The sequence below is a fragment of the Curtobacterium sp. S6 genome, from assembly GCF_000710345.2.
GTDB lineage: Bacteria > Actinomycetota > Actinomycetes > Actinomycetales > Micrococcaceae > Rothia.
Genome location: NZ_JHEL01000015.1, coordinates 57,672 through 173,014, shown reverse-complemented (window position 1 = coordinate 173,014; position 115,343 = coordinate 57,672). Strand labels below are relative to the sequence as shown.

General features: G+C 65.0%; 89 protein-coding genes and 1 pseudogene (1 of these 90 only partly in view). 27 read left to right on the top strand and 63 right to left on the bottom strand.

The window, feature by feature from the left end:
- Positions 1 to 60 precede the first annotated feature (60 nt).
- Both CURSPS6_RS03000 and CURSPS6_RS02995 read left to right on the top strand, forming a co-directional pair.
- Positions 61 to 2,199 carry a 3-hydroxyacyl-CoA dehydrogenase NAD-binding domain-containing protein gene (locus CURSPS6_RS03000; protein WP_030014038.1) on the top strand — a complete coding sequence of 713 codons (2,139 nt, stop codon included), beginning with the start codon at positions 61 to 63 and terminating at the stop codon, positions 2,197 to 2,199.
- A 144-nt stretch (positions 2,200 to 2,343) separates the two neighbouring features.
- Entirely contained in the window at positions 2,344 to 2,847 is a 504-nt protein-coding gene (locus CURSPS6_RS02995; protein WP_051687574.1) for a Rieske (2Fe-2S) protein, read from the top strand.
- 144 nt (positions 2,848 to 2,991) lie between these two features.
- Here the strand turns inward: CURSPS6_RS02995 and acnA are convergent, their stop codons facing one another.
- The 3 genes from acnA to CURSPS6_RS02980 form a co-directional block, all read right to left on the bottom strand.
- Positions 2,992 to 5,799 carry an aconitate hydratase AcnA gene (acnA, locus tag CURSPS6_RS02990; protein ID WP_030014036.1) on the bottom strand — a complete coding sequence of 936 codons (2,808 nt, stop codon included), beginning with the start codon at positions 5,797 to 5,799 and terminating at the stop codon, positions 2,992 to 2,994.
- A 226-nt stretch (positions 5,800 to 6,025) separates the two neighbouring features.
- The gene (locus CURSPS6_RS02985) at positions 6,026 to 7,477 is read right to left on the bottom strand and encodes a class I SAM-dependent RNA methyltransferase (protein WP_030014034.1); all 1,452 of its coding nucleotides are present in this window, start codon (positions 7,475 to 7,477) and stop codon (positions 6,026 to 6,028) included.
- Complete coding sequence (locus tag CURSPS6_RS02980; RefSeq protein ID WP_160319769.1) at positions 7,474 to 9,432, bottom strand: APC family permease; 1,959 nt, start codon at positions 9,430 to 9,432, stop codon at positions 7,474 to 7,476. The genes CURSPS6_RS02985 and CURSPS6_RS02980 overlap by 4 nt, the downstream gene beginning before the upstream one ends.
- 125 nt (positions 9,433 to 9,557) lie before the next feature.
- On the opposite strand from CURSPS6_RS02980, the gene CURSPS6_RS02975 reads away from it, so the two are divergent.
- Positions 9,558 to 10,358, top strand: coding sequence for a potassium channel family protein (locus tag CURSPS6_RS02975; RefSeq protein WP_082470002.1), 801 nt, complete (start codon positions 9,558 to 9,560; stop codon positions 10,356 to 10,358).
- A 1-nt stretch (position 10,359) separates the two neighbouring features.
- Positions 10,360 to 11,094 (top strand): potassium channel family protein, encoded by a 735-nt coding sequence (locus tag CURSPS6_RS02970; RefSeq protein ID WP_035810142.1) that lies wholly within the window; start codon positions 10,360 to 10,362, stop codon positions 11,092 to 11,094.
- Between the two features lie 22 nt (positions 11,095 to 11,116).
- Here CURSPS6_RS02970 and CURSPS6_RS02965 read toward each other — a convergent pair whose 3' ends face one another.
- Genes CURSPS6_RS02965 through dut form a run of 4 tightly spaced genes read right to left on the bottom strand, consistent with a single transcriptional unit; the run spans position 11,117 to position 13,595 of the window.
- Positions 11,117 to 11,848 carry a DUF3159 domain-containing protein gene (locus CURSPS6_RS02965; protein WP_030014029.1) on the bottom strand — a complete coding sequence of 244 codons (732 nt, stop codon included), beginning with the start codon at positions 11,846 to 11,848 and terminating at the stop codon, positions 11,117 to 11,119.
- Positions 11,849 to 11,869: 21 nt separating this feature from the next.
- A complete protein-coding gene (locus tag CURSPS6_RS02960; RefSeq protein WP_152978042.1) occupies positions 11,870 to 12,307 on the bottom strand; it encodes a hypothetical protein in 438 nt (145 codons plus the stop codon).
- Complete coding sequence (locus CURSPS6_RS02955) at positions 12,300 to 13,136, bottom strand: DUF3710 domain-containing protein (protein ID WP_152978041.1); 837 nt, start codon at positions 13,134 to 13,136, stop codon at positions 12,300 to 12,302. The genes CURSPS6_RS02960 and CURSPS6_RS02955 overlap by 8 nt, the downstream gene beginning before the upstream one ends.
- A gap of 12 nt (positions 13,137 to 13,148) precedes the next feature.
- The gene (gene dut, locus CURSPS6_RS02950; RefSeq protein WP_030014024.1) at positions 13,149 to 13,595 is read right to left on the bottom strand and encodes a dUTP diphosphatase; all 447 of its coding nucleotides are present in this window, start codon (positions 13,593 to 13,595) and stop codon (positions 13,149 to 13,151) included.
- 167 nt (positions 13,596 to 13,762) lie between these two features.
- On the opposite strand from dut, the gene CURSPS6_RS02945 reads away from it, so the two are divergent.
- On the top strand, positions 13,763 to 14,317 hold the full coding sequence (locus CURSPS6_RS02945) for a DUF3093 domain-containing protein (protein ID WP_082470000.1): 555 nt from the start codon (positions 13,763 to 13,765) through the stop codon (positions 14,315 to 14,317).
- Positions 14,318 to 14,434: 117 nt separating this feature from the next.
- Here the strand turns inward: CURSPS6_RS02945 and CURSPS6_RS02940 are convergent, their stop codons facing one another.
- Positions 14,435 to 14,734, bottom strand: coding sequence for a DUF4193 domain-containing protein (locus tag CURSPS6_RS02940; protein ID WP_030014022.1), 300 nt, complete (start codon positions 14,732 to 14,734; stop codon positions 14,435 to 14,437).
- Positions 14,735 to 15,044: 310 nt separating this feature from the next.
- Between CURSPS6_RS02940 and sepH the strand changes: the two genes are divergently transcribed.
- Complete coding sequence (gene sepH / locus CURSPS6_RS02935) at positions 15,045 to 16,193, top strand: septation protein SepH (protein WP_030014020.1); 1,149 nt, start codon at positions 15,045 to 15,047, stop codon at positions 16,191 to 16,193.
- A 228-nt stretch (positions 16,194 to 16,421) separates the two neighbouring features.
- Complete coding sequence (locus CURSPS6_RS12270) at positions 16,422 to 17,579, top strand: hypothetical protein (protein ID WP_152978040.1); 1,158 nt, start codon at positions 16,422 to 16,424, stop codon at positions 17,577 to 17,579.
- A gap of 94 nt (positions 17,580 to 17,673) precedes the next feature.
- Here the strand turns inward: CURSPS6_RS12270 and CURSPS6_RS02920 are convergent, their stop codons facing one another.
- From CURSPS6_RS02920 to CURSPS6_RS02910, 3 genes are all read right to left on the bottom strand, one after another.
- Positions 17,674 to 18,930: an alkaline phosphatase family protein gene (locus CURSPS6_RS02920; RefSeq protein ID WP_051687571.1), complete on the bottom strand. Its 1,257-nt coding sequence runs from the start codon at positions 18,928 to 18,930 to the stop codon at positions 17,674 to 17,676.
- On the bottom strand, positions 18,930 to 19,529 hold the full coding sequence (locus CURSPS6_RS02915) for a DUF5998 family protein (protein WP_035810447.1): 600 nt from the start codon (positions 19,527 to 19,529) through the stop codon (positions 18,930 to 18,932). The genes CURSPS6_RS02920 and CURSPS6_RS02915 overlap by 1 nt, the downstream gene beginning before the upstream one ends.
- Before the next feature lie 120 nt (positions 19,530 to 19,649).
- Complete coding sequence (locus tag CURSPS6_RS02910) at positions 19,650 to 22,367, bottom strand: bifunctional GNAT family N-acetyltransferase/acetate--CoA ligase family protein (RefSeq protein ID WP_030014013.1); 2,718 nt, start codon at positions 22,365 to 22,367, stop codon at positions 19,650 to 19,652.
- Between the two features lie 85 nt (positions 22,368 to 22,452).
- Here CURSPS6_RS02910 and CURSPS6_RS02905 point away from each other — a divergent pair, with 85 nt between their 5' ends.
- Positions 22,453 to 25,020 carry a DNA gyrase/topoisomerase IV subunit A gene (locus CURSPS6_RS02905; RefSeq protein ID WP_051687570.1) on the top strand — a complete coding sequence of 856 codons (2,568 nt, stop codon included), beginning with the start codon at positions 22,453 to 22,455 and terminating at the stop codon, positions 25,018 to 25,020.
- Between the two features lie 20 nt (positions 25,021 to 25,040).
- Here CURSPS6_RS02905 and CURSPS6_RS02900 read toward each other — a convergent pair whose 3' ends face one another.
- The 5 genes from CURSPS6_RS02900 to CURSPS6_RS02880 form a co-directional block, all read right to left on the bottom strand.
- Positions 25,041 to 26,099 carry an endonuclease/exonuclease/phosphatase family protein gene (locus tag CURSPS6_RS02900; RefSeq protein ID WP_030014011.1) on the bottom strand — a complete coding sequence of 353 codons (1,059 nt, stop codon included), beginning with the start codon at positions 26,097 to 26,099 and terminating at the stop codon, positions 25,041 to 25,043.
- Positions 26,100 to 26,132: 33 nt separating this feature from the next.
- A complete protein-coding gene (cydC, locus tag CURSPS6_RS02895; protein ID WP_035810141.1) occupies positions 26,133 to 29,864 on the bottom strand; it encodes a thiol reductant ABC exporter subunit CydC in 3,732 nt (1,243 codons plus the stop codon).
- 9 nt (positions 29,865 to 29,873) lie between these two features.
- Positions 29,874 to 30,938: a cytochrome d ubiquinol oxidase subunit II gene (gene cydB / locus CURSPS6_RS02890; RefSeq protein ID WP_030014008.1), complete on the bottom strand. Its 1,065-nt coding sequence runs from the start codon at positions 30,936 to 30,938 to the stop codon at positions 29,874 to 29,876.
- 12 nt (positions 30,939 to 30,950) lie between these two features.
- Positions 30,951 to 32,522: a cytochrome ubiquinol oxidase subunit I gene (locus CURSPS6_RS02885; RefSeq protein WP_030014007.1), complete on the bottom strand. Its 1,572-nt coding sequence runs from the start codon at positions 32,520 to 32,522 to the stop codon at positions 30,951 to 30,953.
- A gap of 360 nt (positions 32,523 to 32,882) precedes the next feature.
- The gene (locus CURSPS6_RS02880; RefSeq protein ID WP_030014006.1) at positions 32,883 to 34,991 is read right to left on the bottom strand and encodes a DNA gyrase/topoisomerase IV subunit B; all 2,109 of its coding nucleotides are present in this window, start codon (positions 34,989 to 34,991) and stop codon (positions 32,883 to 32,885) included.
- Between the two features lie 256 nt (positions 34,992 to 35,247).
- Here CURSPS6_RS02880 and CURSPS6_RS02875 point away from each other — a divergent pair, with 256 nt between their 5' ends.
- Positions 35,248 to 35,463, top strand: coding sequence for a hypothetical protein (locus CURSPS6_RS02875; protein ID WP_030014004.1), 216 nt, complete (start codon positions 35,248 to 35,250; stop codon positions 35,461 to 35,463).
- A gap of 82 nt (positions 35,464 to 35,545) precedes the next feature.
- Here CURSPS6_RS02875 and CURSPS6_RS02870 read toward each other — a convergent pair whose 3' ends face one another.
- From CURSPS6_RS02870 to CURSPS6_RS02855, 4 genes are all read right to left on the bottom strand, one after another.
- Positions 35,546 to 36,943 carry an RNA polymerase sigma factor gene (locus CURSPS6_RS02870; RefSeq protein ID WP_051687568.1) on the bottom strand — a complete coding sequence of 466 codons (1,398 nt, stop codon included), beginning with the start codon at positions 36,941 to 36,943 and terminating at the stop codon, positions 35,546 to 35,548.
- A gap of 246 nt (positions 36,944 to 37,189) precedes the next feature.
- Entirely contained in the window at positions 37,190 to 37,657 is a 468-nt protein-coding gene (locus tag CURSPS6_RS02865) for a hypothetical protein (RefSeq protein ID WP_152978039.1), read from the bottom strand.
- 372 nt (positions 37,658 to 38,029) lie between these two features.
- Positions 38,030 to 38,554: a DUF4192 family protein gene (locus CURSPS6_RS02860; protein ID WP_082469996.1), complete on the bottom strand. Its 525-nt coding sequence runs from the start codon at positions 38,552 to 38,554 to the stop codon at positions 38,030 to 38,032.
- A gap of 143 nt (positions 38,555 to 38,697) precedes the next feature.
- Positions 38,698 to 39,624: a proteasome assembly chaperone family protein gene (locus CURSPS6_RS02855; protein WP_030013996.1), complete on the bottom strand. Its 927-nt coding sequence runs from the start codon at positions 39,622 to 39,624 to the stop codon at positions 38,698 to 38,700.
- A 254-nt stretch (positions 39,625 to 39,878) separates the two neighbouring features.
- Here CURSPS6_RS02855 and CURSPS6_RS02850 point away from each other — a divergent pair, with 254 nt between their 5' ends.
- The 4 genes from CURSPS6_RS02850 (at position 39,879) to CURSPS6_RS02835 (ending at position 45,241) form a co-directional block, all read left to right on the top strand.
- Entirely contained in the window at positions 39,879 to 41,402 is a 1,524-nt protein-coding gene (locus CURSPS6_RS02850; protein WP_030013995.1) for a leucyl aminopeptidase, read from the top strand.
- Between the two features lie 177 nt (positions 41,403 to 41,579).
- On the top strand, positions 41,580 to 42,953 hold the full coding sequence (lpdA, locus tag CURSPS6_RS02845; RefSeq protein ID WP_030013992.1) for a dihydrolipoyl dehydrogenase: 1,374 nt from the start codon (positions 41,580 to 41,582) through the stop codon (positions 42,951 to 42,953).
- Between the two features lie 68 nt (positions 42,954 to 43,021).
- Complete coding sequence (gene sucB / locus CURSPS6_RS02840) at positions 43,022 to 44,758, top strand: 2-oxoglutarate dehydrogenase, E2 component, dihydrolipoamide succinyltransferase (RefSeq protein ID WP_030013991.1); 1,737 nt, start codon at positions 43,022 to 43,024, stop codon at positions 44,756 to 44,758.
- A gap of 132 nt (positions 44,759 to 44,890) precedes the next feature.
- Positions 44,891 to 45,241, top strand: coding sequence for a hypothetical protein (locus CURSPS6_RS02835; protein ID WP_030013989.1), 351 nt, complete (start codon positions 44,891 to 44,893; stop codon positions 45,239 to 45,241).
- Between the two features lie 3 nt (positions 45,242 to 45,244).
- On the opposite strand, the gene CURSPS6_RS02830 is transcribed toward CURSPS6_RS02835, so the two are convergent.
- Positions 45,245 to 46,891, bottom strand: a complete 1,647-nt coding sequence (locus tag CURSPS6_RS02830) for a hypothetical protein (RefSeq protein WP_152978038.1) — start codon at positions 46,889 to 46,891, stop codon at positions 45,245 to 45,247.
- 120 nt (positions 46,892 to 47,011) lie between these two features.
- On the opposite strand from CURSPS6_RS02830, the gene lipB reads away from it, so the two are divergent.
- The 3 genes from lipB (at position 47,012) to CURSPS6_RS02815 (ending at position 49,645) form a co-directional block, all read left to right on the top strand.
- Positions 47,012 to 47,692, top strand: a complete 681-nt coding sequence (gene lipB, locus CURSPS6_RS02825; protein WP_030013986.1) for a lipoyl(octanoyl) transferase LipB — start codon at positions 47,012 to 47,014, stop codon at positions 47,690 to 47,692.
- A 48-nt stretch (positions 47,693 to 47,740) separates the two neighbouring features.
- The gene (lipA, locus tag CURSPS6_RS02820; protein WP_030013985.1) at positions 47,741 to 48,748 is read left to right on the top strand and encodes a lipoyl synthase; all 1,008 of its coding nucleotides are present in this window, start codon (positions 47,741 to 47,743) and stop codon (positions 48,746 to 48,748) included.
- Between the two features lie 153 nt (positions 48,749 to 48,901).
- Positions 48,902 to 49,645 (top strand): DUF4191 domain-containing protein, encoded by a 744-nt coding sequence (locus tag CURSPS6_RS02815; RefSeq protein ID WP_030013983.1) that lies wholly within the window; start codon positions 48,902 to 48,904, stop codon positions 49,643 to 49,645.
- Between the two features lie 92 nt (positions 49,646 to 49,737).
- Here CURSPS6_RS02815 and CURSPS6_RS02810 read toward each other — a convergent pair whose 3' ends face one another.
- Complete coding sequence (locus CURSPS6_RS02810) at positions 49,738 to 50,205, bottom strand: RDD family protein (RefSeq protein ID WP_082469994.1); 468 nt, start codon at positions 50,203 to 50,205, stop codon at positions 49,738 to 49,740.
- Positions 50,206 to 50,434: 229 nt separating this feature from the next.
- On the opposite strand from CURSPS6_RS02810, the gene glnA (CURSPS6_RS02805) reads away from it, so the two are divergent.
- The gene (gene glnA, locus CURSPS6_RS02805; protein WP_030013980.1) at positions 50,435 to 51,859 is read left to right on the top strand and encodes a type I glutamate--ammonia ligase; all 1,425 of its coding nucleotides are present in this window, start codon (positions 50,435 to 50,437) and stop codon (positions 51,857 to 51,859) included.
- Between the two features lie 123 nt (positions 51,860 to 51,982).
- On the opposite strand, the gene CURSPS6_RS02800 is transcribed toward glnA (CURSPS6_RS02805), so the two are convergent.
- Genes CURSPS6_RS02800 through glnA (CURSPS6_RS02785) form a run of 4 tightly spaced genes read right to left on the bottom strand, consistent with a single transcriptional unit; the run spans position 51,983 to position 57,794 of the window.
- Entirely contained in the window at positions 51,983 to 52,267 is a 285-nt protein-coding gene (locus CURSPS6_RS02800) for a hypothetical protein (protein ID WP_030013978.1), read from the bottom strand.
- A gap of 47 nt (positions 52,268 to 52,314) precedes the next feature.
- Positions 52,315 to 53,310 (bottom strand): pyridoxal-phosphate dependent enzyme, encoded by a 996-nt coding sequence (locus CURSPS6_RS02795; protein ID WP_030013977.1) that lies wholly within the window; start codon positions 53,308 to 53,310, stop codon positions 52,315 to 52,317.
- 52 nt (positions 53,311 to 53,362) lie between these two features.
- Entirely contained in the window at positions 53,363 to 56,449 is a 3,087-nt protein-coding gene (locus CURSPS6_RS02790) for a bifunctional [glutamine synthetase] adenylyltransferase/[glutamine synthetase]-adenylyl-L-tyrosine phosphorylase (protein ID WP_051687567.1), read from the bottom strand.
- Positions 56,450 to 56,453: 4 nt separating this feature from the next.
- Positions 56,454 to 57,794 carry a type I glutamate--ammonia ligase gene (gene glnA, locus CURSPS6_RS02785; protein ID WP_030013974.1) on the bottom strand — a complete coding sequence of 447 codons (1,341 nt, stop codon included), beginning with the start codon at positions 57,792 to 57,794 and terminating at the stop codon, positions 56,454 to 56,456.
- Between the two features lie 135 nt (positions 57,795 to 57,929).
- On the opposite strand from glnA (CURSPS6_RS02785), the gene panB reads away from it, so the two are divergent.
- Positions 57,930 to 58,793 carry a 3-methyl-2-oxobutanoate hydroxymethyltransferase gene (panB, locus tag CURSPS6_RS02780; RefSeq protein ID WP_030013973.1) on the top strand — a complete coding sequence of 288 codons (864 nt, stop codon included), beginning with the start codon at positions 57,930 to 57,932 and terminating at the stop codon, positions 58,791 to 58,793.
- Between the two features lie 18 nt (positions 58,794 to 58,811).
- Here the strand turns inward: panB and CURSPS6_RS02775 are convergent, their stop codons facing one another.
- Positions 58,812 to 59,021, bottom strand: coding sequence for an SPOR domain-containing protein (locus CURSPS6_RS02775; RefSeq protein ID WP_030013971.1), 210 nt, complete (start codon positions 59,019 to 59,021; stop codon positions 58,812 to 58,814).
- A gap of 42 nt (positions 59,022 to 59,063) precedes the next feature.
- Here CURSPS6_RS02775 and map point away from each other — a divergent pair, with 42 nt between their 5' ends.
- Both map and ppgK read left to right on the top strand, forming a co-directional pair.
- Entirely contained in the window at positions 59,064 to 59,978 is a 915-nt protein-coding gene (map, locus tag CURSPS6_RS02770; protein WP_051687565.1) for a type I methionyl aminopeptidase, read from the top strand.
- 45 nt (positions 59,979 to 60,023) lie between these two features.
- Entirely contained in the window at positions 60,024 to 60,908 is an 885-nt protein-coding gene (ppgK, locus tag CURSPS6_RS02765; RefSeq protein WP_082469992.1) for a polyphosphate--glucose phosphotransferase, read from the top strand.
- Between the two features lie 321 nt (positions 60,909 to 61,229).
- Here ppgK and nrdR read toward each other — a convergent pair.
- From nrdR to dinB, 25 genes and pseudogenes are all read right to left on the bottom strand, one after another.
- A pseudogene (gene nrdR, locus CURSPS6_RS02760) lies at positions 61,230 to 61,715 on the bottom strand (transcriptional regulator NrdR); the annotation flags it as partial.
- Positions 61,716 to 63,047, bottom strand: a complete 1,332-nt coding sequence (gene hisD, locus CURSPS6_RS02755) for a histidinol dehydrogenase (RefSeq protein WP_051687805.1) — start codon at positions 63,045 to 63,047, stop codon at positions 61,716 to 61,718.
- Between the two features lie 84 nt (positions 63,048 to 63,131).
- A complete protein-coding gene (gene dnaE / locus CURSPS6_RS02750; RefSeq protein ID WP_416371668.1) occupies positions 63,132 to 66,647 on the bottom strand; it encodes a DNA polymerase III subunit alpha in 3,516 nt (1,171 codons plus the stop codon).
- A 75-nt stretch (positions 66,648 to 66,722) separates the two neighbouring features.
- Positions 66,723 to 67,697, bottom strand: coding sequence for an RluA family pseudouridine synthase (locus tag CURSPS6_RS02745; RefSeq protein ID WP_030013964.1), 975 nt, complete (start codon positions 67,695 to 67,697; stop codon positions 66,723 to 66,725).
- Complete coding sequence (lspA, locus tag CURSPS6_RS02740) at positions 67,694 to 68,248, bottom strand: signal peptidase II (protein ID WP_030013962.1); 555 nt, start codon at positions 68,246 to 68,248, stop codon at positions 67,694 to 67,696. Before lspA ends, CURSPS6_RS02745 begins: the two co-directional genes overlap by 4 nt.
- Positions 68,249 to 68,399: 151 nt before the next feature.
- On the bottom strand, positions 68,400 to 69,188 hold the full coding sequence (locus tag CURSPS6_RS12905) for a DivIVA domain-containing protein (RefSeq protein ID WP_030013960.1): 789 nt from the start codon (positions 69,186 to 69,188) through the stop codon (positions 68,400 to 68,402).
- 292 nt (positions 69,189 to 69,480) lie between these two features.
- Entirely contained in the window at positions 69,481 to 69,783 is a 303-nt protein-coding gene (locus CURSPS6_RS02730; protein ID WP_030013959.1) for a YggT family protein, read from the bottom strand.
- A 42-nt stretch (positions 69,784 to 69,825) separates the two neighbouring features.
- Positions 69,826 to 70,539: a cell division protein SepF gene (gene sepF, locus CURSPS6_RS02725; protein WP_030013957.1), complete on the bottom strand. Its 714-nt coding sequence runs from the start codon at positions 70,537 to 70,539 to the stop codon at positions 69,826 to 69,828.
- A 109-nt stretch (positions 70,540 to 70,648) separates the two neighbouring features.
- Positions 70,649 to 71,461 carry a YggS family pyridoxal phosphate-dependent enzyme gene (locus CURSPS6_RS02720; protein ID WP_030013956.1) on the bottom strand — a complete coding sequence of 271 codons (813 nt, stop codon included), beginning with the start codon at positions 71,459 to 71,461 and terminating at the stop codon, positions 70,649 to 70,651.
- 11 nt (positions 71,462 to 71,472) lie between these two features.
- Positions 71,473 to 72,306, bottom strand: coding sequence for a polyphenol oxidase family protein (locus tag CURSPS6_RS02715; RefSeq protein ID WP_235503663.1), 834 nt, complete (start codon positions 72,304 to 72,306; stop codon positions 71,473 to 71,475).
- Between the two features lie 151 nt (positions 72,307 to 72,457).
- A complete protein-coding gene (ftsZ, locus tag CURSPS6_RS02710; protein ID WP_030013953.1) occupies positions 72,458 to 73,714 on the bottom strand; it encodes a cell division protein FtsZ in 1,257 nt (418 codons plus the stop codon).
- 247 nt (positions 73,715 to 73,961) lie between these two features.
- Positions 73,962 to 75,179 (bottom strand): cell division protein FtsQ/DivIB, encoded by a 1,218-nt coding sequence (locus tag CURSPS6_RS02705; RefSeq protein WP_051687563.1) that lies wholly within the window; start codon positions 75,177 to 75,179, stop codon positions 73,962 to 73,964.
- Entirely contained in the window at positions 75,176 to 76,675 is a 1,500-nt protein-coding gene (gene murC, locus CURSPS6_RS02700) for a UDP-N-acetylmuramate--L-alanine ligase (RefSeq protein WP_030013951.1), read from the bottom strand. Before murC ends, CURSPS6_RS02705 begins: the two co-directional genes overlap by 4 nt.
- Before the next feature lie 4 nt (positions 76,676 to 76,679).
- Positions 76,680 to 77,795, bottom strand: a complete 1,116-nt coding sequence (murG, locus tag CURSPS6_RS02695; RefSeq protein ID WP_030013949.1) for an undecaprenyldiphospho-muramoylpentapeptide beta-N-acetylglucosaminyltransferase — start codon at positions 77,793 to 77,795, stop codon at positions 76,680 to 76,682.
- A gap of 54 nt (positions 77,796 to 77,849) precedes the next feature.
- Entirely contained in the window at positions 77,850 to 79,112 is a 1,263-nt protein-coding gene (ftsW, locus tag CURSPS6_RS02690) for a putative lipid II flippase FtsW (RefSeq protein ID WP_051687562.1), read from the bottom strand.
- The gene (murD, locus tag CURSPS6_RS02685; RefSeq protein WP_030013944.1) at positions 79,109 to 80,668 is read right to left on the bottom strand and encodes a UDP-N-acetylmuramoyl-L-alanine--D-glutamate ligase; all 1,560 of its coding nucleotides are present in this window, start codon (positions 80,666 to 80,668) and stop codon (positions 79,109 to 79,111) included. Before murD ends, ftsW begins: the two co-directional genes overlap by 4 nt.
- A complete protein-coding gene (mraY, locus tag CURSPS6_RS02680; RefSeq protein ID WP_030013943.1) occupies positions 80,668 to 81,789 on the bottom strand; it encodes a phospho-N-acetylmuramoyl-pentapeptide-transferase in 1,122 nt (373 codons plus the stop codon). The genes murD and mraY overlap by 1 nt, the downstream gene beginning before the upstream one ends.
- Positions 81,786 to 83,291, bottom strand: coding sequence for a UDP-N-acetylmuramoyl-tripeptide--D-alanyl-D-alanine ligase (locus tag CURSPS6_RS02675; protein ID WP_051687561.1), 1,506 nt, complete (start codon positions 83,289 to 83,291; stop codon positions 81,786 to 81,788). Before CURSPS6_RS02675 ends, mraY begins: the two co-directional genes overlap by 4 nt.
- Positions 83,288 to 84,988 carry a UDP-N-acetylmuramoyl-L-alanyl-D-glutamate--2,6-diaminopimelate ligase gene (locus tag CURSPS6_RS02670; protein WP_051687560.1) on the bottom strand — a complete coding sequence of 567 codons (1,701 nt, stop codon included), beginning with the start codon at positions 84,986 to 84,988 and terminating at the stop codon, positions 83,288 to 83,290. The genes CURSPS6_RS02675 and CURSPS6_RS02670 overlap by 4 nt, the downstream gene beginning before the upstream one ends.
- Before the next feature lie 108 nt (positions 84,989 to 85,096).
- Positions 85,097 to 86,956 carry a peptidoglycan D,D-transpeptidase FtsI family protein gene (locus CURSPS6_RS02665; RefSeq protein ID WP_235503662.1) on the bottom strand — a complete coding sequence of 620 codons (1,860 nt, stop codon included), beginning with the start codon at positions 86,954 to 86,956 and terminating at the stop codon, positions 85,097 to 85,099.
- A gap of 228 nt (positions 86,957 to 87,184) precedes the next feature.
- Complete coding sequence (locus tag CURSPS6_RS02660) at positions 87,185 to 87,871, bottom strand: hypothetical protein (protein ID WP_051687559.1); 687 nt, start codon at positions 87,869 to 87,871, stop codon at positions 87,185 to 87,187.
- A complete protein-coding gene (rsmH, locus tag CURSPS6_RS02655; protein ID WP_030013936.1) occupies positions 87,868 to 88,860 on the bottom strand; it encodes a 16S rRNA (cytosine(1402)-N(4))-methyltransferase RsmH in 993 nt (330 codons plus the stop codon). Before rsmH ends, CURSPS6_RS02660 begins: the two co-directional genes overlap by 4 nt.
- A gap of 185 nt (positions 88,861 to 89,045) precedes the next feature.
- A complete protein-coding gene (gene mraZ / locus CURSPS6_RS02650; protein WP_030013935.1) occupies positions 89,046 to 89,477 on the bottom strand; it encodes a division/cell wall cluster transcriptional repressor MraZ in 432 nt (143 codons plus the stop codon).
- A 329-nt stretch (positions 89,478 to 89,806) separates the two neighbouring features.
- The gene (locus tag CURSPS6_RS02645; protein ID WP_030013934.1) at positions 89,807 to 90,205 is read right to left on the bottom strand and encodes a DUF3040 domain-containing protein; all 399 of its coding nucleotides are present in this window, start codon (positions 90,203 to 90,205) and stop codon (positions 89,807 to 89,809) included.
- A gap of 94 nt (positions 90,206 to 90,299) precedes the next feature.
- Complete coding sequence (dinB, locus tag CURSPS6_RS02640) at positions 90,300 to 91,601, bottom strand: DNA polymerase IV (protein WP_082469990.1); 1,302 nt, start codon at positions 91,599 to 91,601, stop codon at positions 90,300 to 90,302.
- Between the two features lie 101 nt (positions 91,602 to 91,702).
- On the opposite strand from dinB, the gene CURSPS6_RS02635 reads away from it, so the two are divergent.
- Positions 91,703 to 92,812, top strand: coding sequence for a polyprenyl synthetase family protein (locus CURSPS6_RS02635; protein ID WP_235503661.1), 1,110 nt, complete (start codon positions 91,703 to 91,705; stop codon positions 92,810 to 92,812).
- 44 nt (positions 92,813 to 92,856) lie between these two features.
- On the opposite strand, the gene CURSPS6_RS02630 is transcribed toward CURSPS6_RS02635, so the two are convergent.
- The gene (locus CURSPS6_RS02630) at positions 92,857 to 93,225 is read right to left on the bottom strand and encodes an Rv2175c family DNA-binding protein (protein WP_030013930.1); all 369 of its coding nucleotides are present in this window, start codon (positions 93,223 to 93,225) and stop codon (positions 92,857 to 92,859) included.
- A gap of 66 nt (positions 93,226 to 93,291) precedes the next feature.
- Between CURSPS6_RS02630 and CURSPS6_RS02625 the strand changes: the two genes are divergently transcribed.
- Positions 93,292 to 94,683, top strand: a complete 1,392-nt coding sequence (locus CURSPS6_RS02625) for a protein kinase domain-containing protein (protein ID WP_082469988.1) — start codon at positions 93,292 to 93,294, stop codon at positions 94,681 to 94,683.
- A gap of 102 nt (positions 94,684 to 94,785) precedes the next feature.
- On the opposite strand, the gene CURSPS6_RS02620 is transcribed toward CURSPS6_RS02625, so the two are convergent.
- Positions 94,786 to 96,177, bottom strand: a complete 1,392-nt coding sequence (locus CURSPS6_RS02620) for a class II 3-deoxy-7-phosphoheptulonate synthase (RefSeq protein WP_030013928.1) — start codon at positions 96,175 to 96,177, stop codon at positions 94,786 to 94,788.
- A 92-nt stretch (positions 96,178 to 96,269) separates the two neighbouring features.
- Positions 96,270 to 97,283, bottom strand: coding sequence for a lysophospholipid acyltransferase family protein (locus CURSPS6_RS02615; RefSeq protein WP_321164015.1), 1,014 nt, complete (start codon positions 97,281 to 97,283; stop codon positions 96,270 to 96,272).
- A gap of 107 nt (positions 97,284 to 97,390) precedes the next feature.
- Here CURSPS6_RS02615 and CURSPS6_RS02610 point away from each other — a divergent pair, with 107 nt between their 5' ends.
- Both CURSPS6_RS02610 and CURSPS6_RS02605 read left to right on the top strand, forming a co-directional pair.
- Positions 97,391 to 98,239, top strand: a complete 849-nt coding sequence (locus CURSPS6_RS02610) for an alpha/beta hydrolase (protein ID WP_051687557.1) — start codon at positions 97,391 to 97,393, stop codon at positions 98,237 to 98,239.
- Positions 98,236 to 100,074 (top strand): AMP-dependent synthetase/ligase, encoded by a 1,839-nt coding sequence (locus CURSPS6_RS02605; protein WP_030013923.1) that lies wholly within the window; start codon positions 98,236 to 98,238, stop codon positions 100,072 to 100,074. The genes CURSPS6_RS02610 and CURSPS6_RS02605 overlap by 4 nt, the downstream gene beginning before the upstream one ends.
- Before the next feature lie 75 nt (positions 100,075 to 100,149).
- Here the strand turns inward: CURSPS6_RS02605 and CURSPS6_RS02600 are convergent, their stop codons facing one another.
- Together CURSPS6_RS02600 and CURSPS6_RS02595 are read right to left on the bottom strand one after the other, a co-directional pair.
- Positions 100,150 to 101,580, bottom strand: a complete 1,431-nt coding sequence (locus tag CURSPS6_RS02600; RefSeq protein ID WP_030013922.1) for a mycothione reductase — start codon at positions 101,578 to 101,580, stop codon at positions 100,150 to 100,152.
- A gap of 150 nt (positions 101,581 to 101,730) precedes the next feature.
- Entirely contained in the window at positions 101,731 to 105,177 is a 3,447-nt protein-coding gene (locus CURSPS6_RS02595; protein ID WP_030013920.1) for a pyruvate carboxylase, read from the bottom strand.
- Between the two features lie 256 nt (positions 105,178 to 105,433).
- Between CURSPS6_RS02595 and CURSPS6_RS02590 the strand changes: the two genes are divergently transcribed.
- Positions 105,434 to 106,231, top strand: a complete 798-nt coding sequence (locus CURSPS6_RS02590; RefSeq protein WP_030013918.1) for a ParA family protein — start codon at positions 105,434 to 105,436, stop codon at positions 106,229 to 106,231.
- Between the two features lie 121 nt (positions 106,232 to 106,352).
- On the opposite strand, the gene CURSPS6_RS02585 is transcribed toward CURSPS6_RS02590, so the two are convergent.
- From CURSPS6_RS02585 to CURSPS6_RS02565, 5 genes are all read right to left on the bottom strand, one after another.
- Positions 106,353 to 106,937, bottom strand: a complete 585-nt coding sequence (locus tag CURSPS6_RS02585) for a MerR family transcriptional regulator (RefSeq protein ID WP_035810415.1) — start codon at positions 106,935 to 106,937, stop codon at positions 106,353 to 106,355.
- A 262-nt stretch (positions 106,938 to 107,199) separates the two neighbouring features.
- A complete protein-coding gene (locus CURSPS6_RS02580) occupies positions 107,200 to 107,931 on the bottom strand; it encodes a MerR family transcriptional regulator (protein WP_030013916.1) in 732 nt (243 codons plus the stop codon).
- 11 nt (positions 107,932 to 107,942) lie between these two features.
- On the bottom strand, positions 107,943 to 108,395 hold the full coding sequence (locus CURSPS6_RS02575; protein ID WP_030013914.1) for an FHA domain-containing protein: 453 nt from the start codon (positions 108,393 to 108,395) through the stop codon (positions 107,943 to 107,945).
- A gap of 241 nt (positions 108,396 to 108,636) precedes the next feature.
- A complete protein-coding gene (gene gcvH, locus CURSPS6_RS02570) occupies positions 108,637 to 109,023 on the bottom strand; it encodes a glycine cleavage system protein GcvH (protein WP_030013913.1) in 387 nt (128 codons plus the stop codon).
- A 106-nt stretch (positions 109,024 to 109,129) separates the two neighbouring features.
- A complete protein-coding gene (locus tag CURSPS6_RS02565; RefSeq protein WP_030013912.1) occupies positions 109,130 to 112,636 on the bottom strand; it encodes a bifunctional proline dehydrogenase/L-glutamate gamma-semialdehyde dehydrogenase in 3,507 nt (1,168 codons plus the stop codon).
- A 150-nt stretch (positions 112,637 to 112,786) separates the two neighbouring features.
- Between CURSPS6_RS02565 and CURSPS6_RS02560 the strand changes: the two genes are divergently transcribed.
- On the top strand, positions 112,787 to 113,680 hold the full coding sequence (locus CURSPS6_RS02560; protein ID WP_030013911.1) for a LysR substrate-binding domain-containing protein: 894 nt from the start codon (positions 112,787 to 112,789) through the stop codon (positions 113,678 to 113,680).
- 3 nt (positions 113,681 to 113,683) lie between these two features.
- Here CURSPS6_RS02560 and CURSPS6_RS02555 read toward each other — a convergent pair whose 3' ends face one another.
- On the bottom strand, positions 113,684 to 114,649 hold the full coding sequence (locus CURSPS6_RS02555) for a sugar-binding transcriptional regulator (RefSeq protein WP_030013907.1): 966 nt from the start codon (positions 114,647 to 114,649) through the stop codon (positions 113,684 to 113,686).
- A 139-nt stretch (positions 114,650 to 114,788) separates the two neighbouring features.
- Here CURSPS6_RS02555 and CURSPS6_RS02550 point away from each other — a divergent pair, with 139 nt between their 5' ends.
- A protein-coding gene (locus CURSPS6_RS02550) for a glycerol-3-phosphate dehydrogenase/oxidase (protein ID WP_030013906.1) crosses the window boundary here: on the top strand, positions 114,789 to 115,343 show its 5' portion. 1,197 nt of this gene lie beyond the right edge of the window; only the first 555 of its 1,752 coding nucleotides appear in the window; its start codon is at positions 114,789 to 114,791; the stop codon falls past the right edge of the window.

The following is a 115,343-nucleotide window of genomic DNA, read 5'->3' as shown; positions in this document are numbered from 1 at the left end:
GATTCGTGATGGACGTTACAGGTAGCGTGTACCTGAAACACTCCGTCGAGAGGAATCACCATGACCGTTTCACACCCCGACTACTCCCCCCTCACCGACCGTTGCGACGATGAAGTCGTCACCCGCGTCTCCCGCGAGGTGGTGCCCGGGCCGCAGGGAAGCCGGATCGCCGTGCTGACGCTGCACAACGACTCGGCCAAGCGCCCGGAAACGCTGGGCCCGCGATCGATGCAGGAACTCCTCAACGCCGTCGACGACGTGCGGAAACTCGCCGAGGACGGCTCCGTGGACGGCATCATGATCGAGGGAACCGCGCCGACCTTTGCCGCCGGCGTCGACCTGACCCTGGTGAGCACGCTGGCCGCCGACCCCGAAACACCGATCACCGCGGTCGGTGCTATGGGCCACGACTTCGTGGAGTCCATCCGGTCGTTGCCGGTGCCCACGTGTGCCCGCGTGAACGGCACCGCTCTCGGCGGAGGGCTTGAGCTCGCCCTCGCCACCGACTACCGCATCGGACATCCCGGCACCAAGAACATCGGCCTCCCCGAGATCCGTCTCGGCCTGATCCCCGGCTGGACCGGCGTCTTCGCGCTGCCCCGCCTGATCGGACCGGAAAATGCGGTGCAGGTGATCTTCCAGAACCCGCTGAATAATGGCAAGTCCCTCACCTCGCGCCAGGCCCGCGAGATCGGAATCCTCGACGAGCTCACCGACTCGGAGGCCAAGGCCCCGGAGGCCAAGCAGGAAGCCGTCGAGTGGTTCGAGAAGGTCCTCCGCTCGCAGACCCGCGTCGAGCGGCCAAACGAAACCGATCAGGAAGAGCCCCTCTGGGCCTCGGAGGGCACGGACGGCGGAGAACTGCGCCGGCGTTTCGAGGAGGCGGCCCGCGCGGCGGAGGAGATCGTCCAGCGAAAGACCTCCGGTGCGAGCGAGGCCTGCAAGGTCGCCCTCGAGGTCTTCGCCCACGGACCCCTCGAATCGCGCACGCAGTCGCGGGAACGGCAGATCTCGGTCTTGGACGCCCTGGCACGGGGAGATCAGTTCGCCGCGTGCGTCTACTCGATGCTCGAGCTCGTCCAGCACCGGGCCAAGCACCCCTCCATGGTGCCGCCGGAGGCCGAACCCGCCCGCATCGACAAGGTCGGCGTCGTCGGCGCGGGGCTCATGGCCTCCCAGCTGGCCTTGCTCTTCCTGACCCGTCTCCAGGTCCCCGTGACGATCAGCGACGTCGATCAGTCACGCGTGGACAAAGGCCTGGAGACGATCTCGGGGGAACTGTCGAAGAATGTCTCCAAGGGCCGCCTGAGCGAGGAACAGGCCCAGCACCTGCGCGGGCTCGTGTCCGGAACCACCGATACCGCGGACTTCGCCGACTGCGACTTCGTGATCGAGGCTGTCTTCGAGGAAACCTCGGTCAAGCAAGAGGTGTTCGCCAACCTCGAGAAGTCGGTTCGCCCCGACTGCATCCTCGCGACCAACACGTCCTCGTTGCTGGTCAGCGAGATGATCGAGCACCTCGACCACCCCGAACGGGTGATCGGCTTCCACTTCTTCAATCCCGTGGCCGTTCTGCCGCTCGTGGAGATCGTCCGCACGGCCTCGACCACCGACGCCGCCATCGCGACCGCGTTTTCGCTGGCCAAAAACCTCGGAAAGATCGCCGTCGGCGCCCGCGACTCGTCGGGCTTCATCGTCAACCGCGTTCTCGGCGTTGTCTTGTCCGAGGCCGGAAAGGCCTTCGACCAGGGGGCGTCGGCGGAGACCATCACCGAAGCCTATCGGCCCCTGGGCTTGCCCATGGACACCTTCACCCTGATCGACCTCGTCGGGCTGCCCATCGCGGTGCACCTGCTCGAGTCCCTCCACACGAATCACGGCGACCGTTTCCACGTGTCCGAGAATTTCCGGCGTCTCAACGAGGCAAAGATCTCTCCCCTTTCGAATCATCAGGGCGGCCTCAGCCCGGAGGCGAGCGAGGTCGTGTCCGGCGGGGGCGAGTCCGCGGCGCCGGAGGTCCTGCGCGCCTCGGTCGAGGACGCCCTGGCCGCGGAAATCTCTCGTATGCTGGACGAAGGCGTGGTCCCGGACCGCCAGGACATCGACTTGGCGATGATCCTGGGCACCGGGTGGCCGTTCTTCAACGGGGGCATCACCCGTTACCTCGACCGCGTCGGCGCCTTCGAACGCATCGGCTGACGTCCTCGACGACTCGGCCCACCGGCCGCGCCCGCCTCGGGCGCCCGGTGGGCCGAGCCCGTTAACGGCCGCCTCGCTTCGTCTCGTCGGCGCGATCACAGGCCCAGCCCGCCACCACCGCAACGCACACCCACGGAGGCCATCATGACCGATCACTTCCCCACGACTGCCCGAGGCGTCACCGGCACGAGCCCGCACGACGCGGCCGCCACCCCGGAAACCGCCGCGCCGGAAACTCCCCGCCGCACGGCCCTGGCCGGCGCCGGTATCATCGCGGGCTCCGCGGTCGTCCTGACTGCCTGCGGTTCGGACTCGGGCGGAGAATCCGACGGAAAGGCAAGCATCGACCCGAGTCACCCCGTGGACCTCACCTCGGCCTCCGAGGTTCCGGTCGGCGGAGGCGTCAAGGCCTCGGCCGACGGGGTGACCGCGATCGTCTCCCAGCCGAAAGAAGGAGAGTTCAAGGCGTTCAGCTCGTCGTGCACGCACCAGGGCTGCTCGGTGGATGTGAAGAAGGACGTCATCATGTGCCCCTGTCACAGCTCGCAGTTCTCCCTGACGGATGGGTCGGTGCAGGGCGGCCCCGCGCCCAAGCCGCTGCCCGAATACACCGTGTCCGTCACCGGTGGTCGCGTCACGATTCGTTAGCCGCGGCTCGAGCGGCCGGTTCGGGAAGCCCGTCCCGCCGGCCGCCTTCGGCATCCGCGCCGGACCGCGAGGCAGAGGATACGACAAAGCGCCGGGCGCGGGAGTCGGTGACTCCCACGCCCGGCGCTGAGAAGGGCGGTGCCCCTAGTTGGCCGCGCGGACCAGGTTCCTCAGGACGTACTGCAAGATGCCTCCGTTACGGAAGTACTCGCGCTCGCCTGGGGTATCGATGCGCACGTCGGCGTCGAACTCGGTGGTCTTGCCATCTTCCGAGGTCGCCGTCACGTGGACCGTCTTGGGGGTCGTGCCCTCGTTGATCTCGGTGACACCCGTGATCGAGAACGTTTCGGTTCCATCCAGACCGAGGGACGAGTGCGACTCGCCCTGCGGGAACTGGAGCGGAAGCACGCCCATACCGATCAGGTTGGAGCGGTGAATACGCTCGAAGGACTCCGCGATGACGGCCTTGACGCCCAGCAGGCGCGTGCCCTTTGCGGCCCAGTCACGGGACGAACCCGTGCCGTATTCCTTACCGCCCAAGACGACCAGCGGGGTACCCTGCGCAGCGTAGTTCTGCGCGGCATCGTACACCGAGGACTGCTCTCCACCCTGAGTGAAGTCTCGGGTGAAGCCACCCTCGACGCCGTCCAGCAGTTCGTTCTTGATGCGGATGTTCGCGAACGTGCCGCGAATCATGACCTCGTGGTTACCACGACGCGACCCGTAGGAGTTGAAGTCCTTGCGCTCCACGCCGTTCTCCATGAGGTAGCGCCCCGCCGGAGTATCCGACTTGAACGAACCGGCCGGAGAGATGTGGTCGGTGGTCACCGAATCGCCGAGCTTAAGAAGCACGCGCGCGTCCTTCACGTCTTCGACGGGATCCGGGTCCATCGTCATGCCCTCGAAGTACGGTGGCTTGCGGACGTAGGTGGACTTCTCGTCCCACTCGAAGGTGTTACCGGTCGGCGTGTTCAGGTTCTGCCAGCGCTCGTCGCCATCGAAGATCGTGCCGTACTCGGAGCTGTACTGATCCGTGGACACGGAATCGTCGATGATGCTCTGGACCTCGGCCGGGTCCGGCCAGATGTCCTTGAGGTAGACGTCGTTGCCGTCCGCATCCTGCCCCAGGGCGTCGTTCTCGAAGTCGAAGTCCATGGACCCGGCCAGCGAGTAGGCGATGACCAATGGCGGCGAGGCCAGGTAGTTCATCTTGACGTCGGGGTTGATGCGTCCCTCGAAGTTACGGTTACCCGAGAGGACCGAGGTGACCGACAGGTCGTTGTCGCTGACGGCCTTGGAGATCTCGTCCTCGAGCGGACCGGAGTTGCCGATGCAGGTCGTGCAGCCGTAGCCGACGACGTAGAATCCGACCTTCTCCAGCTCCGGCAGGAGCCCGGACTTCTCGTAGTAGTCCGTGACGACCTTGGAGCCCGGGGCGATCGAGGTCTTGACCCACGGCTTGGCGGTGAGGCCCTTGGCCGCGGCGTTACGTGCCAGCACACCGGCCGCCATCATGACGGACGGGTTGGAGGTGTTGGTGCACGAGGTGATCGATGCGATCGCGACGGCGCCGTGATCCAGCTCGAATTCGCGCCCGTCGGGCATATCGACCTCGACCGGCGTGGACTGACGTCCCTGGGCCGAAGCCGCCGCGGAGGCACGGCGCGGACGCTGCTCTTCCCGGTCCTCGCGCGAGGTCGTGGCGGCAGGGGCGTCAGAGGCCGGGAACGATTCGTCGCCCGCCTCGGACTGCTTGCCGTCCACGTAGTTGTCCAGATCCGCACGGAACTGGTTCTTGGCGTTGGTCAGCTCGATGCGGTCCTGCGGACGCTTCGGGCCGGCGATCGAGGGAACCACCGTGGACAGGTCGAGCTCGAGGTACTCGGAGTACTCGACCTCGTTGCTCGGGTCGTGCCAGAGGCCCTGTTCCTTGGTGTACTTCTCGACCAAGGCGACCTGGTCCTCGCTGCGGCCGGTCAGGCGCAGGTAGTCCAGGGTCACGTCGTCGATCGGGAAGATCGCGGCGGTCGAGCCGAACTCGGGGCTCATGTTACCGATGGTCGCGCGGTTTGCCAGGGGCACCTCGCCGACGCCTTCGCCGTAGAACTCGACGAACTTGCCGACCACGCCCTGCTCGCGGAGCATCTGGGTGATGGTCAGCACGACGTCGGTCGCGGTCGCGCCCGCGGGGATCTTGCCCTTGAGCTTGAAGCCCACGACCTTGGGGATCAACATCGACACGGGCTGACCCAGCATCGCGGCTTCCGCCTCGATGCCGCCGACGCCCCAGCCCAACACGCCCAGGCCGTTGACCATGGTCGTGTGGGAGTCGGTGCCGACCAGGGTGTCCGGGTACGCACGGAGCACGCCGTCGACCTCGCGGGACATGACGGTGCGGGCCAGGTACTCGATGTTGACCTGGTGCACGATGCCCATTCCCGGGGGGACCACCTTGAAGTCCTCGAATGCGGACTGGCCCCACCGGAGGAACTGGTACCGCTCACCGTTGCGCTGGTACTCGATGTCCATGTTGCGCTCGATCGCGTCCTTGTTGCCGAAGGAGTCGATCTGCACCGAGTGGTCGATCACCAGCTCGGCCGGGGCCAGCGGATTGATCTTGGTGGGATCGCCACCGAGGTCCTTCACGGCCTCGCGCATGGTGGCCAAATCCACCACGCAGGGAACGCCGGTGAAGTCCTGCATGATCACGCGGGCCGGGGTGAACTGAATTTCGGTGTCCGGTTCGGACGTCGGGTTCCAGTTGGCCAGGGCCTTGATGTGCTCATCGGTGATGTTCGCGCCATCTTCGGTGCGAAGCAGGTTTTCGAGCAAAACCTTGAGGCTGAACGGCAGCTTTTCCGCGCCGTCGACCTTGCTCAATCGGAAAATTTCGTAGTCGGTTCCATTGACGCTCAGCGCGCCCTTGGCCCCGAAGCTGTCCACAGTGCTCATTGCTTGGGACTCCTCTCGCCACTGTCATTACCAGGCGTAGTTCCGTGTCCCCAGGTGAGTCCTAGCGTTATTACGCTCTCGCCGAGCGTCGGTGTTAGGTGTGATGCAAACCTTTAGAGACACAGTGACACTAAGCCTTCGTCAGGAAGTCTACCCGTTGTTCGGGGCGGCAACCTCATGTGACGCCACTTTGTGCCGAGGACGAACCACCTCGCGACGAGGCATTTCACGCACGGTCAAAGACCGCGATCGTCTCCACGTGATGCGTGTCCGGGTACATGTCGAGCCCCACGACGCGGGAGAGTTTCCAGCCGTCGGCTAGCAGGTACCCGGTGTCCCGCCCGAGGGCGGCCGGATCGCACGCAACGTAGACGATCCGCCTTGGGCCGATCTCGGATAGCCGGTCCACGACCTTGCGGCCGGCGCCTTGCCGCGGCGGGTCGAGCACCACGACGTCGGGGGTCCCGGTGCTCTCGTGACGAACCGCACGGACGGGTGCCTTTTTTCTCGGGTCGGGCCTCCCCCAGCGGGCCAGGGCCTGTTCGACCCCGGAACGCGTCACGAGAATCCGCGTCTTCGCGGCGCGTGGGGTCCGGGCCTGACCGTCCGGACCAAAGTTGTGCTCGGCATCGGCGGCGGTCACGGGCGACCCCTCCACGCTCCAGACCGTGCCGTTGGGCCCCACGGCGTCCGCGAGCGCGGAGGTCAGGAGCCCGGCCCCGGCGTAGAGATCCCAGGCGGTCTCCGCTTCCGCCAGGTCGGCCGCCTCGGAGACGATCTCGACCAGGCGCTCGGGCGCGGCCCGATGGTTTTGCCAGAATCCCCCGGCGCTGATGCGGAAGCTTACCTGCGACCCTCCGGGAAGGGTCAGGGATTCCAGCACCTGTCCGGTTCCGCGAACCACCTCGGGTGACGGCTTTTCCCCGCGCCGGCGGCCCGATCGCGGGGCAGGCAGAATCACCGCGCCGACCGGAACATCGGTCGGCAGGCACATGCCGAGTTCGACGTCGATGTCGTCGGCGATTTCCTCGGGAACCACGCCGTCGGCGGCCGTGAAGACGATCAGCGGCGAGGAGCCGCACGATGGCGCCGCGACATCCACCCGATCAATATTGCGCCATTCGCCCTCGTGCAGGCGGAGTTCGTTGATCGCGGGGACGGCGAACGGTAGTTCGCGCACCGGGATGATCTCGGAGCCGTGGAACGGGTGCATGCCGAGCCGGCCCGCGTCGTCGACGGCCCAATGAACACGGGTGCGCCAGCCTTCGTCATGCCCGCGGTCCAGCGGTTCGACCGCCAGGCGGCTCAGGACCTCCGAGGCGGCGTCGATGCCCCCGAGACGCACCAGCTGTTCCCGGACGATCTCGGTCTTGAGGCGGCGTTGCGCCGCGGGAAGAATGTGACCGTAGTCGGCGCCGCCCACCGGAAGATCGGTCGATTCGGGATCCGCCGGGGCCCACGGGTGAGCTCGGCGATCTTCCGATCGCCGCAAGACCTCGACGACTTCCGCGTTCGCGAAGCGTCCGCCTTTCCCGAGGGACTCCACCCGGGCCCGAACGCGTTCTGTCGGCAACCCGTTGCGGACGAAGTACACCAGCCCGTCGTGCCGGCCGACCGCCGCGCCGCCGTGTGCCATTCGTTCGAGGTCGAGCTCGACCACGCTGCCTTCTTCGATCACGCCAGGTTCTCCTCGTCTTCGTGTCCCAGTCGCCAGGGCACCATGGCCGTGACGACTCCGGGTTCGCGGCGTAGCGCCGCGGCAATTTTTTGGCCCGAACGGTGGTGGAGGAATTTATCCCACCAGTGTTCCAGGACGTATTCCGGAACGTACACGATCACCACGTCCCGGGGCGAAGCCTGCCGCACGCCCCTCACGTGCTCGATGACCGGTGTGACCGGGTCTCGATAGGGCGAGGCGAGGATCGTCAGCGGAACCGGAACCTCGTATTTATCCCACAGCTTTCGCGTGGTGCGGGTTCCGGCCTCGTCCACGTTCATCACCACGGCCTCGATGGTCGAGGGCCGGGTGGCTCGGGCGTAGGCGATCGCCCGCAACGCCGGCTTCCTCAACCGGGGCACCACGACGATCGCGTGGACCCGGGAGGGAAGCGCCTTGAGGGGATTCTTCTGGGTCACGGCTAGCTCCCGTTCGATCGCGGAATAGTGCTTCTTGATGGCCCAGGCGGCCAAGGTCACGAGGCCGACGACCAACACGGTGACCCAGGCTCCTTGGGCGAGTTTGGTCAACAGCACCACGAGGGTCGCCGAGACGGTCGCGACCAGCCCAACCATGGTGATGATCTGGTCCCGCAGGAGCAATCGTCTCGGTTGGGAATCCAGAACAACCCGGATCTCGCGACGGCGTCGGATGAAGACGGCCGTCTGCGTCAGGGACATCGAGAACAGCACCCCGACCACGTACAACTGGATCAGCGCGTTGACATCGGCCCCGAAGGCCAGGGTCACCACCGCGGCCGACGCGCCGAGGACCAAGACCCCGTTCGCGTACAGGGACCTATTGCTGCGGGCCCGAAAATGGACCGGCAGATAGCCCTTCTCCGCCATGGTCGAGGCGAGGATCGGAAAACCCGCGTAGGCCGCGGCGGGCGCCAAGAGGAGAAACAGCACGATGCTGACGAGGAGCACGTGGAATAGCGCTCCGTGCCCGCTCACGGCATCGGCCACCTGCGCGAGGATCGGCATCTGTTGGAAGTCCGGGGACTGCGCCCTGCCCCCGAGGACCAGCTGAGTGGAATCGATCGTCACGACGGCCCCGCTGGACCGGGCCAGGTAGAGGACGGCGACCAGCGCCACGGCGGTGGCGATACCGGTGATCGTCAGGCTCCGGGCGGCGTTCTTGGCCTTGGGCGGGGCGAAGAACCGCACCGAGTTGCTGACCGACTCGACGCCGGTCAGCGTGACGGCCCCGGAGGAGAAAGACCGAGCGATCAGCAGGACCAGGCCAAATCCGGTCAGGGCGTTGGACTCGGCCGTCTCCGGGCGGACATAGAACTCGTGGCTCGGAGCCCGGCCCAGGTTGCCGGTCCACGCCTCGACGAGGCCCACGGCCAGGGTCGCGGTCAAACAGATCACGAAGAGGGCCGCGGGGATCGCGGCGACCCGACCCATGAATCGCAGGCCCCGGATGAACAGCAGGGTCAGGAGGACCACCAGGAACACCGCGACCGGGAGCCGGTGACCGGCCAGGGCGGGGATCAAGCTGATGAGGTAGGTCGCTGCGGAGGACACCGAGACCGAGACGGTCAGGACGAAGTCGAAGAGCAGGCTCACGCCCGCCGCGGCGCCGGTCTTGGGACCGAGCAGTTCGGTCACCACGTGGTAGTCGCCCCCGGAGACCGCAACGTCGCGGATGTTGTACCGGTACGTTCCGATCACGAGGAGCAGAACGATCGCCACGCCGAGACCGACCCACGGCGACATGGCCAGGCCGGCGGTGCCGGCCAGCGCCAGCACCATGATGATTTCGTCCGGGGCGTACGCTATCGCCGAGAACCCGTCCGCGCCGAAGACGGCCAGAGCCGAGCGCTTGGACAGCGCCAAGCTCCGAATCTGTTCGGTCTCCTTCGGGGCGCCGAAGAGGGCGCGCCGAGCGCGAGTGGGTAGTGAATGCACAATGCCATACGCTACCGCAGGAGAGTCACGGATTCTTGGCCGTGCATTACCCTGGTGATGAGTCCCATCGGAGCTGAAACCACCCCGGGGGTCCATAGTCGATCACTATCAGGAGTCATTGCACCGTGCCCCACTTCGTCATCATGGGAGCCGGCCGCGTCGGCGTGATGCTCGCGCATTCGCTGGAATCGGCCGGACACACCGTGGCGATCATCGATCAGGATGAGCGCGCCTTCCGACGCCTGCGCAAAGATTTTGACGGCAAGAAGGTCAAGGGCGTCGGTTTTGACCGCGAGACCCTCAAGCGTGCCGATATCGAGCACGCCTATGCGTTCGCCGCCGTATCGAGCGGTGACAACTCCAATATCCTCGCCTCCCGCGTGGCACGCGAAACATTCAAGGTCGCTCACGTGGTCGCGCGCATCAACGACCCGAACCGGGCCGAATTCTTCCAGCGACTCGGCGTTCCCACGGTCGCGGCCGTCCGCTGGAGCACGGACCAGGTGCTCCGGCGCATCCTGCCCGAGCAGTCCATGACCGGCGACTATCGGGAGGCCTCCGGGCGCCTGGTCCTGGCCGAATTGCAGCTCCACGACGAGTGGACGGGACACCCGCTGAGCGACATCGAGGACGCCGCGGAATTGCGGATCGCCTTCATCACCCGCTTTGGTGAGGGGATGTTGCCGACCCCCGACACGAGCTATCAGCAGGGCGACGTCGTGCACGCCATGATGCGCACGCAAGAGATGAACACCGTGGCCAGGATTCTGTCGGCTCCCCCGGCGGATGTGGACGCCGAGCCCCTCGAACCGAAGCTCGAGCAAAGGTCGTGGGGCCGCCCGGCCTCGACGGTCGAACGTCTCAACGAGACGGACGAGGACGATGCCGGCGAATCTGGCCTCGAGCGCGGCGTGGGAAAGGAATAACGTGCAGGTACTGATTGTCGGCGCGGGGTCTGTGGGCTCATCGATCGCGCACGAGCTGCTGGGACACGGCCACCGGGTCACGATCCTCGACGAGAAGCCGGAGTCGATCGGCCGGTCGGACCTCCGGGGTGCGCACTGGCTGATCGGAGACGCCTGTGAGCTGTCGGTCCTCCGACAGGCCGAACCGCAGAACGCCGACGTGATCGTGGCCGCGACCGGCGACGACAAGTCCAACCTGGTCGTCTCGTTGCTCGCGCGCTCCGAATTCGGTGTACCCCGGACCGTGGGACGGGTCAATAACCCCAAGAACGAATGGCTCTTCGACGAGTCCTGGGGCGTCGACGTCGCGGTGTCCACGCCTCGGCTCATGACAGCCCTCGTCGAGGAGGCCGTGGAAGTCGGCGACGTCGTCCGATTGCTCGACCTGCAGACCGGCGGGGCGACCCTCATCGAGTACACGGTCCCGACCGATCACCCTTACGTCGGCTGGACCGTCGAAACCATCGATTGGCCGGCCGAAACCACCCTGGTCGCTATCCTCCGCGACGCCGTGCCGATCACCCCGAGCGACGACGACGTCATCGAAGGCGACGACGAACTCTTCCTCATCACCACGCCCGCCGGTGAACGGGAGTTGCGGGCCCTCTTCAACGTCGAGGTCGAGACCGCGGAGTCCGACCTCGGGCGGTTGGACGAGCCCGGCACCGACGAAACCGCTCAGGGCCAGGAGATGTAGCCACGGCCCCGGCGCGCCGGGATCAGGCTTCCTCGGCTGCCTCGACCACGGCCGCGGGGCGCGTCATCATCCACGTGATCCAGAGGCAGAAAGCATACAGCGGGATGCCCATCAGGAGGCGACTGATCCCCAACGCCGGGAGATTCTCCGCGAAGAACAACGGAAGTTGCACAGCGAGCCGGATCAGGAACATGGCCGCGAGCAGGCCCGTGGCCAGCTGATATCGCCGACGCCGCGCGGGAACCTTGCGCCACCCGGTGTCCTCGCCCCGGAGCATCCCGTAGATCAACCCGAGCAACGGCCACCGAACGATCATGGACACCAAGAGGCCCGCCGCGTAGGCCGCGTTGGTCCAGAATCCCACCACGTAGTAGTCGATCGGCTTGCCCCCGGTGTGCGCGAAGAATGCGCAGATCACGACGCCCACGGCCCCGGAGAACGCCTGGATTTTCTGACCGCCGGTGATGAACCGAATGATCGAGGCGACCACGGCCAGACCGATCGCGATGATCAGCGAGAGGGAAAGCGATGAGGTGATGAGAAAGGCCGTCAGGTACGCGACCGACGGCAGGACCGCCTCGAGAAGGCCCCTGACGCCACCGATCGCGTGCATCACGTCGATCTGCCCCTGCTCGTCACGCCGGAACGCTCCCGAGTTGCCGTAGGCCTGCGCCATTTGTTCGCCGAAGGACAGCCGTCGATCCCCGGGCTCGCGGCCCACGGGATCCTGGTGCGGCTCGTCGCGGTCAGTCATGCGGTCGTGTCCTTTGCTCGATCAAATTTCCTGGTGGCGGGAGACAATCTCGTATCTCGGGTTGTAGATCACCGGGGCGCCACCGAGGTCGGCGAGCATTCCGGAGCAGCGCAATCGCGTCCCCGCCCCGATCCCCGGGACCGTTCTCTGACCGTGCCAGACAAGCCGGACGTGGGTTCCGGGGCCGAGCGGGGCGTCGTCGTCGGTGTCGAAGTGCGGCATGTCCATCGCGATGGCCGAGGTCGGCGCCACGAAGGAGCCTTTGGCCACCTTCTTGCGGGTCTCCGTGGAGACCGTGCGATAGCTCGCCGTGATGTCGACTTCGGCCTCGTAGCGGGGCAACGAGTTGACCGGCTGAATGTGCACCTCGGTCACCCTCCCCTCGACGAGGACGCGGATGCGCTGTTGCCCCGCCGAGGCGCCCGGCACCGAGCCGGTCACCGACGTCGATTTAGCCAATCTTGGTGATCTCCGGTCCGCGCTCGGGGACCTGGTACCCCTGCGATTCCTCTTCCGTGGGGTCCCGGCGCACCGCGTTGTCGGGGATGTTCAGGGGCAGCAGGTCCCGCGGGGCCATCGGCTCACGGCCCCGGACCACCACGAGATTGCGGAAGATCCGCTCCATCTCGCGCGCGGAGCTACGCTTGACCGCCGCGTCCCCGGAAAACACACCGCGCAGGAACCAGCGCGGCCCGTCGATCCCGACGAACCGGGCGACGCGGTATCCGCGGTCGCCGTTGGGCAGGGAGGCGGGCAGCTTGGCGATGACCTGGCGGCCCAGCGTGCCCTCCAGGATGTCGACGACGCCGTTTTGCTCGCGCACCGACGCGGCGAGCTCGGCACGGATCTCCGCCCACAGCCCGCGGCTCTTCGGCGCGGCGAAAGGCTGCACCTGCAACACGGCCCCGTCCTTCTGGAAGGTCACCGACACCACGGACTGGCTCCGCTGGTCCACGTCGATGCGCATGTTGACGTTCTCGTCGGGCTTGATGCGCAATCCGCCCAGATCGATATACGAATCGTCGGTCTCGATCTCCGAGACGTCGAAGGGGCCGGTGACCGACCGGTCCGGCTCTTCCGGCAGGTCTTCCTGCGCGGCCGTGGCGGCCTGCTCGGCCTCGTCGATCTCTTCATCGTCATCCGCGTTGACGAGTTCACGGTCCGAGGCGGTCTCCTCGGTGATCTTCGACTCCGCGGCGTCCTGGGAGGTGGGCTCCTTGGGCTCCGCCTCGCGAGCGGTCTCGTCGGTTGCGTCGTCGGTCTGCTTCTTCTTGCCGAATCCCAGCACGGTCGGTCCTTCCTACAGGGTTCCCGTCGAGCCGAATCCTGCCGCACCGCGATCGGATGCGGGGAGTTCGTCGACGATGCCAAATGTGGCGTGCTCGTATTTCTGGATCACGAGTTGAGCGATGCGCTCACCACGCTGAATCTCATATGTCTCATTCTGGTCCGTATTGAGCAATGTGACCATCAATTCGCCACGATAGCCGGAGTCGACCGTCCCCGGGGCATTGACGATCGTGATCCCGTGCTTGGCCGCGAGCCCGGAACGAGGGTGAACCAGACCGACGTAGCCCTCCGGCAGCGCGATGGCCACGCCGGTAGGGATCAGGGCACGCTGCCCCGGCGCGAGGACCGTATCTTCGCGCGCCCGCAGGTCGGCGCCCGCGTCCCCATCCTTCGAATACCTCGGCGCCTCGATGCCCGGGTCCAGGATCTGAACGGGCACGTCTACGGTCGGGCGCATGGATACTCCTGAGTGGTCAATGGTGGTGCCCGCGTTTCGCGGGCCTCGTCTCGTCCGGACGCTCGGGCGGCAACGCCCAACGTCGTTAGACACTGTAGCGGTTTTACCGGAGTGGCCGGGCTCACCGGGTTACCCCCTCGGTACGAGCGGCGCGTATTCTGGGGAGCATGTCTGACCCCGTCTCCTCGTCCCGCGACGACGCCGACTTCGGCGAACCCGCCACCGTCCTGTTCCACGAAAAGCTCGTCCCCGGCGCGGGCATGTGGATCTTCGTCGCCGTCACCGGCCTCGCAAGCTTTGCGGTGGTCGCTCCCATCAATATTCCGGTCGCCATCGTGGTCGGGGTCATCGTGGCCATCACGGTGGGGCTGATTCTGTATTCTTCCTCCCCCGTGCTGGAAGTCACGGAGGACTCCCTGCAGGTCGGGCGCGCTCACATCGAGCGTGAATTTGTGGGCGACGTCGAGGTCTTCCGCGGTGAGAACGCCCGCATCGCGTGCGGTCCCGCCGCCGACGGCCGTGCGTACATGAACTTCCGACCCTGGGTCGCGCCGGTCGCGCGTATCCACATCACCGACCCCGCGGACCCCACCCCCTATTGGCTCACGAACTCGCGCCGCCCCGAGGAATTCGCCTTGGCCTTGGGCTCGGATCCGGAAGAGCAGGCCCTCCGGACGCCCACGATCGAGCAGCCGGCGGCCGAAGATCAAGAGGAGGCCTGAGGCCCCGGTGATCCGGCGCGCTGGCGCGCGGGCATGAGAAAAAGGGGAGGAACCTGAGGTTCCTCCCCTTGGTGCAGTTCGGCGTTTTGCGCCGCTCGGCGGCCGCCGTCCCTGTGCTTAAGCCTCGCACTCCAGGCAGTAGTACAGTCCGTCCTCTTCCCGGGCGATCTGCGAACGGTGCCGCACCAGGAAGCAAGAGGCACACGTAAATTCGTCCTGCTGAGCGGGCAGGACCACAACGGACAGCTCCTCGTGCGACAGATCTGCGCCCGGCAACTCGAAGCTTTCGGCAGCGGCGTTCTCGTCCTCGTCGACGACGTTGGACTGCTGATCGCTACGGTGGGACTTCAGCTCCTCGATGGAGTCGGAGTTGCTCTCCTCGTCTTGCTTGCGCGGGGCGTCGTAATCGGTAGCCATGTGTTTGTCACGCTTTCGTTGGTATGTCTCAATCGGCCCCACAGAGCCATATCGGTCGTGGTGTGGTTCTCCCAACCGGCCTTTACACGTGCCGACCTCGTCGAAGGAAGTGCGTCGGGCTCTTGTGCGCCGGTATCGCGATGATTGTTCACTATGACCCCCGTGCGTGTCCAGCCGATTTTACTGTCAGCAGATTCACTCCAGGTCGAGGAATCCCGTGATCGAGAGCTCAGGCGGTATTCTGTGTGAGGAAACGGGTGCGAACGTCCAGGTCACGTACGCGCCGTAACGGATTTTCTAAGGAGAACTGATGGATCGGCTGACATTCGTGGGGGTCCAGGACGACGGCGAACACCTCGTCCTCGAGTCCGCGGACGACGGACACCGGTATCACGTTCGCATCGACAACGCCCTGCGCAATGCCGTGGTCAAGGCTCGTCGCGCCCAAACCCCCCGCGGGCTCAGCGGACGCGGCGAATACGGGCCCCGAGATATCCAAACCCGTTTCCGTCAGGGCGCGAGCGTGGACGAGATCGTCGCCGAGTCCGGCTGGAAGCCCGAGCGGGTGCGGCGCTACGAATGGCCGATCCTCGCCGAACGCGCCCACATCGTCACCGCCGCCCAGAGCGTGACGGTTCGTCAGCTCGGTCACCGCTCCCCCGGCAGGCGAAGCCTTCACGACCAGGTCGTCGCGGTCCGCGAGGACTGGAATTTCGCGGAGGGCGATGCCCAGTGGAACTCCTGGCAGAGGGAAGACGGGCAGTGGAACGTGACCGTGTCGGTCGACTATTCACAGTCCGCCCTCGCGCAGATCCCCTCGGGCGCGGATTTTCCCGCCCGCTTTGTCTACAACCCGGCCAATCAGACGGTCACCGCCGGAAACGCCGTCGCGGAGTTCCTTTTCGGCAAGAACGTCGCCGACCCCGTATCCGATCCCTGGGACGCCGGCGGTGAACCCGACGAGGACCCGGTCGAGGGCTTGACCGAGGAGACCGAGCCCCTCGAGGCCTCCGGTGAGGAGACGATCCAGGCCCTTGACGAGCCGGGGGACGAATCGAGCCTCGAGACCAACACCGCGGCGGACGCCGCTGAAGCCGCCGACTCTGAGGCCGCCACGACGCGTCGCCGGGACCACCTTCGCGCCGTCTCCGACGAGTCCACCTCGACCGAGGCCCTGCTCGACGAGCTCGAGGCCAGGCGCGGCACGCGTGCCGGAAGCGATCCGGAAAGCGACCGCCGCGTCGCCGACCTGGCCGAGGAGCTTCCCCAAGCCGAGCCTTCCGCCGAAACATCCCAGGAGGACACGGACGAGCCGACGCTGGATATCGAGGGCGTGGAAGAAAACCCCGCGGAGAAATCCGATTCCTCGAAGGCGAACACCTCACGCTCGCGGGGAAGCCGCCCGTCCATCCCCAGCTGGGATGACATCGTCTTCGGTCAGCAACGCCCCAAGAACTAATCGGCTCGACACGTTTGAACTCGCCAGGCGCCACCAACTAGCTGTACTTTTAGGTTAGAGGTAGTCAACTGCCTTTTTCGCACTCAACGCGCAAAGGTCTACATGGGGAAGAAGCGCCGTCAGAAGCGTCCTGGGAGCGGCACACCATCCGCCGAACCACATCAAAATTCACCGGTACCGCCGGAATCCGACTCTGCTACGAATCCTGATTCGCCGCAGGGCTCGGCCGTGCCCGGAGACTCTGAGCCGCGGGCGGAAGACCCGGTGGTGAACAACGGGCCCGGCCCCGACGAGGCCTCGGACGGCCGCTCTGGTCAGGGGCCCGATTCTTACGGAGAGCCTCTCGCGCCCGGGTATGAGTATGTCGGACAACCAGAGGTTCAGGCCGACGGCTCCCCCGCGACCGAGCCCATGATGAGCCTCAACGATGAGCTCTTCGCAGAATCCGAACGCGAAGCTTCCCGTCGCGAGAGGCGCGAGGAGCAACGCCGCCGCGACGCCGAGGCGCGCCGACGCCGGCAACAACAGTCCCGCCGCACGGGATCCACGGCATCTCGATCGGCCGGGGCGGTAGCCGCGGGAGCTGCCGGAGCCGGTGCTGCGGCGGCCGCCGCGAGGGACGATTCCACGCCCGAGAGCATCAGCGCGACCTCCGCGTCCGATTCGTCCGGACAACCGGTCGAACATTCTCCCGCGGCGGCCGGGCCCGCCGCCACCGGAGCCCCCGCCGGCTCCTCGGCACGGGCGGACGGGGCGAACGGCTCCGGCCCGCGGGGAGGCCCCGTGCCTTCGGAGGGTGAGCCCTCGCGGGGCTCTTCCGCCAAGACCTGGATCTGGACCGGGGCGGGCGTGGTGGCCGTCCTCGCGATCAGCGGCGGCACCGCAGCTTTGATCTCGATGAACCACGACGACGCCCCGGCGCCGGCCAGCTCGTCGACGTCGTCGGCCTCGAGCTCTCCCAGCAGCACGCCCCCGAAGCCCACCTGGGAATCGCCGGCACCCGCGCCCACGCCGAGCGTCATCGAGCAACAACCGGTACCGACGGCTCCGGAGGGGACGATCTCTCAGGCCCCCACCGTCGCTCCGACGCAGCCGCCGGCACCCGAGCCCACGCCGGAACCGACGACGCCCGAGCCGACCACGCCCGAGCCCACGACACCGGAACCGACCACTCCGGAACCGACGCAGGAGCCGACCAAGGAACCCACCCAGGAACCCACGCCGGAGCCGACCAAGGCGCCGGAACCCGCGCCGACGCAGGCGCCTACTTCGGCTCCGCCCGCGCCGACCACGGGCAAGGCCGCGGCCACGGAGGCTCCCGCCCCCAGCGCAGGTCAAGGTGGCGGAGCCTCCGCCGGTCAATCGTCCTCCGGCGGAAGCAACTGACGGCCGGCCTCCTTCGCGGGGTCGTCCGGGATAGCCAGGGCGGTCGGTGCCTGGCCCGAGGGCCGGGGAGCCTTTGGGCCTTACGGCGAGGAACTTACCGGCCCGCTCCGGTCGCCGGAATGACCCGCAGGGGGACCAAACGTTCCTCATCCGTCCACGAACCGTGCTGCCCCACCATGGACAGCGCGCTCGGCCGGGTGCGCCGCAGGTCGTAGAGGGCCAGGGACCCCCGCGCGGCGATGATGAGGTCTCCGATGCGCCGCCTGACGCCCTGGCGGAGATCGGGGCCAAAGTATCCCGCGTCGATGAGCTCGTCCCGGTCAAGGATCCACGCTCGGTCGCCGAAGCGATGGGACCAGGCCGCCACCAATCTGGCCTTGGCGGACTCGTCCTCAGGCTCCTCCAGGTGGAGCTGCACCATGCGGGGCTCCCCCGCGGTGTGTCGCACGCCGTCGATGAGTTCGGGGAATTGCGAATAGTCATGGCGGTCCGATTCCGGGATGTCGACCATGCCGTGGTCGGCCGTCAGCAGGATCAGCGTTTCGGGCCCGACGCGTGCGGCGAGCCTCTTCAGGCCCAGGTCCAGCTCCTCGAGGGCCTCGGTCCATCGCCCCGACGTGCAACCGTGCTGGTGCCCGGTCTGGTCCAATTCGCCCCAGTAGAGGTACATGAAGGTCGGGGTTCGCGTCGAAAGGACCTCCGCGGCCTGACTAATTCTGGCCGTCGTGGACCCCGCGCCGACGAATTCGGTGCCGCGCAACGCGGCCTCGGTCAGGGCTGAGGTCTCGTACGCGGGCATCGACACCGTGACGGGGCGGCACACCTGACCGAGGCGTTCGAAAACGGTCGAGATGGGTTGCCACGCGGCCGGATCGACCGCCGGGTCCCACCCGGAGAGTTGGTTCACGACGACGTCGCGCTCGGGATCGAGCACGTCGTACCCGGCCATTCCCGTCTGGCCGACGGGCGCTCCCGTGCCCAGCACGGCCAGCGAGGCGGCCGTGGTGGACGGAAGTGCCGCGTCCAGCGGACCGAGACTGATCGAACGACGCAGGGCTGCCGCGTGCCCGAGGTTGCGGTTCACGAGGCCTTCCCCCAGCCCGTCGACCAGCACGACGCACACGTTGCGGTACGGACCCCCGGACAGCCCGCGATCGGCGAGGGCGGACGCCAGGGCGAGCCGGTCCGGAAACCGGTCAGAGTGGTCCGACTCCGCGACCGGCCGAAAAACGGAGGCGGCCGAGCTGAGGACATTCGCGATCGAGGCTCCGCGGTAACGCGGCGGGGAGGGAAACGGGGCTCCCGTGAGGTCCTCGAGGCCCAAGTCGTCGTGAGGCGTCTGCTCGGGCATCAGGAGTGCGACGTTCCGGACAACTCGGTATTCGCGCGGCGGAGGGAACGAGCGAATTCCTTCGCGTCCTGGACGGCCTGCTGGCCGTCGGCCTCCGCGGAAATGCGCAACACGACGTCTTCCCGGGCGGCCACGCCGGTGTATCCGTGGTCGGCCTCGCACTGCGGGTCGGCGCACCCCGCCGGCTGGAGATCGAGCCGATGGCTGCCCGTCCAGGACATCATGAGGGTCACCTCGGCGGCGGGCGTTTCGGAGGTATAGTTCTGCGGCTGGCGGTAAGCGTACGAGAGCGTGACCGATGTCAGGTTCCGGATCGGCACGGTTTCCGTGGACACGTGAGCGACGATCTGCTGGCCGTCTTCGTCCAGCGTTTGGTCGTCGACGTGCGTGATCTGCACGATCTCCCCCGCGAGGGCGACGACCGTGATGTGCCGGTGAACCTCGGTCTGATCGAAGTGCGTCTCGAGATGGACCAAATGGGAGGACGGGATCTGTTCGTCCAGGGCATCCCAGACCACGTCGTTGACCAACTGCGGATAAAAACCGGCGTTGACGATGTCGCGGTCCAGATTTTGCCCTTGATGTCCTGACTCAGCCATGCACTCGCTTCCGACGATTTGCCGACGACGGGACGCCGGCCTCGAACGATGTTTGCGCGCCGATGCCCGGCCCGCTGTCGCCATTCTACGTTCCCGCGGCCCCATCCGCGGCGGCCCATGTCACGAGCGAGACATCGTTCGTCGTGCGCTGTCCGTCCGCTGACGCGGATTGCCGAGTTTGACCGATGCCCCGAGGACCGTCAGGGTGTCGGCCGAGATCATGACGGGATTGAGCTCCAACAGGGCGACTTCGGGGAACCGGTCCTTGAGTTGCGCGACGCGCCGCAGCAAATCCTCCAGGAGCTCCACGCGCACGGGCGGCAGCCCGGCGTAGCCGAATAGTTTCCGGGAGGCCTTCGGCGCACGCACCATCTTGGCGACGTCGCCCTGGGTCAACGGCGGGACACGATGTGCCCAGTCGTCCAGGAGATTCACCGAATCCCCCGCCATGCCGAAGGAAAGCACCGGGCCCAACAGGGGGTCTTCCATCGCCCTGATCACGCAATTCTGGCCCGTCGGGGCCATCGACTGGACCTCGAGATCGAAATTCCCGTACGGCTCCAGCGTTCGATGCATCAGGTCGATGTCGCGCACGAGGGTCTCTTCGTCCTCGATGCCCAGACGGACGCCGCCGAGGTCGAGCCGGTGACGCATCGTGGGGTCGATCGCCTTGAGGACCACGGGATAGCCGAGTCGTCCGGCCGCCTCGACGGCCTGTTGCGGGGTGTCAAAGGGCACGGATTCCAGGACCTCGATGCCGTAACTGCCCAGAAGCTCACGGGTGTCGCCCTGGTCCAACTCCAGCAGACCGTCTCCGGGCACCCCCGTCATGAGCCCCTGGATGGTCTGTTTGGCCGCGGCGGTGTCCGCGTCCTCGACCTCGGGCACGAACGCGTCTTCCTGCTCTCGCCAGGCCACGTAGTCCATGGCCGCCGCGAGCGCACCGATCGCCGCGCCGGGGCTTTCGTAGCACGGCAAACCGGGATACGTTCGCGTCTCTTCGGTCCCGGCCTCGCTGATCTCCCGGGGCGCGGGGTAGATGCCGCGCCGATACGCCGCCTGCGTCATGACCCCGGCGAAGGACGCAAGGACGGGCTTACCGGTCTTCGCGCCGCAGTCGGCGAGCACCTCGGCGATCTCCTCCGGGGTGACCAGCGGCGAGGGCAGGAAGGACGCCACGACCGCATCGATCGAGGCGGAGTTCAAGGCCGCGAGCACGGCGTCGCGGATCATCTCCAGGGAATCGAGGTCGTCGCTGGAGGTGTCCAGCACGTGGTCCGAGTGATGGCCCTCGACGTCGTGGCTCGCGCACGCGTCCGCGAGCACCTGGCCCAGCGCGAAGGCGTTCGAGAAAATGGCGACCCGTCTACCCCGGGGCAGCGGCTGAGAGACCAGCAACTGGGCGATGTCCATGAGGTGCTCTGATGTCTGGGCACGGATCACCCCGGCCTGGCGGAACATCTCGTCCAATGCTTCGACCGGTGCCGAGCTGGTGCGGCCCGAGTGCCCCGGCGGCAATTGCACGCCCGTGACATCCGATTTGGCCACGACCACCGGCTTGGAACGGGCCAGGCGACGGGCGATGCGCGAAAACTTCCTCGGGTTGCCGATGGATTCCAGGTACATGCAACACGTCGAGGTCGCGGGATCGTCCTCCCAGTACTGCATCAGATCGTTGCCGGACACGTCGGTCTTGTTGCCCGCCGAGAAGACCGTGGACACCCCCAGGTCTCGCCGGTGGGCGGAGGTCGCGAGCAGCACACCGATCGCGGCCGACTGGCTGAACAGGCCCAGGCTCCCCCGCGTGGGCTTGACCTCCCCCAGGGTGGCGTTGAGGCTGACGGCCGGGTCGGTGTTGATCAGACCGAGCGATGCCGGCCCGATGACCCGCATTCCGTAGCTTCGCGCCTTCCGGACAAGGGCCCGTTGCCTCGCGCGCCCCCGAGCGCCGTCGTCGGCGTATCCCCCGGTCACGATGCAGACGCCGCGCACGCCGAGGCGACCGCACCGATCGACGACGTCGGCCACGGCGGGAATCGGCACCGAGACGATCGCCAGGTCGACGACTTCGGGGATGTCTTCGATGGTCGGATAAGCCTTCATCCCGGCGAGCTCGAAGGCCTCGGGGTTGACCCCGTAGACGGGGCCGGCAAAGCCTCCCTCGATGATGTTCACGAGAATCTCGTGCCCGACCTGCGTCCAGTCCCGCGACGCCCCCACCACGGCGATCGAACGCGGTGCGACCAGCGAGGATACCGATTTGGCCTCGGCACGGTGCTCACGGGCCGCCATGACCTCGCGGGATTTCTCGGTCGGGTCGATGTCGAAGTTCACCATCACGACGCCGTCGTCGAAGACCCGGGCGACCTCGAAGCCGGCCTCCGAAAACACGTTGAGCATCTTGCGGTTCTCGGGCAACACCTCGGCCGAGAATTTCGTGATGCCCCGCTCCAGGCCGGCCGCGGCCAGGTGTTCCAGCAGGATCGAACCGATGCCGCGTCCGTGGTGAAGGTCCGAAATGAAGAAGGCGACTTCGGCCTCGTGCGGCTCGTTCGTGCGATCGTAGCGGCCAATACCGATCATCTCGTCGCCGAGCATGATCACGAAGGCGACCCGATCGTTGTGATCCACGGTCGTGAACCGCGTCAGCTCCTTGGCGCTCAGCGTGGATTTGAACGTGAAGAATCGCAGATAGATCGTGCGTTCCGACTGTCGCGCATACATCGCGGCGAGCGCGTCCTTGTCGGTGGGCTGGACCGGACGCAGGTGCGCCGTGGCACCGTCGCGGAGTACCACGTCCGCTTCCCAGTGGGACGGGTAGGAGTTTTCATCGACCATACGAACAGTCTAGTAGCGCAAGTCACAGGGGCCTATTGCTCTAGACTGGGGTCGCCCGAATTCGATTAACCGTGAGGATCCGTAGATGGCACCCCGCCGCAAGTCGTCGCACACCCCCGAGGACTTCCCGCTCGACGTCGTCGAGAACATCGTGGACATCGATGTCTCCTCGGAGATGGAAACGAGCTTTCTCGAGTACTCGTACTCGGTCATCTACTCCCGGGCCCTGCCGGACGCCCGTGACGGCCTCAAGCCCGTGCAACGGCGCATCCTGTACATGATGACGCAGATGGGGTTGCGCCCGGATCGAGGCCACGTGAAGTCGGCCCGAGTGGTCGGCGAGGTCATGGGCAAGCTCCACCCCCACGGGGACAGCGCGATCTACGACGCCATGGTGCGTCTCGCCCAGTCCTTTGCGATGCGCATGCCCCTCGTGGACGGTCACGGCAACTTCGGCTCGGTCGACGACGGTCCGGCGGCGGCCCGTTACACCGAGGCTCGCATGGCGCCGGCGGCCCTGGCCCTGACCGGCGATCTGGATGAAGACGTCGTCGACTTTGTGCCGAACTATGACAACCAGTTCACCCAGCCGGGGGTTCTGCCGGCCGCTTTCCCGAATCTCCTCGTCAACGGCTCCTCCGGGATCGCGGTGGGCATGGCGACGAATATGGCCCCGCACAACCTCGGCGAGGTCATCGCCGGTGCCCGTCATCTCATCGACCACCCCGACGCCACCCTCGACGAGATCATGGCCTTCATCCCGGGCCCGGATCTGCCCACGGGCGGCAGGATCGTCGGGCTGAACGGCATCCGGGACGCCTACGCGACCGGCCGTGGTTCCTTCAAGACCCGCGCCAAGGTCTCCGTGGAGCAGGTCACCGCTCGCAAGCAAGGCCTGGTCATCACCGAGTTGCCCTACCTCGTGGGCGCGGAGAAGGTCATCGATAAGATCAAGGACGGCGTCCAGTCCAAGAAACTCTCCGGGATCTCGGACGTCGTCGACCTGACGGATCGCAAGAACGGCACCCGGCTGGTCGTCGAGCTCAAGAACGGGTTCAATCCCCACGCGGTGTTGCAGTCGCTGTTCAAGCACACCCCGCTGGAAGATTCCTTCGGAATCAACAACGTGGCCCTGGTGGACGGCCAACCGCAGACCCTGGGGCTGCTGGACCTGCTCAAGGTATACGTCGCGCACCGCATCGACGTCGTGCGCCGGCGCACGGCGTTCCGCCTGAAAAAGTCGCAGGACCGGCTGCACCTGGTCGAGGGCTTGCTCATCGCGATGATCGATATCGACGAGGTCATCGAGATCATTCGATCCTCCGAGCAGACGGCCCAGGCCCGGGAACGCCTCATGGTCGTCTTCGATCTCAGCGAGGCCCAGGCCAGCTACATTCTCGAGCTGCGTTTGCGTCAGCTGACCAAGTTTTCTCGCATCGAGCTCGAAACCGAGCGGGACGAGCTGAATGCCACGATCGCCGAGCTCCAATCGATTCTGGCCTCTGACACGAAGCTGCGGGGCGTCGTCTCGGACGAGTTGCAGGAGGTCGCCGAACGGTACGGAACCGAGCGGCGCACCGAGCTCGCGGAGTCCGACGATCTCGCGAAGCTCGCCTCGGCCGTGACCGACTCCGGCGCCGCCTCGAAGAAGGGTCTCGGCCTCGCGCTGGAGATCGCGGACGATCCCTGCTGGGTGGCCCTGTCGACCTCGGGGATGCTGGGGCGCACCCCTGGCGGCCCCGGCGGTCGCGAGTCCTTCGAGGACCCCGGGAAACGGATCAAGCACGACGCCCTGCGCTCGCTGGTCCCCGCGACCGCGCGCGGTGAGATCGGGGCGGTGACATCGGCCGGCAGGATGGTGCGGGTCAACGTGATGGACGTGCCTCAGCTCGAGATCACGGGGACCGCCCCGAACCTCGGAAGCGGGGTCACGGTCAAGGATTTCCTCACCTTGGAGCGCGGTGAGTCGCTCGTCGCCCTCGCGCCCCTCAACCAGGTGCTGGCCCTGGGAACCGCCCAGGGGGTCGTCAAGCGGGTCAATCCCGACTATCCCCTGAACCGCGACGACTGGCCGGTCATCAATCTCAAGGATGGCGATGCCGTGATCGGCGTGGTTCACGCGTCCAATGACGATCACCTGGTCTTCATCACCCGCGAGGCCAAATTGCTGACCTTCGACGCGGCCAAGGTCCGCCCCCAGGGGCGCACGGGCGGCGGCGTCGCCGGTATCAAGCTCTCGGACGAGGATCGCGCCATTTTCTTCGGTGCCGTCTCTCCGACCGATTCGGCGGTGGTCGTGACGGTCGCCGAGCCGGGTGACGGGCTGCCGGGAACCTCGGCCGGATCCGTGAAGATCACCGAGTTCTCCGAATACCCGGCCAAGGGGCGGGCCACCGGCGGGGTGCGGGCCCACCGATTCCTCAAGGGAGAGTCGGTTCTTCAGCTCGCGTGGGCCGGTCACGGCCCGGCCAAGGCGGTTTCGGCCAACGGCGTGTCGCGCTCCCTCCCCACCGAGTACGGAACGCGCGATGGGTCCGGCGTCCAACTTCAGCAGGCGATCGATGCCGTCGGCCCCGCGTTGGGTAGCGGCGCGGAGGACGGTTCCATCCGGGAGGACGCCGCGGATTCCGTGGACCTGCCGACCGACGGCTGAGACCACCGGCAGGTCAGCCCTCAGTACCGAATCGTCGCGCCGACCGGGAGATGGTCCGAGCCTCCGCGCAGCGGAAGGACCCGGCCGTCGTCGACGGTGACCGAGCCGTTGCCGATCACGTGGTCGATCTGAGTCCTGGCCCAGGCCGGCGAACGGCTCGGCCAGGTTCCGCTCGATACGCCGGAATTCGGCAATCCGTCCTGGCACCCGGCCCGGCCGGGGAGCCCGGCCATCTCCGCGTGCCACGGGTTCGCGTTGAAGTCGCCCGCGGCGACCATCGGCCGGGATCGCGGGGCGGCGCCTGCCCGCGGACACACCTCGTCCAGAACAGAGCGGACGTCACCCGCCCAGAGGTTCATCCGCCGCGGCATCGGACTGGCCGTGTGGACGGCGAGGATCGTGGGGTTCCTCGAGCCGGGATCCACGGGTTCGACCGTGAGCGTTCCCAGGGTAGTGGTGGCGGCGTCGGCCGTCCGGTACTCGCCGAGTTTCCTGGACACCAGGACGGTGGTCGGAGTGAATCCGGGTTCCGTCGAGGTCGCGAAGACCTGGTATTGGTCGTCTCGCCCCATGTCACGAAGGTGGTCGCGCAGTGGGCCGGTGCTCGCTTCGGGGAGCACCACCACATCGGGACGGCCGTCGGTGAGCTCCTTCAGATTGTCCTCGCTGAGCTCGTCGTGGACGTTCCAGCTCACGATGCTCATCGTGTGCTCGCGTTCCTGATCCGGCCGGTTCGACGGTGCCGGCACCGTGGCCAAGATCAGACAGGCCACCGAAGCCATCGCCCCCACGAGGCAGACGAGAGCCCCGAGCCCCGGCCTGCCCGCACGGGGCTCCCCCGCGCGGCTCAGGGCCCGGCCCCGCACCCGCAACGCGATCGCGGCAAGGAAACCCACCAGGAAAACCAGGGCCACGATGCGGGGGAACGCCACGATCTGAGCGATGGGCAGGACGTCGGTCCACGGCGCCGCGACCGCCCCCAGGCCCAGGCCGGCCCACCAGGGCGCCGAGAGCACCCAGAGTCCGTACAGGACCGCGAGCAGGCACACGACGGCGAGGATCCTCTGGAGAGTGCGCACGAGTGTCCCCTTCCGTCGACGCGACGCCGGTGTTCAGTGCAAGGAAATCACATCTGCGCAGTGGACGAGGTCTTCGGGCCGATGCGAGATGATGATCGTCCCGGGGCCGAGGCCACCGTCGGCATCCCGCCGCGTGGCCCTGTTGATCTCTTCCATCACCTCGGTCGCGGCTTCCTGATCCAGGTGGGCCGTGGGCTCGTCCAGGAGGAAGAATGGGGCTTGGGTCAGGAGGGCACGCGCGACCGCCAGCCGCTGACGCTGCCCTCCCGAGAGCCGGTGACCGCCGGCCCCTACCCGGGTGTCCAGGCCGTGCCTCTGGCCACGGAGGTAATCGCCGAGGCCCACCCGGTCCAGGACCGCGGTGAGTTCCTCGTCCGTGGGCACGTTGTCCTTGGGCCGGGCGAGGGCCAGGTTTCCCTTGAGGGTCGAGTCGAAGATGTAGGCGTCCTGCGGGCACCAGGCCGAGGCACCCCGCAGCCGCGTCGGCTCGACCGCTCGACCGTCGAGAAGGATCTTCCCCGACTCCGGCGGGAGGAAGCCCAGGAGGACAGCGAGGGACGTGGACTTTCCGGATCCCGACGGGCCCGTCACCCCGAGGGCCGTCCCCCGCTCGACGCCGCCGCTCACCCCTCGGACCGCCGGAACGCTCATCCCCGGCCAGCGGGCCGACATCTCGACGAGGCGAAGGGTCCGGGCCTCCCGGAGGGCGGCATCGGTCGAGTCACCATCAGGCTCGGGGGCCGGCGCCTCGGGCATACCGCCGTGAATCTTGGCGATCAGGCGCGCGAACGCCGGCCAGGCCCGCACGGCCTCGGTCGCCTGCGCCGCAGGTTCCACGAGCGCGGTGCACAGCAGGACCGGAATCGCCGCTATCGGCGCGGGGATCCTTCCCGAGGTCACCGGTTCCCACGCGAGGACCGCGACCATGAGCGCCGTGAACCACCAGAGGGCAACCGTCGCTCCGTTGCCCAAGCCCGCCGCGAAGGCGGTTCTCCGTGCGGCGCGCAACGCGGCCTCATCCCATGCCCGGAATACCGACAGAACCTGGGCACCGAGGCGATTTCCCCGCACGTCCTCGGCGGATTCCATCATCCCGACGACGCCTCGCAGCGTCCGCGAGGTGCTCCACCGCCGCACCGACTCGGCGCGCCGATCGGCCACGATCACGATCCAGGGGATCACGACCGTGCTGGCCAACGCCGCGCCCGCGACCAACCAGACCGCCGACGGAACCGTCAGCCAGGTCGCGATGACGGCACCGAGCATCACGGGAATATTCGTGGCGATCGGGAGCAGGACCCGAGGCGTCTCGTCGCGGAGCTCGTCCACGTCCCCAACCAACCGGTCCAGGAACACCCCGCCGTGGAGCAGGGAGCGAAGCCCTAGGGCCGTTTCGCCGACGGAACGCCAGGTGCGGATGCGCAGCCGATTCGCGGCTCGAAGCACGACGTCGTGAGTCGCCAGACGCTCGACATAGCGGAAGACCGCCCTGCCCAACCCGAAGAAGCGCACCCCGACAATGGCGACCATCAGGTACATCATCCCGGGTTGTTCGGAGGCCCGAACGATCAGCCACCCGGACAGGGCCGTCAGGGACGCGCCGAAGGAAATCGTCAGGAAATTCAGCAGGATGGGCCCGACCGCGGCCTTCCACCCCATTCCGGTGAGCGTTCGCAGCAGATCGAGTGTCCTCCGGATCCCCGGCGACGCCGGCGCGTCGGCATCGGCCCCGGGTCGTCGCGTCCGTGCGGGTTGGTCGTCGCCGTTGGTTTCCGGCGCGTCGACAGCGCCCCGCGCGGCGTTCTTCCCCGCCGGGGCCTCGGGTGTGCAGCGGCGCATCACGACGCGGCCGTCTCCGGGGACCTCCACGTGCAGATCCGCGTGCGCGACGGTGCCCGGATCGTGGGTCACCCACACCACGGTCGCCCCGGAATCAGACAGCTCGGTGAGGGCCCTGACCACGGCGTTCGCGGATATCTCGTCCAGGTGGGCCGTCGGCTCGTCCACCAAGACCAGCAGGTCAAGTCCCCAGGAGTCCTCGCCACGTCGACGGCGCGCCGCCGCCAGGACACGTGCCACGGCCAACCGCCTGGCTTGGCCGGCCGAGAGGGACGTCGGGGCGACCTTGCCCAGTTCGGCGAGGCCCAGGGCCACCAGGACGCCTCGGATCAGTTCCTGCCCCTCGTTCCGGACGCTCGCGTCGTGGGACTCGGCGTCGGTGGACTCGTTCCGGCCCTCGGCGCCCGGTTCCGCTTCGCGCAACCACGCCGCGGCGTGTTCCGGCATGGCATAGAGGGCGATCTCGTCGACGACCGTGGCCGCGAGGAATGCGGGAGACTGGCCGATCCAGGCCGTGTTCGCGGGTCCGCTGACCGTGGGGCCATGGCCGCCCGGACCCCCGGCCGCCCCACTAGCGGGCCCTGAGGCGTCGGGCGAGGGAGCTTCCGGTCCCGGAAGCATGCCGCCCATCGCCTTGAGGAGCGTCGATTTTCCGCCCCCGGACGGTCCCGTGACCACCGTCGTGGTGGCCTTCGGCAGGTGCAGGTTCACGTCGACCAGGACCGGTTCCCGGCCGGGATACCCCACGGTTGGCTGTTCGACGTGGACGCCGCCGTCCGAACTGATGCTCCGCGTCACGGGGCGGCTCGCTCCCTCGATGACCCTTTGGGCGCGACGCAGGGCATCGACGCCATCCTGCGACTGGTGGAAGGCCGAGCCCAGGTCTCGAAGCGGCTGGAAACACTCGGGGGCCACCAGCAGAACCACCAGGGCGGTATCCAGCCCGATCGAGCCCGTGACCAGCCAGAGACCGATGAACACCGCGACGATCGCGACCGATATCGTGGTGATGAGTTCGAGGGCCAACGACGACTGAAAGGCCGAGCGGAGGGTCGTCATGGTTCGTTTCCGGTACGACTCCCCCATGTCGGATAAGGCCCGCGCCTGGGCCCGGTCCCGACGTAGGCCGACGAGGACCGGCAGACCCCGTGAGAGCTCCACGATGTGCTGGGAGAGCCTCAGCAACTGGGATTGGGCTCGTTCGGTGTCTTGTTGCGTCGTCTTGCCGATCAGGATCATGAACAACGGCACCAGGGGCAGCGTCAGCACCAGGATGAGGGCGCTCACCGGGTCCAGCCACAGGACCACGAGAACCAGGATCACCGGGATGACGCTCGAGGAACACATCGCCGTCAGTGACTTGACGTAGTAATCGTCCAACGCGTCCAGCCCGCGGGATGCCAGAACGGCCAGCCCGCCGTCGGATGCGGCGTGGTCGTCGTGCGTGTCGCCGGTTGCGTTCGTGGAAGATCCCGAGAGGACCCGCTCGAGCAGGCCCCGCCTTAATTCAGACTTCGCCCCGGACGCGGCCCGTTGGGAGGCCACCGAGAGCATCCAGTCCGCCGCCCCGCGCACCAGCAACCCGCCGATGCCCCAGAACGCGATCTGCCAGGCCCATTGGCCGGACGCAACGCCGGTCATCCAGGAGGGAAAAATCCCGTCGGCACCGGCCGAATGCGCGCCGACGAAATTCGCCCAGTCGCTCGCGGCCTCCACGCCCCTGCCGGACTGAATCGCGCGGAACGCCTCGCGGGCGAGGGCCGTCAGCACGGTGGCGACCGAGGCGGCAAAGCCCACCAGGCCGATGGCCCTCAGGACGCTCAGCGCCATCAAGGTGGCCATGGTTCGGCGCGCCCGCGGACCCAGCGGCGGCCGGCTGGCGGTCCGCCGCTGGGTCCGTGGGCTGGTGGGGACCTGCTGATTCACGGTCGATGCTTACCGGGCGTTGGGCTGGCTCGACAGGCTCGTGACGTCGTGAGCCTCGGGAATATGTTCGGCCATCAACCGCTTGCGGAAGACCCAGTAGGTCCATCCTTGGTACAGGAAGAGGACCGGCAGCCCAATGCACGCGACGATCGTCATGATCTTCAGCGTGTACGGCGAGGACGAGGCATTCTGAATGGTCAACGTCGTGCCGTCCGTTAGCGTCGTGGGCAGCACGTTGGGATATGCGGCCATGAAGATCGACAACGCACCCAAGACCGCGAAGCCGGCGAGCCCGGCAAAGGACCAGCCTTCGCGCCCGACCTTGGCCATCGTCCAGGCAAGACCGGCGCTCACGGCCGCCAGGACCAGGAGCGTCACGGACAGCGGCGTCGCCCCGAGGACCTGCAACCACACCGCCCACGCGACCATCGGCAGGAGAGCAATCGGCAAGAGCCGAACCAAGAAGGACCGTGCCCGGTGCCGCACCTCCCCGTCGGTCTTCAGGGCGAGGAACGCCAGGCCGTGGACCAGGCTGAAACCGACCATGGCCAGCCCACCGATGATGGCCGGAACCGTCAGCCAGGCGAAGGGACCGCCGACCCGGTCCGCGTGCTCGTCCAGGGGCAGGCCCGTGGTGGTGATCGCCAGGGCGGCCCCGATCAGGAATGCGATGAAGAACGACGCAACGGACATAATTGCGTTCCACCGGGCTTCCCAACGTGGCCCGGACAGCTTGCCACGGTATTCGATCGACACGGCCCGCAGGATGAGGACCAGCAGGATGAGGGTCAAGGGAATGTACAGGGCCGAGAACAGGGAGGCGTACCACATCGGGAAGGCGGCGAAGATGGCCGCCCCGCCGGTAATCAACCACACTTCGTTCCCGTCCCAGACGGGGCCAATCGTGTTCAGCAGCAGACGGCGTTCCTTCTCGTTCTTGGAGAAGATCCGGCCCATCAGCATGCCGACTCCGAGGTCGAATCCATCCAACACGATGTATCCGATCAGTAATACTCCGACCACCAAGAACCACAGGGTCGGTAAACCAGGTTGTCCTACAAATTCTTCGAACATGGTGGTGCGCTCCTAGTAGGCAAAGGCCAGGACGTCGTCTTTGGCGGTGGAGTCGTCGTCATCGTGATCATCCGATCTGACGAGCTCGGGCATCGCGGCCACGACGCCCGTCTTGACGTATCTGGAGATCAGGAAGACCTCCACGACCATGAGAATCGCGTAGATCACGACCAACGCGATGAGGGAGAAAAGCATCTCCCCCGCCGTGACGTGGGGCGACACCGCCGCCTGGGTGAACATATAGATGCGTTGGTCCAGCGGAAGATCGGGGTTCGGCGCCACGACGAAGGGCTGGCGCCCCATCTCCGTGAAGATCCATCCGGCGATGTTGGCCCCGAAGGGCGCCAGGATTCCGAAGATCGCCAACCGGGTGAGCCACTTGGATTCTGGGACCGTACCCTTCCTCGTGATCCACCAGGCGAAGACGCAGGCCACGGCCGCCATGCCGCCGAAGGTGATCATGATGCGGAAGCCCCAGTAGGTCACCTCCATCAGAGGCAGGTAGCTGATCTCTTGACCCGCCCGATCCCCGTAGAGGGAATTATCGGCGAGGTTCGTTCCGTACATCTGTTCGTACTGAGGCATCAGCGTCGTGATACCGGGAATATTGGTCGTGAAGTCGTCGTGGGCCAAGAAGGACAGCAGGCCAGGGATCTCGATCAGGTTCTGCACATCACCACAGTTCTGAGAACCGAGGTCGGAGATCGTCATGACCGAGAAGGCGGTGCCGTCGTGGCAGGCGGCCTCCGCTGCGGCCATCTTCAGAGGCTGTTGCTGGAACATCAGCTGCCCCTGGATATGGCCGCTGAAGGCCGTCCCCAGAAAGCCGATCAGACCGATCAGGATGCCGAAACGCAGGGAGCGGAACCAGACGGAATAGTCTCGCTTGTCCTGCGCGCCGCGGCCGGAATCGCCGACGACCACTCGTCCGTTCTCGTCCACGGTGTCGATTCCGAGGCGCCGCCGCTTCCACAGCTTGTACCAGGCGATGCCGAGCAAGAAGGAGCCGGCCACGGCCAAGGCCCCAAATATGGTGTGGGTGATGGCCACCAACGCGGTGCTGTTGGTCAACACGGCCCAGATGTCGTTGAGCACGGGGCGGCCGTTGACCACTTCGTAGCCCACGGGATGTTGCATCCATGAATTGGCGACGATGATGAACAGCGCCGACAGCCACGAGGCGAGCACCGCCGCGCCCAGGCAGAGGGCGTGGATGACCGGCTTCAGCTTCTTCCAACCGAAGATCCACAGCCCCAGGAACGTCGATTCGACGAAGAAGGCGAGCAGGCCTTCCATGGCCAGCGGGGCACCGAAAACGTCGCCGACAAACCGGGAGTACTCGCTCCACGCCATGCCGAATTGGAACTCCTGGACGAGACCGGTGGCCACGCCCATGATGAAGTTGATCAGAAAAAGCTTTCCCCAGAATTTCGTCATTCTGAGGTATTCCTCTTTACCGGTCTTGACCCACAGGAGGTTGAAGATCAGCACGACCATCCCCAGGCCGAGCGTCAGAGGAACCATCATGAAGTGATAGACGGTGGTGGTCCCGAACTGCCATCGGGCAATTTCTACAGTATCCACGGCTCTCCTCGCGCAACTGAACGCACTCACCCGGACCCGATTGGACCGGACGCCACCAAGATAGCAATGCACCCTGAACCCTTGGTGACGGTTCGTCAGCGAGGTCTTGACAGGATAGAAAGGGTATTTTCAACCCTTAGGTTGGTGTGAAGCCAGGCGAAACTCCAGGCAACCGCTGGATAGAGCATAAGGTCTTTCCGACCTCATCGCGGCGGCCCGTTTGCGCGTCCGGTCCGGCACGACAAAGGGCCGAATCCGCTGAATTTCGGATCCGGCCCTCACGATTTGTCCCGTGATAAATTTCATATTTTCATGCCAGCTACCGGCACGTGGCCCCGCCGCCGCGGGGGACTCGGGCATCTACGCGTCGATCTGTTCCAGGTCGAGACGATCCGCGTGATTAATGAGGAACTCCTTGCGGGGCGCGACCTCGGAGCCCATCAACAAGGAGAAAGACTTCTCGGCCGCTTCGGCGTCTTCGATGCGGACTCGGCGCAACAGACGGTGCCGAGGGTCCATCGTGGTTTCGGCCAGCTGATCGGCATCCATCTCGCCCAGGCCCTTGTATCGCTGAATCGGCTCCTTGTACTTCTTGCCGCGCGATTCGAGGTCAAGCAAGACCTCGTGGAGCTCCTTCTCCGAGTAGGTGTACACCATGTCGTTCGCTTTGCCGCCACCGTTGACGACCTCGACGCGGTGCAACGGGGGCACCGCCGCATAGACGCGACCGGCCTCGACCAGCGGTTTCATGTACCGATAAAACAAGGTCAGCAGAAGGGTTCGGATGTGCGCGCCGTCCACGTCCGCGTCGGTCATCATGACGACTTTGCCGTAGCGGGCGACGTCCAGGTCAAAGCTTCTGCCCGAGCCTGCGCCGATCACCTGGATCAGCGCCGCACACTCGGCGTTGGCCAGCATGTCGGTCACCGACGCCTTTTGCACGTTGAGGATCTTTCCTCGAATCGGTAGCAAGGCCTGGTACTGGGAGGAACGCGCCAGACGCGCGGTGCCCAAGGCCGAGTCGCCCTCGACGATGAACAGTTCGCTGTGCTCCACGTCGTTGGACCGGCAGTCGACCAATTTCGACGGCATCGTCGAGGTCTCCAGGGCATTCTTTCGGCGCTGTGTCTCCTTGTGCACACGCGCCGAGATGCGCGACTTCATCTCGGCGACGACCTTCTCCAGCACGGCCGCGCTCTGCTGCTTCTCGGATCGGTTCTTCGAGGTGAGCACGCGCTCCAACTCGCGGGAGAGGATCTTGCTCACGATCGACTTGACGGCCGGGGTACCCAAGACCTCCTTGGTCTGGCCCTCGAACTGAGGCTCCACGAGCCGGACGTTCAGAACGGCCGTCAGACCGGCCAGGATGTCGTCCTTCTCGACCTTGTCGGTTCCCGCCTTGAGCTTGCGCGCGTTCGCGGTGATCTCCTTGCGCAACGTGCGGACGAGGCCTTGCTCAAAGCCGGTGACGTGCGTGCCGCCCTTCGGGGTGGCAATGATGTTGACGTAGGACTTGACCGCGGTGTCATAACCGGTCCCCCACCTGAGGGCGATGTCCACCTCGCATTCACGCTCGACGTCCTGCAACTGCGAATGCCCGTTGCTGTCGAGCACCGGGACCGTCTCGTGGAACGTATCCGAGCCTTGGAATCGCCACACGTCGGTCAGCGCCTGACCGGCGGCCAGGAATTCGACGTACTCGGCGATCCCGCCGTCGTGCTGGAAGACCTCTTCGTGGGGGCCCTCCGCTCCCGGGGTGCCGGGCAGCCGGCGCTCGTCGCGGATGCGCAGCCGGAGACCCGGCACGAGGAAGCTCGTCTGCCGGGCCCGCTCGACGAGCCGCTCGTAATCGAATTTTGCATCGGGGGTGAAGATCTGGCGATCGGCCCAGTACCTCACCCGGGTTCCGGTGACCCCTCGGCGGGCCTTGCCGACGACGTCCAGCGCGGCCTTGCCTTCTGCCGGGGTGAAGGCCGCCTCGGGCTTGGGCGTACCGCCGTCCTCGAAGATGCCGGGGATCCCGCGTTGGAACGACATCTGATAGGTCTTGGAGCCTCGGTCCACCTGAACATCGAGCCTCGACGACAGCGCGTTGACCACGGAGGCGCCCACACCGTGGAGCCCACCGACCGCGTTATAGGTGCCGCCCCCGAATTTTCCGCCGGCGTGCAGTTTCGTGAAGACCACCTCGACGCCGGAGAGCCCTGTCCTCGGCTCGATGTCGATGGGCAGTCCGCGTCCTTCGTCCTTGACCTCAACCGAGCCGTCTCGGTTCAATACGATGTCGATGGATTGCCCATAACCGCTGAGGGCCTCGTCGACGGAATTGTCGATGATTTCCCAGAGGCAGTGCATGAGGCCGCGCGAATCGGTCGACCCGATGTACATGCCAGGACGCTTTCGAACCGCTTCGAGCCCTTCCAAGACGGACAGCTGACGTGCGGTGTACTCGGATTTCTTCGGCGACACTGAGCAAGGACTCCTGACGATGTGGCTACGACGACGCCCATTCGGGCGCGACCTAGAGTCTAATGGTTCCGCAAGCGGACATGACACAACGCCCACAGCGAACGACGCAGAATCGGGATGAAATCCTTCATCCGGCATGTTTGCATAGATGAACACTCAAATCCGGTCGTGGATTTCACCGGTGTTTCGGGCCCCTCGTGGGGGTGCTTTCGGACATCGGCGAGGACGACCGGTACTAGACGTCAGGAGGATTGTCATGACGGCGACATTGGATGCTCGGGAACTCAACGCGACCGACCGTTGCGATTCCTGCGGGGCTCAGGCCTACGTGCGCGTTGTGCTTGAGAACACTGGCGGCGAATTGTTGTTCTGCGCCCACCACGCGACGACCAACGAGGACAAGCTTCGTCCCTTGGCAAGCTTGTGGCAGGACGAACGTGATCGCCTCGGTGCCACCACGGCCTCCGCATAAGTAGCGATCCGACGCGAAGGCGCCGGAGACCACAAAGGCCCCGGCCCGCCATCTGGCGGGCCGGGGCCTTTGTCGTGGACGATCAGTCCAGGTAGTCGCGGAGGACCTGAGACCTGGACGGGTGCCGAAGCTTCGACATCGTCTTGGACTCTATCTGCCGAATTCGCTCACGCGTCACGCCGTAGACCTTGCCGATCTCGTCCAGGGTCTTCGGCTGGCCGTCGGTCATTCCGAAGCGCATCGCGACGACACCGGCTTCCCTCTCGGACAGGGTGTCCAGGACCGAGTGCAACTGTTCCTGCAACAACGTGAAGGACACGGCGTCCGCGGGAACCACGGCCTCGGAGTCTTCGATCAGGTCGCCGAATTCGGAATCGCCGTCCTCACCCAACGGGGTGTGCAGCGAAATCGGCTCGCGACCGTATTTCTGGACCTCGACGACCTTCTCCGGTGTCATGTCCAATTCCTTGGCCAACTCTTCGGGAGTGGGTTCGCGCCCAAGGTCCTGCAACATCTGGCGCTGCACACGGGCCAACTTGTTGATGACCTCGACCATGTGGACCGGAATGCGGATGGTCCTTGCCTGGTCGGCCATGGCCCGCGTGATCGCCTGTCGAATCCACCACGTGGCGTACGTCGAGAACTTGAAGCCCTTGGAGTAGTCAAACTTCTCCACCGCGCGAATGAGCCCGAGGTTGCCTTCCTGGATGAGGTCCAGGAACAGCATGCCGCGCCCGGTGTACCTCTTGGCCAGGGACACGACCAGGCGCAGGTTCGCCTCCAGGAGGTGGTTCTTGGCCCGCTTGCCGTCGTGAATCACCCACCGAAGTTCCTTGCGCTCCTGGGCGCTGAGCTCGTCCCGGTGGTCTTTGAGCTTGTGTTCCGCGTAGAGACCCGCCTCGATGCGCATCGCCAGGTCAACCTCTTGCTCGGCGTTGAGCAACGAGACCTTGCCGATCTGCTTGAGGTAATCCTTGACCGGGTCCGCGGTGGCGCCCGGAGCGATGACCCGCTGGGCGGGTTCGTCGTCGTCGTCCGTGGTGGAAATGACGAAGCCGTTGCCCTTGGCGGCCACGGTCTTCTTCTCTTCCTTGTCGGCATCGTCCGCGACCGGGCGCTCTTCGTTCTCGAGCTCCTCGGTGTTCTCGGAGTCCGCCTCGGCGGGCGAGCCGGCCAGCTCTTCGACGTCCCTGGACTTGCCGGTCGTCGGCGCGTCCTGGGAAGCGTCCGAGACCGCGGCCTCGGTCCGAGCCGCGCCGACGGTCTTGGTCGTCGCCTTCTTGCGGCTCGTCGCCTTCACGGCGGCTTTCTTGGCGGCAGGCTTGGCCTTCGCCTTGGTCTGCGCAGAAGCCTTGCTCGGCGTTGCGGTTTTTGACGACGGTGCGACGTCGGCGGTCTTCTCAGCGTCGGTCGCTACCGAGGCCTTGTCCTTGACCTGGGTACCGCCGGACTCTGACTTTTTGCGTGCAACTGGTGACACTCAAAAACCTTTCTTCCCTGTCGTGAATGCGCAGGTGGGTAAAACACCTATGACCCTGTCAAGTCCGCGTTGTCCCACTAGGGGACGTACACGCTCGCTCGCAAGGCCGTTCGACAGGAATAACGGAGCCGACTAGGCATTTATTCCCGATTGAAGGGGCCAGGCCGCAAGTTTGCGTGGACGGGTTGCGTCACGAACAAGACGGGGTCTTCGGAGAGTCATTCTGTCAGAGATTTGCTCTCGGACCTATTCGGCAGACCCGGCGGACGGCGAGGCGGACAGCCACGCGGGGATCGGCGCCGCCGACATCATGGCCCTGCAGTGCATCGCGTGAATGGTGCCCGAGGCCGTTCGGACTCGGGCGAGATATTCGCAGGCCTGGCTACTGAGACCGGTAAACCAACTCAGATAGGCGTCGGCGACTCGCGCCCGGTCCTGGGTCTCGAGGTCTCCCACGAGTTCGAGAATGCTCAGCATGATCCTCGCGGCCAGCACGCGGGCGTGATTCGGCCGTCGGCGGCTGCGCCCCGTCATGATCCGGATGCCAACGCGGGCCTCGAGCAAGGCATCGGGCCCATTGGTGGCGATGGCCGTCAACAACCCCTCGGCCGCCCGCCTCCCGCCGGCCGTGAGGACGAGAAACGCGTGAGATCCCGCGACCGTCGCCGTCGCGGTGGACACCGCCAACAGGGCCTTGGCCGAGACGAGCGGCATCGATTCGATAATGAATGACCCGGGATCTCCCCCGGCATACCGCGATGCCAACCGCCCCACTTCCTGGTCGAGGCAAGACCACAGGCTTCGGGAATCCCGGTTGACACGGTTCCTCGCGTCTTCGAGCGCACGCCGGAGAGGGGCCTCGCGCTTCCCTAATCCGGCCCTCGCGTCAATCGGGCCCGGTAAGCGACGGTGGTGGACCACGGCCGTCGTCCGCTCACACAGCGCAAGTCCCTCAACGGTTAAGGCGACGCCGACCGGACTCGCGAGGATGCCTTCGAGATCCCCGCGGGCCTCGACCAGCCACGTCCCGCCGGGCGGCCGATGAGCCGGGAACTGAGATCCGACCCTGACCAGGGAGAGGTCCTCTCACGGCGGTTCGCCCGCTCCTGACGGCTCGTGGCTCAGACCCCACAGCGTCCCCCAACGACGACCGGCCATGTCTACCACCCAGGCCCCCAGCACTCGGTGACCTTCCTTCAAGGCCATCCGCCACGCCGTGACCACCGAAACCACGACCGAGTCCTCACAGAAGAAGGCGTCATTGCCCAGCGGATTGCGCGACTCGGCGTCTGGCGCGTACGGCTCGTCCCCCTCCCTGGCCGACTCCCCGATGAATGCGGCCACAAAGAGCGCCTCGGTTCCCGGGCTGGCGGTCGCGCGCCCGATGGCCCGAGTCAACGCGTGCGCCCAGCCGGCAATATTCGGTGAATGGCGGGGAAGATTCAGCCTGAGACAGGGGCCCAATCGCCCGTGAGAGGACGCGAGGATCACGACGGATTCCTCCGGCCAATACCCCAGGGCGTAGACCATGTAAGCCAGGATGTCCTCGGGTGCTCGCGCCGGTGTGGTCAGCGACGGTGAATTTGACTGTGAATCCGGTGTTGAGGTCATGGCCCCATGGTCACCGCAGGCCCCTCAGGCCCGGCACCTCCCGCGTCCTGAGGACGTCGGTTTGGGGATGTCGGGGACTTAAACCACGGGAACCGGCATCCTGTGGATGCCGGTTCCCGTGAGTCAGCGCCGCCGGAGAGTTCTCACGACTCGGGGTGGTCCTCATCGTCGTGCTCGGCCAGAAAACGCTCGATCGTCTCGCCGAGTTCGTCCGCATCGGGGATCTCAGACTCATCGCGCGCCAACAGCGAACGCTTGGATACGTCGGTCATGGTCTCGTCGTAGCGCTTCTCCAGGTGGCTGACGATGCTCTGAACCTCCGGGGAACCGTTGACCTGGTCGTTGATCTGGTGCTCGACGTCGCGACCGGCCTCGCGCAACCTGTCGGTCGGGAGATTTAATTTGGTCGCGGCGCTGAGGTGTTCGAGGGCCGTCACGGCCGCCTGCGGTAGTTCCGCCTCGGACAGGTACTGCGGAACGTTGACGGTGTATCCGACGGTGTCGAATCCACGCTTCGAAAACTCCACCTCCAGCAGGTGCCCGGCAGAGGCTCCGAGCTCGGCCAAGGGCTTCCACGGGGAGATCCCCTGAATGAGATCGTTGCGATTTCCGTGGGCCGTCACGGGCAGCGGCCGGGTGTGCGGCACGGGCATCGGCATCGACGCGATCGACGCGACGAGCCGCACCTCCATCTTCTCGGCCAACTCCGTCATGGCCTCGCTGAACCGCTGCCACTGAAGATCGGGCTCCGGGCCGGCGAGCAGAAGGAAAGGTTGACCCAGGCCGTCCGTCACCGCGTAAAGCTTCAGCTCAGGCAAGGAGATGTCCTCGAAATGATCCTCGATGAACCGCACCGTGGGTCGACGGGACCGGTAGTCATACAGTTGGTCCACATCGAACTCCACGATCTCCTCGGTCTGGAGTTCGGCCAGAATCGCGTCGGACACCTGTTGCGCCGTGTATCCGGCCTCGGCGAATCCCGTCAGCGCCACGACGAGGTCCAATCCCTTGAGCCGCGGGTCGTTGAGCAGGCCGTGATGACCCAAATACAGCTTGTGCGGATCTTGCATCGGCTATCCCTCACCTCATCTGAAAAGCAGCGCCACGCGTGGCTCCGACTGTGGATTTCACAAATTATCCCCGCATTCCTCATCACTGGCCAGTTGCAGCGCATAGGCTGGGATGTAGAGGAAGCGCAGATGTTCGTACTGACACAACCAATGCGACGGCCTGAGTATTTCCTTGACCGCCTGTGACGAGCCGCGCATCGCCGCGCGACCGCACCCACAGCAACAATCCATCCAGCTAATACAAGGAGCATGGTTTGACTGAGTCCACTGAACTCGCCTTTTCGATAGTTGGGCCCCACCTGGAAGATATCGACGCGCAGGCCCTCGTGATCGGCGTGGTCCAAGGGGCCGAAGGCCCCGAACTGACGCCGTCGGCCCTTGACGATGCCAGCGTCGAATCCCTCGAAGCGAGCCTCGAAGATTTGGGAATCACCGGCGCGCCCGACCAGGTCCTCCGGTTGCCGAGCTACGGAGAAGACGGCCCCTTCCTCCTCGCCCTCGTGGGCCTCGGACGACTCCCGGAAACCGGCCCCGAACGACTCGACGCGCTGCGCGTCGGTGCCGGAAGCGCGGTTCGTCAACTCATGGACTTCGAATCCGTGGCCCTCAACCTGCCCGCGGGCACCCTCTCCGAGGTTTCGGCCCTCGCGGAGGGCGCCGCCTACGGGGCGTTCTTCGATGCCGGCCGCCGAACGTCTCAGGACGTACTCGACAAGGAACCGGTCTCGGACGTGGTCATCGTCAGCGACATCGATCCCGAGGGAACGGCCGAGATCTTCCAGCGCTCGCTGGTCCTCGGCGAAGCGGTCGACTCCGCGCGACGCCTCGTCAATGAGGCCCCCAACGACCTGTACCCCGAGACCTTCGCCGACCGCGCCGTCGAGCGCGTGAGCGGAATCGACCGAGTGACCTGCACGGTGCTCGACGAGACCGCGCTCGCCGAGGGCGGATTCGGCGGGATCCTCGGCGTCGGCCAGGGATCCGAGCGTCCCCCTCGCCTGGTCGAGGTCACCTACGAGCCGGAGAATGCGCGCAAGAGCGTCGCCCTCGTCGGTAAGGGCATCACGTTCGATTCGGGCGGCATTTCGCTCAAGCCCGGTTCCGGCATGATGACCATGAAGTGCGATATGGGCGGCGCCGCCGCGGTGCTGAACGCCGTGGCCGCCGCGGCCGAACTCGAATTGCCGATTCGCGTCACCGGTTACCTGTGCATCGCCGAAAACATGCCCTCCGGCAAGGCGACCAAGCCCAATGACGTTCTATCGATGAGGGGCGGCAAGACCGTCGAGGTCCTCAATACGGATGCCGAAGGCCGCCTCGTCATGGCCGACGGACTGGCCTATGCCTCGGAGGCGAATCCGGACTACATTCTCGACGTCGCGACCCTGACCGGCGCCCAGATGGTCGCCTTGGGTGCCCGCTACGCGGCCGTGATGGGCGACGAGCAGCTCCGGGGACAGGTTCTCGAAGCCTCCGAACGCGCGGGCGAGCCCTTCTGGCCCATGCCCCTGCCCGAGTACATGCGCTCGGAGCTCAAGACCGAAGCGGCCGACTTGAAGAACATCGGAGCCGGACGTGACGGAGGCATGCTGATCGCCGGGTTGTTCCTTCAGGAATTCGTCGGCGAGAGCGACGGCCACAAGATTCCTTGGGCCCACCTGGACATCGCGGGACCCGCGTATAACGAAGGGTCTCCTCGCGGATTCACGCCGAAGAACGGGACGGGAGCTTCCGTTTCGACCCTGGTAAGCCTCCTGGAAGATCTGTCCGAAGGGTGAGATAACGAGCCCAGCGACACAGACCGCCCCCTCGAGATGTGATGATCGTCTCGAGGGGGCGGTTTGTGTTCCACAGATCTTAAGTGGAGACGAGACCGACCAGGGATATAAGCTAGACAGCGATTCAACATCATCGACGGGTCTTCAAACCCGTACCCAACGCGAGGGAGCGTCCACGTGGCCGATTCGGCAAATGCTTTCGACATTCTCATCCTAGGCGGCGGTAGCGCAGGCTACGCCGCCGCTCTTCGTTCGGTTCAGCTCGGCTATTCCGTCGGGCTCATCGAAAAGGAAAAGGTCGGAGGCACCTGTCTTCACTGGGGTTGCATCCCGACCAAGGCATACCTGCATTCCGCTGAAGTTGCAGAGGAAGCCCGTGAGTCGGAGAAGTACGGGGTCAAGGTCAGCTTTGAAGGCATCGACATGGCCGCGATTCGCGACTACAAAGACAGCATCATCTCCGGGAAGTTCAAGGGTCTTCAGGGATTGCTCAAGATGCGCGGCGTGACCGTCATCAATGGCAAGGGCAAGCTGACCGGCAAGAACACCATCGACGTCGACGGCACCGAGTACACCGGTGAGCACATCATTCTCGCTTCCGGCTCGGTCTCCAAGACGTTTGGCCTCGAGATCGGCGGACGCGTCCTGACCTCGACCCAGGCCTTGGAAATGGATTACCTGCCGAAGTCCGCCATCATTCTCGGCGGCGGCGTCATCGGTTCCGAGTTCGCCTCCATGTGGCGCTCGATGGGCGTTGACGTCACCATCATCGAGGGACTGCCTCACTTGGTCCCCAACGAGGATCCGTCGATCATCAAGGTCCTCGAGCGCAACTTCAAGAAGCGCGGCATCAAGTCCAACCTCGGCACCTTCTTCGAGAAGGTCGAGCAGGACGACAACGGCGCCAAGGTCACCCTGACCGATGGCAAGGAATTTGACGCCGACATCGTCCTCGTGGCCGTGGGCCGCGGCCCGAACACCGAAGGCCTGGGTTATGAAGAGGCCGGCGTAACCATGGATCGCGGCTTCGTCATCACCAACGACCGCCTCCACACCGGCGTCGGCAACGTCTACGCCGCCGGCGATATCGTGCCCGGACTCCAGCTGGCGCACCGAGGCTTCCAGCAGGGAATCTTCATCGCAGAAGAGATCGCCGGGCTGAACCCGGTTGTCGTCGAAGACATCAACATCCCCAAGGTCACGTTCTCCGACCCCGAGATCGCGTCCGTCGGTTACACCGAGCCCAAGGCGAAGGAAAAGTTCGGCGAGGATAACGTCGAGGTCACCGAGTACAACCTCGCGGGCAACGGCAAGAGCTCGATTCTCGGAGCCAACGGCATCATCAAGTTCGTTCGCGAGAAGGACGGCCCCATCGTCGGCGTGCACGCGATCGGCAAGCGCATCGGCGAGCAGATCGGTGAAGCTCAGCTCATCGTCAATTGGGAGGCTTACCCCGAGGATGTCGCCAAGCTCATTCACGCCCATCCCACGCAGAATGAGGCTCTGGGCGAGGCCGCGATGGCACTCGCCGGCCAGCCGTTGCACGGCTGACCTCTCGGTCCGGCCCACGAGAAAACTCATCACACAGGCACTATTCACAAGGAGAACGGGAAGAGACGATGTCTGAAACCGTAGAACTGCCCGCACTGGGCGAATCCGTCACCGAGGGAACCGTGACCCGCTGGCTCAAGTCCGTCGGCGACACCGTCGAGGTTGACGAGCCCTTAGTCGAGATTTCGACCGACAAGGTGGACACCGAGGTGCCCTCCCCCGTTGCCGGCACGATCGAAGAGATCCTTGTCGAGGAAGACGAAGAAGTCGAGGTCGGAGCGCCGCTCGTGCGCATCGGCGACGGCTCCGGCGCGGCCGAGAGCTCCGCATCCGAGGACACTTCCGAGCAGGAAGCCCCGGCCGAAGAGCCCGCTCAGGAAGAGGCCCCCCAGGAAGAGGCTCCGGCCGCTTCCGACGATAAGCCGCAGTCCTCCGGTTCGGCCGGAGGCGAGGGTCAGGAAGTCACCCTTCCCGCCCTTGGCGAGTCGGTCACCGAAGGCACCGTCACCCGCTGGCTCAAGTCCGTGGGCGACACCGTCGAGGTCGACGAGCCGCTCGTCGAGGTCTCGACCGATAAGGTCGACACCGAGATCCCGTCCCCGGTTGCCGGCACCCTGCTGGAAATCAAGGTCGACGAGGACGAAGAGGCCGAGGTCGGCCAGGTCCTCGCGATGATCGGTGCCGAAGGCTCCGCCGCCCCCGAGGCGTCCTCCCCCAAGGAAGACGCCCCCGCGAAGGAAGAGCCGAAGAAGGAAGAGCCCGCCCCGGCTCAGCCGAAGGCAACCGAACCGGAGCAGCCGGCACCGAAGTCCGAGCCGGAGCAGAAGGCGCCCGAGTCTGATAAGGCTCAGGCGTCCTCGGCCCAGTCCGGAGAGGTCTACGTGACTCCTTTGGTGCGTAAGCTCGCCAAGCAGGAAGGCATCGACCTCAACACGGTGAAGGGCTCCGGCGTCGGCGGCCGTATCCGCAAGCAGGACGTTCAGGCCGCGATCGACGCCAAGAAGTCCGCCGCACCGAAGCAGGAAGCACCCGCCGCTGCGGAGACTCCCGCTGCCCCCAAGGCACCCGCGGTCGACACCGAGAAGCGCGGCAAGACCGAGAAGGCTCCCCGGATCCGTCAGACCATCGCCAAGCGGATGAAGGAGTCCCTCGAGGTCTCCGCGCAGCTGACTCAGGTGGCCGAGGTCGACATGACCCGTATCGCCAAGTTGCGCGGCAAGGCCAAGAACTCCTTCCAGGCCCGCGAAGGTGCCAAGCTGACCTTCCTGCCGTTCTTCGCGAAGGCCGTGGCGGAAGCCCTGCAGCAGCACCCCAAGCTCAACGCGTCCTACGATGCCGATGCCAAGGAGATCACGTACCACGACTCCGAAGACATCGCCATCGCCGTGGACACCGAGCGCGGACTCTTGGTCCCGGTCGTGTCGAACGCCGGAGATCTCAACCTGGCCGGTCTGGCCAAGAAGATCGCCGACGTCGGGGACCGCACCAAGTCCGGAAAGATCGGCCCTGACGAGCTCTCGGGTGGAACGTTCACGATCACGAACATCGGCTCCTTCGGGGCCCTGTTCGACACCCCGATCATCAACCAGCCGCAGGTCGCCATCCTGGGAACGGGTTCGATCGTCAAGCGCCCCGTCGTCGTCACCGATGACGAAGGCAATGACACGATCGCCATCCGTCAGATGTGCTACTTGTCGCTGACCTACGATCACCGCCTCGTCGACGGCGCAGATGCCGGCCGATTCCTGTCGACGCTCAAGAAGCGTTTGGAAGAAGGCAAATTTGAATCCGAGGTAGGCCTGTAGGCTTCCGAGGAGACGGAGAGCGAGGCGGTCCCCCTGCGGGGCCGCCTCGCTTTTTATACCGTCGGTGCGAATCGTGCCACAATTTACTGACACTATGACGTCAAAACGGCCTCGGCCCCTTAGACTGGAGTCATGTCTGTTCTGATGTCCATTTTCTTGTTCCTCCACATTCTGGGGGCGGCCCTCGTCTTCGGCCTGTGGGTCGCGAATTTCAAGCCTCCGCGCGTGGTCCCTCTGCAGTTCTACGCGGCGTTGCTCCAGCTCGTGACCGGCATCATCATGTGGGGCATGCTTGAGATGGGCGACGGCACGGTCAACCACGCCAAGTTGGGCGTCAAGCTCGTGATCGGCCTGATCATCGCCGTGACCGCCTTCATCGGCCAGCGCAAGTTCAAGCGCGGCGAAGAGGTTCCCACCGGAATTGCCCACTCGGTCGGTGGCCTTGCCCTGATCAATATCGCCATCGCGACCCTCTGGGGCTAGCGTTCATTCGTCCAGGGGTGTCACCTCTGTGATTTTCCAGGAGCCGGTGGTTCGTCCCAATCCGATACGGATTCTTTGGGAGGAGCCACCGGCTTTGTCGTGCCCGGCGGCGGTTTCGGCACCTTCGTGGGCCGCCGGATCCCACCCCGTCACCCGGATCCTTGCTTCCACGGTCGCATGCTCCTCCTCCAGCGTCTCCACACGGACATCGGTCAGGAGACTCTCGAGGCGGTCCCACCTCGTGTTCGTGGCCTTGAGTTGCTGGATGAGGGCTCGATCTTGCCGGTCGAGGCCGCCCTTCTCGGCGTAGTCCCCAATATGGTCTTCGTCCCGATTCCGAAGCGCCTGGTCACGGGAGGCGAAGAGCGCTTTCACCACACCTTCCCAGTTTTCACGATGCGCCTCCGGGGCCTCCGGATGCGGGGTCGCTGCTTCCGGCGTCGGCCTTGCCTCCACGCCCGCCCCCATTCCCCCGGCTTCCCGGTGCGCTTCCGACCACCACCGCGCACCGGCCGTCGCTCCGCCGGCCGCCAGAGCGATAGCACCCGCAACGACGACGGTTCTCTTTGAGGCCGGAAACCGTCCGTACGACCGCTGCGTCCTCCAGGGTTCGGACATCGATGGGCGATCTGCAGGCGGTGCCGCCCGAAGACTGCCCGCGGCGAGGCGCCTACCGTCGCCGCTTCTCCTCGCGACGGCCCGTAATTGCTCGACCCTGCCGCGAATATTTCCGTCGGCCCGTCGTGGGCTCTCCCGCATCGCGGGGACCCGGGAGGCGAAGTCGGGATAGGCGGAGTGGCTCAGGTCGGGGATGCACGGGTCCCAAGCTCCACCCACGGCCAGAACGATCTCATGAATTTCGGGGCGGCTCGCGGCATCTTCGTCGAGAGCCGCTTCCAGAACCTCCACCACGGGTTGGGTGGCCGTGGGGCACAACATCGGCAACGGGAAGCGAGTCGCACGCGGCCCGGGGCTTTTTCCCACCAACATTCTCCACGTCATCTCCGCGAAGGCACGGACGTCCTCCGCTCGCGTCGACGCCGCCCCCTCAGGCAGGCCCCACGGTTGGCCCCACGCCGGCTTGAGGAGAGCGACACCCGACCGGGAGAAGTGCACCTCGGATGGCCGAACGGTCCCGTGGGCGTTCCCCTGGCCGTGAAGCCAACCCAACGCGCGACCGACCCCCAGGACCACGTGGGCACACTGGCTCGGAATGAGTTTTTCGTGCGCGGCCAATAATCGGGCCAGGCTGCCACCCTCGGGGAATTCGAGGGCGCTAAAAGGGCACAGAGGGTCCGTGGCGGAGACATCGTGCGTGTGCATCAGGTGGGGGTGCCTCATCGTGAGTCTCTGACTGGACACCCTCTCGGCCCAGCTCGTCGCGGATTCGGCGAGGGTGTCGACGTCCCCTTTCGGCGGAGCGAAGATGCAGAGCAAACGTTCGGTCTCCGCCCTCTTCCTGATCTTGGCCTCGTAGGACACCGCCGTCTCGGGTGCCTCACGGGCTGGCCCCTCCGGCCGATGCCGAAGCGTGGCATACCACTGAGATCTGCCGTGTTCTTGCTCCAACTTCTGGACGAGCTGGTACCTTTCCAACCCGGAGAGACACGGCTCGGCCGGGCGTTGGCTGTCTTCGATCACCTGTTCCATGCCAATGGTGTACACCCATCCGCATGAGAATCGTCACGTTATCCACAGGTCTACGGGAAATCACGGGTGATTCTCGTCGAACAATTTAGTCCCCTCATGGAGCGGCGGTAGTGTTGTCGTATGTCTTTGGTCATGAATCGGGTAGGTCTCGCACCCGAGTACGTGGACTATCGTGAAGCCCTCGCACTGCAGGAAGAGATCCACCGCAGCGTCAGCAATGAAGAACGGGACAATACCGTTCTTCTCCTGGAACACCCCCCGGTCTATACGGCCGGCAAGCGCACCGAGAAACACGAATATCCCACGGACGGCACCGACGTCGTTCCCATCGACCGAGGTGGCAAGCTCACCTGGCACGGGCCCGGAATGCTGATCGGCTATCCCATCGTCAAACTTCCCGAACCCATCGATGTGGTGCGGTACGTCCGCATCCTCGAAGAGATCCTGATGAAAATCGTCCAGGATCTCGGCGTCAACGGAGAGCGCGTCGAGGGCCGCTCCGGCGTTTGGGTGCGGGGAGAGGGAATCGAGCCCGACCGCAAGATCGCGGCCATCGGCATCCGAGTCGCCAAGAATACGACGATGCATGGATTCGCCCTGAACTGCAATAACGATCTCAACGCGTTCAGCAACTTCATTCCCTGCGGCATCACCGATGCCTCGGTCACCACCATCAGCGAACAGCTCGGTCGGAACATTTCGCCCGCGGACGTTGTTGACCAGGTTGAAAGAGAGCTTCTGGCCAATGCGGACCGTCTCGCCGCGTCGTTCACCCCACGCGTTGAACAGGCGCAGGCCTGACGAGCGTCGACACCGGCGTCGCGGACGCTGGACCACAAAGGAGAATGCATGACAATCGCCCCTGAAGGACGTCGACTCCTGCGCGTCGAAGCGCGCAACGCCGAGGTTCCCATTGAGAAGAAGCCCTCGTGGCTTAAAAACACCGCCAAGATGGGCCCGGAATATCAAGAGCTGAAGAGCATGGCTCGAAGCCAGGGCCTGCACACCGTCTGCGAAGAGGCCGGCTGCCCCAACATCTACGAGTGCTGGGAAGATCGCGAGGCCACCTTCCTGATCGCCGGTGACACGTGCACCCGGCGGTGCGACTTCTGCGACATCGCCACGGGACGCCCCGCCCCGTTGGATCCCCTCGAGCCCGTTAAAGTGGCCCGGTCGATCCAGCAGATGGACCTCCGCTACGCAACGGTGACCGGCGTCGCACGTGACGATCTCGACGACGGCTCGGCGTTGCACTACGCCAAGACCATCGAGGCGATCCACGAGCAGAACCCCAACACGGGCGTGGAGATCCTCATTCCGGACTTCCAGGGGAAGCCCGATCGCCTCGACATGATCGTCGACTCACGTCCCGAGGTCTACGCACACAACGTGGAGACGGTTCCGCGAATCTTCAAGAAGATCCGGCCGGCCTTCACGTACGAGCGTTCGCTGGAAACCATCGCCCACGGTAAAGATCGCGGGATGATCACCAAGTCGAATCTCATCCTCGGCATGGGTGAAACCAATGAGGAAGTCTATGAGGCCCTGTGCGATCTCTACGACGCGGGGACGGACATCATCACCCTCACCCAGTATCTTCGCCCCTCGCCCCTTTTCCACCCGATCGACCGGTGGGTCAAGCCGGAGGAATTCGTGGCGCTGTCCGAGGCCGCCGAGGAGATCGGCTTCCTCGGTGTGATGGCCGGCCCCATGGTCCGTTCTTCTTACCGCGCGGGTCGCTTGTGGGCCCGAGCGATGCAGAAAATGGGGCGGCCCATTCCGGAACATCTCGCCCACATCGAAGACACCGGTTCGGCCCGTCAGGAAGCCTCGTCCTTGGTCGCCGCGGGACTGTAGAACTCCCCTGCCCCACGATGCCGCCGCGGGTCCGTCAGGACCGCGGCGGCATCGTTGTGCCCCCAAGTTCGCGTGACGAACCTCCTCCCGTAGAATGGTCCCGAATCCCGGGGCACCGTCGTGCCGCCACACCCACAGCAATGAGGAAACAACGTGTCGTCTCAGAGTGCCAAGAACGGCAAGCTCACGCGTGAAGAGAAGCGTGCCGAAAAGCGGAAGAAGAAGGGCGACAAGCCCGGCTATTTCGCCCAGATGAAGCAAGTCTTCACGATGACCAAGAAGTCGGATCCCAATATCCCGTGGATCCTGCTGACGGTTGGGCTCGTGATTCTGCTGATCTTCCTGCTCATCGGCGTTCTGTTGAATAACTGGATCACCTGGCTCATCATCGGCATCCCGGTCGCTGTGCTTGCGTGCGTCATCATCCTTTCGCGGCGCGCGGAGAAGGCCGCCTTCGGCCAGATCGAAGGGCAACCGGGGGCCGCGGGAGCCGCGTTGTCGACCCTTCGCCGGGGGTGGATCGTTGAAGAACAGCCGGTGGCCGTGAGCCCCCGGACCCAGGACCTTGTCTTCCGCGCGTTGGGCAGGCCGGGCGTCGTCCTCGTGACGGAAGGTCCCGCGAGCCGCGTCAATTCGCTCATCGCCCAGGAGAAGAAGAAGCTGAACCGCGTCGCGCCGAACGTACCGGTCCACGTGATCAAATCGGGTAACGGCGAAGACCAGGTTCCCCTGAAGAAGATCACCAAGGTGATGAAAAAGTACCCGAAGAACCTCACTCAGCAGGAGGTCCACGCGGTCAATAACCGTCTCGCATCCTTGAATAAAGGAATGCCCATGCCCAAGGGCGTCGATCCCATGAAGGCCCGCCCCGACCGTAAGGGACTTCGCGGGCGTTAGCCACGGCGAATCCCGACGACGAGGGCCCCGATCCACTTGAATCGGGGCCCTCGTTTTTTGGTCTCGGAACGGATCGTCCGGCAATGGGTCGCTCAGCGGATCCGGACGAGCACCGTGTTGACGAGACGATCCTGAAGCCCACGCCCGTCCGCGTCGACGACCAGCACGGGAATCACGATCGCGACGAGCAAGCCGCGGAGGAAGGCTCGACCGAACCCGGCGGGCTCACCGTAGACCGTTTGGACCTGCATCCCGCAGATCACGTGTCCGATCGAATGACCCATGACGCCCACCAACACCGCTTGGTAAATCCAAAAGACGGCGGAGATCAGCAGGGACTGCATCAGGGAGTCTCCCCCTCCGAAGAGGAGATGGCTGATCCCCAGGCAGAGAAACCAGTCGATGAACAGCGCCACGATGCGGCGCGGGACCCTGGCCAGGGATCCTCGGTCCGTTTCTGGCCGACCGAGTCGACGCCCGGGATAGTCGTGCTCGGGTGGCTCTGACGCGGAGGACTCTCGTCGCCCCTCGTGGCCGGCTGAATTGTGGGAAGTTGCCATAAAGTCCAGGATAACGAAGCTGAGGCGGGCCTCGGGTTATGGTGGAACTGGTGGTCGCACCGTCGTGAGGGACCGGGAGTTGTCCTCCGTTCTGTTACATGAAGGAAACATGGCAGATACAGCAGGGCAACGTCTCCGTCATATCCTGATCGACAGAAAACACGCAGACAATCCGTTCAAGGGCTTGTCGGGTGTGATCGCGTTGAGCAATCTAAGGAGAACTCGGACCATGTTCGAAAATGCCCAAGAAGTGCTGGATTATATCCAGAACGAAGACGTCGTATTTGTCGACATCCGCTTCACCGATCTGCCTGGGGTACAGCAGCACTTCAACCTCCCGGCGAAGTCCGTCGACGACGACTTCTTCGTGGACGGACAGCTCTTCGACGGGTCGTCCATCCGCGGATTCCAAGGAATCGCGGAGTCGGACATGCAGCTCATCCCGGACCCGAAGTCGGCATTCGTCGACCCGTTCCGGGTCGAGAAGACTTTGGTCCTGACCTGCTCGATCGTCAACCCCCGCACCGGGGAGCCCTACCACCGCGATCCGCGCGGCGTGGCCGAGAGGGCCGAGGCCTACCTGAGCTCGACCGGAATTGCCGATATCGCCAATTTCGCCTCCGAGGCGGAATTCTTCATCTTTGAGGACGTGCGATACCAGGTCTCCCCCGAGCACACGTTCTTCCGGGTGGACTCCGACGAGGCCCCGTGGAACAGCGGTCGCAAGGAAGAAGGCGGAAACCTCGGCAATAAGACGCTGACCAAGGGCGGGTACTTCCCCGTTGCACCGCAGGATAAGCAGGCGGATCTGCGTGACGCGATTTCCGTGACCCTGGACGAGGTCGGCCTCGAGGTCGAACGCTCCCACCACGAGGTGGGTGCCGCCGGGCAGGCCGAGATCAATTACAAGTACAACACCATGACCTTGGCGGCTGACGATCTGCTCAAGTTCAAGTACATCGTCAAGAACGTCGCCGACGCCTTCGGCAAGTCGGCGACCTTCATGCCGAAGCCGGTCTTCGGCGACAACGGCTCGGGCATGCACTGCCACCAGTCGCTGTGGAAGGGCAGCGAACCGCTGTTCTTCGACGAGCGCGGTTACGCTAACCTCTCCGACCTGGCCCGCTGGTACATCGGCGGCCTGCTGGAGCACTCCTCGTCCGTGTTGGCCTTCACGAACCCGACGGTCAATTCCTACCGCCGCCTCGTCAAGGGCTTCGAGGCCCCCGTGAACATGGTGTACTCGCAGGGCAACCGTTCGGCCGGCATCCGCATCCCGATCACCGGCTCCAACCCGAAGGCGAAGCGCCTCGAGTTCCGGGCGCCCGACCCTTCCTGCAACCCTTACCTTGCCTTCGCCGCTCAGCTCATGGCAGGCCTGGACGGTATCCGCAACCGCATCGAACCGCCGGAGCCGATCGACAAGGACCTTTACGAGCTTCCGCCGGAAGAGGCGAAGGACATCAAGACGGCACCGGCCTCGTTGAGCGAGGCCCTGGAGGCGCTGGAACAGGATCACGAATTCCTGCTCGCCGGCGACGTGTTCACCGAAGACCTCATCGAAACCTGGATCTCGTACAAGCGCGAATTTGAGCTCGCGCCTCTCGCCGAGGTTCCGCATCCCCTCGAATTCCAGCTCTACTACGGGGTGTAGGTCTTAGAGACCTCATCGGCCCGATCCAGCGGGGGTGGCGCGTCAGCGTCCACCCCCGCTGTTGTGCTATGCCCAGGGGCCTCCTCGACGTCTCCGGGCGGATGCTACGACGGCTCGTCGGGGTTAGTCGAAGACGAATGCCGTCCTGAGTCGCTCCGATTCCTCGAAGAAACCGTGGATCCGGGCTCGGTCGCCATCGGTCAATACCTCACCGGCGGTCGAGTCGAAACGAAATTCAAGGGGTACGCCCGGCGTATAGAACAGCACGATCGTCCCGCCGTGGTTTGGCGCCTTGATCGTGATTAATTCCTGGGAATGCTTGGCAAGATGTAAGACTTGCTCGCGAAGCTGCGCGAGGTGGCGGTCGCCCATGATGATGGTCGTTGTGTTGTAGATCAATGTGCCCATAATCTCATCCAATCACGGACCCACCGGCAAAACCGCCGCGCGCGGCACTATCCCCGGACGCCGTTCTGCCGACGGTCGTCGGTCGAGAAGCCGTGACCGGCCATCCACTCGTCGTTGTAAATTTTGCTCAGGTAGCCGCGGCCATGATCCGGGAGGAGCACGACGACCACATCATCCGGTCCCAGGCCCCGCGCCGTGCGTAGCGCAGCGACCATGGCCATGCCGCTCGATCCGCCGACGAAAAGCCCTTCCTCGCGCGCCAACCGACGCGTCATGGCGAAAGACTCTGCGTCCGAAACCCTCTCGTAGCGGTCCACGGAGGTCGGGTCGAAGGTCTCCGGCAGGAAGTCTTCCCCGACTCCCTCGACGAGAAACCCGTGGGGGTCTTCCCCTTCTCCCGCCGAATAGATGGACCCCTCCGGATCGGCCCCCACCACGGTGGTCCGGCCGTTCGAGACCTCGTGCAGATAGCGGCCCGTCCCGGAGATCGTGCCGCCGGTTCCGATGCCCGCCACAAAATGCGTCACTCGCCCGTCGGTGTCCCTCCAGATCTCGGGCCCCGTGGTCTCGTAGTGCGCCAAGGGACCGTTCTGGTTAGCGAATTGATTCGGTTTGAAAGCCCCGGGAATTTCCTCGGCGAGACGGTCCGACACACCGTAATAGGATCGAGGATCCTCGGGCGCCACGTCCGTGGGCGTGATGACGACCTCCGCCCCATACGCCCGAAGAACGTCGACCTTTTCACCGGCGAATTTATCCGGCACCACAAAGATCATGCGATAACCGCGTCGTTGAGCCACCAGCGCCAAGCCGACGCCGGTATTTCCGCTCGTCGGTTCCACGATGGTGCCCCCGGGCTTGAGGTGGCCCGCGCGTTCGGCCGCGTCGACGATCCGTTCCGCGATCCTGTCTTTGACGGACCCTCCAGGATTCACGTACTCGACCTTGGCAAGAATGGTCGGTTTGAGCCCTTCGGCCACGTGATGCATCTGGACCAGCGGCGTGCCACCAACAAGGTCGGAAATATGGGACGCGTAGCGCACTAAGAATCCTTTCGGACGGAGTGACGTGAGGACGGAAGCGGACGGATCCCGCTCACTCGAGGTGACGATAGAACAGTTTCTCGAAGACCGCCCGGGCATGCCTGGTCACCCGGAGGTAGTCCTCCTCCAACTCGGAAGCGCTCCCCGGTTCGTAGCCGCACCACCGAGCAACGGCCTCGAGATCTTTGCGGGCGCCGGGCAGCGAGTCCGAAGCCCTGCCGTTCCTCAAGACGTTGGCCCCACGAATCCTCGTGGCGAGTTTCCACGCGGACTCGAGTATCCCGGCGTCTTCGGCATCGACGAATCCGAGCTTAACCGCCTCCTCGAGCGCCCTCAGCGTGCTCGTGGTCTTCAACGACGGATTTTCATGTGCGTGAAGCAATTGAATCAGCTGGACGAGCCACTCGATATCGCTCAGCCCTCCACGCCCGAGCTTGACCTGGCGATCCGGATCCGCCCCCTTGGGCATGCGCTCCGACTCTACCCTGGCCTTGACCCTCTGGATTTGCCGAACCTTGTCATCCGGGAAGTCTTTGGGGTAACGATAGGGATCGATCAGGCGCATAAACCGCTCGGCGACCTCGGAGGATCCCGCCAAAGGCCGCGCCCGCAGGAGCGCCTGAAATTCCCAGGTATCCGCCCACCGCTCGTAGTATTCGGCGAAGGAGTCGAGGGTACGGACCATGGGCCCGGATTTTCCCTCGGGGCGAAGATCCGTGTCGATCTCCAAGACCTTTTCCGCCCGGATGGCCGGCTTCATGGGAGCCTTGAGCAATTGCATGGTCCGGTTCACCAAGGCATTGGCCTGCGACACGGCGCGGGACTCCTCGGCGCCCTCGCGCGGCTGGTGGACGTACATGACATCGGCATCCGATCCGTAGCCGATTTCCTCGCCGCCCTGCCGGCCCATGCCGATGATCACCACATCGGTCAGAACGGGTTCGCCCTTCTCCTGATAGAGCTCACGCTCCGCGGCGTGGAGCGCCCCCAAGATCGTTGCCTGATCAACGTCCGAGAGACCCTTCATGATCTCTTCCATGCCGATCACCCCGGAGGTTTCCCCCAGGGCAATACGCAAGATCTCGCGCCGTCGGCTCAGCCGAATCATCCGTATCGCGGACAGCGCGTCCGGATGGCGAGACATCTTCGATTGAATCTCGGTCCACAGCTCCTCAAAGGTGATGGGCCGCAGTTTGTCGTCCCGATCCAGCCAGGAGATGGACTCCGGCTCATCTTCCAGAAGGTCCGTGATGAACCGAGAGCTCGAGAGGATCGCGCAGAGGCGCTCGGCCGCGGCTTGGGAGTCGCGCAGCATGCGCAGATACCACTGCGTCTGCCCGAGGGATTCCGAGACGCGTCGAAAGCCCAAGAGCCCTGCGTCGGGGTCGACCCCGGCGGCGAACCAGCCCAGCAAAACCGGGAGGATGGTGCGTTGGATCTCCGCTCGCCGCGACACACCCTTTGTCAGGGCCTCGATGTGCCTCATGGCCCCACGAGGGTCCAGGTAGCCCAGGGCAGCCAGACGATCTTGAGCGGCCTCGGGCGTGAGGGCGACGTCGTCCGGGGACAGCTGGGAGACCGCCGCCAAGAGCGGTCGGAAGAATAGTTTCTCGTGCAGGCCGCGAACGGTGCGTTGGGATCGCTTCCACCGGGACAGTAATTCCGCCGGGGATGCCTTGCTCACGTCCGTCAGACCTCGCATTCCGCGCATGACTGTGGCCTGCTCGGCTTCCTTGACGGGCATGAGGTGCGTCCGCCGGAGATGAAGCAATTGAACGCGGTGCTCCAGCGTACGAAGCCACCGATACTCGTGGTCGAGCTGTGAGGCCGGCCCGCGCCCCACGTAGGAACGCTCACGAAGGGCCTCCAGGGCCGCCGTGGTGGATCTCTGCCGGACCTGGTCGTCGGTTCTCCCGTGGACCAGTTGCAATAACTGCACGGTGAATTCGACATCGCGCAGGCCGCCGGGGCCCAATTTGATCTGCCGGTCGCGCTCACCCGGTGGAATATTGTTGGTCACTCGCCCGCGCATGCCCTGCACCGAGTCGACAAATTTGTCGCGACCCGAAGCCTCCCAGATACGGGGCGTGATCACCTCCATATACGCCTCACCGATGTGTGCCGCCCCGGCGATCGGGCGGGCCTTGAGGAGGGCTTGAAACTCCCAGTTCTCGGCCCAACGCTCGTAATATCGCCGGTGCGAATCGACGGTGCGAACCAAGGGGCCGTCCTTGCCTTCGGGGCGCAGGTTCGCGTCGATCTCCCAGAGGCCCGGCTCGGGGCCGACCCCGTAGATGACCGGCGTCATGGCCTTCACCAGGTCGGTGCCCACCCGGATCATGGTCTCTTCATCGGGGCGCCCATCCGCCCCGGCGGATGATTCCTCCGAGGGGCCGACCGCGTAGATGACGTCGACATCGGAAATATAGTTGAGCTCTCGCGCACCGCACTTGCCCATGCCGATCACCGAAATGTCGACGGCGGCCGACTCGGGACTCTCCCGGAAGCACTCGGCCCGGGCCACGGCCAGGGCCCCGTCGATGGCAGCTCCGGCGAGATCGGCGAGCGCGGCCCCGACCTTCGGCAGGTCGGCCACGGGATCGTCGGCCGTCAGATCGGCCAGGGCGATGCGCGTCAACAGGTCGCGATACGTGATTCGGACGGCGGCTTTGGCCTCGTCCCCCGTGAGCGTTGCCACGGGCCGATTCACGTCGGGATCGGCGCCGACGGCTTGAAGGAAGGCACGGCGGAAATCGCGGGCGAGGTAGGAGTCTTCCGGGGACGGTAGCGGTTCGGGCTCCTGATCGAAGATCACCATGTGATCGGTGTGGCCCCGGAGGAACTCCCCGAGCGCCTCCGAGGCACCCACCACGCGATAGAAACCGGCCGCCTCCGCCCCGCGCTCGATGTACCGAGCGATCGTCGGATCCTCGGAGAGCATCCACACGATCGACTTGAGGGCAAGATCGGGTGACGGGCTGAGGGTCAGACCCTCGAGCAGGCGTCGTTGGTCGACGCCCTCGAGCTCACGGGACTCCAGCCACCGGTTGGCCCCGGTGAGATCGTTGAACCCCACCGCGGCCAGATGCCTTTTCGCCTCGTGGCCGGCCTTCTTGGGACGTTCGGTGTTCTCCCCCATGGATCTACAGGAGGCCCAGGTTGTACTTCAGCTCGTACGGAGTGACCTCCATGCGATACGCCGTCCAGTCATCCTGCTTATTCCGCAGGAACTGGTTGAAGACCGTCTCGCCCAAGGTTTCGGCCATGAACTCGGAGTCTTCGGTCTGACGGATCGCATCATGCAGAGACGAGGGAAGAGGGTCGTGCCCCAGGCTCCGCCGCTCGGTCGCGGTCATCGACGCGACGTCGTCGTCCTCGGCGTCGGGCAACTCGTATTCGTTTTCGATCCCCTTGAGCCCGGCGGCAAGAATCACGGCGTATCCGAGATACGGATTGACCGCCGAGTCCACGCCGCGGTACTCGATGCGCGCCGACTGCATCTTGTTGGGCTTATACAGGGGGACCCTGACGAGGGCCGATCGGTTGTTATGCCCCCACGAGAGGTAACTGGGCGCTTCGCCGCCGCCCCACAGGCGCTTGTACGAATTGACGAATTGGTTGGTGACCGAGGTGAACTCGGGGGCGTGCCGCAGGACTCCGGCGATGAAGTGCCGGGCGGTTTGCGACAGCTGATATTCCGCTCCCGCCTCAAAGAATGCGTTGGTGTCGCCTTCAAACAGCGAGAAATGCGTGTGCATCCCGGAGCCCGGGAATTCCGTGAACGGCTTCGGCATGAAGGTCGCGTAGATCCCCTGCGAAAAGGCGACCTCTTTGATGACCGACCGGAAGGTCATGATGTTATCCGCGGTCTGCAACGCATCGGCATGTCGGAGATCTATCTCATTTTGTCCCGGGCCGCCTTCGTGATGGCTGAATTCCACGGAAATGCCGACCGACTCGAGCATCGTGACCGCACGACGGCGGAAGTCCTGGACCACGCCGCCGTACACGTGGTCGAAGTAGCCTTCGCGGTCCACGGGCTCGGGGTGCCCTTCGGCGTTCAGTTCCTGGGACTTGAGCAGGTAGAACTCGATCTCCGGGGAGGTGTAGCAGGTGAACCCCATGTCTCCGGCTTTCGCGAGGATCCGCTTCAGGACCCCTCGGGAGTCGGCGGTGCTGGGCTCTCCGTCGGGGGTGAGGATGTCGCAGAACATCCGGGATGTCGGTTCGGTCTCTCCCCGCCAGGGCAACAGCTGGAAAGTTGACGGGTCCGGCTGAAGCAGCATGTCCGATTCGTGCACGCGGGACAGGCCCTCGATCGACGAGCCGTCGAATCCCAGGCCCTCTTCGAAGACGGTCTCCACCTCGGCCGGCGCGAGGGCCACCGATTTCAGCGTTCCCACCACATCGGTGAACCACATCCGGACGAACCGCACATCTCGTTCCTCGATGGTGCGAAGGACAAATTCTTGCTGCCGGTCCATGACTCTCCTTGGCGGTCGGTGCCCTCGATCGTGTGCGTCACCAACTCTATCCTGCGCATCGATTCAGGCAGAGGCTCGCCGGCGACATTGTGGACGGACATTCTGCCGGTGGGGGCGTCCTAGTAGTCTGAGTGCATGGCTTCATACATGCAGGACAGCAATCCCCCTACTCCCGATGGAGACGATTGGCTCTCCTCGGTTCGACGCATTCGCACGACCCATCTGCAACGGTGCAAAGACCGTGGTCAGCGATTTTCGATGTTGACCTCGTATGACGCCATCACGGCGGAGATCTTCGACACCGCTGGCATTGAGGTCCTACTGATCGGCGACTCCGCGGGTAATACCGTCTACGGCTACGAGTCCACCCTTCCGGTAACCCTCGAAGAGATGATTCCCCTGACCCGGGCCGTCGCCCGTGCCGCGACGCGCGCGTTGGTGGTCGTCGATCTGCCGTTTGGGACCTACGAAGAATCCCCGTCTCAAGCCGTCGCGAGCGCGGTCCGTCTCATGAAGGAAGGCGGTGCCCACGCCGTGAAAATGGAAGGCGGGGCCTATTACGCCGAGCACGTCCGCGCCATGGTCCAGGCGGGTGTCCCCGTGATGGCCCACATCGGGTTCACCCCGCAGTCGACCAATGCGCTCGGCGGATTTCGGGTTCAGGGTCGCGAGGACGCGGCGCCCCAGCTCCTCGCGGACGCTCAGGCGCTCGAAGCGGCGGGGGCTTTCGCCGTGCTCATGGAAATGACCACCGAGGCCGCCGTTCGTGCTGTCGAGGAAGGCGTCGGCGTCCCGACCATCGGCATCGGTGCCGGCGGCTCGACGACGGGCCAGGTCTTGGTATGGCAGGACATGGTCGGGTTGACGGGCGGACGGCCCCCTCGGTTCGTCAAGCGGTACGCCGACCTGCGGTCGGTCGTCACCGAGGCAGCCACGTCATACCGGCACGACGTGCTCGACGGCAGTTTTCCCGGCGAGGAGCATGTCTTTCACGAGTGAGGAATGCGTCACCCTCGGTTAGGCGTCTCCGCGCCACGAGGCGTCCTCGGCGTCCCATGCCTCATTGCGTTCCTTGGCGTGCTGAAGGGCGTTCTCGGCCTCTCCCCTGGTCGCATACGGCCCGAGGAGCTGGCGATAGTCCGATTGTGCGCCCTGCTCGACCTCGTGGGTATACGTATTGAACCAGTACTGGGCGTGATCGCCCTCGGCGCTGTCGTTGACGTTCATGACGTGCCTCCTGTCTCGGCGATGTGTCTTAGAGTTGACTATATGTCCCGTACCAATATTTCCACGACATCCCACAACATTCCGGCCGCCGACGGGGGTGCTCCGCTCGGGGCCCTGACCCCGGGCGTCGTCGGGCCCACGCGCAAGGTTCCGGCATCGATCGAACGCCCCGAATACGTCGGGAAAGCCACGGCCCAAGAGGGCAACGGCTCCAACTTCTACACCCCGGAAGAAGTCGAGCTCATCCGCGAGTCGGGAAAGATCGCCGCGGGCGCGATCGTCGCGGCCGAAGAATACTGCGTGCCCGGGCGCACGACCGACGAGATCGATCGCGTCGTCCACGAATACATGTGTGATCACGGCGCCTACCCGTCGACTCTGGGTTACCGGAATTTCTGGAAATCCGTCTGCACGTCACTCAACGAGGTCATCTGCCACGGCATCCCGGATTCCACGGTCCTGGAAGACGGAGACATCATCAATCTCGACGTGACGGCCTATAAGAATCGGATGCACGGCGACACCAACCGGACTCTTCTGGTCGGAGAGGTCGACGAGGAGTCCCGCCTCTTGGTCGAGCGGACCGAAGAATCCCTCCGGCGAGCCATGAAGGCGGTCAAGCCGGGACGCGAGTTCAACGTCATCGGGCGCGTTATCGAAAAATACGCGGCCCGCTTCGGATACGGCGTGGTCCGCGACTTCACGGGCCACGGAGTCGGTCGAGAATTCCACTCCGGCCTGATCGTCCCTCACTACGATGCCGCCCCGGCCTACAATTCCGTCATCGAGGAAGGCATGGTCTTCACCATCGAGCCGATGCTCAACCTCGGGACCATCGAATGGGATATGTGGGACGACGACTGGACCGTCGTGACCAAGGACCGCCGCCGGAGCGCTCAGTTCGAACACACCATGCTGGTCACCGCCGATGGTGTGGACGTCTTGACGCTTCCTTAACCGCCGACGACGGCACCACACCTCAGATCATCCTCAGGAGAAACCATGTCAACTGTGTCCCCGGACCGCCCGGCCGTGGCGATTCAACAGGATCTCGATTCCGCTGACCGACTACCCGATCCCCGGCCTCACGAACTGGCCATCGGCATCGATATCGGCGGAACCGGCATTAAAGGCGGCGTCGTCGATCTGCGCACCGGCTCGCTGACCAGCGAGAGATTCCGCATCGATACGCCCCAGCCCGCGACGCCGGAGAACGTGCTTCCGGTGGTCCGTCAGATCGTCGAGGAGCTGCAGTCCCGCGACGTCGCCCCTGACCCCGACAGCGCCATCGGCGTCGACTTCCCGGCCATCGTCAAGAATGGGGTGACCTGGTCCGCGGCCAACGTCGACGAGTCGTGGATCGGCGCCGAACTGCAAAAGCTCGCCGAAGAGGCCGTGGGACGACGGGTCTACGCGGTCAACGACGCCGATGCGGCCGGATTGGCCGAAGGAATCTACGGTCAAGGCCGCAATCGGGACGGGCTGATCCTCGTGATCACCCTCGGCACCGGCATCGGCTCGGCCTTGATCCACAACGGGGTTCTCGTGCCGAATACCGAGCTCGGGCACCTCGAGATCGACGGCCACGACGCCGAGTCGCGCGCCTCCGTCCGCGCCCGCGAGCGGGAGGACCTCTCGTGGGAAAAGTACGGAAAGCGCCTCCACCGCTACTTCAGCCGGGTCGAGGCCCTCTTCTCCCCCGATCTGTTCGTCATCGGTGGCGGCGTGTCCAAGAAACCCGAGAAGTTTATGCCGTACCTCGAGGACATCGCGACCCCGATTCAGCCGGCCGCCCTGCAGAATAACGCCGGCATCGTCGGTGCCGCGCTCTGGGCCGCCGGACAGCCCGGGGAACGCGAGCACCACGATCAGGGCATCACGGCGTAGAGCCCGGGGGCCCGCCGACCCTGATCCCTCATCACGAAAAAATCCGTTCGTGGCCTCGGGGCCGCGAACGGATTTTTTTCTGACGTGAACGGTCACCGCTGGTTTCTCCGGCGGATGAGACGGTCATCGTTAAAAGGTGAACGCCGGTACCTGACGGCTTCCCCTCCGCAAGTACCGGCGACCAGTCCCTATCTAACCACAAGAATTTCGACGGGTCTAGATCAGTGTTGGTTGGTCCGGGTCCTCGGGCTCGGGAGCCGGCCGGGAACGCCGCCGAGACTTCTTCTTCGGGGCGTCCTCCTCCCCGGATTCGTCCTGCCCCTCCGCCGAGTCCTTGGAGGCCCCGGCGGCGTCTGGAGCGGCGTTGATGCCGCGCAGTGTCCTGATGGCCGTCTCGAAGTCTTCCAGCCCGTCGAAGGCCTGATACACGCTCGCGAAGCGCAAGTAGGCCACTTCGTCGAGGCGCTGCAGGGGTTCGAGGATCGCCAGGCCGACGTCGTTGGCGTCGATCTCCGCCAAACCGCGGGCCCGGATCGACTCTTCGACCTCCTGAGCGAGCAACGCAAGGTCATCTTCGCTGACGGGCCTCCCCTGACACGCCTTCCGGACCCCCGAGACGATTTTTGCCCTCTGAAAGGGTTCGGTGGCACCCGACCTCTTAATGACGTTGACCGACGTCGTTTCCAACGTGGAGAAGCGCCTGGTGCACGACGAGCATTGACGGCGTCGCCTGATCGAGGAGCCATCGTCGGCGACGCGTGAATCCACCACGCGAGAATCGGGATGTCGGCAGTACGGGCAATGCATTCAGCTCACTCCTCCGGTGGACCGACGATCGGTACGGGCCGTGATGGCCTCCCCGTGCGCCGGCAAGTCCTCCGCGTCCGCGACGGCGGTGACGTTCTCCCCGACCGCGGCCAACGCATCGGAAGAATACTCGATGATCTGCACGGCCTTCATGAACGACGTCGTGCAGAGGCCGCTGCTGTGCCTCGCGGATCCGCCGGTCGGCAGCACGTGGTTGGACCCCGCGGCGTAGTCTCCCAGGGGCACCGGGCTGTAGGGCCCCAGGAAGATGGCGCCCGCGTTCCGGATGCGACCGGCGACCGTTCCGGGATCCGCGGTCTGAATCTCCAGGTGCTCCGGGGCGTAGGCGTTGACCACGTCGATACCGTGATCCAACGAATCCGTCAGGACCACTCCGGACTGGGGGCCGCCGAGCGCCTCCAGGACGCGATCCCGGTGCTTCGTGCGAGAGACACGGCGCGCGAGATCCCGCGAGACGGCCTCGGCGAGCGCCGGAGAGTCCGTGACTAGCAGGGAACCCGCGTTGGGGTCGTGTTCGGCCTGAGACAACAGATCCGCGGCCACAAAATCGGGGTCCGCGTGGGCATCCGCCAGGACGGCGATCTCGGTGGTTCCCGCCTCGCCGTCCACGCCGACGACCGCGCGAAGTTGTCTTTTGGCCATGGCGACAAAGATGTTGCCGGGGCCCGTGATGGTGTCGACAGGTTCCATGCTTTCCTCGCCGTCGATGCCGTAGGCCATCGCGCCGAGGGCCTGAGCACCGCCGATGGCCCAGATCTCCTGGACGCCCAACAAACCGGCCGCGGCAAGGGTCGTGGGGTGGGGCAGCCCGCCAAACTCTTGTTGGGGCGGGGTGCACAGGACCACGGATTCCACGCCCGCCGCTTGGGCGGGAACGACGTTCATGACGACCGACGACGGATAGACGGCCAGTCCCCCGGGGACGTAGAGCCCCACGCGTCGGACCGGCGTCCAGCGATGCGTCAACCGCGCGCCCGGGGCCACCTCGATGCTTGCGTCCTCCGGCCGTTGCGCGGCGGCGAACGCCCGGGTCCGCTCGATCGCGACCTCGAGCCCGCGACGCACGGCAGGGTCGAGAGCGCCGAGGGCCTCCTCGACCGCGGATTCGGGAACGCGCAGGGATTCCTGGGTCACCCCGTCAAAACGCGCGGAGAGCTCGCGCAAGGCGTCGGCCCCCCGCTCACGGACATCCGCGAGGATCGAGGCGACCGAGTCTTCGGCGGACGCCAGAAACTCTCCGGTCTGGCGCGGGACGACGGAGCGAAGTTGCGCAGGGCTCAGATGCCGTCCTCGCAGGTCCAGGACGCGCATGATCGAGTCGGGCAGGGTGGTCGAGTCAGAGTCAGTCACCCAGCCAGTTTAACGCCCTTTGCCGCCACCTCGAGATTCAGCGGTTCATACTCCGATATCCGCGCCGGGCCCGGAGGTCCTCTCCAGGCATGAGGACCCGAAGAGCACCTTGAGGTCGCCGTAGAGGGCCGGGTTGGGATTCACCCGGAGCCGCGGCGAAAGCCTCATCAGGACGTCCTTGGTGCGGCACGCCAGATTGATCCTGACTTCCGCGTCCCCGCGGTGATTGATCAGGATATTCTCCAGTTCGCGCAGTGTGGATTCGGTGGCCCGGTGTTCCGGGATCGACAGGATGACCGGTCCCTTCTGGCCGTCCGCATCGATATCCGGAACCTTGAGCTCTTGGGCGCTGATGGTCACGGAACCGTCGTCACGCCGTTGGAGGCGCCCCTTGATCGTGCAGATCAGGTCCTCGGTCAGCACACCCGCGATCGGGGCGTAGACCTTGCCGAAGAACATGACCTCCATCGAGCCGGTCCGGTCCTCGAGTTCGACGCGGGCATAAGCATTTCCGCTGGTCTTGGCCACCTTCCGCTGGACCGAGGTGATCATTCCGGCGATCGTCACCACCGAGCCGTCGGGCTTGCCGTCCTCGTCCAAGAGGGACTGCACGGACGAGTCGGAGAGCTGCCCGAGGACGTCGTCGAGCCCACGGAGCGGGTGATCCGAGACGTAGAGTCCGAGCATTTCTCGCTCGAAGTTCAGCATGTCGCGGCGCTCCCACTCCGGAACGTCCGGAATGGCCACGGTGAGATCCGTCGTGGGATCCTCCTCATCGGCCCCGAACCCGCCGAACAGATCGAATTGGCCGGCCGCCTCCTGGCGCTTGACCGAAACCGTCGAGTCGATGGCTTCCTCGTGGATCAGGGAGAGGGCCCGACGCCGGTGCCCCAGGTCATCGAAGGCCCCCGCCTTAATCATCGACTCGATGGTCCGCTTATTGCAGACGACCGCGGGAACCTTCTTGAGGAAGTCGTGGAACGAGGTGAATTTTCCCTTGTCCTCACGCGTTTCGACCAGGGCTGAGACCACGTTGGCCCCCACGTTGCGCACGGCGCCCATCCCGAAGCGGATGTCGTCTCCGACTGGCGTGAAGTTCAACGCGGACTCGTTGACGTCCGGCGGGAGAACCGTGATGTTCATGTGCCGACATTCGTTGAGGTAAAGGGCCAGTTTGTCCTTGTCGTCGCCCACGGATGTCAGCAGGGCGGCCATGTATTCCTGCGGATAGTGCGCCTTCAGGTACGCGGTCCAGTAGGAGACCAATCCGTAGGCCGCCGTGTGCGCCTTGTTGAAGGCGTAGTCGGAGAACGGAAGCAGAATGTCCCACAGCGCCTTGATCGCCGCCTCGGAGTATCCGTTGTCGAGCATTCCCTGGTGGAACGTCTCGTACTGTCGGTCCAGTTCGGCCTTTTTCTTCTTGCCCATCGCGCGGCGCAGAATATCCGCCTCGCCGAGGGAGTAGCCGGCCACCTTCTGCGCGATGGCCATGACCTGCTCCTGGTAAACGATCAACCCGTAGGTCGTGTCCAGGATTTCGGCCAGCGGCTCCTCGAGCTCCGGGTGAATCGGCGTCACCTCTTGCAGGCCGTTCTTGCGCAGCGCGTAGTTGGTGTGGGAATTGGCGCCCATCGGCCCGGGCCGATACAGGGCCAGGACGGCGGAGATGTGCTCAAAGTGATCCGGTTGCATCAGCTTCAGCAGCTGACGCATGGGCCCGCCGTCGAGCTGGAACACCCCGAGCGTGTCGCCGCGGGCGAGGAGCCGATAAGATTCCTGATCGTCCGTTTCGAGGGATTCGAGGTCGAGGTCGAAGTCCCGGTTGGCTTTGATGTTCTCGATCGCGTCGGAGATGATCGTCAGGTTTCTCAACCCGAGGAAGTCCATCTTGATCAGACCGAGGCCCTCGCACGTGGGGTAATCGAACTGGGTGATCACCTGGCCGTCTTGCTCGCGACGCATGATCGGAATGACGTCGATGATGTTGTGGCTCGACATGATGACGCCGGCCGCGTGGACGCCCCATTGGCGCTTCAGGCCCTCGAGGCCTTCCGCGGTTTCGAAGACCTTGCGGGATTCCTCGTCGGAGGCCAGGACCTCGCGGAGCTCTTCGGCCTCGCCATAGCGCTTGGCGTCTTTGTTGTAGACGTCCTTCAGGGAGATGCCCTTGCCCATGACGTCCGGCGGCATGGCCTTGGTCAGCTTCTCCCCCATCGAGAACGGATAACCCAGAACTCGCGACGAGTCCTTGAGGGCCTGCTTGGCCTTGATCGTGCCGTAGGTGACGATCTGGGCGACCTTATCCTCGCCGTACTTCTCGGTCACGTAGTGAATGACCTCGGACCGGCGCCGATCATCGAAGTCGACGTCGAAGTCGGGCATGGACACACGGTCGGGGTTGAGGAACCGCTCGAAGATCAGATCGTGGTCGAGCGGATTCAGCTCGGTGATGCGCATCGCGTAGGCGACCATCGAACCGGCACCCGAGCCACGCCCCGGCCCCACCCGAATGCCGTTGTTCTTGGCCCAATTGATGAAGTCGGCGACCACGAGGAAGTAACCGGGGAAGCCCATCTGGGTGATGATGCCGACCTCGTATTCGGCCTGTCGACGCACTTCATCGGGAATGCCGTTCGGGAAGCGATAGTGCAGACCGTTTTCGACCTCTTTGACGAACCAGGATTCCTCGTTCTCGCCGGGAGGGCACGGGAAGTTCGGCATGTAGTTGGCGCTGGTGTCGAACTCGACGTTGCACCGTTCCGCGATTTCGAGGGTGTTGTCGCAGGCCTCCGGGAAATCCCGAAAAAGTTCTCGCATTTCCGCCGCGGACTTGACATAAAACTCGTCCGCGTCGAATTTGAATCGCTTGGGATCCTGAAGCGTGGAGCCCGATTGCACGCACAGAAGCGCGGCGTGGGCCTTGGCGTCCTCCGCATGGGTGTAGTGCAGATCGTTGGTCGCGACCATGGGCAGTTGGAGGTCTTTGCCCAGTCGCAGCAGATCGCTGGTGACCTGCTTTTCGATACCGAGCCCGTGATCCATGAGCTCGAGGTAGTAATTGTCCTTGCCGAAGATGTCCCGAAATTCAGCGGCGGCCTCGCGCGCCTCGTTGTACTGGCCGAGGCGCAGACGCGTCTGCACCTCACCCGAGGGGCAACCGGTGGTCGCGATGAGGCCCTTGCCGTAGGTGTTCAGTAACTCGCGGTCCATGCGGGGCTTATAGAAGTGCCCCTCCAGGGAGGCCTTCGAGGAGGCCCGGAACAGATTGTGCATGCCCTGGGTCGTCTCGGCCAAGAGGGTCATGTGCGTGTAGGCACCGCCACCGGAGACGTCGTTGCGGCCGCCGTCGCCGAATTTGACGCGCGTGCGGTCCTGCCGCGCCGTGCCAGGAGTCACGTAGGCTTCGACGCCGATGATTGGCTTGATGCCGGCATTTCGCGCCCGGTTCCAGAAGTCGAAGGCGCCGAAGAGGAACCCGTGGTCGGTCGTCGCCATGGAATCCATGCCGAGTTCGTGGGCGTGTTCGAACAGATCGTCGAGTCGCGCCGCGCCGTCCAGCATCGAGTACTCGGTGTGGACGTGCAGGTGGGTAAAGCCTTTGCCTGAGGATTGAGCCGCGGAAGTCACCATTCCACTTTAGGCGGTCGACGGTCCGACGGCATCTCCGCTGCGCATGGCCTCCACCGCAAACTGGAGATCGGCTGGATACTCGCTGGAGAATTCCACCGGCTGTCCACTACCGGGGTGGTCAAATCCCAATCGATGCGCGTGCAGCCACTGTCGGGTCAGACCGAGCCGTGCGGATACGGCGGGGTCGGCACCATAGGTCAGATCCCCGCAACACGCGTGGTTCAGCGCCGAGAAGTGCACCCTGATCTGGTGGGTCCGCCCGGTTTCCAGGTGCACCTCCACGAGGCTCGCGGGGCCGAAAGCCTCCAGCACCTCGTAGTGCGTCACGGCGTTTCGGCCGTCTTCGACCACGGCGAAGCGCCACTCGTGGCCGGGATGACGGCCGATCGGGGCGTCGATCGTCCCCCGCAGCGGGTCGGGAATACCCTGCACCATGGTGTGATACACCTTGGTCACGGTGCGCTCCTTGAAGGCCCTCTTGAGCACCGAATACGAACGCTCGTTCTTGGCGACGACCATCAGACCCGAGGTTCCCACGTCAAGACGGTGCACGATGCCCCGCCGCTCCGCGGCTCCCGAGGTGGTGATCTCCACGCCGGCCGCGCTCAGGGCGCCGACCACGGTGGGCCCGTGCCATCCCGGCGAAGGATGCGCCGCAACTCCGGCCGGCTTATCCACGACGACGATGTCCGAGTCCTCGTGAACGATCCCGAATCCGTCGACCGTCTCGGCCACCACGCGCACCTTGGCCGCGGGGTCCGGTACCTCGGCGGTGACCCTGGCGCCCTCGGGGACCTTGAGTGACTTTGCTACCTTGAGCGGTTTCCCGTCCAGCTCGACGGCGACGAGGCCGTCCGCGCACCATTCGCTGGCGGCCGAGCGGGACCGACCCGTCGCGTTCGCGAGGAACGCGTCCAATCGGAGACCGGCCTGATCCGCCTGCGCGGTCCACGTGTGGGTTCCCTGCGTGGTGTCGTTCATGATGCGTCCTTGTCCGAGGCGGGTGTGGGGTCCGGGTGAGCCCGCCCGTCCAGCGGGACGCCGGTGACCATGAGGATCGCCAGCACCACGATGCTGACCGTGATGCACGAATCGGCGATATTGAAGATCGCGAAGTGTGGCACGGAAATGAAATCCACGACGTGTCCCCGGGCGAACCCGGGTTCCCGAAGCAACCGGTCGGTCAGGTTCCCGAGGACACCCGCGAGCAGGCCGCACAGTGCCAAGATCCACGCGCGCGAGCGGGCCCGCGGAAGGTAATAGATCACCACGCCGGCCACGATGACCATGACGATAGTGAAAATCCACGTGACGGACTCGCCCATCGAGAATGCGGCCCCGGGGTTACGGATGAAGTGCCACCATAAAACGCCGTCCACGACCGGAATCGCCTGTCCTTCGAACATGTGCGTCACGACCGCGTTTTTGGTCAGCTGGTCAGCCGCGTAGAGCACGACGAGCATCACGAATCCGGCGATGAAATACGGGCGGAAGCTTCGATGAGACGCATCAGTCTCGGCACGTTGGCACACGGGCGGACATTCTCCTGGGCTACGGTGTGGGCATCATCCCGAATCGCCGGCAGTATCCGCCGGACGGCTCGGGGCGTCTTTAATAGACTAACGGGGCCAGCGGCACTCGGCCGCTGGCCCCGGTCGAGACCCTCAGGTCTCGAAGACTCGACTACTTGGTCTGTGCCGGCTCGACGCGCGGCGAATTCTCCAAGTCGGTGAGCTTGTTCTCGAGGTAGGACTTCAGCTCGCGACGGTACTTGGTCTCGAAGGTGCGGAGCGTGTCCACGTCCGATTCCAGGTTGGTCTTGGACTGCTCGAGGGAAGCCAGGATCTCGGATCGCTTGGTTTCGGCCTCGCTCAGCAGCGACTGAGCCGTCGTCTGGCCTTCCTCGATCAAACGTGCCTTCTCGGACTCACCCTGCGAGACGTACTCGTCGTGGAGGCGCTGCGCCATGGCGATCACCGCGGCGGCCGACGCGGCGGACTCGGTCTTGTTGCCCTGCTGGGCCCCGACCTCCGCGTTCTGATCCGTGGTCTGCGCCGAAGCGGAAGTCTGCTCCTGTCCGCCCTCGGCGGCGGTCGGAACCTGCTCCTCCGTCGGGTGGATCTCGGAATCCAGGTTTTCGGTGGACAAGTCGGAGGCCGAGTCGGAATCCACGTTCAGGGCTGCGACCGAATCCGAAGACGCACCCTCGGTGCTCGCGGCACCGGTCGACGTCGACGCGGCCGTTCCGGCCGACGCGGTATTGCCGCCGCCCGCCGAAGAGACCGAGTCGGACTCGGGGTCGATTCCGGCTTCGCGTAGCTTCTGGCGCAGGCCGTCGTTCTCCTTGTGAAGGCGGCGCAGTTCGGTGACGACCTCATCCAGGAAGAGGTCCACCTCTTCCTGGTCGTAGCCTTCGCGGAATTTGGTGGGCTGGAAGGTCTTGTTAATGACCTGTTCTGGGGTCAATGTCATGAAATACACCTCTTATCGTTGAGATGCGGCGACAGTCGCATCGAAATTGTGGTTGGGAATTCTCCGGCGGCGACGTTGGGCGGCTGGACCGCGACGAACGCCGAAGGAGATTCCCCTCGGTAGGCGGTTCGCGATCGGTCACGGCTGGATGATCGCGAGCGGGACACGCCATGCGTCTCACCGTGCGATGGATCCGTCGGCCCATCCCGACCGCTACCTCACGGCTCACACGAGAGCTTATGGGAAAAGTCTGGCGATCACCTAGACGTCCGCGTGAACGTTCGTTGAGCGCTTATCCGACGCCCGAGACCAGGGACGCCCTCACGATGCTCTGGGCAATGCTCAGCACAACCAGCAACACCAGGAACCCCATGTCTAGGGAGACCGAGCCAATCCGCAACGGCGGGATCCATTTGCGCATCAACCGCATGGGCGGATCGGTGATGGTATACACCGAGGTCGCGAACACCAGCGCGATCCCTTTGGGCCTCCAGAACCGCGCAAAAGTCTGCACCCAATCCAGGATCAGCCGAAACATCAGCACGAGAAACGCCAAGTACAGGGCGAAATGGATGATGGCCAAAGCCGAGATCAACGGATGAATCCTTCCTGAGACGAACCGATCGAAACGGCGCTATCAGCTGTGGTTGAACAGTGAATCGTCGGTCTCGTTCGCCGCGGAGGAGACGTCCTCGGAGGCCAAGACCTCCAAATTGGACGGGGTCAGCAGAAATACCTGCTCGGTGACCCGTTCGATGCTGCCGTTGAGGGCAAACGTCAACCCCGACGAAAAGTCAACCAATCGCTTGGCCTCGGCAACATCCATGTCCGTGACGTTCATGATCACGGGAATGTTGTTCCGGAAGGATTCGCCGATCACCTTCGCGTCATTGTAGGAGCGCGGGTGAATGGTGGTAATGCGTCGCAATTCGTTATCGCTTTCGGTCTGTGCCGCGGCACGGTTGATCGGAGTCACGGGAGCGCGATAGTCGTCTGCCACATCCGCCGGTTCCGTGTCGGCCGAGCGAGGAGCGGCCGTCTGGCCGGCGTCCGCGCGGCGCGTCGCAACCGCAGTAGACGTGGAACGCGTTTCACGCTGCGCCTGGGGTCGACGTTCGGGTTGCCGACGAACCTCGGTTTCCTCGTACTGTTCGCGGGGTTCGACGCGTGGCTTTGTGGCCAACGCGGTCGAGCCGTCGACGGCCTCCCGCGGATCACGGTCTACCGAGTCCGCATAAGACTGTTCTCGTACTTCCGGCTCAGCCCGACGCCGTTGCGCCGCGGGCTGGGCCTCGTACCCGTCGTCGGCTAGGCCAAGAAAGACCATTGCCTGGCGCAGTGTTCCGGCCATGTGAACTCCTCGAGAATCGTTCGTGAAACGGGCGCTACCCGTCAATGGGACCATTATTCCCACTGACAAGGGAAATCACGCGGGTCAACACGCCAGATTCAGGGAATCATCAGGTGTGCTTGGGTCGATCCCCCATGATGGCGCTTCCAACGCGCACGCTGGTCGACCCCCATCGTATCGCTTCGCTCATGTCCCCGCTCATCCCGGCGGAAATCTTCCAGGCATCGGGGTGAGCGCGCCGCAGCGACCGGCTCAGCTCGTACAGTTTCTCGAAGGCGCGGGAGGGGTCGGCGCCGAGAGGGGCCACGGCCATGAGCCCGGCCAGCTGCAACCCTTCGGTCTCGGCGATGAGATCGGCCAGACGCTCGATTTCCTCGGAATCCGCGCCGCCACGAGCCCCGGCCGACGCGCCCCCCGGCGTGGCCCGTTCATCGTCGAGCCCCACCTGAATCAGGCATTCGAGCCCGCCGCGAGCCAGCGATGCCGGGGCCGCATCCTCCTCGTTCTCGCACCGGGACACGGCGTTGCGGTAGGCCTTGCCGAGGGCGGTCACGATCGACGCGCGGTCGATAGAGTGCACGCTCGTGGCGTATTTGACGACCGATTTGGCCTTATTGGACTGCAGCTGACCGATGTAATGCCACGCGGGCGGATCCGAGGGGTCTTCCCGTAGCTCACCGGCCTTCCGAGCCGCCTCTTGATCCCGGTTTTCGCCGAAGGTCCGGATGCCCGCGTCGTAGAGGGCCTGGACATCGGTGACCGGAAAGAACTTCGTCACGGTGATCAGCTCGACCGGCACGGAAGGGTCTCGCACATCGGGCGGTGTCTGGCGAGCCAGGCGCTCCACGTCCGCCGCGACCCGGGCGTGTCGTCGTACCAGCTCTTCGGCACGATCCGCGGTGTAGATATCGTTGGTCGTCATGACTGACTCTCCTACCTGCCGGGCGCCTCGGCCCGCGACGCTTCATTGCTGCGGGGCCTCGCCCAGACAAGGCCCGCTATGCGACCCTGGCCCGGGGCCCTCCGATGCGAAAACAACTCGTCGTTCTCAAAGGTGCACTCGTTGACGACGTCGCGGTGGACCAGCACTCCGGACTGTTTCAATTGACGATCTGCCGCGCCCGGCAGATCGAGCCCGGGGCTCCCCCAGCGTGTCGTCACGGCAATCCCCGGGTGTTCCGCCTCGGCGCCGTCCGCCATGTCTTGGGGGACCTCGTAGCAACTCCCACAGATCGCGGGGCCGATCCAGGCCTCCAGGTCCTGCGCGCCCTTCGCGCGGAGTTCCGCCACGACGTTGGGCAGCACACCGGTCAGCAGTCCTTGCCTCCCCGCGTGCGCGACGCCGTAGGTCCGGGAATCGGAGGTCGTGATCACCACGGGCAGGCAATCGGCCGTCATGATCGCGAGGGGGCGGCCGGTGGTCGTCACCGCGGCATCCGCGGTGGGCGCCAAAGACCGTTCTTCGTCGGCGGATAGTCCCGGAGATAGCAAGGGCGTGTCCTCGGCCTGAACCACCCGGGTTCCGTGGACCTGTTCCAAGAAGAGCAGGGTTCCAGGCTCGACCCCCATGGAAGCTTCCAACGCTCGACGGTTGTCCTGCGGATCCGACGCCCCCGGGACGTGCAGCCCCAGGTTCCCGGTTGCCACGTCGGTAAAGGCCAGGCACACTCCCGTTGGCATCTCGATCATGTGCCGGAAGTTCGTGGCGCCTGCTTCGGGCGCGGCACGGCCCGCCCGCCGGTCTCGAGAGACCTTGTCATCCGTCACGATCGGTCACCGCCTCGTCGATGGGTCATCAGCATCAGTTGACGTCGAGGAGCCCTCGGGGAGCCCTCGTCACTCACGCGCCTCGGATATGGAGGGCGGGCGGGACGGCATATCCGTCCCGCCCGCCGGCTTCACACGCGCGTCTTCGGTTTTACTTCAGGAAGTCGGGAACGTCCAGGGAGTCCTTGCCGGACTTCTTGGAGCCGGACTCGCCCTTCGGGTCCACGGCCGGCGGCAGGTCGACGTCGAAGCCCGCGTTGGCCGGAACATCCGAATCGTCCTGCCACTGCGAGGAGGAACCTCCGGAGAAGGAGGAACTTCCCGCGTAGTCGTTGCCCCCGCGCTGCGGGTTGCTGGCGACCTTGGACGGCTGCGAGGAGCCGCCGCCGTAGGTCTGCTGGGTACGCTGGGCCTGCGTCGCGGCCGCATTGTTGTTGTTGCTGTTGGTCTCGGGGTTCAGGGAATCAAAACCCGCCGCGATGACCGTGACGCGAGCTTCGTCGCCCAGGGCGTCGTCGATGACGGCGCCGAAGATGATGTTCGCGTCCGGGTGGGCAACCTCCTGAACCAGGCGGGCCGCCTCGTTGATCTCGAACAGGCCGAGGTCCGAGCCGCCCTGGATCGACAAGAGCACGCCGTGCGCACCGTCGATCGAAGCCTCAAGCAACGGCGATGCTATCGCCAGCTCGGCGGCCTTGACCGCGCGATCCTCGCCCTGCGCGGAGCCGATACCCATGAGGGCCGAGCCGGCCCCCTGCATCACGGACTTGACGTCCGCAAAGTCGAGGTTGATCAGGCCCGGGGTGGTGATCAGGTCGGTGATGCCCTGCACGCCCGACAAAAGCACCTGGTCGGCCGACTTGAAGGCGTCCAACATGGACACGTTGCGGTCCGAGATGGAGAGCAGTCGGTCGTTCGGGATCACGATCAAGGTATCGACCTCGTCGCGCAGCGACTCGATGCCGGTCTCGGCCTGGTTCGAACGGCGACGGCCCTCGAACGTGAAGGGGCGCGTGACGACGCCGATGGTCAGCGCACCGAGCGACCGGGCGATACGCGCCACGACGGGGGCACCGCCCGTCCCGGTTCCGCCGCCCTCACCTGCGGTCACGAAGACCATGTCGGCGCCCTTGAGGACTTCCTCGATCTCTTCTTCGTGATCTTCCGCGGCCTGGCGACCGACCTCGGGGTTAGCACCCGCGCCGAGACCGCGAGTCATCTCTCGGCCGACATCCAGCTTGACGTCGGCGTCAGACATCAGCAGTGCCTGTGCATCGGTGTTGATCGCGATGAATTCGACGCCGCGAAGGCCGACCTCGATCATGCGGTTGACTGCGTTGACGCCGCCGCCGCCGATGCCGACGACCTTGATGACGGCGAGGTAATTCTGGGGAGTTGTAACGTCCATGGTTTTCCTCGTTTGAGCGTGTGAAGCCAACATTCCGACATCCGCCGAATTAAACCTCAACTTGAACGTTGATGAATATCGGTGGATACCGGCTATCGGCCGGTTCCTATACCGCAACTAGAGTATCAATCACCGGGTAACGTGTCGCACTCAATCGGCGTTTCGCGCCTAAGAATTTCCGGGAAATATCGTCAATACCGGGAGCCAGTTCAACCTTGACGTTAACGTTGAGGTTCCGGAGTGCGGCCTATTTGGTCACGGGATGGTCGGGGCTCGAGACATCGTAGACCGAGGCGCCTCCCTGATCCTTCAGGGCCTTGACCAGGCTGTTGAGGACCTGGGCCTTGAATTCGCTGTCGTCGCTGGTCCCCCAAATCACCTGCGATCCGTCCTTCATGTCGAGACGAATATTCGACGGCGAATCCGCTTCGACCTTATTGAGCTGGGACAGGAGGGACTGAGGGAGGGTCTGGAGCGCGGCGACCGCGGAGGTGAAGGAGTCGCTCTTGACCGCGTCCGGTCCCCCTTCCAGCAGCGGGACGCCGGCCTCATCCACGGACTTCTTAGAGCCCACGGCGACGCCGTTCTTGTCGACCAGGATGTACTGGTCCCCCGACTTCACCGTGGCCACAGGAACCCGCTCGTGGACCGTGACCTCGAGCTCGTGCGGCGGCCGGGCCTCGATGCTGACGCCTTCAACGACGACATCGTTGCCGATCAGGTCCTGGACCTCGTGATCGGTGATGCGGGTGAGGGGTTTGCCCTTCAGCGGCTCCAACGATTTCTGCACCGTGGACTGATCGGACAGGTTGGCGCCCTGAACCGTGATGGTCTGGGTCGCCAAGAGCGGTGAGTAGAAAACGATGCCGAGGAAAAGGATCGCCGCGATGACCAACGCGCCGATGCCCGCAAGCCATCGTTTCCCGCGGGGAAGCCGACCCCACCGGCCGCCACGTTCCTGACGCCGGTCGCCGGCGGTGCTCTCCTTGCGTGCCCGACGCCGTTCGCGATCCGAGGGAAACGCGACGATGTTATCCGGCTTGCCGGAAGCGGCCGGACCGTCCAGGCCGCCGCGTTCCGGCGCGCCGGCCCCGTCCTTGGTGGACGGCGCCTGGGTGGCCCCGATCCCGCTGTCCGCCTCCTCGGGATCTTCGATCCCGACCTTCGAGGTGTCGTTGACACGCACGGCGACCGGGCGGTGCTCGCCCGATCTCTGGGCGCTATCCATGGCTTCGGCCCGTTGCGCCGTGTCCCCCGCGTCGGCGCGGGCGGCGGCCTCCGCGAGCCTTTCGCGGGCGTCACTGAGGTGTGGGCCGGTTGGCTCGTCGGTGCTCCGTGGCGGGGACGTCCGACCCGTCGACGGCTCGGGCCCCCGGGGGTTCTCGACGGCATCCCCCCGTCGCCTCGAGGACGAGCCGGGATTCTCTTGCTGGCGCGGCAGCCGCGGACGATGCTTCGGGCTCACGCGGAATCCTGGGCGTTGTCCGCCCCGCCTTCCGCCAGGGCCGCAAGGACCTTGGCCCCGTAGGTGGTCACGTCACCGGCCCCAATCGTCATCACAATGTCACCCTCGTGGGCCGAGGACACGATCTGCCCGGCCGCTTCCTCGGGGCTGGCGGCGTACCGCACCTCGCTGGATCCGGCCTCGGTGATGAGTCGGCTGGTCACTCCCGGCATCGGTTCTTCTCGCGCCGGGTAGATGTCCACGACGTAGGCGCGGTCGGCGATGGCCAACGCTTCGGCGAACTGACCGGAAAATTCTCGGGTGCGCGAGAAAAGATGAGGCTGGAAGATCGCATAGACGGTGTGGCCACCGGCCACGGTGCGGGCCGCCTCGAGCGCCGCGGCGACCTCGGTCGGGTGGTGGGCGTAGTCGTCGTAGACGCAGACCCCTCGTGCCTTCCCCTGAAGCTCGAACCGGCGGGCCGAACCGGTGAAGCTCTCCAAGGCCCTGGCGGCCTCCCGGACGTCGAGGCCTGCGCCCAGGGCACAGCACACGGCGGCCGCGGCATTGCGCACATTGTGAGCACCGGGCACCGAGAGAGTCAGTTTGGCTTCGCCGGACGCGCGTCCGGCGACGGTCGGGACGTCCCAGACCAGGTCGGCCGTGCTCGCCGTGCCTTTCCCGGTCATGTTGCTGATCAGCACGTCCGAGCCGTCGGTGGTTCCGTAGGTCATGACGTTTCCGCCCCGTTCCCGGAAATTCTCCGCGAGACGACGGGCGCCCTCGTCGTCCCAGCAGGCCACGAGGGTTCCCCCATCGGCCATCGACGCGACGAACTGGTCGAAGGCCGCCGTCACGGCCTCGCCGCTGCCGTAGAAGTCCAGGTGATCCGGCTCGACGTTGGTGACGACCGCGATGGTCGGCCGGTACTTGATGAACGACCCGTCCGATTCGTCGGCCTCCGCGATGAACCAGGAATCCGGGCCTGTCCGTCCGAGCGCCGCGTTGGTCCCGAGCGCCGCGATGCTGGCACCCACCGCAAAGGACGGTCGGGCCCCCACGCCGTCGAACATCACGGAGATCATCGAGCTCGTGGTGGTCTTACCGTGCGTTCCGGCCACGGCGATGGTCTTGGCGTCGGCCATTGCGGCGGCCAAGGCGTCGGATCGGTGAAGGACACGCAGCCCCGCGGCGCGCGCGGCGGCGAGTTCGGGGTTGGTGGGCTTGATCGCCGTGGAGACGACCACCGTATCCACGTTCTCTACGTTGGACGCGTCCTGCGGTATGTGGACCACGGCTCCCCGACGGCGGAGCACCTCGAGAGCCGCGTTATCCCTTTGGTCCGACCCGCTGACCTTCAGCCCGTGGGCGAGCAGAAGATCGGCGACGGCCGACATCCCTGTGCCGCCCATTCCGACGAAGTGGACGCGTCCAAGCTCGCCGAGGCCGGGGCGGGCCGGAAACGGCGGATACATGAATTTCGGCAGGACCCCGGGGTTCTCGTGCTGTGTGTTCATGGAACTAGTGCTTCCCTCCGTGGCGAGCGGCCTGTGTGATCAATTCGGCCATGTGCTGCGCGGCATCGCGGATACCGTGTCGGTACCCGTTGCGGGACATCTCTTCGAGCTTTGCCGGATCGGTCACCACCGGCAGAACATGCTCGACGAACCAGTCGGCGGTGAATTTTTTGTCCTCGATCATGAGGGCCGCCCCGGAATCGACGAGGTCCGCGGCGTTCAAGGACTGCTCCCCGTTGCCGATGGGGAGGGGCACGAAGACGGCCGGGCATCCGACGGCAGCGGTTTCGCTCACGGTCGCCGCACCCGACCGAGCGATGAGGAGGTCGCACGCGGAGTAGACCTTCTCCATTCCGTGCACGAACTCCACCTGGTGATACCCGGGGGAATTGAGAAGCGAGCCGTCGTCGTCGAGCAACTGCTTGCCTCGACCCGTGATGTGCATCAGCTGAACGCCGGACTCCGCCCATTCCTTGCGGCGAAGCACCTCGGCAATGGTTCGATTCATGTTCTGCGCGCCCAGCGATCCGCCGGTCACGATGATGGTCGGCACGTCATCCTGGAGCCCTAACAGTTGGCGAGAGCCGGAGCGATCGGCCGACCGATCGCACTCGGAGATATGCCTGCGCATGGGCATCCCGACGTGTCGTCCGCCCGGGATCGGGGTTCCCTCGAAAGCGGTGGCGACCACCGCCGCCTTCTTGGCGCCGACCTTATTCGCCAGACCGGGGCGCTGATTGGCCTCGTGAATCACGATCGGCACGTTTTCTCGCGCCGCCGCGAGGTACATCGGCGTGCATACGTATCCGCCGACTCCCACCAAGACGTCGGCTTGGGCACGACGCAATATCTGGCGTCCCTGCTGGACGGCCCGGCGCATCCGCACGGGCAATTTGAGAAGATCTACGCTCGGCTTGCGCGGCATCGGCACGCGGTCGACGAATTCCAGGTCATAACCGGCTTCCGGAACCAGACGCGTCTCCATCCCCGATTCCGTGCCGACGGCCACGATCCGTGCCTCCGGGTTCCCCTCGCGCACGGCATCCGCGATGGCCAACATCGGTGAGATATGCCCCGCGGTCCCACCTCCCGCTACAACGACGGACAGAGGCTGGGTCATGGTCGAATCTCCCTAGGTCGATGGTTGTGATTACTCGCGATTAAAGATCGCTGTCTAGTCTACTTCCGCTCGGTGGCTGTCGAGGGAGGTGAGGCTGACCGCCGGATGCGTGGGCGACTTGGCCAAAGACATGCCGAATCCCGCCGCGAAGAGGGAAACCATCAGCGATGTACCTCCGTAGGAGACAAACGGCAACGGAATACCGATCACGGGGAGAAGTCCGGTGACCATCCCGATGTTGACGAAGGCCTCCCCCACGAACCACGCGAGCAGGCAGGCGGCCGCGAGCCGAACGAAACGGTCGCTGGAGCGCAGGATGATGCGGGCCAGGCACAGGGCCATGACCGCGAAGAGGGCGACGACGATGCAGGTGCCGATCAGCCCCAATTCCTCGCCCAGAATAGCGACGATGAAGTCGTTGTGTGCCTCGGGCAGGTAGTTGTACTTCTGACGGGACTCCCCGAGGCCCTGCCCCCACCAGGACCCGGTCGCCAACGCGGCCATGCCCGAATTGGACTGGAAGCACTCCTGGCCCTGGAGGCACTGCGAAGGAAACAACCAGGAGGTCACGCGGGACAAGCGGTGGGGCCTCGAGACAACCACCAGGGTTCCGAGAACGACCGCGGCCAGGATAGAGCGGGTGAAAATCTTTCGAGGGGCCCTCGCGAACCACAGGGCCGTCGCGTAAATCAGCACGAAAACGATACAGGTACCGGCGTCGCCACCGATGATGACCAGGCCGCAAACGAGCAGGAATCCCAACGACGACGGTAAGAGCGCGGCATGAGCGCTGGTGGCGACCCTGGTGGATTTGGCCAGGGACCACACGACCCACAACATCAGGGAGAATTTCGCGATCTCGGAGGGCTGGAACGTGAAGGAACCGACCGCGATCCAGTTTCGGTTACCGTTGACTTCCTTGCCCAGCGGCGAGAGCACAAGCACCAGGAGGACCAGCGAGATACCCATCAGCCAATAGACGAGCCGCTTATTCTTCCAGAAGGAAATCTTGATCCTCGCGGCCACGAACATCGCGATGATGCCCACGAACGCGAAGACTCCCTGCCGAAGGAAGAGGCCATACGGCGATTTACCCGCGGCGATCTGCTCCACCGAGGACGCCGAGAGAACCATCATGCAACCCAGTACCGTGAGTCCGAGGGACGATACGGCGATGCCGATGGCGGCGCTGTTCATCGATCCGGTCGCGACCCACCGATAGAGCGGGCGGGAGACGTACCGATATCCGTCGGCGATCCTCGTCCACAGTGTGTCGTGGTGCCGCCTGCGCGGACGCTCGGATGCTGAGGTGCTCATGGCGTGTCGGTTCCTTCCTCGTCCCCGCCCTCTTGCAGGCGTCCGACGAGCGCGGTGACCGCGTCGATGAAGGCGTCGCCGCGCTCGGCGTAGGAGGCAAACTGATCCATCGACGCCGCGGCCGGGGCCATCAGGACGGTGTCGTTGGCCTCGGCCAGCCCGTGGGCGATCTCCACCGCGGAGGACATCACGGCTCGTCCGTCGTCCGGAGAGATTCCGGATGTGGCCGCCCGGTGCACCGGGATCCCCGGGGCGTGCGCCGTGAGCGCGTCTTCCAGGGAACCCGTGTCCGTGCCGATCAGCACCACCGCCTTGAGCCGATGCGCGTGTTTCGCGACGAGGTCGCCGTAAGCGACCCCCTTGGACAGGCCCCCGGCGACCCAGATGACGGGGTCGAAGGAACTGAGCGATGCGTCCGTGGCGTGAGGATTGGTCGCCTTGGAGTCGTTGACCCACAGGACCGCGTGGGTATGGGCCACCGGCTGAATCCTGTGCGCGCCCGGCTGATAGGCGCGGAGCCCGTCCCTCACGGCCACGGGCTCGACGCCGTAGGCCCGGGCCAAGGCGGCGGCCGCCAGCGCGTTTTCAACCGTGTGCTTGGTCGGAAGTTCGCCCGTGTCCTGCACCGCGGCCATCTCCGCGGCGGACGTGCGGCGCTCCTCGACGAAGGCGCGGTCGACGAGCAATCCGTCGACGACCCCCAGCTGGGAAAGATACGGCGCATCCGTGGTGAAGGAGATGGCGCGGCAGCCTTCCTGGACATCCGCGGATTCGACCATGCGCTCCGTCAACGGCACCGCCGCGTTATAGACGCAGGCCACACGCGTATTTTCGTACACCTTGGCCTTATCGGCCTGGTAGTTCTCGTAGCTGCCGTGCCAGTCGATATGGTCCTCGGCAATATTGAGCACCGTCGATGCCCAGGGCCTCAGGGAGTAGCTCCAGTGCAATTGGTAGCTCGAGAGCTCCACAACGAAAACGTCGTAATCGACGGGATCGCGCAGTGCGTCCAGGATCGGCGTCCCGACGTTGCCCACGGCGATGGCCTTGAGACCCGCCGCCTGCAAGATCGAGGCCGTCATTCCCACGGTGGTCGTTTTGCCGTTGGTCCCGGTCACGCACAGCCACTCGGTGGTCTTCCGGCCGGCACGCTCGCGGAGACGCCACGCGAGCTCGACCTCGCCCCAGATTTGAACGCCTTCCCGCACCGCCTGGTCCAACAGGCCCAGGGCGGGCCGGAGACCGGGAGAGGTCACCACGAGGTCGGGACGCGCCCCGTCGACGTCGGGCAGGCTGTCCATCGCCCCGTCGCCCAGCACGGCGCCCGCCGAGCCGACGATGCCCAAGGTCTGTTCCTTATACCGGGTGTCCTCGGTGTCCTTGCCGTCGACGATGACCACGCGGGCGCCCAATTCGATGAGCGTATCGGCGGCCGCGAATCCCGAGACGCCGACGCCCGCAACGACAACGCGCAGCCCCGACCAATCCGAATCCCAGCTGGTCAGCTCCTCCAAGCGAGGATTATCCACGACGGGGTTCTCGTTGGTTGCTCGCATTAATTGCTCACTCCTCCGTGGCTGACGAGCCAGTCACCGTAGAAAATACCGAGGGCCAAGGCGACGAAGAGTCCGGCAATGATCCAGAAACGCACCACCACGGTGACTTCCTTCCACCCCTTCAACTCGAAGTGATGCTGAAGCGGCGCCATTTTAAAGACCCTTTTGCCACCGGAAATCTTGAAGTATCCGACCTGAATGATCACGGAGGCCGAGATCATGACGAACAGCCCGGCCATCAGGACCAGAAGGATCTGGGTGTGGCTCAGGATCGCGAATGCGGCCAGCGCACCGCCCAGACCGAGGGAACCGGTATCCCCCATGAAGATCGTGGCCGGCGAGGTGTTCCACCACAGGAAGCCGATCAGGGAGCCGACCAGGGCCGCTGCCACCACCGACAACTGGCCCGGATCGCGAACTTCGTAACAGACCGCGTCCACCGACCCGGGACCGCACAGGTGGTTGGTCTGCCACATGGAGATCATGAGGTAACCCGAGAACACCAGGATGGACGCGCCCGTGGCTAATCCGTCCAAACCATCCGTCAGGTTCACGGCGTTCGTCGTGGCCGTCGCGATGAGATTGGCCCAGATCACAAACAGGATCACGCCGAGAACGGGAATGCCAAACGAGAGGTCCAGCCACGAGATGTCGCGGGTGAAAGAAATCTGCGTCGACGCGGGCGTCCAACCGTGGTCGTCCGGTAGCAACAAAGCGAGCACTCCGAAGATCACGCCGACCGTGCCCTGCAGGATGATCTTGCCCTGCGGTGTCAGCCCCAGGGACTGCTTGCGGGCGATCTTCTTGAAGTCATCGATAAATCCGACGCCGGCCATGCCGATCATCAGAAACATCAGCAAGAGCGCGGAGGCGGACGGCACGAGCGATCCACCGAAGATGAGCCCGCTAAGGATCAGGGCAAGGAAGAACGCGACCACCGTCGCTCCCATGATGACCACGCCGCCCATGGTGGGGGTGCCGCGCTTGGTCTGGTGGCTTGTGGGACCGTCCTCACGGATGAACTGGCCGTACTGCTGCCGCACCAAAACCTTGGTGAACAGCGGCGTCCCAGCGAGCGAGAGGATGAGACCGAAGGCCGCGGCGAGCAAGATGGAAATCATGCGGTTCCTTGCGCCTTTCTACCTAGTTCGTGTCCGGAGTGAGGGTCGCCGGGATGATCGTGTGCAACTCTATCGCCCAAGAAACGAAGTCCCGCGCCATTCGACGACTTGAAGAGAGCAATATCGCCCTCGCGTAGTTCGCGCCTCAGGATCTCGTAGGCCTCGTCGACGTCCTTGACCCAGACCGCTTCGTCGCCCCATGACCCCTCGAGGTGGGCGGCGTTGAAGATCGGGGCGGCCTCGTCGCCGATGACGATCAGCTTCGGGATGTTCAGGCGAACCACCTGGCGCCCGAGCTTGTCGTGCTCCTCGACCGACGCGTCACCGAGCTCGAGCATCGGGCCCAAAACGGCCCAGGTCCGGCGCGGAGGCTGTGCGTCTCGGCCCATCTGCGCCAGGGTCCGCAACGCGGCGGACATGGATTCCGGATTGGCGTTGTACGCGTCGTTGATGACGGTCACGCCATCGGCCCGGTCGGTTCTCTCCATGCGGTACCGGCTGCCGGCTCCCAGGGTGTTCAGGCCCTCCACGATATCCCGGGGCTCGATCCCGGCCCGGAAGGCCAGGACGGCTGCGGCCAAGAGGTTGTAGACGTGGTGCTCCCCGATGAGTTTTGAGGCGACGTCGAATTCGCCACCGTCCGGGAAGGCCAGTTGGAAGCGCGGGCACCCGTCCGCGTCGGTCCGGAGGTTTCGCGCCTCGACCAGATTTTTCTCGCCGTCGCGGACGTGCCGGCCTTCCACACCGAAATACGTGACCGGCGCCGAGGCCTTGGCCTGCATCGGGGCCACGCGGGGATCGTCAATGTTCAGGGCCACACCGCCGTCGGGCGCAACGCCGTCGGCGAGCTCCGACTTGGTGATCGCGATGTTCTCGACGCCACCAAACTCCCCCGCGTGGGCGGTTCCGACCTTGAGGATCGCACCGAAATCGGGCATGACCATGTCACAGAGGTACCGGATATTGCCGATGTGATTCGCGCCCATTTCGATCACCAGGAACCGAGTGGACCGGTCGGCCCGGAAGACCGTCAGGGGAACCCCGACCTCACCGTTGTACGAACCGACCGGCGCGATCGTCGGGCCGTGCGCACCGAAGATGCCCGCGAGCAGGTCTTTGGTGGTGGTCTTGCCCGCGGATCCGGTGATGCCGATGACGGTCACGTCACCGGTGCGGCGCAGTTCGCCCACGATGTGATGCGCCAGACGACCCATAGCCGCCACGACATCGTCGACGAGGATCGCGGGATAGGGCTCACCGGATTCGTCGGTGACTTCTCGTTCGGCGAGGGCGACCGGTGAACCCGCCGCGCGGGAACCACCGACGAACCGGTGTCCGTCGGTGACCTCCCCGGGTTTGGCGATGAACAGGGTCCCGGGAACGACGTCGCGTGAATCGGTCGTGGCGGAATCGCACGAGACCGTGGACCGCTCGGCCTCGGCCATGCCGACGACCCGCCCGGCCACGGCGTCCGCGATCTCTTGCACTGTCAGTTCGATCATCGTTGTCCTCCCTCGGCGTCGCGGCGGGCACGCCAGACCGTCAACGCATTGCGCAGCTCCTCACGATCGTCGAGGGCATTGTCCACGCCGGCGACGTCCTGGCTCGTCTCGTGCCCGCGTCCGGCCACCAGGATGGAATCCTCCGGCCCGGCGAGCTCCACGGCGCGGGCGATGGCATCCGCCCGCGGGGCGACGTCCTCCACGACCTGGGCGCGGGCGCCGTCGGCGACCGCGGCCCGAGCCCCGGCGGCCACGGCCTCCCGGATGGGAGCGGGAGCCTCGTGATGGGGATCGTCATCGGTGACGATGACGATATCCGCGTGCCGCGCCGCGATGCCGCCCATGATCGGTCGTTTGGTCTGGTCGCGCTGCCCGGTCGCGCCAAAGACCACGATGACCCGCCCCGGCGCGTCCCGGCCGGGGTCGACGGCGTTGAGCGCGCGTTCGAGCGCGTCGGGGTTGTGGGCGAAATCCACGATCGATACCGGCTCCTGGCCGATGACCTGCATGCGTCCGGGGACCAGAGGGGTGAGCGCATCCGGTCCGGACAGCGCCTCCACCAGGCGATCCCACTCGACGCCCGACTCGGCGACCATGACGGCCGCCAAAGCGGCATTCGAGACGTTGAAGTCGGCCGGTAGTCCGGTGGCGGTGTGGAGTTCCCGACCGTCGCGATGACGAAGGGTGAATCGGTGACCGATCCCCGCGGCCTGGACGGACGTGACCGTCCAATCGGCGTCGGCGGAGATCGCGCCGCCCTCTTCTCCCCGACCGAAGCCGCTGGAAAGGGTCACCACGGAATCGTTGCCTTGCGCTTCGCGGGCGGCCCGTGCCATCCAAGCCCCCCAGTCGTCGTCGATCATGACGACGGAACGACGCGAGTGAGCCGGGGTGAAGAGCTGGGCCTTCGAGGCGGCGTAGGCCTCCATGGTCCCGTGCAGATCGAGGTGATCCTGGGTGAGGTTCGTGAAGCCGGCGACGTCGTAGATCAGCCCGTCGACCCGTTTGTAATCCAACGCGTGCGACGAGACCTCCATCGAGGCCGCCGTGATCCCGTGCTCCCGCATGACGCTCACCAGGGAGTGAACGTGCGTGGACTCTGGCGTGGTCAGCTGGCTCGGAATGGCCGTTCCGCCGGCCAGGATCTCGATGGTACCGATCAGGCCCGTTCGATGGCCAAGTCGTGCCATGACCGAATTGATCATGTAGGTGCTCGTCGTCTTGCCGTTGGTTCCGGTGACCGCGAAGAGCCGCTGGGCGTCAGGCGATGCCGGCTGGCTCGAATAGATCAGGGCGGCCAGCGGGCCCACGACGTCGCGAACCCGCTCAACCACCACGGCGGGGAGCCGCACGCCCAAGGCCCGCAGTCGGGTGAGACCGTCCTCGTCGGTGAGCACGCCGGAGGCGCCGAGACGGACGGCGGCTTCCGCGAAGTCCGCGCCGTGAACGTTTGCGCCCGGGAGGGCAACATACAGGTCGTCGGGTTGGACTTCTCGCGAATCCATGCTGATCCCCGAGATGGCGGCGGTCGTCGAGCCGTCGGAGCGGCTGCCATATCCCCAGGATTCGAGCCGCTCCGCGATCTCCTTCAGGGTGCGCGCCGGAATAGCGGAAGGACGCAGGGTTTGCGCGGTTCCCTTCAGAGTGTCCGGGTCCGGAGGGGGCATGTGCTCCGCCGACCGTTCCTCAGAGGTCATGTAAGCGATCCTTCTTCCTGCGTTCTGCGCGCATCCTACGTTCCGATAACTTTGATTATTGCGGCAATCATGCCTTCACGTGGGAAGGCACATCGACGAACGACGCTCTTACCGGCCTTCGCCGGTCTCGTCGTCGGTGAATTTGGGGATCGAGACCGGTTGGGTCGTCGATCGCGGCACCTGATAGTACTGCAATACTTTTTCCATGATCTTGGAAAAGACGGGCGTGCACCCGATGGCCGTGACGTCGCCCTTGGGGCGCTGAAGCACGATACCGACCAGGTACGTGGGATCCTCCATCGGGGCGATGCCGATGAAGGACGTGGTGTACCCGTCGTATCCCCCGCCCTGATCGGCCGGGGCCTCGGCGGTGCCCGTCTTGCCCCCGACGCGCCACCCCTTGACGGCCGCTTCTTTCGCGCCGCCCTCGGTGACCACGACCTCCATCATGTTCCGGACCTGCTGGGCCGTCTTTTCGGAGATGATGCGCTTACCCTCGGGGGTCGGCCGCTTCTCCTCGGCCCCATCGGTTCCGACGATCGATTCGACGATGCGCGGGGTGAGCTGAACACCCTTATTGGCCACGGCCTGATAGGCCATCATGGTTTGCAGGGGCGTCTGCGAGACTCCTTGGCCGAACAGCACGGTGTACTGCTGGCGAACGTCCCAGTCTTTGGCCGGCGCCAGAATGCCTCGGCTCTCGCCGGGGAGCTCGATGCCGGTTTTCTGGCCGATGCCGAATTTCTTGAGCCAGTCGTGCCGCTGGTCTTTGGAAAGCTGTTTGCCGGCCAGCACGGTGCCCGTGTTCATCGAGTCGGCGATGATCCCGGCGAGCGTACGCTTCTGGGCCCCGTGATCGAAGGCATCGGTGATCGTCTGGCCATCGATGTGCAGTTCCGCGGGGACATCGAAACCGCTCGTGGGCTTCGAGAGTCCCTCCTCGATCACCGCGGAGGAGGTCAAGATTTTTTCGGTCGATCCCGGCTCGGTCGACGAGCTGACCGCTCGCGGGGCAAAGTCGCCGGGCGCGGCTTTCTCGTAGTTATTGGGGTCGATCATCGAGGAATCGGCCATCGCAAGAATGGACCCGTCCTTGATGTTCATGACCATCGCGGTGCCCCATTCGGCCTTCAACTCGTCGGCCCGGGCTTTGACCTGCTGCTGGGCGAAGTACTGAATGTCTCGGTTGACGGTCAACCGAATGGTCTTGCCGTCCTCGGCGGGCTGGTTGATGTCCTCGCCCACCGGAATGCGGATACCGTCGGCGCTGATCTCGTAGACCCGCTCGCCGTCCTTGCCGGTCAAATCGGTGTTGAACTGCAACTCGATGCCGCCGGCCGCGCCCTCGGAGTTCAGGAAGCCGACCACCGATCCGGCGATCGAGCCATCCGGGTAGCTGCGTTTGGACACGGGCTCGGAATAGATGAAGTCGGCGCCGATGTCCATGATGGCGTTGTAGACATCGGGGGTCACTTCCTCGGCGACGACGGCGTATTTGCTCTTGCCGTCGAGGCTGTTTTTCACGTCCGTATCGGGCTTTTTCAGGATGTCGGCGAGCTTATACACGAGGTCCTGGACGCTGATCTCCTCGGGCTTCTTGTCCCGGTTCAGGCGTTTGACGGGTCCGACGGCCGTCTGGTCGACCGTGATCTTGTAGCGCTGGATGGACCTCGCCAAAACATTGCCGTTGACGTCGTGAATCTCACCGCGCAGGGCGGCAATCTTCTGGGTGCGTCGTCGTGCGTCGAGGGCGGCCTTGGCCCGGCCGGTGGGGTCGATCGCCTGGACGTAGAAAAGGCGCCCGATGAGCAACGCCAGCATCGCGAGGAACGCCGAAATACCGATAAAGCTTCGGCGCAGTATGCCTTGGGCCTCCTGCCCGTCGGCCTCGACGGTCCCCTCGACGTTGCTCTCATCGCGGGGATCCTCCGCGCCGGTGTCACCGGGACGATCCTCCGTTGAATCCACTGGCTCCTCTTCCTACCCCTCCGTGTGTTGGCCCGGGAGATCCCCGGGCCCTCTCCATCTCCGTGACTCTCGAGACGATGGTCGACACCAGTTACAGATCTGGGCCGAATTTCTTAGTCTAGAGCCTCACACCGGTAGCTTCCCGCCGGTACCGGAGTGCAAACCACCACACCGAGCTGTGCGACAACGGCGACGTGGCCCGCGACCCCGAACGCCCTGCCGGATCGCCTAGTTGTTCTCGTGGGAACTCTGGGAAGGCTGAGGCGACGAGTCGTTCTTCGCCTGGTCCTTGTTGTCCTTCTTTTTCTGGTCCGCCTGCTTCTTCTGATCCTCCGCCTGCTTTGCGGCGTCGGTATCGCTCTCCAAGGGCGGGTCGACCAAATTCACCTGGGCGTTCTTCTTGGCTTCGGCGTCATCGGAGGGCGCGGGCTGCGCCGCGGCCGGCGTTCCGTTGATCGTCGAGGCCTTGAGATCCAACTGAGCCTGATCGCTGGCGGAGACCATGCCAAGCTGCGAGGCACGAATCGCCAGATTCTGCGGCGCCTGGTGATACTCGATCTCCTGGCTCGTTTTCTGGTTGTCCTCGGTCAAGGTCCGCTCCTGGTTGCGGAGGTCCACGAGGTTGTACTGATTCGAAGACATCGAAATATTCAGAAGCAGCACGACGCCGAGCGTGACGAAAACCCCCAGGACGGTCGCGATCACGAGGGAGAGCCGACGGCGGCGACGCGCGACCGCCTGCGTCGCCAAGGGCCGGCGGCGACGAGGCTCGGGCGCGACGGCGAGCTCGTGCTCCTCGAGCTCGACATCCCCCACCACGCGAAGATTGCGCCGCTCTTTGACGGCACTCAGATGGAGGGCTGCGGGTGCACCGTTCTCGGTTTCCGAGTCTGTGTACTGCGGTTCTGCACTCATGAAGCCGTCCTAGATTCGCGGATTCTTTCCGCGGCACGCAATCTTGCCGATGCCGCGCGTGGATTACTGTCAATTTCTTCGTCGGTTGGCGTCTCGGCCCCGCGTGTCAAGATCTTGACTTCGGGCCGATGTTCTTCCAACTCGACTGGAAAACCTTTGGGAGCCTTGGAAACCGAGAGGGCCGTCATCCCACGCTTCACAATTTTGTCCTCAAGTGAGTGATAGCTCATGGCTACGACACGGCCCCCGAGGCTAAGAGAATTCAGGGCGCCGGGAATCGCCGACTCCAACGCTTCAAGTTCATGATTAACTTCAATACGGAGGGCCTGGAAGGTTCTCTTGGCCGGATGCCCGGAATTGCGTTGCGCCGCGGCGGGAATGACCCGCTTCAGGATCTCCACGAGCTCGCCGGTCCTGACAATCCGGTGATCCTGACGAACCTCAACTAAAGCTTGAGCAATGCGGCCGGCGAATTTTTCTTCGCCCCAGTCGCGAAGGATCCTGCGAAGATGGTCTACGTCATATTCGTTAACGATGTCTTCGGCCGTGACCTCATCGTCGGAATTCATGCGCATGTCCAGCGGGGCGTCGAAGGAATAGGCGAATCCGCGCTCTCGTTCGTCGAGCTGGAGGGAGGAGACGCCGAGGTCGAACAGGACGCCCTGCACGCCGGCGAGGCCGTGGGCCCGGACGATCTGGGGGATTTCGTCGTACACGGCGCGCTCAGGAATAAAACGGTCGCCGAAGCGCGCGAGTCGCTCCCCCGCCAGTTCGTGCGCCTGGGGGTCCCGGTCAATGCCGATCACGGTCAGGGACGGAAAACGCTCCAACAGGTATTCGGTGTGCCCGCCCATGCCCAAAGTGGCGTCGATGACGACGGGGTGATCCCCGACCAAAGCCGGCTCCAGCAAGCCAATGCACCGCTCCAGCAGAACGGGCACATGGCGGTCACGCGCCGGGCGTCCGTCGGGTGAGGTCTTTGCGTCCATCAAAGGCCTCCGTTCTCCTCGTGCCTGTCCATCCCGAATCATTGCCCATGTTTCAAGCGCCCCATACGACAAGAACTCTGGCGCCTGATCCCCATCCAAACGATGTCGGCCCTCATACGGCCTGGCTCAGGGGAAGTTGAGCCAGGACGATTCCGCATCGTCGGCTGGAGATCACGCACCAGAGGTCACATCAGCCCCGGGATCACCTCTTCATCGGTTTCCGAAAATTCCGATTCCTTTTCACGCAGGTACTCGTTCCAGGCTTCCGCATCCCAAATCTCGGCCCGGGTACCGGCGCCGATCACGGCAAGCTCTTTCTCGAGTCCCGCGTATTCCCTCAATGACGAAGGAATGGTGACCCGCCCTTGCTTATCGGGCACCTCATCCGACGCACCCGAGAGGAACACGCGAATGTAGTCGCGGGCTTGCTTCGACGAAATCGGAGCCTGGCGCATCTGTTCATGCACCCGGCCAAATTCCGTCTCGCTGAAGACGTATAGGCAGCGCTCCTGGCCCCTGGTCAACACCAAGCCCTCCGAGAGTTCGTCCCGGAACTTGGCTGGCAAGATGAGCCGCCCCTTGTCATCGAGGCGAGGCGAGTACGTTCCGAGGAACATCCGCCACCGCCTCCCCTGATTACATTGCGTGCACTCCGTAGGTCGAATGCCGCAGGAGAGTAAGGAACCACCCTTACCGCTCCCGCGTCCACCACTTTACTCCACTTCCCTCCACACGCAACAGTTTTCCCCCATTGCTTGCCAAAATGCTCCATGCCACGAGCCAAAAACCCCGCCATTGCAGGGATCTGACGTGGTGGAGGGAAATGCCGGATTCCGGCCCAGAAGGCCCGCAGGGCATAGAAAAAGGGCCGGCACCGATGTTCGGTGCCGACCCTTGTGGCCGATGAGGGGCCTACGGGGAGGAAAGTGGGGAGGTTCGTGGAGGACTAGCCCCGTCCGTCCCGCTCCTCCCATTTCTTCTCGAGCCGCTGCATGAAAGATGACCCCGAGCTCGGGGAATGCTGCGAGCCTCCCGATCCGGAAGACTTCTTACGGCCCTTCCGGGAGGTGCTGCGGAGGGTTGCGATGTACACCCCGAGGCCCATGATCACGAACCCGAGGACGCCCACGATGATGAGTTTGGAGGCCACGCCCACGAGGACGCCGGCCAACCCCAGAACGGCGATGACGATACCGAGCACCAAGTGCCGCACGGAGAGACCACTGCGATTCCGGGGGGAAGAGCTCGATTCGGAGTCCATGGAATGCACAAAAGTGGGGTCCTCGGCGTTGAGCTGCTGCTCGAGTTGGTCCAACAACTTCTGCTCATGTTCGGACAGTGGCATGGTCATCTCCTCTTCCCAGGGGCGGGGACGCTACGGCGGCCAGGGAAACCGTCCGTGATCCGTCTATTAAGAATAGTGCTTCCTGGCGGCAATTTCACCGGTGCTCCCGGGGAACATCCGTGGATCCGTCGGATCCTTTCGTGATCCCCTCTTGACGAGGGCCATTCTTGTCGTATCGGGGCGCCACACTGCCGTGCAAAAGCCGGGCCGGTAGCAACCCCGTGGGCCCAAACCGTTCCCTGATCTGGTCCATGGCAGATTCCGCGTGGTCCCATTCACCTTCCGTCACCAATTGATCGTCGGAGACCGAATCCCACAGCGAGAGCTGCCGACCGGCGTCGTGCTCATCGAGTCGCTCGGCCCGCACCCCGACCAGACGGACGCGGGAGGCCAACGGGCCGAGATCGTCGAAGAGCCGAACCGCGGCGTCGTAGACTTCTCGCCCCGTCATGGCCCCCTGATCCAAGGTCCGGGCCCGGCTGACGGTGCGGAAGCTCTCGTCGCGAACCTTGATCGCGATGCCGTAGGCTCGCCGCCCGCTCGCCCTGAGACGGCGGGCGACGTCGTGGCTCAGCTGGAGCAGGACCGTCTTGATCTCTTGGACGTCGTCGGTGTCGTAGCTAAAGGTGTGCTCCGAGCCCATGGATTTTTCCGTTCGTTCGGTCACGACGGGCCGATCGTCGATGCCCCGGGCCAGGTTGTAAATGTGCGCCCCCGATGCCCGCCCGAGCCGCCTCTGCAGAAATCCCATCGACGCTTGCCGGACGGCCCCGACCGTATCGAATCCGGCGTCGTGCAGGTTGTGTGCCGTCTTCTCCCCCACTCCCCACAGCTTCCGGACCGGTAATGGATCCAGGAATTCGTGAACCCTGTGATCCGGAACGAGCCACAAGCCGTCCGGTTTAGAGCCGGTCGAGGCCATCTTGGCCAGAAACTTGTTGCCGGCGATGCCGACCGAGGCCACCAAGCCCGTGGCCTGCGTGATCTCGGAGCGGAGCCGACGCGCTATCGTCGCGGGGCTTCCCATCCGGCGGATCGCACCGGTCACGTCCAGAAACGCCTCGTCGACGCTGACCTGCTCCACCAGGTCGGTGACCTCCCGCAAGATCCGCATGACCCGCTCCGAATAGTGGCGATAGGCCCCGTGGGTCGGTTCGATATAGATGGCCTTCGGCGCCAGTTGGCGTGCCCTGGCCGTTGGCATCGCCGAATGCACCCCGAGGGCCCGAGCTTCGTACGATGCGGACAGGACGACGGAGCGGGTCCCCGAGCCCGCGACGACCACTTGGCGTCCCACGAGTTCGGGCCGCGTCAGGAGTTCGACGCCCACAAAAAAGGCATCCATATCCACGTGCATGATGACGCGATGCTCAAATCCGTGAGCAACAGCAGTCATGGCTCCTCCGATTCCCCGTTAACCCCGTAAAATGAATAACGCTCCCCGCACACCACTATTCCAGGACGCATCTCGCGACCGGGAAGTCAGGAATCGCCGTCGTGAACAAACCCGCCATGGACGAGGCTTCGTCTCGCCGAACCGCCATGGAGCGGGAGTACGTGCTGGCCGTGGAAGAGACCATCCAGGACTTCCTCAACCGCCACCGCCTGGCGATCCTCGAGGTCTCCTACGAGGCGTTGCCGCTCATCGATGCGATCGAGTCCCTGTGCCTCGGCGGTAAGCGGATGCGGGCCCTTCTGGCGTTGTGGGGATGGCAGGCCGCGGGTGGAGCCGCCGACTCGGCCGAAATCGTCAAGGCCGGGGCGGCCATCGAACTCTTCCAATCGGCGGCCTTGATCCACGACGACATCATCGACCATTCTGACACGCGACGCGGACGACCGGCGCTTCACAAGGCCTTCGAAGCGATGCACCGTGACGAACAGTGGGACCACGACCCGGCCGAATTTGGCACGATGGGCGGCATCATCGCCGGCGATATGTGCCTGTCCTTTTCCGAAGCGGTTTTCGCCTCGGTGGCGGTCGCCCCCGAGGCCTCGGCCAGGGCACGACGCATCTTCGATCTCATGCGCACCGAGGTCATGGCCGGACAGTACCTGGACGGGCTCTCCGAGGTCGTCGGCGTCGAGGACCCGGAGGAGGCCCTTCACCGGGCCTCCACCGTGATTCGGTTCAAGTCGGCCAAGTACTCGTGCGAACACCCGCTGACCCTCGGTGCCGCGCTCGCGGGAGCCGACCGCGAACTCTTGCAAAGATTGCGAGAATTCGGCCTGCCGCTCGGCGAGGCTTTCCAGCTACGAGACGACGTTCTCGGCGTATTCGGCGAGCCCGAGGTGACGGGCAAGCCGGCCGGAGACGACCTCCGGGAAGGGAAACGTACCATTCTCATCGCCCTGACGGAGCGTAGCGCTCCCCCGGAGGACGTCGCGTTCCTGGAGTCGCATCTGGGAGACCCGGGCATGAACAATGAGACCGTCGCCAGGTTGCGCACCATCATCAGGAACAGCGGGGCGCTGGACGAGGCGGAAGGCATCATCGCCACGACGGAGCGTCAGGTGAGCGCCGCTCTTCGGCGCATGGAGGCGACGCCCCTGGTCACCGAGGCCCTCAACGTCATCGCGTCCAAGGCCCTGCACCGCTCCGCCTGACCGGCGGGAGTCCGCGCCGGCGGCCCCTCCCGCGCGGACGTGCCCTACCAGGCCAGGGCCTGGGCCCGACGTCGGATTTCGGTCTTGCGGCCCTCGTGAAGGGCGTCAATGGGGCGCCCCGGAAGGGACTCGTCCTCGGTGTAGAGCCACCGGATCGCGGATTCGTCGTCGAACCCCGAGTCCTCGAGGACCGTGAGGGTCCCCTTCAAAGAATCCAGGACACCTCCGTCCCGCATGAACAGAGCGGGAACGCGTCGCACGCCGCCCTCGTCGCGGATGGCGAGCAGTTGCCTCTCCGAAATGAGGGTATGGACGCGGGTGACTTTGATGTCCAGCGTCTCGGCGATATCGGGAATGGTGATCCACTCGCCGACGAGATCGAATAATTCGCGGGTATTTTCGTTAGAACTCACGTCTCCAGGCTAAACCACGGGAACCACCTGGCTCGCCAGAACTGCCGATCCCCTAGAATCGATTCAATGAAGAGGACTGCACCGGGACCGCTCACCGGCCGAAGGCTCGAAGGGCGCTATCTTCTCGGCGACATGATCGCCCGAGGAGGGATGGGCGTCGTCTACCGGGGACGAGACACCCGTTTGGACCGCCCGGTGGCCGTCAAGGTCCTCAAGGAATCGGTCGGCTCCACGCCCGAGGCCATGGAGCGCTTCGTGCATGAAGCCCGGGCCGCCGCGTCCATCACGGATGCCCACGTGGTGACGGTCTGGGACCAAGGCATGGATACCAGCGGCCCCGATCCCGTGGTGTACCTCGTCATGGAGCTCGTGGACGGAGCGACTCTTCGGGATCTCATCAAACGCCGCTCGCCCATGACGGTCCGGGAGGCCCTCCGCGTCGCGGTTCCCCTCACCGAGGGGCTCGCCGCGGCCCACCACATCGGTTTGGTCCACCGGGACGTCAAACCGGAAAATGTGCTGACCTCTCCCAATGGGTCGGTCAAGGTCACCGACTTCGGGCTGACCCGCCGGGTACAGGCCGAGTCCGCGACGCTCAGCCTGGTCGGCTCCGCAAATTACATCGCCCCCGAACTCGTTCGGCGGCGCCCCGCAGGAAAGCCCGCGGATAACTACTCCGTGGGCATCATCCTCTACGAGATGCTCACGGGTGTCCCTCCTTTTCGGGGCGATTCGCCGTACGCGGTATCGATGGCCCACGTGGACGACGACATGCCCGACATTCGTCGGCGCTTCCCCGAGATCGATCCCGAGATCGCGGAGGTCATCTCCTGGTGCTGCGCCAAGGAGCCCGAAAACCGCCCCCAGGATGCCGCGGACCTGCACGGAGAACTCGAACACATTTCACGTCGGCTCTCGGATGCGGCGCTGGATCGCCGCCCTCCGGGGTATCGCGAGGACGCCTCGGACCTTTTCAGCGGCCTCGAAACGGCCAGCCACACCCGTCCGGTGCAGCTTCAGAGCCTCCGCGAACCGTCCGAGGACGTGGGAGTCTCTCCCGTGGCCGAGGACGCCGGCCCGTCAACGGCCCGGTACGCCCAGGATCCGATGCCGGAAACGGACGCGCAGATCTACCCCGAGGAATCGGCTCCCGACACCGTCGAGGCACAGCGTCCGCTGGAGCCGGCAACGCGCGTGATGCCGGCCGGGGACGTGCCGAAGACCGCCGGTGCGCATCGCAAGGGCGTCGCGCAGGACCCGGCGACCGATCCCGCGACGCCGTTGCATGTCCTCGGGTCCGCCGAACCGTACCGGGTGTGGGTCTGGATCCTGGTCTTCGTCCTGGCCGCGTGCATGACCGCGTACCTGGGATGGCTCGTGGGAGTCAGCATCGTCTCGCGGGACTCGTCGGTCCTCTCCTCGGGGCTGACCTCGGTCGGCTTGATCCGCGGCACATAACCGACCGAGTCGAGCGGCCAAGCGGCCGGACAAAAGCATCGGGGCCCGGCGACGCCGTCGGAAGACAACGACACCGGGCCCCCTCCGCCGCGTCTGGCGGTTTCAGCGCTTCGAGAGGTACTCCGCGACGAGGAACGCGACCTCGAGGGACTGCATGTGGTTGAGCCGCGGATCGCACAGGGTCTCGTAGCGATCGGCAAAAGCGGATTCATCCACGGCGTCGGAGCCGCCGAGACACTCCGCGACGTCGTCGCCCGTCATTTCCACATGGATTCCGCCGGGAATCGTGCCGAGGTCCTCGTGAACCTCGAAGAAGCCGCGGACTTCGTCGACCACGTCGTTGAAGCGGCGGGTCTTGTACCCCGAGGGCACCGAAATCGTGTTGCCGTGCATCGGGTCGGTGACCCAGACGACCTTGGCACCCGAGTCCCGCACGGCCTCGACCAGCGGGGGGAGGTTCTCGCGGATCTTCGAGGCGCCCATTCGCGTGATGAACGTCAGACGCCCCGGGGTGCGCTCCGGGTCCAGCTTGTCGATCAGCCGAAGGGTGTCCTCCACGCTGGTCGTCGGCCCCAGCTTGACGCCGATGGGGTTGTGAACCTTCGACAAGAAATTCACGTGGGCGTCCTCGAGGCCGCGAGTGCGCTCCCCGACCCACAAGAAATGCCCGCTCGTGTCGTACGGCAGGTGGGTCCTGGAATCGATCCGTGTGAGGGCCCGCTCGTAATCGAGCAGGAGCGCCTCGTGGCCGGCGTAGAACTCCGTCCCGCGGATCGCGTCGAAGTCCGAGCCGCAGGCATCCATGAAGCGGATGGCGCGGTCGATCTCGCGGGCCAGCGACTCGTACCGGGCGTTGGCCGGATTGGACACAAACCCCTTGTTCCACTCGTGGACCAGCCGCAGGTCGGCGAAGCCACCGGTCGTGAACGCCCTGATCAGGTTCAGGGTCGAAGCGGAGGTGTGGTAGCCGCGGAGCATCCGCTCGGGGTCGTGCTCGCGTGCGCTCTCGGTGAAGTCGAAGCCGTTGACCATCTCTCCGCGGAAGGTCGGCAGGGTGGTCTCTCCCCGGGTCTCCATGTTGGAGGAGCGGGGCTTGGAGAACTGACCGGCCATGCGGCCCATCTTGACGACCGGCATCGACGCGCCGTAAGTCAGCACGACGGCCATCTGGAGCAAGGTCCGTACCCGACCGCTGATTTTATCGGCCGTCGCGTCGGCAAAGGTTTCGGCGCAATCGCCGCCCGTGAGGAAGAAAGCCTTGCCTTCGGCCACCGCGGCCAGGCGCTGACGCATCTGATCAACCTCGCCCGCGAAGACCAGCGGCGGCACGGCCTCCAACTCGGAGATGACGCGACCGAATTCGGCGTGCTCGGCCCAGGTCGGTTGCTGATCGGCCGCCAGACTCCGCCACTCGTCCAGGCCGGGATAGTCCTTCGCCGACGGGGAGGTCGTGGTCTGGAAGTTTGCCTGGTGGGGATTCGTCTGATCTGCCATGCGCTCCAGTCTACGGAAGCGCGCCGCCAAGGCTTAGATCGCGGCGATTTGTGTCGCGATGCGAGACGGCGGGGGTGCGCGGCCGCCCGGACTTACTCCGAGCCGGCGCCCGACCGCGAACGCGTCTCGTCGTCCCCGGCCCCGGTTTCTTCGGCATTTTCCTCGACACCGCGTCGTTGCTGGGCGTTCTTGACCGACTCATCCACGCGTGCCCGCGCCTCGTGGAACTTCTCTTCGACCCGATCGAGGCCAGGCTGGATCCGCTCCCGGGCGCTTTCGACGCCGGCCTTCGCCGAGTCGACCGAGGCCTGGGTGCGCTGCTTGGCCTTCTCGAGAACCTCGGCGACGGCCGTCTTGGCGTCTTCGACCCGCTGTTTCTCCATGGCGGCCTTGACCGTGGCCGCGTAGACATCCACGTATTCCTGGCCCGAAAGCCGCTGAATCGCGCGGACGATCTCGTCGGCGACGGCCCGCTGCACGGCGTGCTCGGCCTCTCGACCCTCATACTGCGAGAAATCCAGGGGCTCTCCGATGACGGTGCGGACCGTGTCGATGCGTCGGCCGTCTTCGGTCCGGCGCCGCGGAATCTTGTGCCCCTTCGGCTGGACCTTTTCGGTGTTGATCATCGCGACCGGGATGACCGGCACCTTGGCCTCCAATGCCAGGCGGGCCACCCCGACCTTGGCCTTGAACAGGCGGCCATCCGGCGAACGCGTGCCCTCCGGATAGATGCCGAGCAGCTTGCCGTCCGCGAGGGTCTGCGCGGCCTGCGAGAGGGATTTTGCCGACTTTTTGCCACCGGACCGGTCCATGGGGATCTGGTTGATGCCCTTGAAGAACGCCGCGGTGACGCGTCCGACCACGCCCTGGCCGGTGAAGTATTCGGACTTCGCGAGGAAGTAGACCTGCCGGTCCACCGCGACCGGAAGAAAAACGGAATCGGAGAACGACAAATGGTTGGAGGCCAGGATCGCACCACCCTGCCGGGGAATGTTCTCAAGCCCTTCGACCTCCGGCTCGAAGGCACGGTTCATGACCGGACCCACGACGAATCGCTTGAGGAACATGTAGAGCACGATCGGTTTTCCCTTCAGACCGGTGACCACGGAGGGCGACGCCTCCGCACGATACTCGAAAGTCTATCGGGTCACATCATGGATTCCCACGTGGGAGCATGTCTGAGGCACTCGGCGAGTCATGACAGAATGACATTATGGGCTACATCACAGATCATTGGGCACGGCGCCGCGCTGCGACGCCGGGCGATCCGTCGGCCGACGCCTCGCCCGGTCGGTGGGCGGGAGGGCCGGACGGCGTTCTCGTTCTGCACGGGTTTACGGGGTCGCCGCACAGCGTTCGACCCTGGGCCGAAACCTTTGCGCGGGCCGGTCTGGCGGTGGAGATGCCACTTCTGCCAGGTCACGGAACCACCGTTGCGGACATGTCCACCAGGACCTGGCAGGAATGGGCGGAGGCCGTGGACCAGGCCTACTGGAGGCTTCGGAAAACCTCGGAACGGGTCGCCGTCGCGGGCCTATCCATGGGTGGGGCCTTGGCCCTGCTCCTGGCGGCCCGACGCCGCGTCGACGCAATTCTCCTGGTGAACCCGGGGGTCGTTGACCCTATGGGCCTCATGCCGATCGCACGGTGGCTCGCGCCGCTGTTGCCCGCCGTCAAGGGGGTCGGCGACGACATCGCCCGCCCCGGTGTCAGCGAGGGCGCCTATCCCGAAGCGCCGCTGAAAGGCGCAGCCCAGCTTCATCTCCTGATGAAACAGGCCCGCAAGGTGCTCCCCGCGGTGACCGCGCCCGTCAGGATCTATCGCTCGTTGACCGACCACGTGGTCACGGACGCGAGCCACGAATACCTCATGGCCCATCTCCGTCCGGAGCCGGAGCTCGTCCCGCTCCCGTCCAGCTACCACGTGGCTACCCTGGACCACGACGCACAGACCATCATGTCGGGCTCCCTAGAATTCCTCGCATCCCACGGTTTTCGCATCGAGGACGCCCCCGAGAAAGCACCCGAGTGCCCAGAGCACGCAGCAGGAAGGAACTCATGAAAAGAACCACGGTCGAACTTCACGAGCACGTCGACGAGAAGTCCAATATCACCGACGTTCTGGAGTCCAAGTTTCCCCACAAGGCCGAGAACGTCCTGTACAAGGTGCAGCGGTCTCCGGGCCAGTGGGAGGAGGTCACGGTCCGGCAGTTCCGCGACGACGTCGTCGAGGTTGCCAAGGGTCTCATCGCCGCGGGGATCGAGCCCGGCGATCGCGTCGGCATCATGTCTCGCACCCGGTACGAGTGGGCGGTCATCGACTTCGGCGTCTTCTACGCGGGCGGTGTGTCCGTGCCGGTCTACGAGACGTCCTCGCCCTCCCAGGTCGCGTGGAATCTCGGTGACTCCGGGGCGAAGGCCGTGGTCGTGGAGACGCGGCAGCACGCCTCGGCGGTACGCCGGGCCACCAGCCACGGCGACCTCGCCGTGGAGAATGTGTGGCAGATCGACGCCGAGGACTCGGCCAAAAGCTCGCTGGCGTCGTTGAAGAAACTCGGAGCCTCGATCGATGACGACCGGCTCGAGAAGGCCCGTACCTCACGCGGCCTGGCCGATGGGGCGACGATCATCTACACCTCCGGAACCACCGGTCGACCCAAGGGCTGCCTGTTGAGCCACGGAAACTTCGTCAAGCTCTCGGCCTCGGCCCGGCAGGCCATTCCGGAGGTCGCAAGCCAACAGAATTCGACCCTGCTCTTCCTCCCCCTCGCTCACGTGTTCGCCCGCTACATCCACATCCTCTCGGTCGACGCGGGGGTCGTCGTGGGGCACTGCCCCGATCTGAAGAATCTGACGACGGACATCAAGTCCTTCAGCCCGACCTTTCTGCTCGTGGTACCGCGCGTCTTCGAGAAGATCTACAACGGGGCACGGGCGAAGGCGCACGACGGCGGGCGCCTTAAAGGGAAAATTTTCGACGCCGCGGAACGGATCGGCGTGCGCTGGTCGAAGACCGTGATGTCGGCACGGACCCCATCCCCGGTCTTGAAGGCACAGTATGCCCTCGTCAACCGATTGGTCTTCCGGCAACTGCGCGAGGCGATGGGCGGACGCGTCGAATACGCCGTCTCGGGAGGCGGGCCCCTCGGCACGCACCTGGGCCATTTCTTCCACGCGGCCGGCATCCGGATTTTGGAAGGCTACGGGCTGACCGAAACGACGGCGCCGGCCACGGTGGGCACCGTCAAGGATTTCCAGATCGGAACGGTCGGGCCTCCCCTGCCGGGCATCGAGATCATGATCGCCGACGATGGCGAGATCCTGTGCCGAGGGGTCGGCGTGATCCAGAAGTACCACGAGAATCCCACCGCAGACAGCGAGTCGTTCACCGAGGACGGCTGGTTCCGCACCGGGGACCTTGGAGAGCTCACCGATCGCGGAATGCTCAAGATCACCGGCCGGAAGAAGGAGATTCTGGTGACCGCGGGCGGAAAGAACGTCATTCCGGGTCTGGTCGAGGACGAGATCCGGAAGTCTCCCCTTGTCTCGCAGTGCGTGGTCGTGGGCGATCAACGACCCTTTATCGCCGCCCTGATCACGCTCGACGAAGAAACCTTGCCCAAGGAACTCGAGAACCTTGGTCTGGACCCTTCCATGAGTCCTCAGGAGGCCGCCGAGTCGGAGACGGTCCAGCGCGCCGTGCAGGAACTGATCGACCAGGCCAATGAGAGGGTCTCCAAGGCCGAGTCGGTTCGCGCCTTCCGGATCATCCCCCAGGACTTCACCGAGCAGTCCGGGCACCTGACGCCGTCGTTGAAAATTCGTCGCCCTCAGGTCATGAAGGACTACGCCGACGTCGTCGAGAGCATCTACTCGCAGAAGAACCCGAATTCCTGACGCAACGCGTGAGGCCGCGAAGTGCCGGCGGATGCTCCGCCGGCCCTTCGGGTCGTGAACCGTTAGATCGAGGGTTTAGGCGCGGTTTCCGGGCACCTTGAGTCCCAGCAGCGCGTTCTCCACGACCTCGGTCAGGGCCGGATGGATCCAGAACTGTCCGCGGGCCATCTCGTGAGCGGTCAGGCCGAAGCTCATCGCCTGGATCAGCGGTTGGATCAGCATCGAGGACTCAGTGCCGATGAGGTGGGCACCGAGCAGCTCCCCCGTATCTTTCCGGGCGATGAGCTTGACGAAGCCGTCCTCGTCTTCCATGGCCCAGCCGTAGGCCACGTCCCCGAAGTCCTGGACCTTCACGCTGATCTCGAAGCCCTCGGACTCGGCCTTCTCGCGCGCCTGCGGCTCGGTCAACCCCACGGCCGCGATCTGTGGGTTCGTGAAGACCGCGTGAGGCACGTACCGCTGATCCGTCCGACGCAGGTCCTCGGGGAGATGGATATTGTGCTGGACGGTCCGTTCCTGCGCGTTGGCGAGGTGCTTCAGCTGAATCTCCGAGCTGACGTCCCCCAGGGCCCAAAGCCCCGGCACGGGTTCACCTCCGGAGAGCACGCGCTGGTATTCGTCGACCGACAGGACGCCGTTCTTCACGTCCAGGCCTGCGGCCTCGGCCTCGAGGCTGTCAACGTTCGAGACCCGGCCCGTGGCCACCAGGACGATGTCGGCCGTCTCGGTCGTGAGCCCTTCCTCGCCGCGCAGCGTCACCGCCAGCCCGCCGTCGGACTCCGCGATCGCGTCGATCGTGGTATTCATGCGGAGGTCCCATTGCCGGGCCGCGACCTGGGCGAAGCGCTCCGATACCGCGGGATCGTGGTCCTTGAGCAGTCGTTCCGACCGGTTGACCTGGGTCACCTGAGCGCCCAGCCCGGAGAAAATGCCCGCAAACTCCGCGGCGATAAACCCTCCGCCGAGGATCACCACACGCTCGGGAAGGTCGTCCAGACGCATCACGGTATCGGAGGTGTGCACACCCGGGAGGTCGATGCCGGGGATATCGGGGCGCACCGAGCGCGATCCCGCCGCGATGACGACCTCACGCCCCCGAAGCACCTCGCCCGATGCCGTGACCAGCGTGTGCGGGTCCCGGAACGTGGCGTATTCCGTGTAGAGGTCGACCGTGTCCAGACCTTCCCGGAATTCTCGACCGCTCTTGGAGTAACCGTCGATGCGGTTGAAAATCCGGTCGCGGATCTCCCGCCACCGAGCGCTCTTGCGTTCCATGCTGACCCCTAGCTTGTCGAGGTCCAGGCCATGGCGGGCCGTCGTCGCTGGGTAGGCAAACATCTTGGTCGGGATGCATCCCTTATTCAGGCAGGTGCCGCCAAAGACACCACCGTCGATGATCGCGGCCTTCTTATTCCGCCACTGGTGGTTGACCAGGCTGTTTCCCGATCCGGAGCCCACGACGATCAGGTCGTACTCCCGAATGTTCTGTTCCTCATCATGTACCATGCTGATTCCTCACCTCAGAAATAACAACGAGCGCGGCCCTCACACGAGGTTCGGCCTCGTGTTGCACCGGCAGGGTATAAACGTGGCGGGCCACGGCTTCATTCCCGATGCCGGTGGCCCGCCCCTGTGGTATCCGACGCACCGTCGGCGTTATGGCTCGATCGTGATAACCAGATCCCCGCCGGCCACCTGACGGACGTCCGTGAACAGGACGCGGCCGACCCGGCCCGAAGCGGTCGCGGTGATCGAGGCTTCCATCTTCATCGCCTCGATGGTCGCGACCTGATCGCCTTCCGTGACCTGGTCCCCCTCGGCGACGGTCACCGTCACGGCGCCCGCGAACGGTGCCGCCACGTGACCCGGCTTCGACGGGTCGGCCTTCTCGGCGGCCTGCACCGACGACTCCACGGAATCGTCGCGAACGTCAATCGCCCGCTGCTGACCGTTCAGCGTGCACATCACGGTCCGGTAGCCTTTCTCGTTCGGTTCCGAGACGGCTTGCATCGTCGCGAGGAGACGGACGCCCTTGCCCAGCGAGATGACGTGTTCGCGGCCTTCGAGCATTCCGTAGAGGTAATCACGGGTGTGCAGGACCGAGACGTCGCCGAACTCGTCCACCGTTGCCTCAAAATCCTTGGTCGGGCCGGGAAAGAGCAAGCGGTTAAGGGTTGCCCGGCGGGTCTGGGAATCGCCGCGGAGCTTTTCCTGATCCTCGGCCGACAGCTCGGTGACCTTCGGCTTGGACTTGCGTCCTTCGAGGGCCTTCGAGCGGAACGGTTCCGGCCAACCGGCAGGCGGCGTTCCCAATTCGCCGTTGAGGAAGTTGATGACCGACTCGGGGATGTCGAATTTCTGGGGGTTCTCCTCGAATTCCTTCGGGTCGACCTTCATGCCGACCAGCTGAAGCGCGAGGTCGCCGACGACCTTCGACGATGGCGTCACCTTGACCAGGTCGCCGAGCATCCGGTTCGCGGCCGTGTACATGTTCTCGATCTCTTCGAAGTGCTCCTCGAGGCCGAGCGCGATCGCCTGCTGGCGCAGGTTGGTCAACTGTCCACCGGGGATTTCGTGCTGATAGACGCGCCCCGTCGGAGAAGACAGGCCCGTTTCGAACGGTGCGTAAATCGAGCGCAATGATTCCCAGTACGGCTCGAGCGACGAGACAGCGTCCAGGGACAGCCCCGTATCCCGATCCGTGTTGGCCAGAGCTGCCACGAGCGCGGACTCGGAAGGCTGGCTCGTCGTGCCCGCCATCGAAGCCACAGCAACATCCACCGCGTCGACTCCGGCGTCGGATGCCGCCAACAACGTGGCCAACTGGCCGCCGGCCGTGTCGTGCGTGTGCAGGTGCACGGGGATGTCGGCGAACTTCTCCCGAAGGGCCGTGACCAGGCGCCGCGCCGCCTCGGGCCGGAGCAGCCCCGCCATGTCCTTGATCGCGAGGATGTGTGCCCCCGCGTCGACGATCTGCTGGGCCAGTCCCAGGTAATAGTCGAGCGTGTAGGTCTTCTCTTCGGGGTCCAGAAGATTGCCGGTGTAACACATGGCGACCTCCGCCACCGCGGTTCCGGTATCCCGGACCGCGCGAATCGCCGGCTCCATCTGGGAGACGTCGTTCAGCGCGTCGAAGATGCGGAAAATATCGACACCGGTCTCCGCGGCTTCCTGAACGAACGCATCGGTGACCTCGGTCGGGTACGGGGTGTATCCCACGGTGTTCCGGCCGCGCAACAGCATCTGGATCGGGATATTCGGCATCGTGGCGCGGAGCAAACGCAGGCGCTCCCACGGGTCCTCACCCAGGAAGCGCAGGGCGACGTCGTAGGTCGCGCCGCCCCACGCCTCGACCGAGAACAACTCCGGCGTCACGTGAGCGACCGCAGGGGCGGCGGCCAACAGGTCACGCGTCCGCACGCGGGTCGCCAGCAAGGACTGGTGGGCGTCGCGGAAGGTCGTGTCGGTCACGGCCAAAGGCTTGTAGTCCCTCAGGGCCCTGGCGAAGCCTTCGGGCCCCAGATCCAGGAGCTTCTGACGCCACCCGGCCGGGGGGACCTGCCCCGGGTCGTCGAAGGGGCTGCGGAACGGCTCGTCGATCTTGTCGCCGGGGAACCTCGGCAGCTTGGTGCGGGGGTCGATTCCCTCGATCCGAGGACCGTTGGGCTGGTTCACCGTCACGTTGGCCAAGTAGGTCAGCGCCTTGGTGCCGCGGTCGGAGGAATGCTTTTTGGTCAGCAACTCCGGGTGCTCGTCGATGAACGGCGTCGAGACGTCGCCGGCCTGGAAGACCGGGTCCTCGAGGACCGCCAGGATAAAGGGGATATTGGTCGAGACGCCGCGGATGCGGAACTCCGCCAGCGCGCGCTGGGCCCGTTGAACCGCGGTGTTGAAGTCCTTACCGCGGCAGGTCACCTTGCACAGCATCGAGTCGAAGTGCGGAGAGATTTCGGCGCCCGCGTACACGGTGCCGCCGTCGAGGCGGACGCCCGCGCCACCGGCCGAGCGATAGGCGCTGATCTTGCCGACGTCCGGGCGGAACCCGTTGGTCGGGTCCTCCGTGGTGATGCGGCACTGCAGGGCCGCACCCCGCACGCGCAACGTGTCCTGGCTGATTCCCAGGTCCGAGAGCGTCTCGCCCGCGGCGATGCGCATTTGTGCCTGCACCAGATCGATGTCCGTGATTTCCTCGGTCACCGTGTGCTCTACCTGGATGCGCGGGTTCATTTCGATGAAGACGTGTTCACCGGCGCGTTCGCCGGCCGTATCCACGAGGAATTCGACCGTGCCGGCGTTGACGTACCCGAGTTCCTTGGCGAACTTCACGGCATCGCGGTAGAGCGCCTGCCGAATCTCCTCGTCGAGGTGGGGCGCGGGGGCGATCTCGACCACCTTCTGGTGACGACGCTGCAGGGAGCAGTCGCGCTCGAAGAGGTGGACCACGTTGCCTTCGGCGTCGGCCAGGATCTGGACTTCGATGTGACGAGGACGGAGAACGGCCTGCTCGAGGAAGACCGTGGGGTCGCCAAATGCGGTCTCCGCTTCGCGCATCGCGGCCGAGAGCTTATCGGGAAGCTCCTCGCGGGTATCGACGCGTCGCATCCCGCGGCCACCGCCACCGGCGACGGCCTTGACGAAGATCGGGAAGCCGATGTCCTCGGCCTCGGCCAGAAGTTTTTCTTTGTTCGACGACGGGTCGGTGGAGTTCAGCACCGGGATTCCCGCGCGACGGGCCGCCCGCAACGCCTCGACCTTGTTGCCGGCGAGGTCCAAAACCCCGGCCGGCGGACCGATGAAGGTGATGCCGGCCTTCGCCGCGGCCTCGGGCAGGTCCGGGTTCTCCGACAGGAAGCCGTAACCGGGGTAAATCGCGTCCACGCCGGATTCTTGGGCCACCCGGATGATTTCGTCAACGTCCAGGTACGCCCGGACGGGATGCCCCTCGTCACCGATCGGGTAGGCCTCGTCCGCCTGCTGACGATGGATCGAATGGCGGTCTTCGAAGGGGAAGACCCCCACGGTCTTGGCGCCAAGCTCATATGCGGCTCGGTACGCACGGATCGCAATCTCGCCGCGGTTGGCGACCAGGATCTTAGAGAACATTGATAACCGTTTCCGCCCGGGGCGCTTAGGGGCACTGACCCGGACTATTCTCGACGATCGGAGCATAGGTGCTCGTCGTATGTCGTATCTTACGGACACTGGTGTTCATCCCAACCTAAGTGACCGATGGCTTCCGGCGAAGTCTGTGACGCACATTGCACGAAAATCGACACCCGGTGTTCGGGCCGCACAGATCACGCCCGCCGGCGGATATGATGGATTCGCATTTCCAACTCAAAGCCATCGCGAGGTATGTGTGACGCAGGTTGTCAGTATCAGCTCCCTCAAGGGCGGGGTCGGCAAGACCTCCGTCACCCTGGGATTGGCTTCGGCCGCGGCCGCGCGTGGGCTGAGCACCCTGGTCGTGGATCTCGATCCGCACGGGGACGCGAGCACGGGGCTTGCCGTCTCGACTCACACCTCCGCGGGCGCCGACGCCGCGACGGTGCTTCGCACCCCCAAGAAAAGGTCCATCGAGGCCGCCTGCGTCCCGGCGGGCTGGACCACCTCACGTGCCTCCGGCCGGCGCCCGCGCCTCGACGTGATCGTAGGCTCCTCAGGGTCGGTGGCATTCGACCATCTGCCGCCCACGCGGAAGAATCTGAGCCGGCTCCGAACCGCCCTGGGCGCTACGAATCGATACGACCTGGTGCTCATCGACTGCCCGCCTACCCTGAACACCCTCACGATGATCGCGTGGGCCGCCTCGGAGAAGGTCCTGGCGGTCGCCGAACCGAGCCTGTTTTCCGTGGCCGGCACCGAACGAACCATGCGGGCCATCGCTCGTTTCGAGTCGGAAAACGAGTTCAAGGTCCAGGCCGCGAGCGTCGTCGTGAATAAGGTTCAGCCCGATTCGGAAGAGCATCGCTACCGGATCGAGGAGATGCAGGGCATGTTCGGCAAGCTCATGGTCTCCCCCACGATCGATGACACGACCGTCTGGCAGCAGATCCAAGGCTCGGCCTCGCCGGTGCATTCCTGGTCCGAGGATGACTCCGCGGCCTCCATGGCTCAAGCCTTCGACACCATCCTCGGGGGCCTGATCAAGGGCTAACCCCACGGGCGAGGGCCGCCGATTACCAACCACGGCACAACAAAGGGCGATCCGTTGGCACGGATCGCCCTTTGTGTATCTTCACGAGGCACGGGCCCCGAAGGGTCCCGATGGCGCCGTTCTAGCCGGCGGCGTTTCGACGCGCGGCCCGTCGGGCCGACAATTCGTCACCCGGGAAGTCTTCCCCGGCCTCTTGCTGCAGGGGCGCACGCATGTCCTCCCCCGGCATCGTGGAGAGGTTGTTCTCGAGCTCGCGCCATACGCGGCCCACGGCGATACCGAAGACGCCCTGACCGGCCTGCACCAGGTCGATGACCTCGTCCGGCGACGTGCATTCGTAGACGCTCGCGCCATCGGACATCAAAGTGATCTCTGCCAGATCCTCGACGCCGCGGGTGCGCAGATGTTCCACGGAGGATCGAATCTGCTGCAGTGAGACCCCGGTGTCCAGGAGTCGCTTGACGATCTTCAGAACGAGGACGTCGCGGAAGGAATACAGGCGTTGCGTGCCGGAACCTTTGGCACCGCGAACGGTCGGCTCCACCAGCTTGGTCCGCGCCCAATAGTCCAGTTGCCGGTACGTTATTCCGGCCGCCTTACACGCCACGGGCCCTCGATAGCCGATGTTTTCGTCCAGGGCCACGAGGTCCTCGTCGAAGAGCATCCCCTGGCGACCTTTCGGAGGGGACGGGACGATGTCTTCCATGCCGGGAAGTTGCTGCTCGTCGAAGGCCGGGGAATCAGCCAAACGCAACTCGTCCGCACGCGTGTTCTTCAGGCGATCCCGTCGTGGGTCGTCGTGCGATCCATTCTGGCCCACGCGGGTCCTCCTTCAGTTCCGGGGAAGTCATCGGTCGTTGTAGACGCTAAAGCCATCCCCGAGGCGGGTCAAAGATATTTGACCGTGTCTCAGAGGCGACCTCTAAGGTTTGAGTGATTCGCATTGATGAATGCGAGTGCGCTTCACTCTACCAAGACTTCTCCACCTGATCCGCGACCAACGTGGCGTGAAGATTGGTGCACAGGGAAGAAATTTCGCGCGCGGTCTGTGAGGCCTTCTCCTGCGAACGCGCGTCCCGGCGGCTGGCCAAGGGAGCAACCGCCTGCGTCACCAGCGCGACCTCGCGGTCGGCCGCCGCGCGGAACGGTCGAAGATGACGCGGCTGCAGCCCGTGGGCCGTCAACCGCGAACACAGCTCCGTCACCTGAACCGCCAGTTCGTCGAACGTGCCGTCCTCGTTCTCTTCGATCAGCCCGTAGGTGATCAGTTCCCGAAGCATCGGTAAGTCCACCGAGGTCTTCCGAGACAGCTCACGGATGGTGAACCGCCGCGACTGCCGGGGAAGAGCACCAACGGCCGAGGCGTCCTCGGCCTGGCTCGACGCCGTGTCCTCGGGGAATCCGCGTCTCTCGAGGTCCTCGACCTTGGCCTTGATGACCTTGAGCGGCAGATACTGGTCCCGCTGCAGGGTCAGCACGTACCTGAGCCTCTCAATGTCCCGGCTCGAGTACTTTCGATACCCGGTATTGGTCCGTTGCGGAAAGACCAGCCCGCGATCCTCCAGAAAGCGGATTTTGGACGCGGTGAGTTCCGGGAAAGACTCCCCCAGATGACTCAGCACCTGCCCGATGGTCTTGTCCTTGGTTTCCGCGGGGGTCTCTGTCGAGTCCTCCGCGGGTTCGTGGTCGGTTGTCGACATCGGGGCGCCGCCTACTGAGCGTCGCTCGTGTAGTAGATGAAGGCGAACTTTCCGATGCGCACCTCATCCCCACTCTTCAGCGTCACGTGGTCGACGCGATCTCCGTTCACGTAGGTGCCGTTCAGCGACCCCACATCGGTCAGGTCGAATCGGCCGGCGTTGAACTGGAACAGCGCGTGCCGACGAGACACGGTGACGTCGTCGAGGAAGATATCCGCCTCGGGATGACGGCCCGCGACGATGCCCTCGTCGCTGCTGCCGTCCTGTGCCATGCTCGCATCCAGCAGGAAACGGGCACTGTGCTGAGGGCCTTCCTGGGCGATCAGGAGGGCCGACTCGGCCGGGAGGGCCTTGATGGCCGCGATTTCTTCTTCGGCCAATTTGCGCTGAGGCGCGGCGTTCGGGCTCGCGGCGGTGAGACCGAAGGCCGTCGTGTCAGGGCTCGGCTCGTGATGTTCAGACATGTTTTCCCCTTTGTGTCATATGGGCGCCTTTGCGCCGAAAAGGCCCGACGGTCAGGGCTGAGGGCACCCTCTCGTCGAGCTCGCTGTGGTGATGCGACTCGTCATCGCGCTTCCGCTCGAGATCATCGCATCGTGGTCCAACCTTGGACCTGCACCTGAGACTTAAAGTCTAGCCTGCATCACTGAAAAGGTCTTCCGGCCCACCGGTGAAAACCCGGGGTATTCACCGAGACCTTGTGGACTAGCCGATTTCAGCTTCGTAGGCCGACGCGTCGAGCAGGCCTTCCAACGCCGCCGGGTCCTCGGGACGAATTTTCACGAGCCATCCTTGCCCGTACGGGTCGGCGTTGAGAACTTCCGGAGCGTCGCCCAGGGAGTCATTGACCTCGACGATTTCGCCAGTGACGGGCATGTAGAGGTCTGAGACAGACTTGGTGGATTCGACCTCGCCGAAGGACTCCCCCGCCTCGTGCCGGGAGCCTGCCTCGGGAAGGTCGACGTAGACGACATCGCCGAGGGCGTCCTGCGCGTGATCGGTGATGCCGACGGTCACGAGCCCGTCTCCGTCGGGGCGAGAGATCCACTCGTGTTCTGCGGTGTACGACAACTCAGTGGGGACGTTGCTCATGAGGCGCCTCTCGGTGAAATTGGTGCGACAGTGGATGAAAAATGGTGCCGATGCCGCGACAAGCGGCACCGGCACCATTATTGCATGGAGCACGTCTCCCCGGGGGCTAGATCACAGCGTCCGAGAAGTGGTTCGGGTTGCCGAACCGGTGTGCCGTGATCGAGACCGCCTGCTCGTGCAGGAACGGCAGCATCTCGATGCGTCCCGCCTCGGTGACCGGGTTGTGGTAGACCGCAACGTCCGGGCGGCCGCCGAGGGCCTCGAAGACCGAACCGTGGTCGTCGCCGATGTAACGGATCCGGCACCCCTCGAAGCGCGTTCCCACGAGTCCCGCGGGCTTGATGTTGCGGATGCCCCGCAGCGAGGTTCGCCAGGCGTCATCGGTCTCGACCGTGATGTTGACGCCCGCCGTCTCCAAGGCACCCCGTACGTAGACCGGGATCTGGTTGGCCACGGAGAGATCCACCGGCGCTTCCGCAGCCAGACCGGCCGCGACGACCCGCAGCGTCTCGGCAAGAGAGGCCGTCGAGTCCGCGCGGACGTGGACGCTCTGGGCAACGTAGCGCAGGATATTCCGCTCGATGCCCAACTGCGACGGATCGTGGTGAACACCGAACTCGGTGGCCCAGGCCTCGGCGTCCGAGGACGCCGACCGCGAGAGGAATTCGATCTCCTCGCGCGTCAACGCGTGGGGCTCCCGCGCCCGGTTCAGCAGGTCGCGCGCCTTCTCGTTGGAGGGCGAGGCGATTGCGGTGGCGTTCTTCGATGTCCAGTCGCCGAGGGCGATCAGGTAGTTGGGGCCACCGGCCTTGGTTCCGGTCCCCACGGTGGACTTTTTCCATCCGCCGAAGGGCTGGCGCCGCACGATCGCACCGGTGATGCCCCGGTTCACGTACAGGTTGCCCGCCTGGACGCGGTCCAACCACAGCGACAGCTCGTCGGAGTTCAACGAGTGCAGGCCTGCGGTCAGCCCGTACTCGGGCGCATTCTGCAGCTCGATGGCCTCTTCCAGGCTGTTGGCGGTCATGACACCCAGGATCGGCCCGAAGTACTCGGTCAGGTGGTATTCGCTTCCGGGCTTCACGCCGGAGCGAACGCCGGGCGACCAGAGCTTACCGGTCTCGTCGAGCTGTCGAGGCTCGATGACCCACTGTTCACCCTCGCCCAGGGTCGTCAACCCGCGCAGGAGCTTGCCCTCGGGCGCCTTGATGACAGGGCCCATCTCGGCGCGAATATCCGTCGGGTAGGCAATGTGAAGGGACTTCACGGCGTCGATGAGCTGGTTACGGAAACGCTCGGAGGTCGCGGCCGAACCGACCAGGATCACGGTCGAGCAGGCCGAGCACTTCTGCCCAGCGTGCCCGAAGGCCGAGTTCACGACGTCCTTGACCGCGAGGTCGAGGTCGGCGTTGGGCGTCACGATGATCGAGTTCTTGCCCGAGGTCTCGCCGAAGAGCGGCAGATCCTTCCGGAAAGAACGGAAGAGCTCCGCGGTCTCGTAGCCACCGGTCAGGATCAGGCGGTCGACGTCCGGGTGCGCCACGAGCTCGCGCCCGAGGTCCCGCTCGGAGAGCTGGACGAGCTGCAGAACCTCGCGCGGCACGCCCGCTTCCCACAGGGCGTCGGCGATCACCGCACCGCAGCGCTTGGATTCACCCGCCGGCTTGAACAGCACGGCCGATCCCGCCGCGAGCGCGGCGAGGGTCGATCCGGTCGGGATGGCCACCGGGAAGTTCCACGGCGGGGTCACCACGGTGACCTTGCTCGGGTGGTACTCGGCGCCGTCCACCGTCTCGAGGGCTTCCGCCAGGTCCGCGTAGTAGTTTGCGAAGTCGATGGCCTCGGAGACCTCGGGGTCTCCCTGGTCCAGCAATTTACCGGCCTCGGAGGCCATGACCTCGAGGAGATCCGCGCGCTTGGCGCCGAGCACGCGGGCCGCCTTGCGGAGCACCTCGGCGCGTTCACGTGCCGGGCGGGCGCCCCACTGCTCACCGGCCTGCTTGGCGCGGGCAACGGCTTCCTGGACCTGATCGGCCGAGGTCAGCACGGAGTCCTGGACGAGCTGGACGCCGAGCTGGGAATTCTCCGCGCGCTGCAGAATGGCCTTGCCCCACTCGCGGTTGTGCGCGAGGGACGTCTCCGTGTCGGGGGTGTTGTCGAAGGAGTCACCGGGGGTGTAGACGTTCTCGACCGTCTCTTCGCTGCGATTCTGCCGACGGTTCGGGGCGGGGACCTCGTCCGTGACCTTCTCCAGGGATCGCTCGAAACGGGCGCGTTCGCGGTCGAAGAGGAACTGGCTGTCGTTCAGGTCAAAAATGGCCGACATGAAGTTCTCGCTGGAAGCGTTCTCCTCGAGCCGGCGCACCAGGTAGGAGATCGCGACGTCGAATTCCGAGGGGCGCACGACCGGCGTGTACAGCAACAGCTGCCCGACGTCGCGACGAACGACCTCGGCCTGCTGGGCCGCCATGCCGATGAGCATCTCGTACTCGACGTCGTCGAGGACGCCCCGGTGCTTGGCCAACAGCCAGGAGAACGCGATGTCGAAGAGGTTGTGACCGGCCACGCCCAAGCGGATGTTCTTGGTGTGCTCGGGGCGCAGCGCGTAGTCGAGCACGCGCTTGTAGTTGGTGTCCGTGGCTTCCTTGGAGTCCCAGGTGGTGAGCTCCCACTTGTGGACGATCGCCTCGACCATTTCCAGGGAGAGGTTGGCGCCCTTGACCAGACGGACCTTGATGCGCGAACCGCCGTTGGCCACACGCTCGGCCGCCCACTTCTGCAGCCGTTCCATGGCCGCCATGGTGTCGGGCAGGTAGGCCTGCAGGACGATTCCGGCCTCAAGGTTCTTCAGGTGCGGCTGGTCGAGGATCCGGGTGAAGACCTCGATCGTCATGTCGAGGTCCTTGTACTCTTCCATGTCCATATTGATGAACTTGGGGGTTCCGGCCTGGGCCGCGTACTCGTAGAGAGGGGTCAGGCGCTCGACCGCGCGACCCACCACGGCGTCGAAAGACCACGGTGAATGAGGCCCGGAGACCGAGGAGACCTTGATCGAGACGTAGTCGACGTCGTCGCGCCGCAACAGGCGCTCGGTCTCGCGAAGGCGGTGCTCGGCCTCGTCGTTGCCCAGGACGGCCTCGCCCAAGAGGTTGATGTTGAGCTTGTTGCCGCCTGCGGTCAGGTGCTTGATGGCGGGACCGAGCTTTTCGTCTCGAGCGTCAACGATCAGGTGGCCGACCATGTCCCTCATGGCCTTCCGGGCGAGCGGAATGGTGGGCCAGGAAAGCTTGGGCGCCACGACGCCGCCCGCCCTCACGGCCGCCCGCAGGTGCGGGGGGAGGAACTTCGGAACGATCGGGGCCAAGCGTCCGAGATTGCGACCGGCGGCCGCATCGTCCTCGGGTCGAATGACCTCGTCGACGAATCCGACCGTGAACTCGAGACCGTGAGGATCCTTGAGCACGCCCGCAAGCTGCGACGCGGCTTTGTCCTCGGGGATATCGCGGGAAGCGTCCAGCCAGCCCTTGACGATGTCGCCGGCTTCTTGGGCCATAGCCTCGTATTCAGCGGAAGCGAAAGGATTCGATGACAAGAGTGCCTCCTTTAAAAGCATGGGGTGCCGGGGCCGGGCCCAGGCGAGATCGCGTCATCATCGACGCGTACGCGCGTCGCGCGTCGTTCCCCAGTATGTACCATGATTTAGGTAAGCAAAAGTTACAGGAACTTACGCGTACCCAACAGAATCTCTAAAGAATGGGAAGCCATGCTCGACGTCAAGAAGCTGCGAGTTCTCCAGGAGCTCTCGCACCGCGGCACCCTGTCCGAAACGGCCGACGTTTTGGGCTACACGCCGTCGGCGGTCTCCCAGCAATTGGCCGCCCTGGAGAAGGAATGCGGGCATCGGCTCCTGCAAAAACACGGTCGCAGCGTGACCCTGACGCACAAGGCCCGAACCCTGGTGCATCACGCCGAAAAGATCCTTCACGAACTCGAGCTCGCACAGACGGCCTTGGAATCCACGGACGAGACGCCGGCAGGCACCATCCGGCTGGCCATTTTCCAGACCGCCGCGATGGCCCTGCTGACCCCCACCCTCGAGGCCCTCGCGACCTCGTATCCTCAACTTGAGGTCGAGGTTCTCCAGCGGGAACCGGAGGCGGCCCTGGAACACACGCACCTACGCGACGTCGACCTCGTCGTGGCCGAGCAGTACCCGCATCGGGCGGTCCGGGAATTTCAGGAGCTCGATTCGCGTCCCCTCAACGAGGACCCGGTGATGCTCGCGGTACGCCCGGAATCGGATATTCAGTCCATCACCGACGCGGCCGGGGCGTCGTGGGTCATGGAATCGCGAACCAATGCGAGCCGCAGCTGGGCGCAACACGTGTGCCGGACGGCCGGTTTCGAGCCTCGCGTGACCTTCGAGTTCAACGACGTCCGCGCGCACATCGACCTCGTCGAGCGCGGCCTCGCGGTCGCCCTTCTCCCGGGTTTTGCGTGGGCGGGGACCATACCCCGGGTGCGGCTCATCGAATTGCCGAACCTCCCCCACCGGAGGGTCTTCACCTCCGCCCGACGAGACACGGCCCGTCGGCCGGCCATCGAGGCCGTGCGAAGGGCCCTGGAGGAGTCGGCTCGCCAGGTCAAACTCCTGTGAGTCTCAGCCCCTCGCGCCGGTGATCTTGTCGAGAAGGATCTTGGCCGTCAGCGCGTCGACCACGAGATCCGTGACGGCCCGCGCCCGAAGAGCACCGAGCAACGCGGCGGCGCGATGCGGGCCGGACACCACGCACAACCGGCGGTTAATGCGGGACAGCTCCATGGGCGTCGGCCCGGTGGCTCGCCGATTCATCTCGATGTCCTGCCAGGTGCCGTCTTCCCTCATCAGAACGGTGCAGATATCACCGACCACACCCTCCCGCGCCAGGACCGCGAAATCGGCCTCGTCGAGGTATCCGGAACTGTAGACGTGCGAGGGAAGCGGACCGTTAATGGCACCGACCCCGAAGAGCGCCACGTCCGCCTGGGCCTGAAGGGCCAAGACTCCTCGGATGCTGCGTTCACGCCACATGGCCTGCTTGGTGTCCGCGTAGTCGAAGAACGCCGGCACCGGAAAATGCACGATCTGCGACCCGAAGGCTTCCGCGACCGAGCTGAGGATGGCGCCGGTATAGGGAATCCCCGAGCGACGGGCATTGCCGGCGCCGTTGAGTTGGACGACGACGGAGTCGCGAACCTTGCGAGGAACCAGGTGTCTGGAAAGCTCCGTCACGGTCGATCCCCAGGCGACACCCAGCGTGGTTCCTGGCTCCATGAGCCGGTCCAGCTCCGAGGCCGCGACGCGAGAGACCTGTTCCATCTGATGGATGGGCGAGGAACTCCCTCGCACGGGAACCACGTGGGCGTTGATCTCGAAGTGCTTTTCCAGGCGCGACCCGAGCTCGTCGCCATGGCCAGGTGGGTCTCCCAGCGTGATTCTGACGAGGCCGGTGTCCCTGGCGTGCTTGAGCAGTCGAGACACCGTGGCCCGGGAGACCTCAAATTCCTTGGCCACGAAGTCCATGGTCTGGTCCTGCAAGTAATACATGGTCGCGGCCTTGTGAGCCAGGTCATCACGTTTGTTCATGTCACCACTACCCCAACTGCACGTTCGTTCATTGGTGCTGATCATTCTTTCATATTCGACTAGAACGGACTCAGGACGTCACGAGTGTTATCCCACCACGGCGTCGCCGGACCACCGTCGTCAGCTTCTAGGAGATGTCATGAAAATTGCCGCAACCCACCTGTCCGCGGAAACTCGCGCACGGGCTCTTGACGAGATGAGCGATGCCGAGGGCGTCGACATCTTGGTCATCGGCGGCGGGGTCACCGGGGCCGGCATCGCCCTCGACGCCGCGACCCGCGGCCTGCGCACCGCCGTCGTGGACGCCGGCGACTGGGCCTCCGGGACCTCGGCCTGGTCGTCGAAGTTGGTGCACGGGGGCCTGCGCTACCTGTTGAACCTGGACTTCAAGCTCGTCGCCGAGGCCCTCAAGGAGCGCGGATTGCTTCTCACGAGCCTCGCCCCGCACCTGGTCAAGGCGCAGCCGTTCCTGTGGCCGCTGAAGATGCCCGTGATCGAGCGGAGCTACTCCGCCGTCGGCATCGGCATGTACGACGCCATGGCCATCGCGGGCGCCCACGGCAAGAAGACCGTGCCCACCCAGAAGCACTACTCCAAGAAGGGCGCCAAGCAGCTCTTCCCCGATATCAAGGACAACGCGCTGACCGGCGCCATCCGTTTCTACGATGCGCGCGTCGACGACGCCCGCCTGGTC

Coding starts and splice junctions, on each gene's coding strand:
- CURSPS6_RS02965 (WP_030014029.1), bottom strand. CDS start 11,848: ATGACTGACCGCGACGAGCCGCACCAGGATCCCGTGGGCCGCGAGCCC.
- CURSPS6_RS02915 (WP_035810447.1), bottom strand. CDS start 19,529: ATGGCTGAGTCAGGACATCAAGGGCAAAATCTGGACCGCGACATCGTC.
- CURSPS6_RS02745 (WP_030013964.1), bottom strand. CDS start 67,697: ATGAACGACACCACGCAGGGAACCCACACGTGGACCGCGCAGGCGGAT.
- lipA (WP_030013985.1), top strand. CDS start 47,741: ATGACAATCGCCCCTGAAGGACGTCGACTCCTGCGCGTCGAAGCGCGC.
- CURSPS6_RS02865 (WP_152978039.1), bottom strand. CDS start 37,657: ATGCCGCTCGTCTCGGCCAAGGCCCTGTTGGCGGTGTCCACCGCGACG.
- ftsW (WP_051687562.1), bottom strand. CDS start 79,112: ATGAGCACCTCAGCATCCGAGCGTCCGCGCAGGCGGCACCACGACACA.
- CURSPS6_RS02860 (WP_082469996.1), bottom strand. CDS start 38,554: ATGACCTCAACACCGGATTCACAGTCAAATTCACCGTCGCTGACCACA.
- CURSPS6_RS02995 (WP_051687574.1), top strand. CDS start 2,344: ATGACCGATCACTTCCCCACGACTGCCCGAGGCGTCACCGGCACGAGC.
- CURSPS6_RS02905 (WP_051687570.1), top strand. CDS start 22,453: ATGGCACCCCGCCGCAAGTCGTCGCACACCCCCGAGGACTTCCCGCTC.
- rsmH (WP_030013936.1), bottom strand. CDS start 88,860: ATGGACGCAAAGACCTCACCCGACGGACGCCCGGCGCGTGACCGCCAT.
- CURSPS6_RS02775 (WP_030013971.1), bottom strand. CDS start 59,021: ATGAACGTCAACGACAGCGCCGAGGGCGATCACGCCCAGTACTGGTTC.
- dut (WP_030014024.1), bottom strand. CDS start 13,595: ATGCGCCCGACCGTAGACGTGCCCGTTCAGATCCTGGACCCGGGCATC.
- CURSPS6_RS02910 (WP_030014013.1), bottom strand. CDS start 22,367: ATGGTCGATGAAAACTCCTACCCGTCCCACTGGGAAGCGGACGTGGTA.
- acnA (WP_030014036.1), bottom strand. CDS start 5,799: ATGAGCACTGTGGACAGCTTCGGGGCCAAGGGCGCGCTGAGCGTCAAT.
- CURSPS6_RS02560 (WP_030013911.1), top strand. CDS start 112,787: ATGCTCGACGTCAAGAAGCTGCGAGTTCTCCAGGAGCTCTCGCACCGC.
- CURSPS6_RS12905 (WP_030013960.1), bottom strand. CDS start 69,188: ATGACATTGACCCCAGAACAGGTCATTAACAAGACCTTCCAGCCCACC.
- CURSPS6_RS02720 (WP_030013956.1), bottom strand. CDS start 71,461: ATGACGACCAACGATATCTACACCGCGGATCGTGCCGAAGAGCTGGTA.
- CURSPS6_RS02580 (WP_030013916.1), bottom strand. CDS start 107,931: ATGTCGACAACCGACCACGAACCCGCGGAGGACTCGACAGAGACCCCC.
- CURSPS6_RS02800 (WP_030013978.1), bottom strand. CDS start 52,267: ATGGGCACATTGATCTACAACACAACGACCATCATCATGGGCGACCGC.
- CURSPS6_RS02595 (WP_030013920.1), bottom strand. CDS start 105,177: ATGTTCTCTAAGATCCTGGTCGCCAACCGCGGCGAGATTGCGATCCGT.
- dnaE (WP_416371668.1), bottom strand. CDS start 66,647: ATGCTGGACGGCGCGGCGCGACTCGACGATCTGTTCGAACACGCCCAC.
- CURSPS6_RS02830 (WP_152978038.1), bottom strand. CDS start 46,891: ATGGAACAGGTGATCGAAGACAGCCAACGCCCGGCCGAGCCGTGTCTC.
- CURSPS6_RS02575 (WP_030013914.1), bottom strand. CDS start 108,395: ATGTCTGAACATCACGAGCCGAGCCCTGACACGACGGCCTTCGGTCTC.
- CURSPS6_RS02585 (WP_035810415.1), bottom strand. CDS start 106,937: ATGGAAGACATCGTCCCGTCCCCTCCGAAAGGTCGCCAGGGGATGCTC.
- mraY (WP_030013943.1), bottom strand. CDS start 81,789: ATGATTTCCATCTTGCTCGCCGCGGCCTTCGGTCTCATCCTCTCGCTC.
- CURSPS6_RS02660 (WP_051687559.1), bottom strand. CDS start 87,871: ATGAGTGCAGAACCGCAGTACACAGACTCGGAAACCGAGAACGGTGCA.
- CURSPS6_RS02835 (WP_030013989.1), top strand. CDS start 44,891: ATGTCTGTTCTGATGTCCATTTTCTTGTTCCTCCACATTCTGGGGGCG.
- CURSPS6_RS02625 (WP_082469988.1), top strand. CDS start 93,292: ATGAAGAGGACTGCACCGGGACCGCTCACCGGCCGAAGGCTCGAAGGG.
- murD (WP_030013944.1), bottom strand. CDS start 80,668: ATGCGAGCAACCAACGAGAACCCCGTCGTGGATAATCCTCGCTTGGAG.
- ftsZ (WP_030013953.1), bottom strand. CDS start 73,714: ATGGACGTTACAACTCCCCAGAATTACCTCGCCGTCATCAAGGTCGTC.
- glnA (WP_030013974.1), bottom strand. CDS start 57,794: ATGGACCGGCAGCAAGAATTTGTCCTTCGCACCATCGAGGAACGAGAT.
- CURSPS6_RS03000 (WP_030014038.1), top strand. CDS start 61: ATGACCGTTTCACACCCCGACTACTCCCCCCTCACCGACCGTTGCGAC.
- sucB (WP_030013991.1), top strand. CDS start 43,022: ATGTCTGAAACCGTAGAACTGCCCGCACTGGGCGAATCCGTCACCGAG.
- map (WP_051687565.1), top strand. CDS start 59,064: ATGTCCCGTACCAATATTTCCACGACATCCCACAACATTCCGGCCGCC.
- sepF (WP_030013957.1), bottom strand. CDS start 70,539: ATGGCCGGAACACTGCGCCAGGCAATGGTCTTTCTTGGCCTAGCCGAC.
- CURSPS6_RS02675 (WP_051687561.1), bottom strand. CDS start 83,291: ATGATCGAACTGACAGTGCAAGAGATCGCGGACGCCGTGGCCGGGCGG.
- sepH (WP_030014020.1), top strand. CDS start 15,045: ATGGATCGGCTGACATTCGTGGGGGTCCAGGACGACGGCGAACACCTC.
- CURSPS6_RS02945 (WP_082470000.1), top strand. CDS start 13,763: ATGTCTGACCCCGTCTCCTCGTCCCGCGACGACGCCGACTTCGGCGAA.
- CURSPS6_RS02855 (WP_030013996.1), bottom strand. CDS start 39,624: ATGCAAGATCCGCACAAGCTGTATTTGGGTCATCACGGCCTGCTCAAC.
- CURSPS6_RS02605 (WP_030013923.1), top strand. CDS start 98,236: ATGAAAAGAACCACGGTCGAACTTCACGAGCACGTCGACGAGAAGTCC.
- CURSPS6_RS02920 (WP_051687571.1), bottom strand. CDS start 18,930: ATGCCCGAGCAGACGCCTCACGACGACTTGGGCCTCGAGGACCTCACG.
- CURSPS6_RS02600 (WP_030013922.1), bottom strand. CDS start 101,580: ATGGTACATGATGAGGAACAGAACATTCGGGAGTACGACCTGATCGTC.
- CURSPS6_RS02555 (WP_030013907.1), bottom strand. CDS start 114,649: ATGAACAAACGTGATGACCTGGCTCACAAGGCCGCGACCATGTATTAC.
- CURSPS6_RS02940 (WP_030014022.1), bottom strand. CDS start 14,734: ATGGCTACCGATTACGACGCCCCGCGCAAGCAAGACGAGGAGAGCAAC.
- gcvH (WP_030013913.1), bottom strand. CDS start 109,023: ATGAGCAACGTCCCCACTGAGTTGTCGTACACCGCAGAACACGAGTGG.
- cydB (WP_030014008.1), bottom strand. CDS start 30,938: ATGTTCGAAGAATTTGTAGGACAACCTGGTTTACCGACCCTGTGGTTC.
- hisD (WP_051687805.1), bottom strand. CDS start 63,047: ATGCGCGTCCTGGACCTGCGAGGACGGCATCTGAGCCCTGCGCAACTT.
- CURSPS6_RS02670 (WP_051687560.1), bottom strand. CDS start 84,988: ATGACCTCTGAGGAACGGTCGGCGGAGCACATGCCCCCTCCGGACCCG.
- CURSPS6_RS02610 (WP_051687557.1), top strand. CDS start 97,391: ATGGGCTACATCACAGATCATTGGGCACGGCGCCGCGCTGCGACGCCG.
- panB (WP_030013973.1), top strand. CDS start 57,930: ATGGCTTCATACATGCAGGACAGCAATCCCCCTACTCCCGATGGAGAC.
- ppgK (WP_082469992.1), top strand. CDS start 60,024: ATGTCAACTGTGTCCCCGGACCGCCCGGCCGTGGCGATTCAACAGGAT.
- mraZ (WP_030013935.1), bottom strand. CDS start 89,477: ATGTTCCTCGGAACGTACTCGCCTCGCCTCGATGACAAGGGGCGGCTC.
- CURSPS6_RS02645 (WP_030013934.1), bottom strand. CDS start 90,205: ATGCCACTGTCCGAACATGAGCAGAAGTTGTTGGACCAACTCGAGCAG.
- CURSPS6_RS02565 (WP_030013912.1), bottom strand. CDS start 112,636: ATGCTTTTAAAGGAGGCACTCTTGTCATCGAATCCTTTCGCTTCCGCT.
- CURSPS6_RS02620 (WP_030013928.1), bottom strand. CDS start 96,177: ATGGCAGATCAGACGAATCCCCACCAGGCAAACTTCCAGACCACGACC.
- murC (WP_030013951.1), bottom strand. CDS start 76,675: ATGAACACACAGCACGAGAACCCCGGGGTCCTGCCGAAATTCATGTAT.
- CURSPS6_RS02790 (WP_051687567.1), bottom strand. CDS start 56,449: ATGGGGGAGAACACCGAACGTCCCAAGAAGGCCGGCCACGAGGCGAAA.
- CURSPS6_RS02875 (WP_030014004.1), top strand. CDS start 35,248: ATGACGGCGACATTGGATGCTCGGGAACTCAACGCGACCGACCGTTGC.
- glnA (WP_030013980.1), top strand. CDS start 50,435: ATGTTCGAAAATGCCCAAGAAGTGCTGGATTATATCCAGAACGAAGAC.
- dinB (WP_082469990.1), bottom strand. CDS start 91,601: ATGACTGCTGTTGCTCACGGATTTGAGCATCGCGTCATCATGCACGTG.
- murG (WP_030013949.1), bottom strand. CDS start 77,795: ATGACCCAGCCTCTGTCCGTCGTTGTAGCGGGAGGTGGGACCGCGGGG.
- lipB (WP_030013986.1), top strand. CDS start 47,012: ATGTCTTTGGTCATGAATCGGGTAGGTCTCGCACCCGAGTACGTGGAC.
- CURSPS6_RS02810 (WP_082469994.1), bottom strand. CDS start 50,205: ATGGCAACTTCCCACAATTCAGCCGGCCACGAGGGGCGACGAGAGTCC.